A 115343-nucleotide genomic window follows, 5' to 3' on the forward strand; every position below is an offset into this window, starting at 1 on the left:
GTAGGTCCACGAGAGCTCGGGCATGTGCTCGAAATTCATGCCGTAGATGGAGCCGATGACGGTGGGCACCACGAAAATCGCAGCCCACGACGAGATACGCTTGGTGTCGTCGTTCTGCCGCTCCGCCACGATGGTGCTGTTGACCTCCAGCACGTTCTGTAGCGTGTAACGCAGGTCGTCGATGCGCTCGTTGATCTGGGTGGCGTGGTCACGGACGTCGCGCAGGTGGCGCAGGTCGTCCACGTTCTCGCGACCCTCGGGGGAATCTGGGGTGATGGTCATGGTGCGCAGCCGTCCCATGAGGGTGTCGAGCATCGTAAGCAGCGGGCGACAGGCGCGCTTGAAGTCGCTAACCTCGTTGAGCAGTTCGTAGGTGCGCCGCGAGATGGACGAGGTATCCGACTTCCCGGGGGCAAAGAGCGCCTCCTCGATCTCGTCGCAGTCGTCTTCGAGGCCCTCGATCACGGGAATGTACCCGTCAACCACGGTGTCTAGGGCGGCGTGCATCATGTCCCACGGGGTTTCCCGCTCGCCCATCTCGTGGGAGAAGCGCGAGAACATCCGCTTGATATCGCGTTCCTCGCGCAGGTAGTCCTTGATGATGCCGATCAGAAAGTTGGCCCCCATGAAGAGGTGGATTTCACCGAAATGAATCTCCTCTTTCTCGTCCAGGTACGCCGCCGGTCGCAACACGAGAAAGTAGTTGTCGCCGTAGCGTTCGATCTTGGCGCGCTGGTGACCCTCCATCGAGTCTTCTACCGCCAGCTCGTTCATGCCGAAGTGCTGGGCGATTTCCTGCATGGTGCCCAGGGAGGGGTCGGAGATCCCGATGAAGGCTGTAGCACCCTCGTTCTCGCTAATGAGCGCATGGGTCGCCTGAAGCGAGTCGGGTTCTTGGGTGGTGCCGTCGGCAAGGTTCACGGCGTTCATCAGAATAGGCATAACCCTCATCTTAACCCCGCGGTATGGGGGCGGGGGAGTTGCGGTGATAGCCTGAGAAGTTGGCATTCGTCACCTGGCGGTGGCCAGCCCGCTCCGTTTCGAACCACACACTTCAGAGGAGATCGCCATGCCCGAGACCAAACTTCTTCGCATGCCCGTGATGGTGCCGGTGCTGGCTACCTTCGCGCTGTGTATCGGCGGACTCTCCTTGCTATTGCCGACGTCCCCGGCGTGGGTCGTCCTCGGCGGAGCCGGTTCCACCGGCGCCGGCCTGGTGACGGCCACCCTGATGGCGGTGACGGTCGCGACCCAGTTGTGGGTGGTGCAACCCATGCTGAACCGTTTCGGCTGGGCCCGGACGCTTGCCGCCGGTTCCCTCTTCATGGGCCTGCCCGCGCCGCTGCAGGCGCTGGCCCCGCATCTCGGGTTGGTGCTGTTCAGCTCGGGGCTGCGCGGAGTGGGGTTCGGCATTCTGACCGTGTGTTGCTCCACCGCGCTCTCGCTCCTCGTGCCCGCCCACCTGCGCGGTCGCGCGATCGGATACTACGGGCTGGCGGCTGCTGTCCCGCAACTCTTGCTGACCCCACTGGCGCCGTGGTTAATCGACCACGTGGGCTTTCGTCCGGTACTGATCGGCGGCGCGATTACCGCCCTGGGCGCCCCGTTCGCGTATCGGCTCGGCAAGCTGGTGGACGCTCACCACGAGTCCCCGGTCACCGGTGCGCAGGCGATGGCGGCAGGGGAGCGTGCCCCGGTATTGCCACGGATCTGGCCGGCGTTGCTCACGCTGACGGTCTCGACCGCGGCGGGTGGCGGTTTCATGACCTTCGTGACGGACGTTGCCGGTGAGCCTTCCCGCGCGTCGTCCGCGTTGTTGGCGATGATGGTCGCGGCGGTGCCCACCCGTCTGTTCGGCGGCACCCTGACCGATCGGTGGGGTACTCGCATTACCCTGGCGCCGGTGCTGGCGGTCAATGCGGTGGGCGTGGTCTTGCTCGGCCTGGCCGCCGCGCAGGGCGGGGCGTCGGCTGCCGTCCTCTATGGCGGTGCCCTGCTCACCGGCTGCGGTTACGGTTTTCTGCAGTCGGTCTCGATGGTGCGGGCCCTCAACGACGCCGGCCCCGGCAACATGACGCGGGCCTCGGTGGCGTGGAATGCGAACTTCGATATCGGCACCGGGCTGGGTGGCCTGGCGATCGGGGCGATGGCCGCCGGTCTCGGTTTTTCGGGAGCCTGGTGGGTGTGGGCTGCGGTCATGACGCTGAGCGCGGCGGTGATTGGCACCCGCGATCTACGCCGCACTTCGCGGGCTTCCTAAAACCCCGAGGTGACTAGGGCAAATAGTGTGATTAACAAATCTTGAAATATTTCCGCAGGTTAGCGCGACACATTCCCCTCCAAGTGTGGATCAACTAGAATATTATGTAGACCCCGCCCCTTGAAAACCGCGCAGAATATTCCCCCTTGTGAAACTACTCATTCTTTCTGAAGTCTCTGACGACACCTACAGAGTGCACTACGAAGCGCAAGTGCTCTCTCTTCTTGATGAGGTAAATAATGGGGCGCTCGAGATCTCTCTGGTGTGTGCTCAAGAGGATCCGCACCTTGAAACCGATACCCCGATCAAAGAGACCATCAAGCTACCCATTTTCCCCACCAATCGCGGCGAGTGTGTGGCCCTGATGGAGACCTTCGAGCGGTATCTGGCGGGGCAACCCTCGGGGCTGTTGCCCGATGAAGAAGAACAATTTGTCGACCTCATCGAAGCCGTGCGCAAAGTCGACGCCGTGCTGACCCTCGGTAATAACGTGATGAGCTCCCAGGCGCCGAACACCCTCTACGAAATGGCGGTGCTCGTCGCGGTCTGTCACCGGGTGGGGGTGCCCGTGGTCTGCACCTCGCAGCTGGTGGGAACCCCGCTCGTGGAGACGGACGCACGCGCCCTCGTGCGCACTTATCAGCGTGCCAGCCTGGTCTGCGTAGCGGACCAGGCTTCTCACATTTGGTGCTCCCAGCACGCCATCGATGCCGCACCCTCGGTAGACGTCGCCACCACGTATGGGCCGCGCGTCCGATCGCTGACGGGTACGCCCACCTACGATCTCTTCAAGAACGTGGGGGAGCTCGACAACGCCTATATCGGTGTTGCGTTCACGGATCCAGCGAACCAGCTGATCGAACCGCTGGCCAAGCTCTTGGATCGCTTACACGAGTCAACCGGTTACCACACGGTTTTCATCGCCCACGAAACAGACCCCGAGACGTCGCGGGGCGATGTGCAACTTCACCAGCGCATCGCCGCCAAGATGAAATCCAATCCGGTACTCACGCCGGCGTTGCACGCCGACGTCGTTGCGGGCCTGCATCATTCCGCCGCCTTCAACATCACCAACCTGCACCGGGCCGCCGCCCTGAGCTTAGGGCGCGGCGTACCGGTGTTTGGCTTTTACAACACGATTTCAAAGCGGGTGGGCCTCGAATCGGTGCTGGCGAACTTCGGCATGACAGACTTCGTTGCCCCCGACACCCAGATGCACTCGCCCGACGTGTTCGAAGCGTTACTCGAGCTGGCCGACCGCTTTGAATCCCACCTCAACCTCAATCTCTACGAACATGCGCGACAGGTGGCCGAGTTCGCCCACGGCATGTTGCAGACCATCATGAAGCAGGCCGAGCGCGGCGTGTTCGACCGCGATGCGCTCGACAGCGTGCCCGCCCCGCCGCAGCTCAAAATCAGGGGTAAACAGTGGCGTGTTCGCCTCAAGAATCTCAACGACCTGGCCGGTGACCTCCTGGCCCGGTGCGAACATACGGACCTCGAACGGGTCATCGCCGACGAAGAGGTTCTTTCTCAGCGGCAACAGTGCGACGCCCTGATGCGCCAGCTCCGCGAAGACGAGTTGCGCCTGCGGGTACAACACAACCAGATCGAGGAGCTGCAGGGCGAGTTGGCCGCCGTCCAGCGTCCTCGTGGTCTAGGACGCTGGTTCGGCTAACCGAGAGTACAGCACGGGGGCGGGGCAAACGCGTTGTTTGCCCCGCCCCCTGCTACGTCATGCCAGCTGTGCGCCGCTTAGGCCTCTTCGTCGATGAGGTCGCGTACCACGATGGTCTGCTCGCGGCCCGGGCCCACGCCGACCGCCGAGATGCGGCAACCGGAGAGCTCCTCGAGCTTCTCCACGTACTTGCGCGCGTTCTCGGGCAGTTCGTCCAGCGTCTTGGCGTTGGTGATGTCCTCGGTCCAGCCGTCGAAGTACTCGAAGATCGGCTTGGCGTGGTGGAAGTCGGTCTGCGTCATGGGCATTTCGTCGTGGCGCACGCCGTCCACGTCGTAGGCCACACACACCGGGATCTGTTCCAGGCCGGTCAACACGTCCAGCTTGGTGATGAACAGGTCGGTGAAGCCGTTGATGCGCACGGCCTGGCGCGCCAACACGGCGTCGTACCAGCCGCAGCGGCGCGGGCGGCCGGTGTTCACGCCGAACTCACCGCCGGTCTTTTGCAGGAACTCACCCATCTCGTCGAAGAGCTCGGTGGGGAAGGGGCCGGCACCCACGCGGGTGGTGTAGGCCTTCTGAATACCGATCACGCGCGAGATGCGGGTGGGGCCGATGCCGGAACCGACCGAGGCGCCGCCTGCGGTGGGGTTCGAGGAGGTGACGAACGGGTAGGTGCCGTGGTCGACGTCCAGGAACGTGGCCTGGCCGCCCTCCATGAGCAGGTTCTTGCCCTCGTCCAGTGCCTTGTTGAGCAACTGGGTGGATTCGACGATCATCGGCTTCAGGCGGTCGGCGTAGGACATGAAGTAGTCCACAATCTCGTCGACCTCCACGTGGCGACGGTTGTACACCTTCACCAACAGTTCGTTCTTCTGACGCAACGCGCCCTCGACCTTCTGGCGCAGGATCGATTCGTCGAGAATGTCTTGCACGCGGATGCCCAGGCGGGCGACCTTGTCCATGTAGGTGGGGCCGATGCCGCGGCCGGTGGTGCCGATCGCGCGCTTGCCGAGGAAGCGTTCGGTGACCTTATCCATAGTCTGGTGGTACGGGGCCACCAGGTGCGCGTTGGCGGAGATCTTCAGCTTGGAGGTGTCGGCGCCGCGTGCTTCGAGGCCGTCGATCTCTTCGAAGAGGGCCTCGGGGTTGACGACCACGCCGTTGCCGATCACCGGGGTGGCGTTCGGGGAGAGAATGCCGGCGGGGAGGAGCTTGAGCTCGAACTTCTGACCGTTGACGACGACGGTGTGACCGGCGTTGTTACCACCGTTGGGCTTGACGACGTAGTCGACGCGGCCACCGAGCAGGTCGGTAGCTTTACCTTTACCTTCGTCGCCCCACTGGGCGCCGACAATAACGATTGCTGGCATGAAAGAAAACTCCTTATGAGCGCTTCACCGGCCGGATTCCACGGCGGTGCGGTGTGATTGACGCGAAGACGACAGGACGCGGGCGCGCGGCTTAGCGGGGCACGGCCAGCTACCCAGCGATCGAACGCACTCTGGCAGGCCTGGGCGCAAACACACCAACCTCTAGGATACCGCGCCAGGGGAGGCCACAACCAGAGGTTATCCTGGGTTTACCTCTCGAAGAGGAGTTCACGTAATTTTTGAGACGTAGCTTACATTTTGCGGAGTTTTAGGGTTATATGTTCTCTAACACTCGTACACCAGGGGTATCCGTCGAACACACACAACGAGGAACCCATGCAAAAGAATATTCAGCTGAGCCGCTTGGCTCGCACCTGCGCGGCTTCCGTCGCAGGCCTCACCCTGGCGATGACCTTAGGCGCCCCCGCACACGCCACCGTCGACCCAGACATCCGCCTGAAGCAGACCGCCGTCGGTCCCGAACAGAAGCTCACCGCCTCCATGAAGGATGCCCAGGGCCAGGTTGCTGCCTACGTGCAGTTCTCCGGGGACGGAGCATTAGAAGCCACCGGCGGCCCCAACGCCCACGCCGCTGACCCCGCACGAGCGAAGGCCGTGGAAAAGGAAGTCAAGGCTAAGGCAGACACCGTGGCCTCTTCATCTTCCAGCAAAGTTCTTTACACCACCCACAACTCCCTGCCCGGCGCCGCCGTTCAGGGAGATGCTGAAGACATCCGTGCCCTCGCCGAGCGTCCGGACGTCGTCAAGGTCTCCCGCATAGTGCCGAAGACCCGCTCCAACTCCGGAACCACCATCGATACCAAGACCGTCAACACCTGGCAGAACGTGGGGGTAACCGGTAAAGACCTGCGCATCGCCGTCATTGACTCCGGCATCGACTACACCCACGCCGACTTCGGCGGTCCGGGCACCGACGAGGCCTACGACCGGGCCAAGGCCTCGCCGACCATGGTCGAAGGCACCTACGACCCGAAGAAGCTGGTGGCCGGTTATGACCTGGCCGGTGACGACTACAACGGCAACGACCCCAACAAGGTAGCCGTTCCCGACAATAACCCGCTGGACTGTAAGCTCGGCGGGCACGGCACCCACGTGGCCGGCACCGCAGCCGGATACGGCGTCACCGCCGAAGGCAAGACCTTCACCGGGGACTACTCCAAGCTTACCGAGCAACAGGTGCGCGACATGAAGATCGGCCCCGGCTCGGCCCCGGAAGCGCAGCTCATCGGCATTCGCGTGTTCGGCTGTGAGGGCACCACCATGCTCACCGGCCAGGCCCTCGACCGCGCGCTCGATCCCAACGGCGACGGTGACTTCTCCGACCGCGCCGACATCATCAACCTCTCGCTGGGCGCCGACTTCGGTGCTGCAGACGACCCCGAGAACGACATCATCGAAAAGCTCACCGACCAGGGCATCCTCTCGGTGATTGCCGCCGGTAACGCGAACAACTACAACGGCGTCGGTGACACCTACAACGTGTTGGGCAACCCGCCGAACGCTATGTCTGCGCTGACCGTGGCCAACTCGATCGGTTCCACCTACCTGGCCGACGCCGCCGAGATCTCCGGTAGCACCATCCCCAAGAACAAGGTGATCTCCGACTACTCGCGGAGCTTCGACTATGCCGCGGCGCGACCCGAGCAGCTCACCGGTGAGGTCGTTGCCGCACCCGCCGACAACCGCTTCGGCTGCCAACCCTTCGACACCTCCTTCGAGGGCAAGTGGGTGCTCCTGCAGTGGGATAACCCCGACGGCACCTTCCCCTGTGGATCGAAGGTTCGCTTCGACAACGTGGAGAAGGCCGGCGGTAAAGGCGTGGTGCTGACCACCGACAACTACCCCGATCAGTCCGGCATCGCCGGTAACGAGACGATCCCCGGCGTTCGACTGAACAAGGAGGCCTCGGAACAGGCCCGCGAGGCGACCGCCGGCGGTGGATCGTTCCACGTCAAGCTCAGCCCCGAGTGGATGTCTTCCATCTCGGCTCCCACCGATTCGTTAGACGTCCTGAATACCTCGTCTGCGCGCGGTCAGCACGGTTCCTACGGCCTCACCAAGCCGGACGTCGCGGCCCCGGGCACCAACATCCTCTCAGCTGCCGTGGGCGCAGGTAACGCCGGCCAGCTGATGACCGGTACCTCCATGGCCGCCCCGCACGTCGCCGGTATCGCGGCCCTGGTTCTGCAGGCGCACCCCGGTTATGCCCCCGCCGACATCAAGGCCGCCATCACCAACACCGCGACCCACGACATCACCAACGCCGAGGGCACCAAGCTGGCCGTGGACCGCACCGGCACCGGACGCGTGGACGCCGCCGCCGCGGTAGCCACCGACGTCCTCGCCTACAACTCCGACTCCAAGAAGCAGGTCTCCACCAGCTTCGGCGTACTGGAAGTTCCGGTGGGCAGCGATACCAAGGTGCTCACTAAGAACATCACCGTGGAGAACAAGTCCGATCGCGCCAGCACCTTCAACGTGGCGCTGGACCAGTCGGTGACCATGCCCGGCGTGACGCTGAGCGTGACCCCCACCGTGACCGTTCCCGCGAACTCCTCCGCGCAGGTGACCGTGACCGCCACCGTTGATCCTGCGGCCCTCGATAAGACCGCGGACCCCGGTCTCGAGGTGCAGCAGATGGATCACGCGCGTCAGTTCATCGCCCAGGCCTCGGGTCGCGTGAAGATCACCGAGAACGGCGGGAACGAACTGCGCGTGCCGGTGCAGATCGCACCCAAGCCCGTGGGTGATATGAAGGCGAACGTTGCCCGCGGCCAGCTCAAGGGCAAGGGCAGCAGCACCGCCGTGAAACTGCGCGGTACGGAGCTGAACCAGGGGGCCTACCGCGGTCTGCTGGCTGCCTTCGAACTAGGTGCCCGGAGCGAGCGTCTGGCCGATGACTCCCTCACGGTGCCTTCGGAGCGCCGCATCGACCTGCAGTATGTGGGTGCCTCCACCTCGGAGGGCATGCTCAACTTTGGCCTCACGTCGTGGGGTAACTGGGACGTTCTGACCTGGTCGGCGGCCACCGAGATCGAGATCGATACGAATAAGGACGGCAAGGCCGACTTCTTCCTCGACATCGACCGCGTGAAGGGTCTGGATTACCCGGTCGCCACCCTCTACCAGCCCACCGCTGACGGCATGCAGGTGGCCGATGTGCAGCCGATCAACGGCGTCTTCGGCGACGTGGATACCAACCTCATGGATACCAACGCCGTGGTGGTTCCGGTGACCCTGAAGGCGCTGGGTCTGGAAGGGTCCACCGACTCGATCAACTACAGGGTCAAGACCTACTCGTGGTACTCCGACGGCGCGGTGGATTCCACCGACTGGGTGAGCTACAACCCCTCTGCCCCGAAGCTTAGCTTCTCGGGCAAGACCGTAGCGGGCCCGCTATATGCGGATTCGGCCAAGACCCAGTTGAAGGTCACGCGCAACACCGACGAGAAGGTCAGCGCGCTGTTCCTGCACCTGCACAACGCCACCGGTGATCTCTCGGGTAAGACCCCGGACGCCGACGGCGCGAAGGCTCAGGTCATCGACTTCAAGTAAGTCTGCGCCGGGTTACCTGTGTAGCTGTACTGCGTAGCGTGGGGAACTGTGCCGCGTGGCGTGGGCAAAGGCCCGTCCTCTTCCGAAGTTTCGGGAGACGACGGCCTTCTGCGTGGGCAGTCGGTGCGTCCCGGCGGTTATCGGCGCGACTCGCCCGGCCCTCAACGCTTTCGTGCCCGGTTGGTAGCCGCGCGCGTCCGCGACTCGCCCGGGCCTAGACGGTTTGTACCCCGAAAATCACTGTGTATGTCCTTTTTGACATACTGGGTGATTTTCGGGGTACAAACGTGGGGCACCTCGGGCGAGTCGCTCTGGGGATCCGACCAGAGAGGGCCGAACCGGAGGATGAACCGGGAGCGGAAGCTAGTCTTTGAGGATGCGGATCTGCATCGGGTAGTTATAGACCTCGCCGTTGTTCGACTTGATCGCGCCGATGATGTGGAAGACGAACATGATGACGCCGGTTGCCAACCAAATGAGTGCCGAAATCGGCAGCGCCAACCCGAAGGTCACCAGGGTCAGCAACCAGGCGGCGATATTGGCGATCGCCATGGTCACGTTGAAGTTGAACGCCCGAGCGGAGTTGGCGGTGACGAACGCATAACCCGGCTTGGACTTATAGATGAACCAGAAGATCAGCGGGCCGATGAAGCTCAGGACGGTCGCCGAGAGCAGGTAGGCCACCAAGGACGAGAGGTGGGCCATCAGCGAGATCGTCTTGGCGTCGTGCGGGATCAGGTTGCCGTAGGCGTCCCTCACCTGGTGCGGCTGGTGGGGATTCTGACCAAACTGGTTGTTCTGGTACTGGTTCTGCCCGTACTGGGAGTAACCGTTCTGCGCATAACCGTTCTGGGCGCCACCGAAGGGTTGGCCGCCGGGCTGGTTGTGAAAACCGCCAGGCTGAGAACCGCCGGCCTGAGGATCGCCAGGCTGGGATCCGCTGGCGTAAGAACCACCGGGCTGGGCGGCACCATAACCACCCTGCGGAGCCTGGCCGCCGGGTTGGTTCTGAAAGCTACCGAATTGATTGTCGTTGGGATGCTGGGTCATCGGATGTTCCTTCGCTCGTTGTGTGAATATTTCCAGCTTAGCGAGGGGAAGGGTAGGGCGTCCTCAGCCTGAAGGCTGATCTTTTGCGTTGACGAATTATACCCGTCCGCCCCGTCCAACCATGGGATCCACCGGAGTTTGTACCCAGAAAACCACCCAGTATGTCCTTAGTGGCATACACTGCGATTACCGGGGTACAAAACTCATCGAAAGGAAGTCTCATGACCGAGAACCAGCCCACCGTCCTCTTCGTCTGCAACTCCAACCGCGGCAAGTCGCAAATGGCCCAGGCGCTCATGGACTTGCGCTCGGCCGGTAAGGTTCGCTCGATCTCCGCCGGTGTGGCCGCCGAAGAGGGCGCCTCCGTGAATCAGGAGGCCGCGGCGTCCCTGGCAAAAATCGGCGCGAACATGACCGGCGTCGCCCAACGCACCACCGAAGACCTCTACGACCAAGCCGACCACATCGTGGTGGTGGGCGGCGCAGACCTGGGCGAGCTCAGCCCCGAGAACGCCGCCAAGGTCCAACGCTGGGCGCCCGACGAACCCTCTCTGCGCGGCATCGAGGGGGAGGAACGCATGAACCTCTTGCGCGACGACATCGACCGTCACGTGCAGAAACTCCTCGGCGACATCGCGGGAGAGTAGAATCACAGCATGCGTGAATTACAGGCCCAGATCATCGAAGAACAGGGCGTTTCGCCCACCATCGACCCCACCGAAGAGATCCGCAAGCGCGTGCAGTTTCTCTGCGACTACCTCAAAGCCACCGGAACCCGAGGGCTGGTCTTGGGGATTAGCGGCGGCGTCGATTCCACCCTGGCCGGACGCCTGTGCCAGCTCGCCGTCGAACAGTTAGACCTCGAGGGGGTCACCGCCGAGTTCATCGCCGTGCGTCTGCCCTACAAGGTGCAGGCAGACGAAGACGACGCCCAGGCCGCGCTCGCCTTCATTCAGCCCCAGCAGTCGGTCACCTTCAACGTAGGCCCTGCCGTGGACGGTTTCGAATCGTCGTTCCAGGACGCCACCGGCGGGGAGATCTCGGACTTCAACAAGGGCAACGTGAAGGCCCGCGCCCGCATGATCGCCCAGTACGCGCTCGCCGGCGAGAAGAACCTGCTGGTGGTCGGCACCGATCACGCGGCGGAATCCATCACCGGGTTCTTTACCAAGTTCGGTGACGGCGGCGCGGACGTCCTCCCCTTGGCGGGCCTGAACAAGCGGCAGAACCGGTTGCTCCTGCAGACTCTTGGTGCAGAGCCGCGCCTGTGGGAGAAGGTGCCTACCGCCGACCTGCTCGACGGCAAGCCCGGCCGCACGGACGAAGATGAGCTCGGCCTGACCTACGACCAGATCGACGACTATCTCGAGGGCAAGGACATCGACCCAGCCGCCGCCGAGAACCTCGAAACCAAGTACCTCCGCAGCCGCCACAAGCGGGCCCTGCCGGTGACCATCTTCGACGACTGGTATAAGGGCTAACCCAGCGCCACCTGCAACGCGTGCACGGCGGCCTTATCGGTCTCCTGGAGCATGAGGGCGTCGGTACCCGGCAACGGTGAGATCGTTGTATCCGCCATCTGCGCGAAGGTCGGAATGCCGATCACGTGCACGCGGGGGTCGGGTTCGCCGTCGGGGTTGATGATCACCCGCGAGACGGGGTGTACCTCCGGCGAGGCGGTCTCGATGAGGCGGCCCTCTTCGTCCTGCTGGCAGAACGGACGCAACCGCGCCCGCAAGGAACGGTAGATCGGCTCGGCCACGTGGCGGATATCCGGGTAGTGCAAGAAGGCATCCACCAGGTAGCGGGTGCGGATTTCTTGCTTGGTGGAGGGAGAGACCGCCACGAACTCGTCGCCGTCCACGGTCACTTGCGGACGCTGGCCGATGAACTCGATGATCCCGGCGTCGATCGCGGCCAAGAGCTGACGGCAGCGGAACAGCGGCGGGCCGGAACCGACCATCTGGCCCAGGGCGTCGAAGTTCTTGTAATCGGTCTGGCGTGACTCCCAGGTGTAGCGGCCCATCGAGCCCAGGATCGAGGCGGGGGTGCGCGCCGAGGAGACCGACCACATGCCGGCCTTGAACGCGCTGTCGTGGCCGGCCGCCGAATCGCGGATGTCGTGCTCGAGGAACTGCGCGATGTGCTCGGTGACCTCGGCGACCGATCCTTCCACACCGGCCAGTGGCTGGCGCCAGCGTTCGATGTTGAAGCGGTCGGCGGGGTCGGGCACGATGTCGGCCAGGTCTTCGGCGATCGACTCGGGGGTGGCGTGGTCGATGATCTCCACGATCTTGCCGATGTTGGCGGTGACCGCTTCGGGCTTCAGCTCGGCGAGCTTGCAGTAGTAGGCCTCGTAGGCGTCCTTGATGATCGCCGGGCGCACCTGCACGCCGAAGTCGATCTTCTTCTCGTCTTTGAGCTCTTCGATCACGGCCATTAGACGGTGGTTGACCGGCTGGGGCGGCAGCTCTCGGTAGTCAGACTTGGGCAGGAAGGGGTAACCACGGCCCGAACCGACCAGCAGGTGCGGCTCTTTGCCCGAGGGCTCGTAGCGCATACCGGACCGGGTCGAGGGGTCCTCGACAAAGCGGCCGCCGCGGTCGATGGTGACCAGCGCCATGAGGTCATAGAAGCTCATGCCGAGCCCGCGCACCAGCACGTTTTCTCCGGCGGGCAGCACTGAGACGTCCTGTTCGGCGGGGGAGTTCGGAGCGACCCAAACCCCGCCCGATTCGGCGAGTTCTTGCTCTTGCGGGCTGAGCGCGGGAATCGTCCATCCGCTGGCGATGACCGTGGCGTCGGCGCGGCAAATGGTGCCGTCGGAGAGCTCGATGATGTCGAAGGAGTTGTCGCTGGAGGAGGTCACACCCACCGCGTTGGCCAGGTGCTCGGTGACCTTCACGGTCTCGGGCAGCTCGGCCACGGCCACGCGGTAGCACCAGTTGATGTACTCGCCGTACAGGGCGCGGGAGGGGTTCGAGTGCTTCTCGGTGGCCTGCATCTCTGCCTCGAAGTGGGGCAGCGGGTGCTGGGGGTGCTTGGCGAAGAGGGCGCGCTTGGCGGCGGCTTGGTCGTGCTCTTCGATATCGCGGCCCAGGCTCAGCTGGATCCACTCGTACATGTTCGGCCCCGGACGCACGGGGGCGGTCACCGTGGAGTTCGGCTCGGTGAACAGGGTGACGGCGCCGGCGAGGGTGTTCATGCACAGCGTGCGGGTCTGCGAGGTGTTCCAGATGCGGCCAGCGCCAAGCTGTGAGTTGTCGATCAGGTGCAGTTCGAGTTCCGTCTGAGGGTTCGCTGCCCCGATGCGCTCGATCACGGATACTCCGCGCGGTCCTACTCCCACAATGGCAATGCTTGCCGGCATTCTCGTCCTCTCGTCGTCGCTATTTACCTTTCGTTAAGGATATACCTCCGGAGCGGACGCTTGGGGGACGGGTTATCTCCCCCGGAATTGAGGCTTGCGTTTCTCGGTAAAGGCCGCGAATCCTTCGGCGTAATCCTCGGAGGAACACAGCTTACCTTGGGCGAGGTTCTCTCGCTCGATGGATTCCCACAGCCCCAAGCGCTCGTCGCGGATCTGAGCCACCAGTTCCTTGGAGGTGAGGAAGGCTCCGGTCGCGCCGGTGGCTACCCGTGCCGCCGTGGTGCGCGTGAACTCGAGGAGTTCGTCCTCGAGTAGCGCCCGTGAGAACAGGCCGGCGCGCACGGCCTCTTCACCGTCGATGAGGTCTGCGGTGTAGATAAGATCGAGCGCGCGATGGGCACCCAGCCGTTCGACGAAGAGCCAGTGCCCGCCCGAGTCGAGGGTCGCGCCCAGGTTCGCGAAGGGGGAGCCGATCTTGGCGGTCTTCGCTACGTAGACCACGTCGGCGGCGATGGCCAGTCCCAGCCCCACGCCCAGGCAGGGGCCGTGGACGGCGGCGAAAGTGGGCGCGGGAAAGCGGGCGATGCGCTGCAGTAGCGGGGTGACTTTCTCGGCGAGGTAAGCGTAGGCGTCGTCGGTGCTGGGGTTCAGGCCGGCGATGTCACGGCCGGCGCAGAAACCGCGGCCTTCCCCACGCAGGATGAGTGCACGCACTTGGGCGTTCTCGGCGCGATCTAAGGCTTGGGAGAGTTCCGCCAGTGCCTGCTCGTTGAGGGCGTTCATCTTCTGTGGCGCGTTGAGCACTAACTCGGCCAGGTTGTTGTCGATGTTCAGTTCAATCATTACAAGCCCCCTAGGCGTCGAAGTCGATTTTCACGGAGTCGCTGCACGGGCGGGACTGGCAGGTGAGCACGTAACCGGCGTCCACCTCGTCTTTTTCGAGGGCGTAGTTCTCCTCCATTTCCACGTCGCCCTCGATCACCTTCGCGCGGCACGTGCCGCAGACCCCGCCGGCGCACGCGAAGGGGACGTCGGCGCGCACGCGCAACGCGGCGTTGAGCAGGGTCTCGTGGGCTGAGGTGGGGGACTCAACCCGTGAGGAGGTGCCGTCCAAGGTGAAGGAGATCGCGAAGTTGGCCCCGGCGGGGTCTGCCTCGACCGTGCGACCCTGCTGGCCGGTGGGCTGCTCGGGTTTGCCGGTCGTGAAGAGTTCGTAGCGAATGTCGTCTTCGCTCACCCCGCGCTCGGCCAGGGTGTCGCGGCAGAGCTGTACGAGTTCGAAGGGCCCGCAGAGGAACCACTCGTCGGTGGCCTCGGTGCGGATGACGTGGTCGAGCAGGGATTCGAGCTTGGCGGCGTCGATGCGCCCGCTCATCAGTTCTGAGACGCGCTGCTCCCGTGAGAGCACGTGGTGCACGGCGAAGCGGGTGGGGTACTTGTCTTTCAGGTCGCCGAGCTCTTCGGCGAACATCACGTCCATCGCCGATTTGTTGGCGTAGACGAGGTCGAAAGTGGTCTGCTCGGACTGCCCCAACACCGAGCGCGCGATGGACATGATGGGGGTGATGCCCGAACCCGCGGCGAAGGCCACCAGGTGGAGGTTGCCGCCGGCGAGCGCGTCTGAGGCCACCTGGTCGGGGTTGTTCATGCTGGTGATGTTCTTCTTCGAGATGAAGGCGCCCTGCGGGTTCATCACGTCGATGGTGTCACCGGCGGCCAGGGTCTCGTTGGCCCAGGTGGAGAACACCCCGCCGAAGTCTTTCTTGATGGCCACGTGCACCTCGCCGGGGGTGGGTTCGGAGCAGATGGAGTAGGAGCGGCGAACCTCTTTGCCGTCGATGGTGGCGCGCAGGGCCACGTACTGGCCGGGCACGTAGTTGTAGTCCTCGGCCAGGTCGGCGGGCACGTCGAAGATGACCTCCACCGCATCGGAGGTCAGCTTGCGCACGTTCTTGACGGTGAGCGTGTTGAACGTGGCGCGGCGGCGGGTAGGGGTCTCAGTCATGATGGCCTCGTGTTCTTCGGAGGGGTTCTAGTGGACTTTGAAGTAGTCGAAGGGTTCTTGGCAGTTCTGGCACCGGTACAGCGCCTTGCAGGAGGTCGATCCGAAACGGGTGAGCTCGCGGGTGTTCAGTGAGTGGCACCGGGGGCACTTCACCCCCAGCGAGAGCGCGACGGGCCCGGCCGCCGCCTGTCCGGTAGGTGGCGCGATGCCGTACTTCTCTAATCGCTCTTTGCCGGCCTCGCTCATCCAGTCGGTGCTCCACGCGGGGGTAAGCGCCAGATGGACGTCGGGTTTGGCTTCTCCGGCGGCGCGGAACGCAGAGCGCAGGTCTGCGGTGATGGTCTCCATGGCCGGGCACCCCGAGTAGGTGGGGGTGATGACGACGCGCGGTGCGCCGTCCCGATAATGGGCCGAGCGGAGGATGCCGAGGTCGGCGATGGAGAGCACCGGGATCTCGGGGTCGGTCACGGTGGCGGCGATTTTCCATAACCGCTCCTCGGAGCCTTCCGGCGCCGGCGGTGCCTGTTCGGCCAGCTCCTGCGGGGAGAGCGGAGTGAAGGCGTCGGCGGGCATATCGTGCAACATGTCTTTCTGCAACCGGTCAAACTCACATCTCATGAACATCTGCCACCTTCGTGATCGGGGCGCTGTTACCAGCTGGCGCCGGGGTGCTGCCGCGCCAACACCTGCATCTCTGCCAGAATGTGGCCGCGGGCTTCGGAGTACTTGCCGGAACGGTCGCCGCCGCGGGCTTGGGGCACATCGGGGATGTCCAGGGTTGCCTCGGCGATGATCTGCTCGATGCGTCGCTCGAAATTAGCGCGTAGAGACGACGGTGCGGGCACCACACCGTCGAGGGCCTGGGTGACCTCGTCGTCGTGGAAGAGCTCGTCGATATAGGGCCACATGTAGTAGAGGCCCTTTTGCATGCGACGGTGGGACTCTTCGGTTCCGATGCCGAGACGCAGCAACCACTGGGCGGCGTGATCCTGGTGGTAGGCGACCTCTTTGAGGGCCTTGGCGGCGATGGCGGCCAGCGTCTCGTCGCTGGAGTGGATCAGTTGCGAATAGAGCTCGTGCTGGTAGTACGAGAAGATGAGCTGCCGGGCGATGGTTTGCCCGAAATCTCCATTTTCCTGCTCTACCAGGCGAACCGAGCGGAACTCTTCTTCGTCGCGGAAGTAGGCGAGGTCGTCCTCGGTTTTGCCCCAGGCGGTGCCGGCGTAGGTGAGAAAGAAGCGGGCGTGGCCCACCAGGTCCAGGGCGATGTTGCCCAGTGCGATGTCTTCTTCAAGCTCCGGCGCGCGGGAAATCCAGTGCGAGAGACGCTGGCCCAACATGAGCGCGTCGTCGCCAAGGTAAAGGGCGTAGCGGGCCACCTCTTCGGAGGCGAGCACGCCGCTTTCGGCGATCTCTTCTGCGGTGATGGCTACCCCGGCCGACTGCTTGGTGGCCGAATCGTGGGATGCGAAACTCACAGGTGCTTCACCCCCTCGCTCTTGGTGTAATAGGTGGCGTGGCGGTAGCTTTTGCCCTGGGAGGACTCGAAGAAACCGCCCTTGGAATCCGGGTCGGAGGAGAGGATCGCTTCGGTGGGCACGACCCAGACGCTGGTGCCCTCATTGCGGCGGGTATAGAGATCGCGCGCATTACGTAGAGCCATGGTGGCGTCGGGGGCGTGCAATGAACCCGCGTGAACGTGGGAGAGTCCGCGGGAGGAACGAACGAAGACCTCCCAGAGGGGCCATTCGGCGGTGGTGGGGTTGGTATCTGTCATGGTTATGCTCCGATGAGTTGTGGGTCGGCTGATGCCATCTTTTCGGCGTAGGCGGCCGCGGCTTCGCGCACCCAGGCGCCTTCTTCGTGGGCTTGGCGGCGGCGCTGCATGCGCTGGACGTTGCAGGGCCCGTTGCCGGCGATGACCGAGAAGAACTCGTCCCAGTCGAGTTCGCCGTAGTCGTAGTGGCCGCGTTCTTCGTTCCATTTCAGGTCTGGGTCGGGCAGGGTGAGGCCCAGCGCTTCGGCCTGGGGGACCATCATGTCGACGAAGCGTTGCCGTAGCTCGTCGTTGCTGAAGCGCTTGATGTTCCAGGCCATGGACTGTTTCGAGTTGGGCGAGTCGGCATCGGGCGGGCCGAACATCTGCAGGGCCGGGCCGTAGGTTCGGTTCACGGCGTCTTGGGCCATCTGCTTCTGTTCGGGGGTGCCGTGGGAGAGTTCGTAGAGGATCTCCCACCCCTGGCGCTGGTGGAAGGATTCTTCTTTACAGATGCGCACCATGGCACGGCCGTAGGGGCCGTAGGAGGTGCGGCAGAGCGGAACCTGGTTGCAGATGGCCGCGCCGTCCACGAGCCATCCGATGGCCCCCATGTCGGCCCAGGTGCGGGCGGGATAGTTGAAGATCGAGGAGTACTTGGCCTTGCCGTCTAACAACTGCTGGTTGAGAACCTCGCGCGGGGTGCCCAGGGTTTCGGCGGCCGAGTAGAGGTAGAGGCCGTGGCCGGCTTCGTCTTGCACCTTCGCCATCAGGATGGCCTTGCGTTTGAGGGAGGGTGCGCGGGTGATCCAGTTGGCCTCAGGCTGCATGCCGATGATCTCGGAGTGAGCGTGCTGGGAGATCTGTCGGGTGAGGGTCTTGCGGTATCCCTCGGGCATCCAGTCGGTGGGTTCGATGCGTGAGTCTTCGGCGATGAGCTGGTCAAAGTACTGCTGACCTTGCTGGTCTTCTGCAGCATCGTGGCCCTGGCTGTCTGCATTGACCGCCGTCAGGTGCTCGGGGTTCGGTGCGTTCATCGGTTCTTCCTTCGTGCGCGGGAGTCGGGGCGTTCGTCCTCGCGCGATAGATTACTGACCGTTCGTTCAGTTTATGAGTATATCTAATTTTCAGTCAAGATGTTGTGCAACTCACATCGGGTATGGCAGAGTTGCTGTTGATCATATTTACGACTGAACATTCGGTCAGTAAATCTCGTTCGGAAAGATACCGAGTTCAAGACCCCTGAGACTGGGAGGTGAAGTGCAACCAACTCACGCCATTCTGAACAACGACCCAGCCGCGGCCTGGCTAGGCATTGAGGTGGAGCAAGCAGAGTACGGCACAGCCAGGATCAGCATGACCCTGCGGCCCGAAATGCTCAACGGCTTTGGCATCGCCCACGGTGGCATGATCTTCACCCTCGCCGATACGGCCTTCGCCATGGCCTGCAACCGGCCAGATGGCGAGGCGGACACCATCACGGTGGCATCGGGGTGCGATATCGACTTTGTCTCCCCGGGACGCTCGGGGGAGCGACTGACAGCCACCGCCCTCGTCCGGCATCACCACGGCCGTAGCGGCCTCTACGACATCACCGTGACCGGGGAAGACGGCCGCGTCATAGCAGAGATGCGCGGCCGCTCTCGGACGATCAACCGCCCTCAACCCGGCAACTATAGCGCCTCATTCTCAGCTTAAGACCACACGGGAACCTCACCACCACCGCGAACCCAAAGGAAGAACATGACAGTTACGCCTGGAACCCAGACCACCTGTAGTGTGAAGAACCCCTACGCCGCCGCTGCTCCCACGGATCCAGCACAACCGGATCCCGAAGAGCTGATGAGCCGGGATCAGATCGAATCCCTGCAGTTCGAGCGATTGAAGTGGACCCTACACTACGCCTACGAGAACGTTGCCGCCTACCGCGAGCTCTACGATGAGGCCGGTGTGCACCCCGGCGACTTCAAAGACCTCGACGACCTCAAGATCTTCCCCTACACCGATAAAGAATTTCTGCGCAAGGCCTACCCGTTCAAGGGATTCGCCACCCCGATGAGCGAGATTCGCCGCATCCATGCGTCCTCGGGAACTACCGGGCAACCCACTGTGGTGGCCTACACCGAAAACGACCTGCAAACCTGGGGTACCCTGGTCGCCCGTTGTTTCCGCTTCTCAGGTATCAAACCCGGGGACAAGGTGCACAATGCGTATGGCTACGGGCTCTTCACCGGCGGGCTGGGTGCCCACTACGGCGCGGAACGACTGGGATGTGCGGTCATCCCGATGTCCGGCGGTCAGACCGAAAAACAGGTTCAGCTCATTCGCGACTTCGAACCGCAGGCCATCCTCTCCACACCCACCTACCTGCTGACGATCGCCGACGGCTTCCGTCACCTGGGCGTGGACCCCAAAAAAACCTCGCTACGCACCGCCGTATTGGGTGCCGAACCCTGGACCGAAGAGATGCGCCGCGAAATCGAGACCACCTTCGGAACCCTAAGCGCCTGCGATATCTACGGTTTGTCTGAGGTGATGGGCCCCGGCGTGGCCGGCGAATCCGGCGAGGCCAAAGACGGCAGCCACATCTGGGAGGATCACTTCCGCCCGGAGATCATCGACCCCTTCGATGACTCCATCATGGGTATGGGGCAGCCCGGTGAGCTGGTCTTCACCGCCCTGACCAAAGAGGCCCTGCCCATCATCCGCTACCGTACCCACGACCTCACGCGCCTACTGCCCGGCACCGAACGTCCCGGCCACCGCCGCATGGGCAAGATCACCGGCCGTAGCGACGACATGATCATTCTGCGCGGCGTGAATCTCTTCCCGACCCAGGTCGAGGAGCTGGCCCTGCAGCAACCTGAACTCTCCCCGCACTTCGCCCTGGAAATCACCCGACCCAACCGCATGGACGAGATGAAGGTGCGCATCGAGCGTCGCGAAGAGTTCACGATCGACCAGGCCGAAGAGGCCGCCAAGAAGCTGCAGCACGACATTAAGTCCAAGATCGGCTCCAGTTGCCGCATCGAGGTGCTCGACCCGGACGTCCTGCCCCGCTCGGTCGGTAAGATCCGCCGCATCTACGACTACCGCAACCGCCCCAAGGGTAACGAGTAATACAGCGCTACACCCCGACCTGCCGGTCAGGCGGCACTAGACTAGGCTGAAGGGCTCGCGTGACCTGCGGGTTCTTCAGCCTTTTATTCATCCGCTCCACCGTATATAGAAGGACGCCGCCATGACTGCCCCGGAAGCCGCACCCACCGCCAAACGAGGACGCCCCGGTTACGAGCGCGACGAACTGCTCCGTATCTGCGTGCGCGCCTTCAACGAGCACGGGTACGAGGCCACCTCCATGGGGACGCTGGCCAGCACCCTGGGCATCACCAAGTCGGCGATTTATCACCACGTCAGTTCTAAAGAAGAGATTCTTGAGTACGCGCTGGACCACGCGCTCGATGCCCTGGAAGAGGTCTTCGAGGGCGCGGAGTCCCTGGATGTCTCGGCGGAGGAGCGTCTCGAGTTCGCCATTCGGCAGACCATCTTCGTGCTGATCGAGCACTTCGATAACGTCACCTTGCTGCTGCGGTTACGTGGAAACTCCGAGATGGAGAAGCGCGCGCTGGATCGCCGCCGCCAGCTCACCGCCCAGCTGGGCGCCTTCGTCGAGGCGGCTCAGCGAGAGGGGTCGGTGCGGGACACCATCAACCCGAAGAACGCGGCCCGCCTGGTCTTCGGCATGATCAACTCGCTGGCGGAATGGTATCGCCCCGACGGCGTCACCGATGTCGATGCGCTCGCCGAGGCGATCGTCAAGATGGCTTTCGACGGGTTACGGAGCTAGTCCTTTTCCACCAGCGTCAGCACATCGTAGGTAGCGACAATCTCGTCGTTTTGATTGTGTAGCACGGCGTCCCAGGCTACCTCGCCGTAATCGTCGGTCACGCGCGGAGTGATCTTCTTAGCGGTCAGCGTCACCCGGATCGAGTCGTCGTAGGTGACGGGCGTGATGAACCGCAGGTTCTCCAGGCCGTAGTTCGCCAGCACGGGCCCGGGCGCGGCGTCCACGAAGAGGCCGGCGGCCCAGGAGACCAGGAGGTAACCGTGGGCTACGCGCCGCGGGAAGAAGGGGTTGGCCGTGGCCGCCTCTTCGTCGGTGTGGGCATAGAACTGGTCGCCCGTGGAGTCGGCGAAGGCCGTGATGTCTTCGAGCGTGACCATGCGCAGCCCGGAGGCGAATTGATCGCCCACGCGCAGCTCGGCCAGCGACTTGCGGAAGGGGTGTACGCCCTGCCCACCGTCCACCGATGCGCGGGTCACTGTGTTCGCGTCGGCCCCCTGGTGCCACACGCCCGTGATGGCGGTCAGCATGTTGGGTGAGCCCTGAATCGCGGTGCGTTGCATGTAGTGCTTGACAGCTCGTACGCCGCCGAGTTCCTCGCCGCCGCCGGCGCGTCCGGGGCCACCGTGCACCAGGTGTGGCACGGGGGAACCGTGGCCGGTGGAGGTCTTGGCGTCTTCGCGGTTGAGCACCAGCACGCGACCGTGGTGGGCCGAGATGCCGAGAACTACCTGGCGGGCGACGTCGCGGTCGTCGGTGCAGACGGTGGCCACCAGCGAACCCTCACCCAGCGCGGCCAGTTCGATGGCTTCCTCGACCGAGGAGTACTCGATCACCGATGTGACGGAGCCGAATGCCTCGACGGAGTGGACGGCCGCGTTGCGTGGGTCGTCGAAGGTGAGGATGGTGACGGGGTAGAAGGCCCCTGCGGTGGGCGCGGTGCCCTGGTAAGCGATGGTTCCACCCGCGGCGGCGAGCTTCTCGACCGACGAGCTCACCTCGCCTCGTTGCTCGAAGGAGGCCAGGGAACCGGTGGTAGTTCCCTCGGCGCGGGGGTCTCCCACGGTGACCTTCTTCTCGACCGTCTCGGCGATCGCTGCGACCACCTCATCCCGTAAACCGGCGGGTACAATGACGCGGCGGATGGCCGTGCACTTCTGACCGGCTTTGGCGGTGATCTCCACGAAGACGGATTTGATGAACGCCGCGAACTCGGGGGTGTCCGGACGCGCGTCGGGGCCTAGGATGGCCGCGTTGAGGGAGTCGGTTTCGGCGGTGAAGCGCACTCCCTTCTGTTGCACGCTCGGGTGGGCGCGCAACGACTGCGCGGTGTCGGCGGAACCGGTGAAGGCCACATGGTCGCGGTAGTCCAGGTAGTCGAGAAGGTCGCGGGCGGACCCCGAAATCAACTGCAGGGAGCCCTCCGGCAGGATTCCAGAGTCCAACATGAACCGCACGCAGCGTTCGGTCACGTAACCGGTGGCGGTGGCGGGCTTGACGATCGAGGGCATGCCGGCGATGAAGGCCGGGGCGAACTTTTCGAGCATGCCCCAGACGGGAAAGTTGAAGGCGTTGATCTCTACGGCCACGCCGGGCAGGCGAGTATAGATGTGCTCACCGATGAAGCTGCCGTCTTTGGAGAGCGGTTCGGTTGCCCCGTCGATGATCACGTTGGAGTTCGGGAGTTCGCGGCGGCCCTTGGAAGAGAAGGTGAAGAGGGTGCCGATGCCGCCGTCGATGTCGATGTAATGGTCTCGCTGGGTGGAGCCGGCGGAGAACGAAATGTCGTAGAGCTCTTGCTTGTGCTCGTTGAGATAGATGGCCAGCTCTTTGATCTTGAGCGCTCTCTCGTGGATGGTGAACTGCCCTAGGTTCTGCTGACCGGTCTGGCGGGCGTAGTCGATCGCGCCGGGGGTGTCGATCCCTTCAGTGGAGGCGGTGAAGATGGTCTCTCCGGTGGAGGTGTCCTGGATTTCGTTGACTTTGGCGGGGTTGCTAGGGGTCCACCATTGTCCCTTGATGAAACTGGGAACGAGAGCGGGGTTTGACATGGAAGTCCTTTCGAGAGAACAGCTGTCGGCGGAAAGATTACTTTCTGACCATTCGTTCAGTTATTGTTCCTATACTATCCTAGTGACCCAGCTAACTAAAGACCCTCGGTGGGAGGTTATCCGTGCAATCCTCAGCGGAACAACAGCAACTCTGGAAGATCACCCTCGGTGAGCTCGACGAAAAGCTCGGCGTGCGTGTGCTCGAAGAATCCGCCGAGCGCGTGGTGGCCACCATGCCCGTCGAGGGAAATCGGCAATCCCTAGGGTTGCTCCACGGCGGGGCCATGCTCGCCCTCGGCGAGGCGGTCGGTTCATGGGGCGCGGTCATCCACGCCTCGTCCATGGGCAAGGTCGCCGTCGGCGTGGACGTCAACGCCACTCACCACAAATCCTCCCGAGATGGCGAGGTCACGGCGACCTCCACGGCGATCCACCTGGGGCGTTCGCTGACCACCCACGAGGTGATCATCACCCACAACGGCACCGGGGATCGCCTCTGCACCCTGCGCATCACCAACTTCATCAAGTAAGGCGAGCGTAGGGTGCGCGGGATGTTTGACTAGCTGTAGTCGTAGAAACCCTTGCCCGACTTACGGCCCAGCTCGCCGCGGGCGACCATATCGCGCATCAGCTGCGGGGGAGCGAAGCGCTCACCCAGCTTCGACTCGAGGTATTCGGCGATCCCCAGTCGGACGTCCAAACCCACCACATCGGTCAGGGCCAGCGGGCCGATGGGGAACTTGTACCCCAGCACCATGGCGTTGTCGATATCCTCCGGGGAAGCAACCCCCTCTTCGACCATGCGGATGGCCTCCAGAGCGATGGCCACCCCTAGACGGGAAGACGCGAACCCGGGGGCGTCGTTGACCACCACTGGGGTCTTACCCAACCCTTCAACCCACCGCGGTGCCAGCGAGCGCAGTTCATCGCTCATGACCTGCGACTTGACGACCTCCACCAGCTTCGAGGCGGGCACGGGGTTGAAGAAGTGCAACCCCAAGAATCGCTCGGGGTGCTTCAACTCGGCCGCCAACCCATCGATCGACAGCGACGAGGTGTTGGAGGCCAGCCAGGCGTGATCGGCGAGCTCCGCCTCTACCGCGGTCAGGGCGCTCACCTTGAGATCCCAGGCCTCGGGAACAGCCTCGATCACCAGCTGGCACTCGGCGAAATCGGCATACGAGGTGGAGACCCGGAACTTCTTCTCCCACTCGCCCAGCTCACCATCGATCTTGCCCCGTTCCAGGGACTTGCCGAGGTCTGCGACAATGCGCTCTCGCGCGGCTTGAGCGGATTGCTCGTCTCGCTCCACTATGGTCACTGCGGCCCCAGAGATCACGAAAGCATGCGCGATACCGGCACCCATGCGGCCGCCGCCGAGAACACCGACTTTTTCGGGAATGTGAGTCATCGTTACCTACTTCTTCTTGCGATCGAGAAAAGCCTGCATGCGGTCAAACTTGGCCTCGGACTCGAAAAGAATCGCCTGGGCCAGTTCGTCGATGTGGGGGTGGGCGCTGGGCGGCGCCGAGAACACGCGCTTGGTGACGCGCGTAGCCAGCGGGTCCTGTTGGCCGATGCGGTCGGCGAGGGCGTGGGCGGCGTCCATCAGCTGCTCGGGTTCGTGAATCTCGGTGACCAGGTGGAGCTGTAGCGCCTCGTCGGCGGTGAGTATCCTCCCGGCCAGCAGAATTTCGAGGGCAACCGGCTCGCCCACCAACTCCTTGAGCCGCCAGAGCGCCCCGGCTGCGGCGATGATACCCAAACCGGTTTCCGGCTGGCCCATCTTGATGTTGGGGGTGCCGATGCGGAAATCCGCCGCGTACGAAAGCTCCGCACCGCCGCCCAGCGCGTAGCCGTCGATGGCGGCGATGACGGGCAGGGGAAGCCGGTGGATGCGGTCGAAAATCTGTGAGTTCACCCCGCGCAGGGCGTCTTCGCGGCGGCGCTCGCGCAACTGGGCAATGTCGGCTCCCGAGGCGAAGATGCCGCGGCCGTTGGCCTCACACCCGGTGAGAATCAAGATCTTCGGTGTGTTTTCGAGATAGGCGCAGACCTCGTGTAGCTCGGTGACCATGGTCGCGTCGATGGCGTTGCGTACCTCCGGGCGGTTCATCCGCACCACCAGGCGGTCGTCGCGTTCCTCGAGCTTCAGCGCCGTGAAGTGGTCTGCGGTGATCATGAGATACGCTCCACGAGGGTTGCTGCGCCCTGACCCACGCCGATGCACATGGTCGCCAGGCCCTTCTGCACGTTTTCGCGTTCCATGCGGCTCAGCAGGGTGATGAGGATGCGTGAGCCCGAGGAACCCAGCGGGTGGCCGAGGGCGATGGCGCCCCCGTCCCTGTTGACGATGGTGGGGTCGAGGCCCAGGCGGCGGATGGACGCCAGCGATTGGGTCGCGAAGGCTTCGTTCAGCTCGACCGCGCCCAGGTCGTCGACCGACCAGCCGGTGCGTTCTAACACCTTCTCGGTGGCGGGAACGGGGCCGAGGCCCATGATCTCGGGGGCCAAGCCGGCGGTTGCACTGTCGACGAAGCGGGCGCGCGCCTTCAGGCCGTACTTTTCCACGGCCGACTCGGAGGCCACGAGGATCACCGAGGCGCCGTCGTTGAGCGAGGATGAATTGCCCGCGGTCACTACCGAGCCGCCGGAAACCACCGGGCGCAGCTTGGCGAGTACCTCGGGAGTAGTGCCGGGGCGCGGCCCTTCGTCGGTGTCTACTACCGTTTCGTTGCCCTTGCGGTCGCGAACGGTGACCGGCACGATCTCATCGCTGAAGCGTCCGGCCTCGATCGCAGCGAGCGCCAACTGATGGGACTGCGCGGCGAAGGCGTCGGCCTCATCGCGGGTGATGCCGTCTAACCGGGCGACCTCTTCGGCGGTCTCGGGCATGGAGTAGGTGAATTTCTCCCGTCGGGCGAAGACGGGGTTGACGAAGCGCCAGCCGATGGAGGTGTCGAAGACTTCACCCGGTTTGGCGAAAGCCTTGGTGGGTTTCTCCATGACCCAGGGGGCGCGGGACATCGACTCCACGCCGCCGGCGATGACCAGGTCTGCGGCGCCGGCTTTGACCATGTGCGCGGCCATGGTGACCGCAGACATACCCGAGGCGCAGAGGCGGTTGACGGTGATGCCCGGAACGGTATCTGGGTAGTCGTTGAGCAGCCATGCCATGCGTGCCACGTTGCGGTTCTCTTCACCGGCGCCGTTGGCGTTGCCGAGGATTACTTCGTCGACCGCGGCGGGGTCGATGCCGGATTTCTCGACGACGTCTCGAATACACAGGGCCGCGAGATCGTCGGGGCGGATGGAGGAGAGTGCGCCGCCGTAGCGACCCACGGCGGTGCGTGATCCGCCGACGAGGAATACTTCGGGGAGAGGCATGTACATACTCCTGGTGGTGAGCGTTCTGCTATCGGACCGCGGTGGGGGTTCAGCCTGCCGCCCCGTGTTTCTCGGGGCGGCAGATTTACTAACCCAGTCGATTTACTGAACAAGCGGTCACTAAATACTCTCACCGATCCAGGTGTGAGTCAATGCACATTCCTTTTAGGGCGTAGACCCACCCACCCTAGTGGCTCAGATCCTTCCCCTTGGTCTCGGGCAGGGTGAGGATCGTGGCCACCGAGACCGCCAGCAACGCGATCGAATAGAACGCGAAGTGGGTGGTGTTGCCCATCCAGGTCAGCACGTAACCTGCCGTACCGCCGAACGCGGCGATGGCGATGGCATAGGGAATGCCGAAACCGGCGGTGCGCTGCGAGGTGGGAAACATCTCGGCGTAGGTAGCCGGGGCGTGGCTGAGGAAGCCCGCCAGCAGAATCAACTGGATCGAGATGGCGGTGGCCAGCTGCCACATCTGCCCACCCTGCACCAGCGCGAACAGCGGGAAGTAGAGCACGCCGCTGCCGATCAGGCCGATGAGCATGCAGGGCTTACGGCCGACCTTGTCGGAGAGCGCACCCCACACCGGTAGAGCCAGAATGAACACCACGTTGCCGATGAGCGAGGCGGTAAACGCGTCCGAGGCGCTGTATCCGAAGGACGAGGTCGCCAGCGATGCCATGGTCACCGACCAGATGTAGTACGCCACGGTCAAACCACAGGTCATCAGAACCACCTGCAGGCCGGTCTTCCAGTTCTTCGCCACCGAGACGAACACATTCTCCTGTTTGGTGCCGGCGGTGTTCTCCTTAAAGTCCTCGTACACCTCGGACTCCTCCATGGACGACCGTAGCCAGATCGCGACCACGCCCAGCAGTGCGCCGATCGCGAAGGGGATGCGCCAACCCCAGGCACCCATCTGCTCCTCGGTCAGCAGGGCCTGTAGGAGCAGACCCAGCAACAGGCCGAAGATCAGCCCGATGGTGCCGGTGACGTAAATCGAGCTGGCAAACAGACCGCGCTTCTCCCGCGGGGCATGCTCGGAAAGATAGGTCTGCGCCGAGGGCAACTCGCCGCCGTGCGAGAGACCCTGGATCAGGCGTCCGACCAGCAGCAACGCCGAAGCGAACCAACCGGCCTGCTCGTAGGTGGGGCAGATCGCCACGATCAACGAACCCACCGACGCGGAGACCACCGCCGCGGTCAGCGCGTGTTTACGGCCGATGCGGTCGCCGAGCCAGCCGAACACGAACCCGCCGAAAGGACGCGCGACGAAGCCCACCGCGAAGACCGCCATGGTCTGCAAGAACGCGGACTGCGGGTCGGCCTTGTTGAACACTTGAGTGGAGAAATAGACGGCGAATGAGGCGTAGACGTTCCAGTCGTACCACTCCAGCGCGTTGCCCACGCCGGTGCCGAAGAGAGTCTTGAACGACGACTGCTTACCGCCCTCACTTTCCCGGCGATCGAGTACCTCCCCGCGATCCCGGCCGTCACGGGGCGGTGTGACGTCGTGGGTTGCTTTCGATGAAGTCATAGGGTGGCTCCTATTCTGTGTGGTTCTTGTCAGTTGAGGCTGGGGTGAGGCGGCCCAGCGTGAGGGTCGCCAACAGGGTGGAGCAGTCGACCAGGCGGGCGCTGTCGTAGATGGCGTTGGGGGAGTGATTCATGGCCGCGGTGGTGTGGTCCTCGCCCTCGGGGATGGCCGAGACGAACACGAAGGCGCCGGGAATGCGTTGCAGGATCTTCGAGAAGTCCTCCGCCGCGCCGACCGGGTGTTCCATCTCCTGCCAGCGTCCGGGAAAGACCTCTTCGACGTGCCGCTGCACGTAGGCGACCTCCTGCGGGTCATTCTCGGTCACGGGGTAAAGCTCCACCAGCTCCACCTCGCAGGTGGCGCCGTGCGCCTGGGCGACCGCCTGGCACAGGCCCCGCATCCGCTCGATCAACCGGTTGCGGGTCGCGGTCTTGAACGCGCGCAACGTGAACTCGGCGCGGGCGGTATCGGCGATGACGTTGGGGGCCTGCCCCGCGACCACCTTGCCACAGGTCACCACCACGGGGTCGAAGATGTCGAACTCGCGGGCGACCATCACCTGGGCCTGGGTGATCATCTCGGCGACGATGGGCACCGGATCCAGTGCCAAATGCGGGGCCGAGCCGTGCCCGCCCTTGCCGCGAACCGTCAGGTAGATCAGATCGGAGGAGGCCATGAGCGCGCCCGGTCGCGAGCAGATCGCCCGGTGCGGGTAGTTGGCCGACCACACGTGCAGGCCGTAGGCGTGATCGGGCATCCGCCCGGCCGCCTCGAGCAGGCCCTCGTCGGATGAGGTGCTGGGCACCGTCGGCCCCCTCCTCGCCGGGTTGCAACAAGAACAGGACGTCCCCGGCGAGCCGGTCGCGCACCTCGTGAAGCGCGCGGGCCGCGCCGACCAGGCCGGCCATATGCATGTCGTGCCCGCAACCGTGCATCGCCCCGTTCGTGGAGGCGAACGGCAACCCGGTCTCTTCGGGCACGGGCAGGGCGTCCATGTCGGAGCGTAACAACACCAGCGGGCGGCGCCCTGAGGAGGGTGCCCCACCGCGCAGGATCGCGGCGAAACCGCTGACGTGTTCTGCCTCGTGGATCTCTACATCGAGTTGCTCAAACTCGGCGCGCACGGCCTGAACGGTCTGCGGCAGGTGCAGGCCGACCTCGGGGATCTGGTGCAGGCGCTCGCGAAGCGCGATCAGTTCGGCTTCGATCTCGGCGATAAATTCTTCGATGGGTTCTTGGGGGTTGTTGCTCATCGTTACCTATGGAGGTTATGTGTGCTTTGACAGACGACTCTAGTGAGTTGGAGCACATATTTCCAAAGGTGAAGAGGGTGGAATGTCTATAAATGCCCACTAGGTGTGAAGTGAAACTCAGCTTGTATCCCCAAGTCAGGGGATATTTAACGGTTACACACAGAGTTTCCTCAGACGTCCGCAGAAGTTTGTACCGGCGTCGGGAAAATGAAAGCTTCGCGCCACATCTAGTTCACTTTTTCAGAGTTACCTAAGTCAGGTGACTGTAACAACCATCCCCGGCCTAGAGAACTCTGAGCCAACACACGAACCACCCCAGCGCAAACGCAAAAGGTCAGCCAAGCACTTCTTGATGGCTTGCCTGCTGGTGATCCCGAACTTCGTGTTGTTGCTTCTGTTCACCTACCGTCCGCTGATCGACAACATCCGCCTCTCGTTCTTCGACTGGAACATCGCCTCCACGCGCCCGGCCACCTTCGTGGGTATGCGCAACTACGTGGAATGGGCCAAAGACCCGGTCAGCTGGCAAATTGTCGGGCAGACCGTGGCGTTCACCTTCTTCGCCGTTTTCGGATCCATGATCTTAGGCCTCGGCTTGGCGCTGTTGCTCGACCGTAAACTCAAGGGCCGTAACTTCGTACGCTCGCTCGTCTTCGCCCCCTACGTGATCTCCGGCGCGGCGATCGGTGTGGCCTTCCAGTTCGTCTTCGACCCCGGTTACGGCCTCATCCAAGACCTGCTCGGTCGCGTCGGCCTCGACTCCCCGCAGTTCTACACCAGCCCGTTCTGGGCGCTGTTCATGGTGACGGCCACCTACATCTGGAAGAACCTCGGGTACACCTTCGTCATCTACCTCGCCGCCCTGCAGGGCCTGCGCAAAGACCTCGACGAAGCCGCCGAGATCGACCGCACCCCGCGCTTCCGCAAGTTCTGGCGTGTGACCCTCCCGCAGCTGCGCGCTACCACCTTCTTCCTCTCCATCACGGTGCTACTGAACTCCTTCCAGGTCTTCGACATCATCAACGTGATGACCGGTGGCGGCCCCCTGGACACCTCGACCACCACGCTGGTCTACCAGGTCTACCAGGAGACCTTCGTGAACAACCGCGCTGGTTACGGTGCCGCCGTAGCGACCATCATGTTCCTCGCCGTTCTGGTCATCACCGCCGTGCAGGTTCGCATGCAAGAAAAGGAGCGCTAAACCGTGGCTTTCGACTATCAGATTCCCGCGGTGCCCAAAGGCCGCAACGAGCGCGCCCAGCCCGTGGCGGACGTCCTCGCCGCCGACGTCCCGCGACGGTCGGGTATCGTGCCCGGCGAGTCTAAGCAGTCCAAGATCTGGGGTTACCTCGGCATCGTGCTGGCCGCGTTGACCGTAGCCGTGCCGCTGTACTTCGTGATCATTACCAGCTTCAAGACCCACGGCGACATCTACTCGAACCCGGTCAGCTGGATCCCCTCGCCCTGGGCCCCGGAGAACTACACCTACGTGTGGCAGACGCTGAGCTTCGACCGCTACCTGTTTAACTCGATCTTCATCACCGTGGTGCTCACCGTGGTGAAGGTGGCACTCGGTGTGCTGGCAGCTTACGCGTTCGCGTTCATCGACTTCCCGGGCAAGAAGATCCTGTTCTTCCTCGTGCTGGCCACCCTTATGGTTCCCAACGAGATCACGATCATCTCGAACTACGCCCTGGTGGCGCAGCTCGGCTGGCGAGACACCTTCACCGGCATCATCGTGCCGCTGGCCGGCACCGCCTTCGGCACCTACCTGATGCGCAACCACTTCCTCTCGTTGCCCAGCGAAATCCTCGAGGCCGCAGACATGGACGGCGCCGGGTTCCTCCGCACGCTGTTCAAGGTCGTGCTGCCGATGAGCTGGCCGACCCTCATGGCCTTCGTGCTCATCACCGCGGTCACCGAGTGGAACCAGTACCTCTGGCCCTTCTTGATCAACGACACCGGCCGCGTGGCACCCCTGCAGATCGGCCTGACGCTGCTGCAGAACAACGAGGGTCAAACCAACTGGGGTCCCGTGATGGCGGGAACCGTGCTGGCGACCATCCCGATGATTATCGTCTTCCTTTTCTTGCAGAAGTACCTCATCAAGGGGCTTACTGCCGGAGCGGTCAAGGGATGAGCAACGATTTTCCGAGCGCGCGAGGAAAGAAAAATCGTTGCGAATTAGCGAGTCGAAGCGCACTGTGTAACGCCTAGTTCTTATTCGACAACCTCACCGAACCAACTCAACCTTCAACAACTCACAGGAGCAATCATGAACATCAACCGTCGTTCCGTACTCAGCCTCGCCGGCCTCGGCATCGCCGCCACCGCGCTCTCCGCTTGCGCGGGATCCGGCGGGGGCGCGTCCTCCCAGCAGCAGGAGGGCAACGGCAAGATCCAGTTCTGGTCGAACCACCCCGGTTCCTCCCGCGACATCGAGCAGAAGCTCGTCGATAAGTGGAACCAGGCCAACCCCGACCACCCCGCCGAGCTGATCGACGGCGGTAAGAACTACGAAGAACTCGGCCAGAAGTTCAACGCCGCCCTCTCCGGCGGCGACCTGCCCGACGTCATTGTCGCCTCGGACGTCACCTGGTTCAATTTCGCCTTTCAGGGTGCGACTACCGCCCTCGACGACATCTGGTCTTCCGAGAAGATCGACACTTCGAACTACGTGAAGACACTGCTGGAAGACTACAAATACGACGGCAAGCACTACGGCGTGCCCTACTCCCGCTCCACCCCGCTGATGTACTGGTACGTCGAAGACCTCAAGAAGGCCGGCCTGCCCACCGACCAGGGCCCGAAGACCTGGCAGGAGTTCGCCGAGAACTGGGCACCGAAGCTCAAGCAGGCCACCGGCAAGGCGCCCCTGGTGGTCGCCGACGGTGAAAACTACCTCGACTGGTACTTCGAGGGCGCCTTCTGGACCTTCGGCGGTGCCTACTCGAAGGAATGGGACCTGAAGTTCACCGACCCCAAGACCATCGAGGCCGCACAGTTCCTGCAGGACCAGGTCAAGAAGGGCCACATCAAGGTCGTGAAGGATTCTGCCAACGACTTCGGCATCGGCAACGCCTCGGGCCTGCTCGAGTCCACCGGTTCGCTGGGCGGTCTGAAGGAGTCCGCTAAAGGCGAGTTCGTGACCACCTACCTGCCCGGCCCCAAGCCTGGCACCACCACCGGCGGCGCCGGCCTGGCCATCCCCTCGGGTATCTCGGACGAGCGCAAGAAGATCGCCGCGAAATTCATCGACTTCCTCACCAACGCCGAGAACACCATCACCTTCACCCAGGCCACCGGTTACATGCCGGTTCGCACCGACGCCGAGAAGAACGCCGAAGAGGCCAAGTACCTCAAGGAGAACCCCAACGCGCAGACCGCGATGAACCAGCTCAAGGAGAACACCAAGCCGCAGGATTACGCGCGCGTGTTCGTCTCCGGCGGCGGTCAGAAGATCGGCGGTGCGCTGGACAAGATTGTTGCCGGTCAAGACGTCAAGCAGATCATGCAGTCCCTGCAAGACGACCTGCAGAAGACCATTGACCGCGACATCAAACCGCACCTGAACAAGTAGGCGCGGTAGGGCCTCACCCCCCCAATGCGAGGCCCGTTATCCCCCAAGACAGGGGCGGCGGTGGATTTTTCAACGAGCCTGCCATCGTCGCCCCACTTTTTACTTTCGACGCCCTCCCCGCCCCGGCGTCCTGAACGAACTACCGAAAGCACATCATGGTTGAAGTTTCGCTACGTCATATTTCCCGCATCTACACCCCCGGTAAGCCTCCGGCGGTGAACCGCGTGAACATCGATGTTCGCGATGGCGAGTTCATCACGCTCGTGGGGCCCTCCGGTTCGGGTAAGTCGACCTGCCTGCGCATGATCGCGGGCCTGGAGCCGGTGAACGAGGGCACCGTCATGATCGACGGCAAGGACGTCACCGAGCTACGTCCGCGCGACCGCGACGTGGCGATGGTGTTCCAGTCTTACGCGCTGTACCCGAACATGACCGCGCGGCAGAACATGGCCTTCGCGCTGGAGAACGCCGGCATGGACAAGGCCGAAATCGGCCAACGCGTGGAGGAAGCCGCGAAGATGCTGGAGCTGACCGAGTTGCTGGACCGCAAGCCGGCGGATATGTCGGGTGGTCAGCGTCAGCGCGTTTCGATGGGGCGCGCGATCGTGCGCAACCCCAAGGTGTTCCTCATGGACGAGCCGCTGTCCAACCTCGATGCCCGACTGCGCGTCTCGACCCGTGCGCAGATCGCGGCCCTGCAGCGAAAGCTGGGCGTGACCACCGTGTACGTGACCCACGACCAGACCGAGGCGATGACCATGGGCGACCGGGTGGCCGTGCTCAAGGACGGCGTGTTGCAACAGGTGGACGAGCCCATGCACCTCTACCGCTACCCGGGCAACACCTTCGTGGCCGGATTCATTGGGTCCCCGGCGATGACGCTCTTCGACGGCGGCCATGTTTCGGGTGCACAGGTGGCTCTGGGTCGCGAGTGCGTGGTGGACATCAAGGACTCTTTGGTCTCGCGCGCTTCGGCGGAGCGCGGGATCGTGGTGGGCGTGCGCCCCGAAGACTGGCACATCAGCATTGACGGCACCGGTTCGGGTCTGCGTGGAACCGTGGCTCACATCGAACAGCTTGGCGCCGAGGCGTTCGCCTACGTGGAGTTGGACGACGCCGCGGTCACCGCGCGTGGCACCCGCATCGCGGTTCGCCTGGACGGCGTGCGCGAGATCGAGGCCGTTCAGGTGGGTTCGCAGGTGGCGATCCAACCGACCCGCTGTAGCTTCTTCGACGGCGACTCGGAGATCAACCTCGAGTACCTCGGTGGCGCCCAGCCGGACGCCGGCGCGGGGTCGGTGGCGGCGTCCTAGGACGCGGCGGCCTCCTCACCGCTTCCGCCTCGGGTGTTTACGACCGCGAAAGTCCCTGAGCGACCAGAAACGTACGGTCGCGCAGGGACTTCGGCGGTCGCAAACCCAGGCTCAGCCAGTGTCAGCAACCCCTGATATCAGGGGGGCGCTTACAGCTCCTGCTTGTGCACGCGAACCATGCGCTCGTTGGTGAAGCCGTAGAGGGCCCACTGAGCGTTTTCACGGCCGTAACCGGATTTGTTGATGCCGCCGAAGGGGAACGCCGGGTCGGATTCCATATGGGAGTTAACCGTGGTCATGCCCGCGTTGATCTTCTCGGCGAAGGCGGTGGCGCGCTCGAGATCGTCGGACCAGACCGAGGCCATGAGGCCGTACTCGGTGTGGTTGGCGATGCGCAGGGCGTCCTCTTCGTCCTTGGCCTTGTAGATCATCACCGCGGGTCCGAACAGCTCGTTGCAACCCAGGTCGGAGTCGAGGTCGATGTCGGTCAGCAGGGCGGGCTCCATGAACCAACCGGGGCGGTCGATCTTCTTGCCACCGGTGTGCAGGGTTGCGCCGTCCGCAACGGCCTTCTCGATGCGCTCGACGACCTCGTCGCGGGCCGACTCCGAGGAGAGCGGGCCCATGTCGGTCTCAGGGTCGTTGTAGGGGCCGACTTTGGTGTTCTCGACGGCCTCGCGGGCGGCGTCCACGAACTCGTCGTAGAGCCCCTCGAGCACGATGATGCGCTTGGGTGAGGTGCAGACCTGCCCCGAGTTGGCCAGGCGGTAGGTCACGGCCTTCTGCGCGAGGGCCTTGACGTCGGAGGTATCGAGCACCACGAACGGGTCGTTGCCACCGAGCTCAAGCACCGAACGCTTGAGGTTCTTCGCGGCGTGGCCAGCCACCGACGCGCCTGCGGCCTCAGAGCCGGTCAGCGAGACGCCCTTGATGCGGAAGTCCTCGATGACCTTCTCGGCGTCGTCGCTGTTGAGGTAGAGGTTGGTGTAGACGCCTGCGGGCAGGCCGGCCTCTTCGAGCATGGTCTGGAAGCGCTGCGAGGAGACGGGGCAGATGGCCGCCTGCTTCATCATGATGGCGTTGCCGACCATCAGGTTGGGCAACGCGAAGCGGGCGATCTGGTTGTAGGGGAAGTTCCACGGCATCACGCCGAAGAGCACGCCCAGCGGGTCGTGCTTCACGTAGGTTTTCTCCGCACCGGACGCCGGTAGCTCGGTGTCTGCCAAGAATTCGGCTGCGTGCTCGGCGAACCAGCGGGCGGTGCGGCCCACCTTGGTGACCTCGGACTTGCCCTGTTCCAGGGGCTTGCCCATTTCGCGACCGATGATGTCGGCGAGTTCTTCGGTATCGCGATCGATGATGTCGGCAAAGGCGTTGAGAACCTTGGCGCGATCTTCGATGCTGGTCTGGCTCCACTTCTTGAAGCCCTCGTGGGCGGTCTCGATCAGGCCGGGGATCTGTTCCGGCTTGATGGATTCAAAGGTTTCTTCTACTTGGCCGGTGCTTGCGTTGGTTAATGCGTAAGTACTCATGAAAACAATAAGACCACTGACTGTTTCAAAAAGCTAGGGGGCTTGGCGCTGGGCGAACGGCCCCACCACCATTCGCTTCAGATTTAAAGAACTCGCTCATCGTTGTGATTCCGGTTTCACTCCCTCAGTGCTACCGTTATTTGGGAAACTTGCTTACTAATTCTGAAGGATCCCCTCGTGGCCGCAGTCGTAGATCAAAACGGGGACGCCCTCCCTCCTCACCCCGAACGTTCCCCCGAGTCCCCGCAAACCCGTGAGGCCGCGATCGAGTTCCGCTCCGTCACGAAGAAGTACGGCGCCAACACCGTGGTTGACGACCTCAACCTGGCCATCCCCGCCGGCAAGATCACTGTGTTCGTCGGCCCCTCAGGCTGCGGTAAGACCACCTCACTGCGCATGATCAACCGCATGGTGACCCACACCGAGGGCGAGATTCTGGTCAACGGCCGCCCCAACACAGACAGCTCACCCTTCGAGCTGCGCCGCAAGATCGGGTACGTGTTGCAACAGGCCGGCCTCATGCCGCACAAGACCATCGTCGACAACATCGCCACCGTGCCGGTACTCAACGGCACGCCCCGCCGCACCGCGCGCGCCAACGCCCTCGACCTCATGACCAAGGTCGGTCTCGACCAGTCCCTGGCCAAACGATACCCCGCCCAGCTTTCCGGCGGGCAGGCCCAACGCGTCGGCGTGGCCCGCGCCCTGGCGTCCGAGGCGGAGATCATTCTCATGGACGAGCCGTTCTCCGCCGTGGACCCGGTGGTGCGCAACGACCTGCAACAGGAGATCCTGCGCCTGCAGAACGAGCTGCACCGCACCATCGTCTTCGTCACCCACGACATCGACGAAGCCGTACAACTCGGCGACCAGATCGCCGTCTTCGCCACCGGGGGACGCCTGGCCCAGTTCGGCACCCCCGAAGAGATCCTGCGCGAACCCGCCGACGACTTCGTGGCCTCCTTCGTGGGCCGTGACCGCGGCATGCGTCGACTGACCTTCGCCGACGCGTCCGAGGTGAAGATCTCCCCGCTGAACAGCCTCGAAACGCCTTGGCAGAACTGGCGGCTGAACGTCCGTGACGGGCGCCCTGCCGGTTGGCTCATCGACGGCCGCACCATCCCCGGTGGGTCCCTCTTCGTCGAAGGCGGCACCCTGCGCGACGCCCTCGACTCGGTGCTCTCCTCACCCTCCGGGTGGGGCGTGGCCGTCGACCGCGAGGGCCGCGCTATCGGGTTGCTGAACTCCGACGACGTCCTCGCCGCCACCGAACGCGAACGCCACCGCCGCTACGGGGTGAGCTCGTGAACTGGCTCAACTCCAACTGGGGGTACGTGGGCCAGTTGACCACCCTGCACCTGCTGCAGTCGCTGCTCCCGGTGGTGCTCGGCACGCTCATCGCGATCCCCATCGCCCGCATCGCTGTAGGACGCCGCCGCAACGGACGCTCCACCGAGGCCATCTCGGGCGCGGGCCGGGTACGCCGCGGGATCGTGGTCAACTCCGCCGCGCTGCTCTACACGATCCCCTCGCTGGCCCTGTTCGTGCTCATGCCGCTGGTGCTGGGCACCTCGATCACCTCGCTACTGAACGTCTACGTGGCGCTGACCCTCTACGTGATCGCGATGATGGTGCGTTCGGCCGTGGACGCCTTCGACGCGGTCTCCCCGACAACCCTGGAGGCCGCGACCGCGATGGGTTACCGGCCCACCCGCCGCTTCTGGAGCGTGGAACTGCCGCTGGCCGTGCCGGTGATGATCGCCGGACTGCGAGTTGCGTTGGTCTCTAACATCTCGATGGTGTCGGTGGGCGCGGTGATCGGCATTCAGTCGCTGGGCACGCTCTTCACCGACGGCCTGCGTCGCAACCTACCCGCCGAGATCGTCGTCGGAATCGTCGGCACCGTGCTGCTGGCGCTCGTCCTTGACCGGTTGCTGGCCTGGGTCGGCACCTGGATCACCCGCTGGAGGGTTGCATGAACATCTTCGACAAAACCTGGGCCTTCTTCACCGCCCCCGGCGCCTGGACCGGCGACGGTGGAGTATTCCAGCGCCTGGCCGAGCACCTGGCCTACTCGGGCCTGATCCTGCTCATCGCCGCGCTCATCGCGATCCCCATCGGTCTGTGGGTGGGGCACACCGGCCGCGGCGAGAACCTCGTGGTCGGGTTGACCGGCGCGTTGCGCGCGCTGCCCACCCTCGGCCTGCTGACCCTCTTCGCGCTCTGGCTGGGGCTGGGTTTGACCGCTCCGGTCGCCGCGCTCGTCATTCTGGCGATCGCCCCGCTGCTGGCCGGTACCTATTCGGGTGTGGCCGCCGTCGACCCCGTCACCGTGGACGCCGCCCGCGCCCAGGGTATGACCGAGCGGCAGATCCTCACCCAGGTGGAGATCCCGTTGGCCGCGCCCCTGATCTTCGGCGGCATCCGCAACGCCGCCCTGCAGGTGATTGCGACCGTCACCATCGTCGCCTACATCAACCTGGGCGGGCTGGGCCGTTACCTCATCGACGGCCTGGCCGTGCGTGACTACCCGCGCATGGTCGCCGCCGTGGTGCTCGTGGCGGTGCTGGCACTGCTCGTCGACATCGTTCTCTCCCTGATCCAGCGTGCGCTCGCCGCACCCGGAACCCGTTAGGAATTCTCATGACTGCTCAGATTAATCGCCGCCGCCTGCTGGGTTTGGCCGGCGCCGGAACCGGGATGCTGGCGCTTTCGGCCTGTGGACTCTCGGGCGAGACCGCCTTCGGCTCTGGCTCGACCTCGCAAACGGTGCTGGTGGGTTCGGCCGACTTCACCGAGTCGCAGATCATCGCCGAGATTTACGCGGCCGCGCTGAATAAGCGCGGGATCACCGCCGAGACCCGTCCGGCCATCGGCGCCCGCGAGGCGTTCATCGGCGCGCTGAAGGAGGGCACGGTGGGCGTGGTGCCCGACTACACCGGCAACCTCTTGCTCTTTTTCGACAAGTCCGCCACGGCGACCACCGCCCCGGACGTGCTCGAGGCGCTCAAGAAGGCCGCCCCGCGCGAGCTCTCGGTGCTGGACGCCGCCCGCGCCGAAGACAAGGACTCGCTGGTGGTCACCGCCGAGACCGCGCGGAAGTTCGGGCTGAAGTCAATCGCCGACCTCAAGACGCATAGTTCGGAGCTGGTTCTGGGTGCCCCGCCGGAGTTCGCCGAGCGCTCCTATGGGCTGCCGGGGTTGAAGTCGAAATACGGTTTCGTGCCGAAGAAGTTCTCACCCATCAACGACGGCGGCGGCCCGCTGACCGTGAAGGCGTTGCAGTCTGGCGACGTTCAGGTGGCCGACCTGTTCTCGACCGATCCCGCGATCAAGGCCAATAAGTTCGTGGTGTTGGAAGACCCGAAGAACAACTTCTTGCCGCAGCAGGTGGTTCCGGTAGTCAACGCCAAGCAGGTCTCGGTGGCTGCCGCCGACGTCCTGAACGAGGTCTCTGCCTTGTTGACGACCGAGCACCTGATCGCGCTGAACGGTCGCGTTTCGGGTGAGGAGAAGGCGAATACGGCGACCGCGGCGAAAGATTGGATCGAGAAAAACTTCTCTTAAAAGGTTTGTACCCCGAAAATCACCCAGTATGTCAAAAAAGACATACACAGTGATTTTCGGGGTACAAAACCCTCAGGGTAGAACCTTACTTAGCGACCGGTTCCCGGTTACCCAGGCGCTTCTTCTCGACCGTGCGCTCCTTGGCCAGGTCGGCGTCCTTGAAGCCGAAGAGGTAGACCAGGGTGAACGAGGTGATCAGGGTTGCCAGCGAGGCGATCCAGAAGCCCCACCACGACTGGTCGAAACCGCCGTCGGGGTTAATGAAGCTCGTGAAGCCGATCAGCGAACCGACGAAGCCCCACATGTTGACGTTCATCAGACCGGTGATGAAACCGCCCACGGCCGCACCCACCGAAGCCAGCGCGAACACGCGACCGTACTTGAGGTTGATGCCGTACATAGCGGGCTCGGTGATGCCGCAGAAGCCTGCGATCGCAGCGGAGCCCGAGAGGCCCTTCATCTGCTCGTTCTTGGTCTTCACGAAGACCGCCAGCGCGCCCGCACCCTGGGCCACCATGGTCGCCGAGATGATGGCGTTCAGGTAGGAGTGGCCGGTGGTGGAGATGTCGTTGGCGACCAAGGGGATCACTGCCCAGTGCAGGCCGAAGATGACCAGGCACTGGTAGAAACCACCGATGATCAGACCGGAGATCGCCGGCGATAGGTCATAAACCCACTGAATGCCGGCTGCTAGACCAGAGGAGAGCCACATGATGATGGGGCCCAGTACCACCAGGATCAGCGTGGACACCACGAAGACCTCGATGAGCGGCACGAAGATCATGCGCAGCACCGCGGGGATGGCCCGCTTGAGCTTCGGCTCCAGGATGGAGCAGATCCATGCCGCCACGATCATGGGGAAGATGGAGTAGGTGTAGGACGCCATGGGGAAGGGGATCCCGAAGAATTCGGCGTTGGTGGAGACACCGAGCAGAGAACCGGTAGCCTCACCCTTAGCAAGCTCGTTGATGGTGGGGTAGGCCAGCACGCCGCCGATGATGGAGACGATGATGGGGTCTGCACCCAGACGACGAGCCGCGGTGAAGCCCACGAAGATGGGCAGGAAGAAGAAGACCGCGTCGCCCATCGCGTTGATGATGGTGAAGGTTGATGAAGACTCATCTACGACCTTGTAAATGGTGAGTAGAGTCAAAATACCCTTCAGCACACCAGACGCCGCCAGCAGGCCGATCACGGGCATCATCGAACCGGTGATCACACCGATCAGCGAAGAGAAAGCCCACTTGAGCCAGCCACCCACACCGTGGGGGCGTTCTACCGGCTCGGCCTCGGATGCGGTCTCACCGCCGGCCTTGTTATTGGGCAGCTGCTTGACCACGGCGTCGTAGACGTCTTCGACGGCGGGGCCGATGACGACCTGGTACTGGCCACCCGCGCGGGCAACGTCGATCACGCCGTCCAGGTTGGTCACCGCGTTGTCGTTGGCCTTGGAGTCGTCTTTGAGATAGAAACGCACGCGGGTGATGCAGTGAATCACCGACTTCACGTTCTCGGCACCGCCGATGTTATGGAGAATGTCCCATGCCAGCGCATCGTAACCGGTGAGGTTCTCGGGGCGCTGAGCCGGGGCCTGGCCGCCGTAGGTAGCGGCCGGATCCGTGGACGTACCCGCGACGGTCTCGCTGTCGGTCACGGCCTGGTTGCCGTGAGAGGCGGCCGCATCTGCGGCCACCGAACCGGTAGCTGCACCGGCACCGGCTGCGGTGGCACCGGTTCCAGCGGCGGAACCGGTCGTACCGGCACCTGCTGCGGCACCGGTGGCACCCTTAAGAGTGGCTTCTGCCGCGGCGTCGCCCGCCGAGACGGTGCCGGGGCGAACGTCCAGATTCTCCAAGACCTTCGGGGTGTTGGTGATCGCCAGGATCGCGGTGGTGCCCTTGCCGGCCTTCTTCACGGCGTCGAGGTCCATCACGGCGATCTGCTCACCGGCGGTGACCTGCTGACCCTTGGTGAGGTCGTTGGTGAAAGGGAAGCCGTCAAGCTCAACGGTGTCTACGCCCAGGTGCAACAGCACCTCCAAGCCTGAATCGGCCTTGATGCCGACGGCGTGCTTGGTGCCGGCGACCATGGTGATCTTACCGGTGACAGGTGCGACCACGACGTTGTCGGTGGGGTTAACACCGAAGCCCTGGCCGAGCTTGCCGCTGGAGAACACCGGGTCGGGGATCTCGCTCATGGGTATAACCTCGCCCGACATCGGGGCGAGTAGAGAAACAGTCGACTGGTCCGCCATGACTGCTCCTTTCTTCTATGGGTGAAAGCTATCTGTCACCGGGTCCGCACCAAAGGCACGGGCACAGTGAGTCACATCCTTGTGTTAGATCAGAATAGCTAGGGACTGGTAGGGCTGTAGCTGAAGGTTTTCTTCGAGTACAGGGTCTGGGTAGTTGCTGATGACCACGCGCCCGTGCAGGAATTCCTCATCGAGCGGGAACTCGGTGGGTTCACCGTAGAAATTATTGATCACTAGCAATCGAGCGCCGTCGTGTTCACGAACGTAGGCATACACACTCTCGTGGTCTAACTCGTAGGGAGCGTAGGAGCCCCGAGCGATCACCGGGTGGGCCTTTCGCAAGGCGATGAGTTGCTTATAGTACGGCAGTATCTTACCGTTCTTTTCCTCGGCGGCGACGTTGATCTGCTCGAAGTCGGTGGGTCGAAGCCAGGGGTCTCCGCTGGTGAAACCGGCGTTGGCGGCATTCGACCATTGCATGGGGGTGCGCGAGTTATCGCGGGCTTTAGACGCCACGATCTCGAAGGCGTTGGCCTCGTTCACACCCTCGGCCAGGAGCTCCTTGTAGGCGTTGAGTGCCTCGACATCCACGTAGTCGCTCATGTTCTCGTAGGAGGGGTCTACCATACCGATCTCTTCGCCCTGATAGATATAGGGCGTGCCCCGCTGCAGGTGCATCACGGTGGCCAGCATGGTCGCCGACTCGGCGTGAAAGTTCACCGGGTCGCCGAAGCGGTTGATGGCTCGCGGCTGGTCGTGATTGTTCCAGAACAGCGCGTTCCATCCCTTGCCGGCCTGCATGCCCATCGCCCAGTCGTTGAGCAGGTGCTTAAGCAGAGGAAAATCGAAGTCGGTCTTAGTCCACTTCTGACCGTCGAGGTAGTCGACCTTCAGGTGGTGGAACGAGAAGACCATGTCCAGCTCGTTGTTCTCGGGGTTGGTGTAACCGATCGAGTTCTCGATGGTGGTCGACGACATCTCACCCACCGTGACCTTGTAATCGCAGCGACCGAAGGTCTCCCGGTGCATCTCCTGGATCCAGGTGTGCACGCGCGGGGTGTCGGTGTACAGGCTCTTGTCGACCACGCCGGGTGCGGCGTCCTCGAGGAATTCCGCCTTGCCGATCACGTTGAGCACGTCGAAGCGCAGACCGCGCACGCCCTTGTCCAGCCAGAAGTTGACGACCTTGTAAAGTTCCTGACGCACCCGCGGGTTGTGCCAGTTCAGGTCGGCCTGGGTGCGGTCGTAGAGGTGCAGGTAGAAGAGGTCAGTGTCGCCGAAGTTCTCCCAGGCGGGCCCGCCGAACTTTGACTCCCAGTTGGTGGGGTAGCTGCCGTCGGCCTTGCCCTCCCGCAGGTAGAAGAAGTCTTGATACTCCTTCTCGCCCGCCAGCGCGCGCTGGAACCACTCGTGGTCGGTGGAGACGTGGTTGAGCACCATGTCCAGCATGACCTCGATGCCGTGTTCCTTGAGTCTGGCGATGAGTTCCTCGACGTCGGCCATCGTGCCCATGTCTGGGTTCACCCGGTAATAGTCGGCTACGTCGTACCCGTTGTCGTTCTGCGGTGAGACGTAGAAGGGGTTGAACCACACCATATCCACGCCCAGGGAGGCGATGTAGGGGATCTTTTCGATGACGCCCCGGATGTCACCGATGCCGTCCCCGTCGGAGTCGTAGAAAGACTTGGGGTAGACCTGGTAGATGACCTTGTCGCGAAAACTCATAGGCGAAACCTTCCTGTTCGAGGTGGTTGATAGTTCAAGGGGGAGGGGAAAGGCTGCGGCCCAGCCGGGTGGTGCGGCGCCCGGCTGGCCCGATCATTAGTCGCGGCGGGCGAAGTCCCGGTACACGAACTTGTCGGCACGGTGGCGCGACTCGGTGAAGAGAAAAGCGGTAGTGTCTTCGAGGCTGGTCACCGAGGCGGTCACGGCCACGTACTCGCCCTTCGCCAGCTTCAGACGCTCGCGGTCGTCGGCGGTGGAAGGTTCCACGCGGATCAGCTTCGAGGAGTACGAGATAGTCAGATCGAGATCGTTTTCGAAGTACTCGAAGAGCGAGTTCTCGGCGGCCTCCCGCGGGATCTCGGGGACCACGGAGGTCAGCACGTAGTCGCGGTCGATGATGGAGGGCTCGCCGTCGATGTAGCGGACGCGCCCCACGGCGGTCACCGGCTCGGCGGCGAGGTCTGGCACCAGGTCGAGGAAGGGCGCCTTGGGCAACTGAGCGGGTTCGAGTTCGAAGACCTCGGAGCGCGCTGCATAACCGCCCTCTGCGGTGAGTTCTTTGTAGCTAACCAGCTTAGAGACCGGCAGGGTGTAGTGGGCCCGGTTGATGACCAGAGAACCCTTGCCCATGATCTTCTGGATGTACCCGCGGTTGGTCAGCAAGGCCAGGGCCTTGCGCGCTGTCTCGCGGGAGACATCGTAACGTTCGGTCAATTGCTTCTCGCTGGGGAGAAGGGAACCGACGGCGTAAGTGCCGTCATCAATTTTTGTGGCGAGGTCTTGATAGACGCGCTCGTATTTGCCCATTGTTGTTGCTTTCGTGCGGGGTGTGAGTGCTGATGATGTCAGACAGGGCAACACAAGGGGTAGCGCACACGCACCTGTCTGTACAGGTAATCCTAACCTGTACAGACAGGTGCGTCTAATGGAGGCGTGCGGGTCTGGCTGTTGAGCTGGCTACACTTTCTCCCCTAGAAGAGGCGCTCGCTAGCGATCTTTGCGCCCGCCGAAAGTGCGGCCAGCTTGGCCCACGCGATGTCGGGGTGCAACCGTCCACCCAAACCGCAATCGGTAGAAGCCACGATCTGTTGCTTGTCCACCACCGACGCGAAGTTCTCTAGGCGTTGGGCGACTAGCTCGGGATGCTCAATGAGGTTGGTGGAATGGGAGACCAGACCGGGGTAGAGTAGCCGACCGCCCAGATCCACTCCTTCCCATTCCTTCCACTCGTGGGCGTGGCGGGCGTTGGCCGCCTCGAAGGTGAAGCCGCCGACGTTCAGCTGCAACAGGGTGGGCAGGATGTGCTTGAGCTCGATGTCGGTCGAGTGCGGGCCGTGCCACGATCCCCAGCAGAGGTGAAAACGTACGTTCTCAGGGTCGATGCCTTCCAAGGCGTAATTCTGTGCTTCCACGGCCAGCTCGGTGAACTCCAGATACTCAGCAATGGTCGGTTCGGGTACGAGCTGATCCCACGCCTCGGCGAAGGAGGGATCGTCGATCTGCAAGGTCAGGCCGGCGTCCACGATCGCGCGATACTCCTCTTTGAGGACGTCCGCCCACGCGAAAAGCCACTCGCGCTCAGTCTTGTAGTACTTGTTGCCGATGCGCGCGGCGGAACCGGGGGAGAGCGCGGCGACGAACCCCTCGGTTGCGTTGTGGCGGGTAACGGCCTGGCTGACATTGCGGACGTCGGCGGCCACTTCCTCTTGTCCGATATAGGTCAGCGGGCTGGTGGCTACGGGGAAGACACCATCGTCTTCGGACTTATTGCGCAGGTTTATGGTGGAGTAGAAGTCTGCATACTTAGTCCAATCGCGGCGCACTCCGAAAGAGTTCAACCGGCCGTTGCCGGGGATCTTGAACAATTCATCGTGGGTGATGTTGCGGTCTATTTCCAACCCACCGGTGCGCTGGAAGGAGTAGGTCCACCAAGAACCGTAGTCGTCACCGCGAACGGTAGAGTGGCCGAACTCGCCGTCATTGACGATGTCGATGCCTGCCTCGACCTGTCGTTCGATGACGGTGGCGACTTCTTCGGAGAGCAGCTTCTGGAAGTCCTCCTCGGTCAAGGTCTCGGACTGACGTGCTTTATTCGCTTCTAAGAGTCGGGTGGGGCGGGGGAGGGAGCCGACGTGAGTGGTAAGAAAACGATCGGTGCTGCGGTGGAGTGTCATGGCCTCATCTTTCGTATTGTCTGGTGTGGGGACCCCTGCGCGGTGGTATCTGCCGGGGTTTCTTCTAGCAAACTCGTTGCGGCGCGGGCACCGCAAGAGGCGGCTGTTGTATGAGGCGATGTTTCTTTGCGACAGCTCTGTGACACCCCGTTACGGCGGTGACGACTCATTCTGACCGCAGGGGGACAAGATGGCCGTTGCGTGGCGGCCAGGTCGATAGTGTTGCGGTCGATAACAACCAACACCTAGACCCCCTGTGATGTAAATACCTCAAACCCTCCCTAAATAGCCCACAAAACTACGTTCCGGCTTGTTACGCTATTCACGGTGTCCCGATTTATCCCCTAAATCGTGGACGGTCACTCCCACAGCAGTCCTTTAGACCCCCAGATGCCTACGCCCCCATACCTAACCGTGGGTATCTCGAAAGGTATATATGGCCCAGGAATTCCGCCCCGCACGATTCGCCGGCGTCCTTCTTTCCACTTTCGCGCTTTCGACGAGCCTCTATGCCGGAATCACACCGGCTCAAGCTGCAGAAGAGACCCCCAAGACTATGAAACAGGTGGTGGAGCAAAATACCAAGCCCGCCACCGTGGCCAAAGAAACCGACCGGTTTGTGGTGGGTTTCAAGACCAAAGACAAGGCCGCTCGCCAACAGGCGCTTCAGAAAACCGATCAACGCTCGGCAGAGCTTAAAGACATCACCGTCATTAAGAACAAGGTAGCCGCGGATGATAACAAGACGGTCATCCAGACCGAGAAGCCGCTCGATAAAGCGGAGCAGCAAAAGGTCGTCGAACAGCTCAAGGCTGACCCTGCCATCGATTTCGTGGAACCCGACCCGATGGTCAACGCTGTGTCCGCCGCACCAACCACTGAGCAGTATTACCCGTTGCTGTGGCACTTCGACCAGAGCCACCTCAACGCTCCCGCTGCATGGAACCAGGGCGTCAACGGCGCCGGTCAAACCGTAGGCATCGTAGACACCGGCTGGTCCGCCCACCCTGACCTCAAGACCCCGGTCTCTCAGTACGACTTCGTCTCCACCTCCGACCTGTCCCGTGACGGCAACGGCCGCGACGCCATTGCCCGCGATGAGGGTAACGGCAATTATGGCGCGAACTGGCACGGCACCTTCGTCGACGGTGAGATCGCAGCCAAGGTCAACGACATTGGTGTGGCCGGTCTGGCCTATGGCGCAAACGTCTCTCATGCCCGCGCCCTGGGTTGGCTCGGTAACGGTTACGTCTCCGACATCGCAGACGCGATCACTTGGGAGGCAGGCGGTGCCGTGGACGGCGCCCCCATCAACCCGCGTCCGGCCACCGTTATCAACGCCTCGCTGGCCTATCCTGACTCTCAATGCAACTACGTGATGTCCTCTGCGGTGAACTACGCGCTCAGCAAGAACATCCCCGTGGTGGTCGCTGCCGGTAACGACGGTGCCAACGCCGACAATTACTCACCGGCGAACTGCTATCGCGCGATCGTGGTGGGTGCAACCACTTCGTGGAATACCTTGACCGCTTATTCGAACTATGGTTCCATGCTGGACGTTGTTGCCCCCGGCGGTACCAGTGGCAGCGACATGTACTCGACGATGAACACCGGTTACGACTCGGTGGGTCAGGCTACCTACGGCATCAAGAACGGTACCTCGATGGCCACCCCGCTGGTTTCTGCCACCGTGGCCCTGATGAAACAGGCCTACCCCGCCATCAGCGTCGAGCAGATCCGCCAGATTCTCGTGAACACCGGCACCCCGATGGACGGTTACCGCCAGATCAATCCCGGTGCAGCCGTGAAGGCCGCCAAGGCCCTGAACCCGGCCCCTGCGCCCTCGCAGCAGATCACCATGGACCGCAACACCGGCATCGGTGCGGCGTACTACCGCTATGGCGGATCGACCACCTTCGGTCTGCCGACTACCCGCGAATTCGGCGTTAAAGACGGTGGTGTGACTCAGCAGTTCAGCAAGAACTACAACATCTACTGGCACCCCATGTTCGGCGCCGAGCCGGTGAACTGGTCGGGCGCGATCGGTGCGAAGTACCGCGCCGGTGGCTATGAGGGCACCTACGGATTCCCGCGTTTCCGCGAGGTCAATATCCCCGGTGGTGCAATGCAGAAGTTCACCACCTCCACCGGCCGCACCTCGGCCTTCTACTGGACTTCGACCACCGGCGCTCACGTGGTGAAGGAATACGGTGCCATCGGGGGCAAGTTCACCGCCGAGGGTGGCACTGCCACCTATGGCTTCCCCAACGAGGACGAGGTCGATTTGGGTAACGGTGGCGTACGCCAGATCTTCAACGATGGCAGCCTGATCAACCGTTTCTATTGGTCGCCGGGCACCGGTGCTCACAACATCAAGGGTCACGGTGCGATCTATGCCTATTGGTTGTCTCAGGGTGGTTTGAACAACGACGGCTACCCAGTGACCGATGAGATTTCGGCCGGCAACGGTGGTGTGGTGCAGTACTTCCGTGATTCCAACGGTGGTGAGACCGGTTACTACTGGAGCCCCGTCTCAGGCACCCACAAGGTCAATTCCAAGGGCGCTATCTACTTCCACTGGCTCAAGAACGGTTACACCCGCACCCTGGGTTATCCGGTGACGGACGAAATCACCCACGCCGATGGCTCGGCAACGGTCAAGTTCTCATCCGGTGTGACCCTGCGCTGGACCGCCAACGGTGGCGTGCAGCAAATCCGTTAACAGTCGGTCTATGAACCCAGATGCCCGCGTCCTGTTCTGCAGGGCGCGGGCATTTCACTTTATGAGACAAAGCGGGAGAGGGTTTAGACGCGTGGGGTCCCGGCGTAAACTGAGTCACACACTAACCCGCCCGCGAAGGATGAGCTTTTATGCCTGAGTTACGTTCCCGGACCTCCACCCACGGCCGCAACATGGCGGGCGCCCGCGCTCTCTGGCGCGCCACCGGCATGGGGGATGACGACTTCGGCAAACCGATTATTGCGATCGCCAACTCTTTTACCCAGTTCGTGCCCGGCCACGTGCATCTGAAAGAGATGGGCTCGCTGGTCGCCGGCGCCATCGAAGAGGCCGGTGGTGTGGCCAAGGAGTTCAACACCATCGCGGTGGACGACGGTATCGCCATGGGTCACGACGGTATGCTCTACTCGCTACCCTCGCGCGACCTGATCGCCGACTCGGTCGAGTACATGGTCAACGCCCACCGCGCCGACGCGTTGGTGTGCATCTCGAACTGCGACAAGATCACCCCGGGCATGCTCTTGGCCGCGATGCGCCTGAACATTCCCACTATTTTTGTCTCCGGCGGGCCGATGGAGTCTGGCGAAGGTATCGAGGGAGTCGTCGAACACCGCCTGGATCTCGTCGACGCCATGGTCATGGCCGTGGATGAGTCGGTCTCCGAGAGCCACCTGGCGCAGATCGAGAAGAACGCCTGCCCCACCTGCGGTTCGTGCGCGGGTATGTTCACCGCCAATTCGATGAACTGCCTCAACGAGGCGATCGGTCTGGCCCTGCCCGGTAACGGCACCACTCTGGCCACGCATATCGCGCGCAAGGAGCTCTTTCTCGCCGCGGGCCGCACTATCGTGGAGCTGGCCAAGCGCTACTACCAGAACGATGACGACTCGATTCTGCCCCGTTCCATCGCGACCAAAGAGGCCTTCGAAAACGCGATGGCCCTCGACGTCGCCATGGGCGGTTCGACCAACACCGTGCTGCACATCTTGGCGATCGCCAACGAGGCCGAGGTCGACTTCACGCTCGAAGACATCGACGCGGTCTCCCGCCGCGTGCCGTGTCTGGCAAAGGTCGCCCCGAACTCCACGAAGTACCACATCGAGCATGTGCACCGCGCCGGTGGCATCCCCGCCCTGCTGGGTGAGCTGCATCGCGCCGGGCTGCTCCACGAGAACGTGCACTCGGTGCACGCCGACTCGCTCGAGCAGTGGTTGGCCGAGTGGGACGTCCGCTCCGGCTCCGCCACCGAACAAGCCGAAGAGCTGTTCACGGCGGCGCCCGGCGGCGTGCGCACCACCCAGGCGTTCTCTACCGCGAACAAGTACGAATCCCTGGAGACCGACGCCGAGAACGGATGCATCCGCTCGGTCGAGCACGCCTACACCGCAGACGGCGGCTTGGCGGTGTTGCGCGGCAATATCGCCGAGGACGGCGCGGTCATCAAGTCCGCCGGTATCGACCCCGAGCTCTTCCACTTCGTCGGCAAGGCATTCGTGGTGGAGTCTCAGGACGAAGCGGTCTACGAAATTCTCTCCAAGAACGTGAAGGAGGGGGACGTCGTGGTGATCCAGTACGAGGGGCCGCGCGGCGGGCCGGGCATGCAGGAGATGCTGTATCCGACGTCCTATCTGAAGGGGTTGGGCCTGGGCAAGACCTGCGCGCTGATTACCGATGGACGCTTCTCGGGCGGCACCTCGGGCATCTCGATCGGCCACATCTCACCCGAGGCGGCAGCCGGCGGGGCGATCGGTCTGGTGCAGACCGGGGATGAAATCGAGATCGATGTGACCCATCGCGTACTGCGCGTGAATGTGCCCGAGGAGGTGCTGGAACGGCGCCGGGCAGAGAAAGGCCCGTTGCCGTGGAAGCCGACCAAGCCGCGTGAACGCCAGGTCTCTAAGGCGTTGAAGGCCTACGCGATGATGGCTTCGTCTGCGGACAAGGGCGGCGTGCGTGTGCTGCCCGAGGAATACGCCTAAGCCCCGCAGCCCTTAGGTCTCGTACACCTTGACCGACACCGGCTGGTTGAGCAACGGCTCCCACTCGGTGACGGCCTGGTGGTAGTGGGGTGTCTGCAGGTGGGCCTGGTAGGCCTCGGTGGATTCCCAACGCTGGATCACGGCGTAGTCCCCTTCTGCGCCCTCTTCGACCACGGGGCCGAAATCGTAGCTGACGAGCCCGGCGTCGTGGGCGCGGCTGGCCTGCACGAGGCGGTGTGCCGACTCTTCGAAAGCGGCAAGGGTTTCTGCCTTGACCGATACCTGGACGATCACGCCGATCATGGGGTGCTTCCTTTGCTTATTGGGTGGTTCGCGGACTGGCCGCAAGCTGGACGTGTGGTTCTGTTACGAGGCGGTGTTTAGATCTCGTAGATATTGATTTGCAGGGGAGTGGCCAGAAGCGCCGGGGCGTTGGCATCTGCCTCTTTGTAGTGCTCGGTTTCCATGTGTGCTTCGAGGGCTTCGAAGGATTCCCAGCGTTCGATGAATGCGAACTCGGTGGTGGCCTGCCCCTCGTCGGTGGTGCTCTCGGCGGTGAGTACGCCGTATTCGTAGCTGAGAAGCCCCTCTTCTTGTTGCGACTTCTCGACCAGCTTGTGTGCGAGTTCCTCGAATGCTTCGGTGCACTCGGGTTTGACTATCGCATGAGCATAAACGCCAATCATGTGGCTCCTTGAATGGTGGTTGACCGCGAACATTGTGGTCTCCGTTGACCGTGCCCGCCTCATGCCGACGGCCACGTGTTCGCCTCTTGCTCTCCAACGCTATCACCGTGCAGACGGCGGTGCGACGGCTGTGTCAGTAGGTGAACTTTTCGGCCGGTGGTTACACGCGAGGGAGCCCCGGGTGAACATTACATTAACCACAGCCTATTGAATCGCAAAGATATAAAAGTTATAAAAGATATAAAGGCTTTGTGAGGATCGTGACATGAATGCACAACCGGTGATCGAAAATCCCAGCGCTGTGGCCCCCGAACTGGTGGGACGCAGCGCTCATTTGGGCGCCTTCATGTCCCGCTTCGAAACCTCCTCCTGGGGAGCGCCGATCGTGGTCTCCGGGGCGACAGGCATGGGCAAAACCACCCTGTTGCGAGCGTTCGAAGCCGTCGCCCGCGAGGCCGGCTGGCGCGTCATTTCTGAGACACCTGTGAAGGGTCTGACCGAGCGGATGTCGGGCACCTACCTGCCCGCCCTCTACGAAAACCTCGCCGAGAGCGAGTCTGGACTGTTCGAGAAATTACCGCTGGCGGAGCAGATCACGACGATCGCGGAGAAACTGCAGGCCACCGAACGCGGCCTGCTGATCACCATCGATCGCTACGAGAAGTTCGCTACCTCGTCCGTACGAGAGTTGCTGACCGCATGCCGTGCCGCCGCGGAGCGCCGTCTGCCCGTGCTGGTGGTTATTTCTGGACGCGTGGGTGAGGTTCGCGAGTTCGCGCAACCCGAAAACGGTGAGGAGCAGGGGGCAGAGCACCTGCCGGTCTGCACCCTCACCCGGCCGCAGACCGAACACGCCCTGAAGGGCGCGATTCAGCAGCGCCACGGCGAGGGTAGCGACGGGGGCGAGGACTACCTGCGCTCGGTGTGTGAGCTGACCTGCGAGCAGCTGGCCAGCGCCACACAAGCCACGGCGGGGTATCCCTACATGATCGGTCTGGTGGCCGAGCGCATCGCCGAGTCGCTGATGCACCACGCCTCCCGCGAATACCTGCCCTATGAGTGCTTCGAACGCGCGCTCAACGCCGCCCACGAGAGTCTGGGGTTGCGCGTGCTCGACCCGCTCTTGGAGCAGATGTCTGCAGGGGACCGTGCGTTCGTAGAGGCTATGGCCCAAGACGACGGGCCGTCGAAGATGAGCGATATCGCCACTCGCCTGCAGAAGAACGCCCAGTACGTGGGTGTCTACCGCAACCGTCTGGTGGAGTCGCAGATCATTCGGCCGGCCTCGTACGGCAAGGTGACTTTCGCGATTGAGCATCTCCGCGAGCATCTGCGCACCGCGGTGTCTTTCGGCGCCGACAACGAGTTTTAAGAAGAAGGAAAACACCGAGAAAGAAAAGGAGGTGGAAATGATGAGCATTACGCCCGCACAGATCAAAAAGTGTCAGCTGACCTGGGAGGCCCCTGACTACACGTCGAGTTATCCTGCCGGCTTTGTCGACATCGGAGTGGCTGTGGTGGCCGTGATGATGGAGACCGTTTATTCGAAGAGCATGTGTTACACCGGCCTTTCGGCGATGATCTTCATCTCGCGTGAAAACGGTGACCGCGAGGTCTTGGAGACTGAACCTATCACCGAGTGTTGCGCGCACTCTCTCTTGGAGCCGTGCGACGAGGTACACGTAGCCATGCTGGGTCGGGCAATTCTGCGCGCCTGGGAGGTTATTCCCACGGAGTACAAGCGCAACCTGATTACGGTAGCCGCCGATCGGCACTACTTGAAGCTCCTCTTCCGCCAGTTTGGGTCACTGAAAGAAATCATGGAGTACCGGTCGATCGACAAGGTGCTCAACCCCTACGAGTCCCATTCGCTGGGCGAGCAGCACGTGAAACTGGTGGGCACACCCGCCGGTGAGGTGTTGCCGCACTACATGGAAGAAGCCTCTCGCTTGGCTCACGCTCGCATGGAGCGCGACCAGGAGCAGCTGCCGGTAGAGAAGCTGACCGAGTACAAGGTCTTCACCGATTGCTCGTTCCGCTCCACCAACAACAAGAAGTACGCTCGCGGTGGACGCATGGGTATCGGTGGGGTGAGCGAAGACGGCTTCTACTTCCACTCCCACTACGACGCCACCAACATCATGACCGGTGAACTCTCGGCCATGCTCGCGGCGTTCAACATTTTCTACCACGGCGGACGCCGGTTGGTGATTCACACCGATTCGCTGGGGGCGCTCACCTTCGTGCTACGCCTGGCCCACAACCGGTGGTCGTTCGAGCACTGGGCGACCGAGGGCGTGCAAGACCCGCACGTGTTAGAAGAAATGACGGAACTGACCGCCGCCATTCGCGAGCGGCGGGTGATCGTCAAACACATCCCCGGACACACGGGCCACGGCCTACAGGAGTCTTCGGATTCGGTCTCGAAGATGCACCGACACTTCCCGGGGCAGGTCGTCGAGAAGTGCAACCTGGCGGAGTTTAATCGTCGCTGTGAGTCGATCATCATGGCCTTGACCGGGTGTGAGAAGGCGGTGCGTTTGCGGTGCCCCGATTGGGTGCGTATTCGGCCGTCGGTTATTCATTCACGGAACCGGCTCTGGAAGTAGGGCTTCGCTCAGAGAAGGGGGCGCAGGGTTTCCTGCGCCCCCTTTGCATGCGTGGCGTATCTGACGTGTGTGACGAAGTGTTACAGATTTGTTCCTTTGGCGGGGAAAATCCCGTGGGGAAGCCGCGGTTTTGGGCGGGCAGTATATCCTGGTTTTAAGAGCAATAACATTTGACAATGAAAGTGTTTAACGGGGCCTATGGCAGGATTCAACACCACCGCGATCCACGCAATCACCGAGAACGAGAACGAAGCGATCGTACCGCCGATCTACCTCGCCTCGACCTTCGGGCAGCCGCACACCGGTGAAGAGGGCGAGTTCGAGTACCAGCGCGGCGGTAACCCCACCCGCGCCAAGGCCGAACAGGCGATGGCAACCATCGAGGGTGCGTCCTTCGCTCGCGTGTACGCCACCGGGATGGGTGCCTCTGCGGCGGCCATGGGAATGTTGCAGGCCGGTGACACCCTGCTCATGGGTATGCCCGTCTACGGTGGAAACTACCGCTTCGGCACCATCGAGTTGCCCAAGCGCGGCGTGAAAACCCGCTTCATCGGCGACCTGGCGCAGCTCAGCGACGCCGACTTCGACGAAACTGTGAAGATGGTGTTCTTCGAGACCCCCACGAACCCCACCCTGCGGGTGGCCGACATCGAACGCGTGGCCGAGATAGCACACCGCCACGGTGCCCTGGTGGTCGTCGATAACACCTTCATGACCCCCTACCTGCAGCGTCCGCTGGAATTGGGTGCCGACATCACCGTGCAGTCGGCCACCAAGTACCTGGGCGGCCACGGGGACCTGCTCGCCGGAGTGGCGGCAACTAACAGCGCCGAGCTCGACCAGGAACTCTTCAAAGCACAGCTCATTAGCGGAAACGTATTGCCGCCCATGGACTCCTACCGGTTGCTGCAGAACGTGAAGACGCTGGGCATCCGGCTCGACCGGCAGCAGGCCAATACCGAGCAGATCGTGCAGTTCCTCACCGGGCACGAGTCGGTGGCGCGCGTGTTGACCGCCGGTTCGGCGAACGAGGCAGAACGCGAGATCCAGGCGCGGCAGGCGTCCGGAATCGGCGCACTCTTCTCGTTCCAACTCAAGGAGGGGGCGAACATGAAGGCCTTCCTCGACGCCCTGGAGGTCTTCGAGTTCGCGGTCTCCCTCGGCGGTATTGAGTCGCTGATCTGTCTGCCCGCGACCATGACCCAGGGCGCCTACTCCGCCGAGCACCTTGAAGAATTCGGGGTCGAAGAAAACCTGATCCGCGTGGCCGTGGGCATCGAGAACGTCGAAGATCTCATCGCCGATCTCGACCGAGCCCTCACCGCCGCTTTCTCATCCGCTGCCTAGAGCATCATCAACCAAAAGGAAACACCCGTGAACGTCACCCGTCGCTCCGCCATCGCCCTCACCGGTGCGGTCTCCCTGGCCGGCATCCTCGCCGCCTGCTCCTCTAACGACGACTCTTCGTCGTCTTCGTCCAAAGACAAGCTGCAGTCCATCAAAGACTCCGGCACCATCCGCATCGGCATGGAGGGCACCTTCCGCCCCTGGGGTTACCACGACGGCTCCGGCAAGCTGGTCGGCATGGAGAAGGAGATTGGCGACCTCCTCGCCAAAGACCTCGGCGTGAAGGCCGAGTACGTCGAGACCCAGTGGGACTCGCTGATCGCCGGTGTGGACGCCGACCGCTACGACATCGTGATCAACAACGTGGGCCCCACCGAGGAACGCCGCCAGAAGTACGACTTCTCGGTGACCTACGTGGCTTCCGAAGGCAAGGTCGCGGTGAAGAAAGACTCTGAGCTGAAGAACGTCTCTGACCTCTCCGGCCACACCGCTGCCGCCTCCGAGACCTCCAACTTCCGCCGCATGCTCGAGGAGGCCGGCGCGTCCATCGTGACCGTCTCCGGTTTCGACGAGGCCATCGACCAGGTGATCGCCGGTCGCGTGGACGCCTGCGGTAACGACGCCGTGACCTTCGTGGCCTACCAACAGGAACACAAGGACGCCCCCATCCGCCTGCTCGAAGGCACCCTGGGTGACGCCTCCGAGTCGGCCGTGCTGATGCCCAAGGGACAGGACGCTCTGAAAAAGGCCATCGACGATTCGCTGAACAAGCACATGGAAAACGGCGACCTGAAGAAGATCTACGAGAAGTACGTGGGCATGGATCTCACGCCGAAGAAGTAATCTATGGCTAACTACGTGGACCTGTGGATCGAGTCGCTCCCGAAGCTACTCGAGGCCACAGCCAAGCTGACCATTCCGCTGTCGATCATCGCCTTCATCCTGGCGATCCTGATCGGCATCCTCTCGCAGGTGATGCGGGCCAACAAGTTCCGCCCGCTGGCCTGGCTGGCGAACTTCTACGTGTGGTTGTTCCGCGGCACGCCCTTGCTGGTGCAGCTGTTCCTGGTCTTCTACGGCCTGCCCAAGATCGGGCTGACCCTCGACGCCTGGACCTCCGCCATCATCGCACTGTCGCTGAACACCGGCGCCTACGTGGCCGAGACCTTCCGCGCCGCGGTGGCCTCGATCCCGCGGGGCCAGTTCGAAGCCGCCCAGACGCTGAACTTCACCAAGATGCAAACGCTGCGGCACGTCGTCATCCCGCAGGCGGTACGCATCGCGTTGCCGCCGCTGGGTAACGACCTCATCGACCTCGTCAAGGGCACCTCGCTGGTGTCTACCATCTCGCTGATCGACCTCTTCCAGGCCGGTAAGCAGGTGGCCGCAGCCAACTTCGAGCCGCTGGCCATGTACACCGAGGTCGCCGCGATCTACCTGGTGATCTTCACCGTGCTCTCGTGGCTACAGAGCTTGCTGGAGAAGCATAGCAACCGTTACGTCAGGAGCAACCGTGCTTAAAGTAGAGTCCCTGTCGAAGAGTTTCGGCGGTCAGCAGATCCTCCACGACATCTCCCTGGAATTACAGGACGGCGAAACCACCGTGATCCTGGGCCCCTCGGGTTCGGGCAAATCCACCCTCCTGCGTTGCCTCAACCTCTTGGAGACCCCCGAAGCCGGCGCACTGACCATCGAATCAGACACCGTGCGGTTCGGCGGCAAGCTCACCGACGAGAGCGTGCGCACCATGCGCCGGCACTCGGCTATGGTCTTTCAGCAGTTCAACCTCTTCCCGCACTACACCGCCCTGCAGAACGTGGCCCTAGCCCCGCAGCTCAACGGCAAGCTGTCGAAAGCGGCCGCCGAGCAACAGGCTCGCGAACTGCTGACCAAGGTCGGGTTGGAACACCGGATGGACGCCTACCCCGACCACCTCTCGGGCGGCCAGCAACAGCGCGTGGCGATCGCCCGCGCCCTCGCGATCTCACCCGACTACCTGCTCTTCGACGAGCCCACCTCGGCGCTCGACCCGGAACTCGAAGCAGAGGTGATTCGGGTGCTCGTCGACCTGGCCCGCGAGAACCGCTCGCTGGTGGTGGTCACCCACAACATGGCCTTCGCACAGAAAGTGGCCGACCGCATCGTCTTTCTCGCCGGTGGCCGGGTGAGTTACAACGGCACACCGGCCGGGTTCTTCAGCTCAGATGACACCCGCATACGTAAGTTCCTCAACGTCTACGAGCTCATCGAATACAAGATCTAGCGCACTTTCGTCGCCGGCACCGCAAGGGCCGGCGACGAACATGTTAATAGTCACTTTGACCAGAACCTAGCGCTTAGGGGCTGAACAAATTCAAATTCGCTCCTATCATTGGTCAAGTTGAACTACACAGAAAGTGTGATTGATGGCTACTTACGACCAAGTTCACGAACGGGTACCGCTTCTGCGTGAAGACGATGTCACCGTCGTGGATCAGAAAGAAATGAAGAAGGCGCTCCGCGCGACCCTTCTTGGCAATTTCATGGAATGGTTCGATATTGGCGTGTACGCGTACCTCGGCGCCTCTATCACCAAGGTGTTCTTCCCCTTCGGTGACCCCTGGGCGCAGCTCGCCTTCTTCGGCGCGCTCGCGGCGACCTTCATCGTCCGCCCCCTCGGTGGCCTCATTCTCGGCCCTCTGGGCGACAAGATTGGCCGCCGCAAGGTGCTGGCGTTCACGATCATCATGATGTCGGTGGGCACCTTCCTGATCGGTTGCCTGCCCGGTTACAACACCTGGGGCATGGCTGCACCGATCCTGTTGATCCTGCTCAAGTTCGTGCAGGGTTTCTCCACCGGTGGCGAATACGCCGGTGCAGCGACCTTCATCGCCGAATACTCGGCCGACCGTCGCCGCGGATTCTGGGCGTCCTTCCTGGACCTCGGTTCCTACCTCGGTTTCGCCTTCGCGGCAGCCCTGGCCACCGTGGTCGAGCTGATGCTCACCCCCGAACAGATGCTCGCCTTCGGTTGGCGTATCTGCTTCTGGGTCGCACTGCCGCTGGGCCTGATCGGTCTGTACATGCGCTCGCACATCAAGGAATCCGAGACCTTCGAGGCTGAGCAGAACAGCGAAGATCACGAAGAGCTCTCGATGGGTGCCTACCTCAAACACATCTGCAAGGACTACTGGCCGCAGCTGCTCACCGGCGCTGCGCTGGTGATGTGTGCTCAGGTGATCGGTTACGCGCTGACCACCTTCATGCCCACCTACCTGACCGAGACCCTCGGTTACGACACCCTGCACGGCAACGCACTGCTGATCCCCGTGCTGTTGATCGTCGCCTGCGGTCTGCCGCTGTTCGGCCACCTCTCCGACAAGGTCGGCCGTAAGCCGATCATGATGACCGGTGCGGTGCTGGGCCTGATCGGGGCTATTCCCTCGTTCTGGCTGATGATGAAGGGTGAAACCTGGTCGACCTTCCTGGGTCTGCTGATCATGGGCATCCTGCTCATGTTCCAGGTGGCTATCCAGCCCTCGACCCTGCCCTCGTTGTTCCCGACCAAGTCGCGCTACACCGCTATGGGCATCATGTTCAATATCGCGGTGGCTCTCTTCGGTTCCACCACCGGTTCGGTGGTGACCGTGCTCGAGTCGTGGTGGAAGACCGATTACGCCGGTGCCTACTACATCATGTTCGCCTGCGTGATCGGCCTGATCGGCATGTTCTTCGTCAAGGAGTCCGCCGGTAAGAACCTGCTCGGTTCCTACCCCGCCGTGGCCGACGAGTCTGAGGTGCACGAGCTGGTTGAGACCCAGTTGGACAACCCCAAGCTGGACACCTCCACCATGCCGATCCCCAAGGTTCGCCTGCAGGAGGCTCAGCAGGAGCTCAAGGACTCTGGCCACGCCACCGGCACCACCGACGGTTCGGTAGCATCCAAGTAAAACCCGTCGCGGTTGCTCGCTGAGGAGTCTCCGCACGATACAGACCGGCCCCCTCGTCCTGAGAAAAGGACGAGGGGGCCGGTCTATTTCTGTACTCTTGCGGGCTCTGCCACCCCGCGCAGAAGGAGGCCGTGCCGGTTACAGCAGCGGGCGTCCTTCTTTCTTACGACGCTGGGCGCGGCGGATCAGGCGGAAGAGCATGTAGGCCAGCAACAGCAGGAGCACGATGTAGACCACGGTCGAGTACTGGTCGATCACGTGTGCGACCTGTTCCCAGTTGTCCCCGAGCAACACACCCAAGTAGATGAGCACCGCGTTCCACACCGCCGAACCGATGAAGGTGTAGAGACCGAAGGTGTGCAACGGCATACGGTCCAGACCCGCGGGAATCGAGATCAGCGAGCGCACGCCGGGCACGAGGCGTCCGAAGAGAATGGACGCCGGGCCGTAACGGTGGAACCAGTGCAGGGCCTTGTCGACGTCTTCGGGCTCCACCAGCCACATCTTTTCGGCGATGTGGCGCAGGCGGTTCGCGCCGACCTTCTGGCCGACCCAGTAGAGGAAGAACGCGCCGATCACCGAACCGGCGGTGGCCCAGATAAAGGCGGTGAAGACGTTCATCTTGCCTTGGGATGAGGTGAACCCGGCCAGGGGCAACACCACTTCGGAGGGGATGGGCGGGAAGACGTTTTCGAGGAAGACGGCCACACCCACACCCGGTGCCCCGAGGATTTCCATGAGGTGTACGACCCACTCGACGATTGAGTTCAGCAATTCGTTCCTTTCACGTGTTTTAGTACATTGTTCCAGAAACTCCTTGGGGTTGCCCGAGGACTTAACGGGTAATGGAGGGGCCCACAGGTAACGTGGGATACATCAAGTTCCCCCCCCCCCCCCCGACTTCGAGAGCCCCTATGGAAGACAACTCTGTACCCGCTTACCTGACCGAAGGCTACCGCTCACCGCTGGGCCCCTACCAGCGCGAGGTGGAAGAATCCTCACGTGGTGCTCACCGCATCATCGACCACATCTTCGGTGATAAGAAGTCTTATCTGGATCCTGAATACACGATTTGGGATGCCGAGACGGCGCGGCGGGCGCAGGAGGTCATCCTAAATACCTCGTGGAAAGGCACAGGAGACCCATTTCTCGAGATCCCTAAATATATTGTCCAAGCACCCGTAGAGAACAGGCCGTTGGCCCTCTTCTTTGGTGAAACCTATCTGTTGCGGAATATGCAGTCGGACAGGCTCACTATAAACCTGACGATGGGCTGTATAGAGAAGATTCTTATGGCTTCGTATGATCCGGATCGGGTGGCGCAAATGATCCGGGAGACGGAAACCCGTTGGTTACTTGGGCTCAAGATTTTTAAGGGTGGACAACAGTTTGGAGATTACCCCTCCATGCACTTCATCTGGATGGCCCAGGTTTGCGTAACTTTGTCGACTCTTACCGAGCCCCAGAAAGTAATACAAGATCCCTGGGCATTGAAGTCGCACCTTGAACGGGCATCGAGTGTAACCCAGAAAATTTACCAGAAGAAATATGAAGAAATCGGGGAGTACAAACCACATACTCCTCCCCAAGGGGGGCTCGATCGGGCATTCCGTATAGCTACATTCCCCAATGTCTTCGAACCCTTATACCTCCTTGGAGTTAGACGGGATGTCACTAACTATTTTCAGCGGAAATTGAACCTTCCAGACACCGGTGACGATGACCGCAACTTACTTGAGATCCCGAAGTAATGCCCGGATGGAATTTGTGAACCGGAAGTGTTGGACGCGCTTCCGGTTCTTATTTTATACGATGACTAACTTGAAATTTTAAAATTTTCATTAATTTATATTTATAATGAACTGCAAAACAAAATGTTTCACATAAATTTTTTTATATGTGAAACCTTTTGTAGATTAATTTTCGTTTTGTGATATTAAGTCCTGATTAAGAACCAAGCTCGCACTTAAAACCTCAATTCCCAGAAGTTTTCCTTCGTTATCGAAATCAAGATTTACTTCTCCTGGACATTCGCTAGGCTGAACAGAATTGGAGCTATATCTCACTTCCCCATCTGATATCTCTTTAAGGGAAATATAAGCCGCATCGACTTCCTTATCGTATTCTATCTTCATGCTTAGCCTTTAGTTACTGTAACAATATTTCCTGTTGTCTTGTTTACAATAACTCGAATATTTCCACTCTTGTAAATCCAGGTATTGTTATTTCCGTGAGTCCTTGTCCCGTTCAGGATAACCTGCTTAATAGTATGCTGACTCACACCCCTGGCTGTTGCTTGCTTTAATGCATGGGCACTTAGTCGAATAGCCAACGCACCAAGCCACAACAGCGGGGCAGCTTCCTGCTCAGCCCCAGGCTTCCTCCGGTCAATCAGGGAAGTATCCAATGCATAAGCATTAAGACTAGGCACACCGCTACTAACAGTATTCGAGTCGTACAGCGGAGCTGCGCTATCCGCAAAGGAAGGGGGTACAAATCCACAGATGAGCGATATGGCTACAGACGTTGCAACAAGTTTCTTAAATGGGGCCTTCACAAGGAGTTCCTTTCAAATGCGTGAGATTTCCACAGACTATACCGTGTGACAAAAATCATTACAAACAGTGTCTCAAATCTCATTTATTTTCGTGTTTTTGCCCTGTGTTCTTGACCTTGGAACGCCTCCACTCACGCTTCCTGTGGGGCTTTTTCTTTACCCTCTTGGTGAAGCTTCGCTCCGAACAACTGCGCGACTTCGGCCCCTCCTTGCAACCGCAGGCCGCGTTCAACCTCCTGCAGGGCGTGGAAACCCTGCCCCAGCGCATGGACGCCCACCTTGCCAACACCCGCGCGGTCGTGGACTGGCTTACCACGGACTCCCGCATCTCCTACGTAAACTACGCCGGGTTGCCCGACCATCCGCACCACGAGCGAGCGTGCCTCCTGTTGCCGCTGGGCGTGGGGTCGGTGTTCTCCTTCGGCGTGGCAGGCACCGAGCACGCCTCGGGGCGGGACGTCGGCGCCGAGTTCATCAAGCACCTGCAGCTGGCCTCGCACTTGGCCAACATCGGCGACTCTCTCACGCTGGTGCTGCACCCCGGTTCCACCACGCACCAGCAGCTGACCGCCGAGCAGTTGCAAGCCGGCGGCGTGAAAGAAGACCTGATCCGCATCTCCGTGGGCCTGGAAGACATCGAAGACATCATCTGGGACCTCGACCAGGCCCTGCGCATCGCCACCGGGCGCGACCACGCCGGTGAACGCGTCGGGGACGCCAGCGCAGACACCCTCGCGGCCGAGCGCGCCGCATCCGAGAAGGAGACATAGTCATGACCGAGACTCGCACCTGGGTAGGGCCCTCGGCCCCCGAACGGCTCAATATCCTCGCCCGAACCCGCTCGATCGCGATCGTGGGCATGAGCGATAAGGTCTCGCGGGCGTCCTATTTCGTGGCGACCTACCTGCTCTCCTCGTCGAATTACACGCTGTACTTCGTGAACCCGATCCTGGCCGCGAAGGGCAAGGAGGTGCTGGGGCAGAAGGTTTACGCCTCGCTGGCAGAGCACCCCGAGACCCCCGACATGGTCGAGATCTTCCGCCGCAACGAAGACCTTCCCGAGGTGGTGGCCGAGGCGATCGAGGTGGGCGCCTAGACGGTGTGGATGTAGCTGGGGTCTTGGAACGAGGAAGCCGCGCGCCTGGCCGAGGACGCCGGGCTCATCGCCGTCATGGACCGTTGCGTGAAGATCGAGCACGCCCGCTTTCACGGCGGCCTGCATCTTGCGGGGTTCAACACCGGTGTGATCAGTTCGAAGCGGCAGTTGCGCGCCTAGGGAGAGTTGATGCTCGCTAGGCGGGGTGTGCCGGGCCAGAATAGTTTTTATGCAAAGTAATACTGGCCTACATTTGAAGAATTCTGCCGATCGTCACGCACGTAAGGCGGCCGATCACCCCGCACTGACCTGGGCGGCCCGCATCGGTTTCGTGGTGACCGGCTTACTACACATCATGATCGGGTGGATCGCGCTGAAAGTCGCCACCGGGTCTGGCGGGGGAGAGGCCTCTAACTCGGGTGCGATGGCGCAGATCGCTTCGACACCGGGTGGACAGGTGCTGCTGTGGGTCATGACGGTGGGCCTGGTTGGCCTGGGCCTGTGGCATCTCTGCGGGTTGTTCGTCTCTGAGGAAACGAAGGACAAGGCGAAGAACGTTATTTTGGGCATCGTCTACCTCTCGCTCTCGATCTCAACCTTTAAGTTCGCCAGCGGAGGTTCGAGCTCCGACGGGCAGAAGGCCACCTCGGTGACCGCCAAGGTCATGCAGATGCCCGGCGGTGTGATCCTCTTGACGATTGCCGGCCTGATCATCATCGGTGTGGGCGCGTATAACGTGTACGCCGGTGTCACCAAACGATTCGAAGAAAAACTGCGTGCCGGAAGCACCGGCGGCAAGGTCGGTTCGGCGATCATCCTCTCGGGCATGGCCGGGTACATCGCCCGCGGTTTGGCGTTCGCGGTGCTGGGCATCATGGTCATCTGGGCCGGGTTCAGCACCGACCCGCAGAAGGCCTCGGGTCTGGACTCCGCCTTGCGCACGATCGGCCAGCAGCCCTTCGGAGCTGTGCTGTTGATTGTGGTCGCCCTGGGCTTTGTGCTCTATGGCGTGTTTTCTATTGCCCGCGCGAAGTACACCAGCGAGGCTTAGGATTCGTTTCGGGTGATTCGCGAGTTCCCGATTTGTGGACGCTGGTGCGCGAGGGGCCGTGTCCCTTTCGAGGGGCCGTCCTACATGCGGCCTTTCGAAGGTGAAGCGGCCTTTCGACGCAAGGAGAGGTGGGGTAGCGGCGATGAAGCGGCCCCTCTGCGATCAAACCGCCCCTCGGCGATGAAGATTAAAAAGAAGGATCCGCGCCTATCCCCCGATGGGCGCGGATCCTTATAGATCAATCAGATCAGCAACTTCCCCAAGTTGCATGACTCGTCTTTCAGCGACACCGTTACTTCCCCAAGTGCGGGCGTCTCACGAGGATCGATTGATGATGAGCGTGTTCCCTTCCCCAAGGGAACGTTTCGAACGGGCCGGAATTCAAAGATGCTCTGGGTTTAACCCCACGAGCGGAACCCGTAAGAAACACGACGCTCTTCCTTACGTATTGGCAAGGAAAGTCAATCTTTCTGGTTGACGCTTATAACTATACCGCCATAACGGTTCAAATGATAACCAGTAGAGTCCCTCAAAAAATCTGAGAAATTTCTGTGTGCATAACTCAAGCGGCGGTCATTGTGGCTCTGTCTTGCGGTTACACAATAATTATTGTGAAGCTGAATACCGCGTGTGTGCAAAAATTTTACTTTACTTTGAAACGGTAAGTAGCCCCAACTATTTAGGGGACATCGCCGCTAAACCCCATGTCAGAGCTTTTGTTGAACAAACCTTAAACGATACTTGGAAAATTTTTTGTACCATTCAGCGCAAAACACCCGCCACATAAAATGAATATATATACAAACGACAGTGAATATATGAAGTGTCTATAAAACCTCAGGTGCGGTCGTCCTTCAGCATCTCGGGGGTGAGAATTTGAAGATTCTCGGTCAATGGCTGACCCGGTTCCCAGCTGGAGTTATCGTTCGATTTCGTCACTCGATCGCGGATCTTCGAACACAGCCGCGGGCGCGGAACCTTCAGGGTGATTGGTGCCGGTAGTTGCCAATTGCGCACCCGAGCCAGAATGCCGAGCACCATGCACGATGCAATGGAGACGGCCATCGCCACATTGGGCATGCGAAAGACGCCGGTGATGATAACGGTCTCGATCGCGCCCACAATCGCCACGGTTCCATAGAGCGAGCTGCCGCCCAGAATCGAGGGGATGCGGTTGACCATGACGTCGCGGATCATGCCGCCACCCACCGCGGTGATCACACCCATGCCGATGGAGGGCAACCAATGCAGACCCAGGCTCAGCGATTTGATGGTGCCGGTGGCTACCCAACACCCCATGCCGATGAAGTCCACGATCATGAGCATCCAGCTCGCCCAGCGCGTCCCGAGATCGATTGTGTAGGCCAGCAGTGCCGCTACCAGCGCGCCCGCCCAATAGGCCGAGTCTGTCAGCGCCACCGGCAGCCCCGAATTCAACAGGATGTCGCGGATCATGCCGCCGCCCATGCCGGTGATTACGGAGAGCAAGACGAATCCGAGCAGATCGAAACGGAAGGCGCGCGCGACCGCGCCGCCGAGCAAACCGTTGGTCACGATAGCAGCGACGTCTACGATGCGGAACACGAGGTCGGGGTCGAGAATCTCCATAGCCCCTTTATCGTAATGGTTAGCCGGGTTTAATGCCCGGTCGTCTGGTCTTCGCCTTCAGCATTAGGTCCGCGATCCTTCGGTTCCAGCACGGTAATGTTCCCGGGCCCGGGCTTGGTGGCGCCGACTTTGCGGGCGGGGATCTCTGCGGCGATATCGGCAATCACCGATTCCAGGTCAGCCCCGGCCGGAACGGTCGTGTCACCTAAGATGACCGAGCGGTAGACGCGGGCGCCTTTTTCAACGGTCACGCCCGGCCCGATGACCGAGTGCTCGACGGTGCCGTTGATCTGCGAACCGTACGAGATGATCGACTCGCTGACCTGCGCGTCTGCGCCGAAGCGGGCGGGGGAGTAGGTCTCGTGATGCGCGATGACCGGCCAGCCGGGGCGGTCTAGGTCAAGTCCCTTGCCCTCGATGAGCTCCATGTGAGCCTGGTAGAAAGAGTCGAGGGTTCCGATGTCTCGCCAGTAGTCGCGGTGGCGGTATTCGTGAACAGTTCCGGTATTAACCAGGTGCGGGACGATGGTCTCGCCGTAGTCGCCCAGCGAGTTGCCGAGCGCGTCGTCCTCGTCTTCGTGGTTCTTGAACTCCTCGATCATCTCGTCGGCGGCGCGGCGTAGCGCGGCGACGTTGAAGACGAAAACTTCGGTGGCCACGAGTTTGCCCTTCGGGGTTTCGGGCTTGTAGTCGTAGGCGGTCACCCGTTGGTCGTCGTCGACCTGCACCATGCCGTAGCGCGATGGGTCTTCGCTGATCTCTGTGGTGACCACGGTCAGATCGGAACCGAGCCGGTTGTGCTGGTCGATGACCGGACGCAGGTCCAGCTGGTAGAGGTGGTCAGCGGAGAGTACCACCACGTTCTGGGCGCCGAAGGCTTCGAGGATCGGGATCTGCTGATAGAGCGCATGGCCGTTGCCGGAGGCGAAACCCTCCTCCACGCGTCCTTCGGCGGGCGGCAGAATGCGCAGGCCGTGGCGGGTGCCGTCGAGGTCCCACGGACGCCCGCTGGCGAGGTGCTGGTTAAGCGTGAAGGGGCGGTACTGCTCCACGATCCAGACGTCGCGTAGCTGCGAGTGCGCCAGGTTTGAGAGCACCACGTCGATGATGTGGTAACTGCCGCCGAAAGAGACCGAGGGCTTGGAGCGCGCGTCGGTCAGCGGCGCGAGGCGAGACCCTTTGCCGCCGGCGAGGACGAGGGCGACGGTGGGCGGTTGCGCGGTAGTGGGAAATGGATCTGACATGGCTACCTCTCGAAGGGATGAGTGTTGAGTCTGAGTGTAATGGGTGTTTATTAAGGATTTTTCATATTCCAGAGGCGCGCAAAGGGGGTTTTGCGCGGGGGAACTTCCCTTAGATGCTAAGTATACGTATAATTATAGCCATGGGATTTTTTACACGTACCTTTTTGCCTCCGAAGCTCTACCGCGCACTGAACCCGTGGCAGAGCGCTAAGTACTCCGCGCGACGCCACTACCTGCCGCGTCCCGTGCAGAAGGCGCTCCACATCAGCGCCGCCGTGCGTAACCCCTTCGGTTACGCCAAGCGCCGCGCCTCTTACTCGCTCTCCGAGCGGATCCGCCGGACGATCTGGAAGTAAAACCACCAGAGTTCAGCAATAGCCCGTAGAAGTTTCGCAATCGGTTCTAGCCACATGCGAGCTTCGCGGGCTATTTTCATGCCGTCACCCGATCCGCCAGCACCCGCTCGATCGCAGCCAGCGCCTCCTCGTTCTGCAACGAGGAGCGGTCGCCCAGCGGCTTGCCCTGGTAGAGCTGGCTCAACAACCGGCGGGTGATCTTGCCCGAACGGGTCTTCGGGATGTCCGCCACCGCGACCACGTCCTTGGGCTTGGCGATCGGGCCGATCTCCGCCCGCACGTGATCGCACAGCGCGGCGTGCAGCTGCTCGGTGGTGAGCTCGCGGCCGGCGTCCGAGAGGGTCACGAAAGCCACCGCCTGGTGACCGGTCAGTTCGTCCTCAACTGGGCAGACGCCCGCCTCCTGGACGGCTGCATGAGAGACCAGCGCTGACTCGATCTCAATCGTCGAGAGTCGGTGGCCCGAAATATTAATGACGTCGTCCACGCGGCCCAGGATGAACACGTCACCCTCCTCGTCGACCTTCGCACCGTCGCCGGCCAGGAACCAGCCGCGCTCGCCAAAGTGCCGCCAATAGGAATCCAGGTAGCGCCGCGGGTTGCCCCACACGGTGCGCGCCATCGAGGGGCCGATCTTATCCACCACGATGAGGCCCTGCTCACCGGGTGCGACCGTCTCACCGTGCTCGTTCACCACGCGGGTCGAGACGCCGGGCACCGACCGCGTCGCGCAACCGGGCTTGACGGCGGTGTGCGGTGCGCCCTCGGGGAACGTGCCGGGTGCCGCGAACTGCGGGTCGTGTGGCCGCGGCGAGCAGACCGTCGAACCGGTCTCCGACTGCCACCAGGTATCGACGAAACTGGCCGTGCCGCCGCCCACGTGCGTCCGCAACCAGCGCCACGCCTCGGGGTTGATCGACTCGCCCACCGAACCCAGCAGGCGCACCGACGAGAAGTCGAACTTGCCCGGTTCGGGGCCGTTCGGGAAGGCACCCATCAGCGACCGGATCAGCGTGGGCGCGGTGTAGTAGTTGGTCACGCCGTAGCGCTCAATCACCTCGAAATGGCGCTCAAAGGTGGGGGTGTTCGGGGTGCCCTCAAAAATCACCTCGCTCACGCCGTTGACCAGCGGGCCGTAAATCTCGTAGGTGTGCGCGGTGACCCAGGCGAGGTCGGCGGTGCACCAGTGCACGGTCGAGGCAACCTTCGCGGGGTCGTTAACGGTGCTCAACTCGTCAGGGCGCCGCACACCGGTTTCGTCGCACACGTCGGGTAACAGGTCGAAGAGCAGCGCGTGGGTGTACGCCGTCTGCACCAGGTACCCGCCCATGGTGTGCACCAGGCCTTTTGGCTTCCCCGTGGTACCCGAGGTGTAGATGATGAAGAGCGGGTCTTCGGCGTCGTGCAGGGGAGCTTCGTGGGTGTCGGGGACGTCGGCGATCAGTTCGTGGTACCAGACGTCTCGGCCGGAGGTCCACGGGACCTGGGCGCGGGCGGCGTCGTTGCCGGTGGTACGGTCGACCACGATCACGTGTTCGATGTTGTTCTCCCCGGAGCAGGCGTCGTCAGCATTGACCTTCACGGGCACGACCATGCCGCGCCGGTTCTGGCCGTCGGTGGTGATGAGTACCTTCGCGCCGGTGTCTTCAACACGGAATTTCAGCGCCTCGGCCGAGAAACCGCCGAAGACCAGCGAGTGAATCGCGCCGATGCGGGCGCAGGCCAAAGTGAAGATGACGGTCTCGGGGATGACCGGCAGGTAGATCACCACGCGGTCACCCTTCTGCACGCCCAGCTTCTCCAGGCCGTGCGCGGCCCGGGCCACGCGGCGCTGCAACTCGGCGTAGGTGAGCTGCTCGCGATCCCCGGGCTCACCCTCGAAGTAGAGCGCGACCTTATCGCCGTTGCCGTTCTCCACGTGGCGGTCCACGCAGTTATAGGCGACATTGAGCGTGCCGCCGACGAACCAGGTGATCTCGGGGACGCTGTACTGCGGCGCGCCGTTATTATCCACGCCGGTGCGCCGCGGCTTGACGAAGCGGTGGGTGTTTTCTTCCTCCCACAGCTCGCCCCAGGTGATGCGCGCCTTGGCCTGCTCCGCCCAGAACCTCACGCGCGCCTGATCGGATTCCAGTGCCGGGTTCGGGGTCGGGTTGAACGGGTCGGAAGAGGTGAAGTTCGCAGGACGCGCCACGGGGTCTCCCATCGGTTGCTGACGTAGGGGTGTCTAGTTTGGTGGTTAATTAGTTGCTGGGGAAACGATGCTTGACCCAGTCCTCAAAGAGGCCGACGAGAGCGTCGGTGATTTTACCCAGAATGGCCAGCAGGACGATCGCCAGCAAAAGTCGGTCGGTGCGTCCGTTGTTCTGCGAGTCGGTCAGCAAGAAGCCCAGACCCATGGACGCGCCCAATAATTCAGCCGCGACCAGGAACAACCACGCCTGGGCCAGTGCCAAGCGCAGACCGGACACCACGACAGGCAGAACAGCCGGGAGCTGGACTGTGCGGAAGAGGTTCACCCCGCGGATTCCGAAGGAACGGGCGGCTTCAACTAACTTGGGGTCGACGTGAGTTAGAGCGGCAGAAACGGTGGTGTAGACCGGGAAGAAAGCACCGATCGCCACCAGCGTCACCTTCGAGTCTTCACCGATACCGATCCATAGAAGCAGTAGAGGGACCCACGCCAGAGATGGGACGGCTCGAATCGCGCCGATAGTAGGCCCGATGAGGATCTTAGCCCTGGGAGACAGGCCAGTTAGGGCACCTAGTACCAGACCGAGCACCGCGCCGATCAGAAAGCCAAGCACCACACGCTGCGTTGAGATAGCAACGTGCAATCCCAGCTCGCCGCGTCCCCACAGATCGGCTCCGGCTGCGACCACCTTGGACGGCGCCGGCAACTGAACCGAGGTGAAGACGCCGGTCGAGCTCAGGTACTGCCAGAGCAGGAGCAACGCGATGGGCAAAATAGCACCTAGCAGGCCGATGCCCCGGAAACCCCGCCCGGGGCGGTTCTCACGCGACGGTCGCTGATCCGGGGCAGGACACACACCTTGGCTCGGTGGGGAATCCGCGGCTGGAGTGTTCCCTCCGTAGTTATAAGTTTCTTGGGTGGGAGTCGCAGAAGTAGAAACTGACATTACTTGCTGACCTCCTCAGCGGCGCGTGCTGGGTCAGCCTGTTCGGCGAATTTAGGTTCGACAATAGAATCCAGGGCCTTATCGATGTCTGTCTGGGCGGGGACGTCACCGGACTCCACCAGGATCGGGCCAACACCCTCAAGTACTTTGACCTGCTTTTCACCGGGAACCGGATCGATATCGAGGTTGGACCGTTCCCAGACCACCTCGGCGGTCTCACGATTGATACCGGCCTTGTCCTTAAAGATTGAGATAGCTTCTTCGCGATGATCGTGAGCCCACTGGCGAGCATATTCGTAGACGTCAACCACGGTTTGGGCGGACTCTGGGTCGGACTCGATGAACGACTCGGTTGCGTTCAAGAAACCGTAAGTATTGAAGTCTAGGTTGCGGTAGATCAGCTTGTCACCAGACTCCACTTCGGCGGCTGCCATGATCGGGTCCAGGCCACTCCACGCGTCCACCTGACCGTTATCAAGAGCGCTACGACCATCCGCGTGCTGCAGGTTCTGGATTGTCACCGAGTTCTTATCAACGCCCTCGGCCTGGAAAGCCTGCAACAACAAGAAATAGGGGTCAGTGCCTTTGGTGACAGCCACCGACTTACCCTCGAGGTCCTTCAACGAAGTAATAGTTGAATCACCGGTAGTGACGATAGCCGACCACTCCGGTTGCGAGTACAAGTCGATCACCTTGATGGGGGAACCATTGGAGCGGGCCAACAGAGCCGCAGAACCGGCAGTGGATCCCACGTCTAAGTTGCCCGAGCGTAGAGCCTCATTGGCTTTGTTGGAACCGGCCGAGTTAACCCATTCGACTTCTTTACCCTCGTCCTTCAACGCGGCCTCCAACCAACCCTTCTCCTTGATAATCAACGAGAGGGGGTTGTACGTTGCGTAGTCAATGGTGACCGTTGAATCGGCCTGGGAAGCAGGTGCTACGGATCCGTTGCCGGTTCCTTCACCGGTAACGCAACCGGTCAAAAGCAAAGAAAGAGCAGAGACGCTAGCAAGGGAAGCGGCAAAACGAGTATTCAGAGACATCATAAAAATCCTTCAAAGGCTGTGTGTTAGTGAGTGTCGACACCGAGTTCTGCCAGCAACTGATGACGAAGTTGGGTAAGGCGAGTGTCGGAACGTTCGCGGGGGCGACCTCCAGGAACCTCGACCACTTCAGTGATGGCTGCGGGAGTATTTTCGTCGGCCTTGCCCAGCACGATGATGCGGTCGGAGAGATAGAGGGCCTCGTCTACATCGTGAGTGACCAGCAAGATTGTGGTGGGGTCTTGATAATGGACATCCAACAAGAGGTCTTGCATATTGATTCGGGTCAGTGCGTCCAATGCGCCAAAGGGTTCGTCCAGAAGAAGGACGCCGGGAGCGCGGGCTAGAGCGCGGGCCAGCGAGGCACGCTGTGCCATACCACCAGAGATCTCGCGCGGGCGGTGATCTTTGTACGCAGCGAGACCCACCAGTTCGAGCAGTTTCCCGATGGTCTCCTGCCCCTCAACCTGAGCGGTGCCACGGGGTAGGCCGAGCGCGACGTTTTTCTCCACGGTGCGCCAGGGCAACAGGCGAGGTTCCTGAAAACCAATGGCGACTCGGTCATCCAAACCGGTCACGATATCACCGTCAATGCGCACGGAACCTGCCGTGGCGCGTCCCAGGCCGGCAGCCGCGCGAAGCAAAGTGGACTTGCCGCAACCGGAGGAACCGATGATCGACACGATCTCACCGGGCTCAACGGTAAACGTCACGTTCTCGAGGATGGTGGACTGACCGTGACGAGACGGAAAAGACTTACTTACCTGGTCGAAGCTAATGCTGCAGGCCTGGGTCCGCAGGGTATGGGTAAGCGGGGGTGCACTCATGTAATCACTCCATCGTCACTGGCGTTAGCACCACTGCTTTAGCTGCATAAAGCAAGGTTGCTGCGACGTCGTAGAGCCAGGTCTCTCGGTCGCTCTGGATGGTTTAGTCAGTTATTTAAAGTAGTCGCGGGCTGATTGCGGACCCAAGATTGTGACGCAGATGAACTTTCTTTGCTGAGTGTGACGATGCATTAATGCCGTGACTTCTTCGGTGCCGTGGGGTGAGCACTCGTATCACCGTCATTTATGCCCATCATGTGTCCACAAGCTTTTCCCGCCGAAGCGTCACCCGCACACTGATTTTCATGAACTCAGCCATCGTCCAGAAGGTCCGCACCCGCCGGGAACTAGAACAGGCAGGCCTCGCCCCCTCTACAATCACCAGGCGCCATCAGATCGGGTTGCTGACGAAGGTGCGCCCCGGGGTATTTGCCGATACCGAAGACTGGTCGGGGTGGAACCGCGAAGAACGCTGTTGGGCGCACCACGTGGCCGCGGTGAAGTCGGTGCGGGGCGCGGTGCTCAGCCACGAATCGGCCGCGCTCTGGCACGGAGCGCCCCTGCTCACGCGGCCCCGGCACGTGCACCTGAGCGTTCCCGGGTGTTACAGCCATTCGCGCGCTCGCATCGTCCTCCACAGCGGGCGACGAGCGATCTGTGCGCGCGCCACCTCGTACCACGGCCTGCGGATTACCGATCCGATCCAAACCGTGATCGACTGTGCGCGCATTCTGCCTGTGACCGAGGCCCTCTGCATCGCTGACTTCATGCTGTCGCAGGGGTTCTGCACGGTGCAGGAGCTCCGCGACGCCCTGGAGCGCGTCACCGGCCGCGGCTGCCGCACCTGCCGCGCGGTGGCCGAGGTCATGAGCCCCTTCGCGGAGTCACCCGCCGCAACGCTGGCGCGATGGACGATGCACGAACTCGGCTTGGCGCCGCCCGCCGAACAGAAGGACGTCTGGTGCAACGGCCACCGGTACCGCCCCGACTTTCTCTGGGAGGGTGCCCGGGTCATCCTCGAGGTGGATGGCGAGCAAACTTACTCCGGCTCTCGCGGGGAACCGATAGGGAGGCGTCACGCCGAACACCGCCGGCAACGGGATTTAGAGGCGGCCGGGTGGCGGGTGATCCGCGTGCGCTGGCGGGACGTCCAGGGGTATCCGGAGATACTCCGCACGATCTTGGAGCGGGCGGGCGTGCCGCGGTGCAGGTAACCGACCGTCATAAAACTGCACACAGTTCACAAGCCGAAACATACTAGCCAGCCTCGAAAACGAGGCAATACACTCGAAACCAGATCACGAGACCCAACGTGAAGCTCTGGCTAGTTGGGCGGCAACCCTCTTCCGTAGTGGGGTGCCCCAGATGACGATCAGGCCCCTAATCCTAGGCAAGTACGGCGCGATGAGCGCCTCCCGAAAACCGGCAACTGCGCCATCGCCCAGCCTCTCTGAAAGCTATCGCGCACCGCCGGCGAACTCTTCGGGCATGCCACCTCTCCGGTGCTAGGCACCCGACGCGAAAGGTTTTCAAATGGCTGAAGCCCAAGACAAGAAACGCATTGTCGTCAACGCTTTTGACATGACCACCACGAGCCACCAGAGCTTCGGTCTCTGGCGGCACCCGCGCAACCGAGCCGACGAATACAACACCCTCGCCTACTGGACTGACCTTGCGAAAGTCTGCGAAAAGGGATTGTTCGATGCCGTGTTCATCGCCGACGTCGTGGGCGTCTACGACGTCTACAAAGACTCGGTGGCGCCCGTGCTCAAAGACGGCGCCCAGGTGCCGGTGGGGGACCCGTTCATGCAGATTTCGGCAATGGCGGCGGTGACCGAACACCTGGGATTCGGGGTGACGTCCGCGGTGACCTACAACCAGCCCTACACCTTGGCCCGCGCCTACTCCACGCTGGACCACCTGACCGGCGGCCGCGTCGGCTTCAACGTGGTCACCTCGTACCTGCAGTCCGCCGCCGAGAACCAGGGCCTGCCCGGCCAGATTGAACACAACGAGCGCTACGAGATCGCCGATGAGTTCCTCGACGTATGCTACAAGCTCTGGGAAGGCTCGTGGGAGGACGGCGCGGTGCGGCGCGACCGCGAAAACGGCGTGTTCGCAGACCCCACCAAGGTCCACCCCATCCTGCACAAGGGCAAGCACTTTCAGGTGCCGGGCATCGCGTTGAGCGAGCCATCCCCGCAACGCACTCCCGTGATCTTCCAGGCCGGGGCGTCCTCCCGTGGTCAGGACTTCTCGGCGAAACACGCCGAGGCCATCTTCATCACCGCGCTGCGCCCGCACCTGACGCGCTTCTTGACCGACCGCATCCGCGACAAGGTCGAGAAAACGGGCCGCAAACGCGACGACGTCAAGATCTTGGCGATGCTGTCGGTGATCGTCGATGAAACCGACGAAAAAGCCCAGGCCAAGTACGAGGAATACAAGAAATATCAAGACCTCGAGTCGTCCCAGGGCATCATCGGTGGTTGGTCGGGAGTGGACCTCTCCCAGTTCAGCGAAGACGAGGCGATCAAGTACGTGAAGACTGAGGCGATCCAGTCGTTCCTCACCCCGTTCACCATGATGGATCAGGAAAACGAGTGGACCCGCCGCAATATCGCCGAGCATTGCGCCACCGGTGGAATGGGCGAGGTGATCGTCGGTTCCCCGCAGACCGTGGCCGACGAGTTGGAGCGCTGGGTAGACGAAGGCGGCCTCGACGGCATCAACCTGGCCTACCACGTCTCCCCAGGATCCTTCGAAGATTTCGTCGAGTACGTGGTGCCCGAGCTGCAGAAGCGCGGTCGCTACCGTACCGCCTACGAGGGCTCGACCCTGCGCGAGAACCTCTACGGCGCAGGCCGCACCGCGGTGGACGAACGTCACCCGGCCGCACGATACCGCGGCACTTACGCGGGGAAGGCCTCGGCGGCAGACACTCCCGCCCGGGACTTCTTGAAGCTGGCGAATCAGGCCTATGAGGAGCAGCCAGAGGCCGCCTGATCCTCCTCGCCAGACCGACCGCTTACTCCTAGAACGGTCATTTAATAAACGCCCGCCCGAGATGGAGCAGATGCTTCATCTTAGGCGGGCGTTCAGGTTGTTTGAAGAGCGACCTGGTAGCCTGTGTCGAACGCGAAGACTATGTTTGAGGAGAATAACCATGATAAACACTCGTAAGTCCCTGGCAACTGTAGCCATCGCGCTCTCGGCGGGTCTCGGTTTCACCGCCTGCTCCAACGGTGGCAACAACGCCGGCCCCGAGTCGTCCCAGTCCCAGCAGGCCCAGCAGGGTCTCTCGGATGAGGCGAAGGGCCAGGTCGAGGGCTTCCTCGATGGCTACTACCAGCACGTCAGTGGTTTCAAGGCGCCCGAGGTTCCCAAGGACATCTCCGACATTCTCAACAAGGTTAAAGAACCGGGTGACTCTAAAGACGTCAATAAACTGGCCGACGCTATCAATTCCTCGCTGAATGACGAAGATAAAAAGAAGGTCATCGATTACCTCAAGCAGAACGATCCGACCTACAACGACTTTGATCGTGAGGGGTTGAGCGACGGTCAGAACATCGTGCTCAGCGTGGTGAACATGGGCATGGGCTCCTCGCTGGCTGGTGCCAAGCAGATGGGCGCTGGGGACGCGCAACTCAAGGCGGATCAGTCCAAGCTGGAGTTCGGCGACAACACGGCGACTCTGAAGAAGGACGCTCTCTCCCTGGAGAGCAAGGACGGTTCGTCTGCCTCGGCTCAGCCCTCGGATCAGGCATCCGATAAGTCCGGTCAGCCATCCGGCGATGAGATCAACAAGCAGATCGGTGACCGACTGGGTGAGATGCTGGACGGCGTGCAGGCGAAGCGCGTCGATGACAGCTGGAAGATCGACGGTAAGCAGTTCTTGGAGCACTTCAACAAGATGGCTGCCTCGAGCTCGCCCTCTGCTAAGTAATCCCCACCTCGCCCCGTTGCCGCGGCCGCTCGTCTAACCGCCCCGCCGCCCCGGCCGCTCGGGAGTGCCCCCTCGCGCTGAGGATTCGGTCGCGGGCGGCCTCAGCCTCGGCGCTTCGGACGGAGCCCTTGCTCACCGGGACACGGGGCGGATGTCGGCGGCCCTGGGGTGCTGAACCGCGCGAGATCATTAACATTTGAAATAGATAAGCATTTAAATTTGTATAATCTGTTGATTATGTCGATTTAAATATTTTTTGGTCGGCTTGATCGCAATGCGAAGCCAACCCCTGAAGTCGAATGGTAGTTTTAAATAACCGCCTTACAGCAAATCGACACACAGAACCACCTCTGTCGTTTTAAATTGAAAATTTTAAAAATTTAAAGAACTGTACGGGGTATCAAAAAGTTCAAAATTAGGGGATTTTATGACAACAAATATTTCGCGCCGTTCTTTGGTAAAAGGAGCTTCGTGGGCCGCTCCAGTAGTGCTCTCCACCGCTATGGTGCCCGCCTACGCGGCTTCCGCCTGTGGTCAAGTCACCGTGCGCTTCTCCGGAGGAATTACCTACAGCTTCGGCACCATTGGATCAACATCTACCACTCAGAAACTCACTTTGGGTGGTCAAACTTATGTTGATAATCTTCCTACCGGAGTAACCGTAACCGATATTAAATACACATTCTAGATTCAGAATCGTGTTGGTCAGACCAGCCCTGGCCCGGGTGTTTTCTATGTGAAAAACTCCACCTCTGATCGTGCGTCGCAAAATATCGCCGCCATGCCTTGGACCCCTACCGCCGGTAGCGGGTTCTCATCCACGGCGTCTTCCACCTCTAACCTGGTATCGCACACGTATGGTAACGGTGCCACTGCCCAGTCGTGGGACTTGAACATGACCTGGAGTGCAGCGGCCGACCGCCTCAAGCAGTACACTCCCACCACCAGCGGTTGCCAGAACTTCACCACCGGCCCGTCCGGAAAGTTCGCCGTCACCTATACGGGTGTTGCCGGGCCTACCTCTTTGGGTAATACTTCACAGTATGTGCGTGGTGAAGTGTTGATCGTCGTCACGCTTTCAGATGGTCGAGTGCTCAATTACCGTACTCAGACCACCGAGATCGTCGCGTAATAGTTTGAGGAGGGGATAAACGCTACCTATACCAAGCGTTTATCCCCTCCTGTGGTTACAGCAACGACGACCACAGACGACAGATGTTTTCCACGATCTTGACCTGTGCCGGGCGGTCTATCCAGCGATCGTGCTCGATCTCCTTGCAGACTGCCACATACTCGCGGGAGACATCTTCGAGCTCGTTGACCATATCAGGGTCGAAGATAAAGGTCGATACTTCCATGTTGAGACCGAAAGAACGCGGGTCCATATTGGAGGAACCGATAAAGGAGTAGGCGTCGTCCACGATCATGTACTTAGAGTGCAGAACCGTGGGCTGGGGGTACTGCATAATCCGCACGCCGGCGGCCAGTAACTGTTCGTAGTAGGAACGCTGGGCCATGTTGGGCAAGAACTGGTCGCCCTTCTCATTGACGATCAGTGTCACCTTGATATTGGACAGCGCAGCGGTAGTCAGTGCCTGAAGCAGAGTCTCCTCGGGCACGAAGTAGGGGGAGCAGATCACAATGCGGTGTTCGGCGTTGTAGATCAGATAATTAATCAACCGCAGGTTATTTTCGGTTTCAAAACCAGGGCCGGAGGGAACTACCTGCGCCAACTGCCCGTTGTTGACCGCCGGGATATGTGTCTCGATCTCGGCGAGCACCAGTTCTTTGGTCTCTGAATACCAGTCCGAAATGAAGACCGCGTTGAGTTCTTCCACTACCGGGCCGGTGACCGAGAACGTTAAATCTTTCCAGCGCAATCCGCGGCGCCGGTTCTTACGGGTGTTATATGAAGAATCGATGGCGTTCTGAGACCCGGAGAAGGCGATCTGGCCGTCTACCACGAGGATCTTGCGGTGGTTGCGCAGATCCGGACGTTGCCACTTGCCGCGCCAGGGTTGTAGCGGCAACATCAGGTGCCACTCGATGCCCGACTCGTTGAGACGACGCGTGAGGCGGCGGTAGCGCAGGTAGCGGCGCGAGCCGATGTGGTCGATGAGCACGCGCACCTGCACGCCTCGCTCGGCCGCGGCGATGAGGGACTCCCACAGTGGCTGGGAGGAATCGTCGTAGGCGGTGATGTAGAACTCGAAGTGAACGTAGTCCTTCGCCTTATCGACCTCGCCAGCCATCATGATCATGGCCTCGTGGTTGTCTTTGTGCAACGTAAATTCGTTGCCGCCCACCAGGGGTAGCGCGCCCAGACGATAGTTGAGGTTGGCGGCTACGCGGGCCGGTTCGGTGAGTTTGACGTGGTCACCGAGCACGGGATGTTTCTCGTCCATGTCGTCATCGAGGGTCTCCCGAATCATCTCGTTCATGGTGCGCTGGCGGGCTCGCCGTGCCTTGGGCAGGTAGTTCGACCCGAAGAACAGGAAGATGACGAAACCGATGAGCGGGATCAGCAGGATGGCCATGAGCCAACCCAGCGCCACCACCGGTTTGCGGTTGTACGGAAGCCAACAGATGGCGATCACACGAATGAGCACATCGAGGATCAACACCGTGATAGCGAGCCACGGCGGGAGGTTTAGAAGATCAACGATGTTAGTGGATAGCACTATTACAGTTTATAGATAAATAGGGCTCATCAAGAAGGACAGCCGTGAAAGACGAAACATATGAACGGGTGACCGGGCACTCGCTGGATTGGTGGGTCGATTTCCTCGGTGATCGCGGAGGACGAGAACTCGAACACGGGCAACTCGTTGAACTGGCGTTGCGGCAGATGCGCGAGGGGACCACGACGGTGGAGCGCCCGGAATGGTATGCGCAGTCGGTTGCCGTGCACTTTGAACGCGCTATCGGACGCCGCGAGGTCGGCCAGCGTTGCGACGGCAAGTTCGCTGCCACCGCCTCCAAGACCGTGACCGGAACCATGGACGACACCCTGCAAGCGTGGGCGGAATTCGCCGAGAACCTGGTGGAGTCCGGTAGTTTGGCGGGGTTGACTGAGGGCGAGCCGCGCACCAGCCAGAGCGAGAAATGGCGCTACTGGAAGGTTGATATGGCAAACGGTTCCCGAGTTTCGGTGAACATTTCCACTAAACCCGCTGGAAAGGACGGCGCGACCAAGTCTTCCCTCGCCGTCAACCACGAGCGTCTGGCGTCTAAGGCGTCTGCTGACGAGTGGAAGGGTGTCTGGAAAGAGGCGTTAACCGACTTCGCTCAGACTCGATGAGGTAGCAAAGTCTAGGATTGAAGGGTGAATACTTCAGATCAGAGTTCCCCCGATCAGACCGAAGAGACCCCTCCTCGCTCGTTGCGCGAGTTGCGACGTGAACGCACGTGGAACGCGATTCATGAGGCGGCCCGCAGGCTGGTGCAGGAGAACGGGTTGCGCGGCACCACCACCGAGCAGATCGCCGAAGATGCCGGTGTCTCCGCGCGGACGTTCTTTAATTACTTCGCGACGAAGGAAGACGCGGTGTTGGGTCTGCGTGCCCCGGAGGTCACCGACGAGATTATCTCCGCCGACGCTCGTCGTACCGACCAGCACATTTTCAACCGACTGGTGCACATGATGCTGGACGTCATTCTCGCCTCTATCCCGGACGGCGGGTTCGAGCACCGCCGCGAGTTGGCCCGCCAGCACCCAGAGTTTCGCGAGCTGTCGAAGAACCACGTGCACCGTGCCGAGGTGGTTCTGCAGGAGTTTTTGAAGACGGTGGACTGGCGCACGTTTGCGACGAGTTCCCGGCGGGGACCGCTACCGTTTTTGCCGGAGGGCGCCGAGCACGATCCCGAAGTCGCCGAGCTGGTGCGGGATCGCGTGCGCGCCTCGGTGGTAATCGCGAGCGCGGTATTGCGGTACATGGATTTCTCCGCTGGGTTGCCCCGAGGTGCCGAACGTGACCGTCAGGTGGCCGAAAGCGTGGCGCTTTTCCGCAACCTGTTGCGTGAAGATGCGGAGAATAATCCGTTGCACGCGGTGGATGAAGACAACTGAGAATGGCGCCGGGGTACACACCCCGATTTCTTGATGTGAGCTGTATTCGCATTCGAGGGGTGTGACACATAGGCTTAAAGCAGTCGAACAGGGCGGCTGCGGTGGCCGCCTGAACTGAAGTTTTCGGCCGTGAAAGGATGCCCCATGAAGATTCTCGCCCCCAGCATCATTCCGTTTGAAGAATCGAAGCTCGGTCTGCAGCCCGACGATGAGCTGGTGACCTACGAACCGCGTGAGCTGATCGACGCGCAACACTACGACGCCGACGTCCTGATTTCGTGGGACAACACCAACGAGGTGCTCGCCGACGCCGCCAAGAATATGAACAACGTGCGCCTGGTGCAGGCTCTGCTGGCAGGCCCCGATCAGGCCCGTGCCGCGGGATTCCGCGAGGAGGCCGTGATCACCTCGGGTATCGGTCTGCACTCGTTGACCGTCGCCGAGCACGCCCTGGCGCTGACGCTGAACTTCGTCCGCTTTCTGCCCACCCTGGCTGCGGAGCAGGAGAAGAACCGTTGGGCCGCGGAACTCGGCGGCGCCCAAGACCTTCACCCCGAGGGTCAGGTGACCACTCTGCTGGATGCCAACGTGATCATCTGGGGCTTCGGTTCCATCGGTAAGCAGACCGCCCGCCTGTTCAAGGCCTTCGGGGCGAACGTTACCGGTGTAGCGCGCAGCGCGGGGGAGCGTGACGGCTTCCCCGTGATCACCGAAGACGACCTACCCGAATACCTGCCGAACACCGACGTGCTGGTGATGATCCTGCCCGCCTCGGAGGCCACGGAGGGTGCGTTGAACGCGGAGATCCTGGGCCAACTGCCCCAGCGCGCCTACGTGGTCAATGTTGGACGCGGTGTGACGATCAACGAGGCTGACCTCATCGACGCGCTGAACGAGGGGAAGATTGCCGGTGCCGCGATCGACGTGGCGGTCAACGAGCCCCTTCCCGCCGACGACCCGCTGTGGGGTGCGAAGAACCTGGTGGTCACCCCGCACTCGGCGGGCGGGCGTCCGGTGAATCCGGAGGAGCTGATCGCGCACAATCTGCAGGCGCTGCGGGATCAGGACGCCGGTAAGTCGGCTGATTTCCGCAACAAGATGAACTAAGAATCGTTTCCCCGTCTAGGGAATATGAACGCCCCGTGGCCTATGGCTGCTGGGCGTTTTATTTCGTCATTGAAGCTGTTTATTAAGCATCCGTGACTGATCGGTGTGCAACTCTTTGATTTGTGAGCGAGCGTACCTATAAGATTCAACTAATAATTTCACTCATTCGTGACCCCACTCACATTTAGGTGTTGCGATGAACCTAAGGCACACATATGAAGACACCACAGCTAACACGCACTGAGGAGACCGTCGATGTTTAAGTACGTCCTCAAGCGCGCCATGATTTACCTGGTCATGATTTTCTTGGTGACCAGCGCCGGCTACTTTCTAGCGGTTAAAACGCTGAACCCGGCCCTGCTCGAGCAGGAGCGCATCCCCAAACCCACGCCCGAGCAGATTCAGAACCACTTCGCCGGCCTCGGCCTCGACCCCCAGGCCAGCGCATGGGAGCGGTACACCCACTGGTTGAGCAACATCATCTTCCACTGGGACTGGGGTCGTTCGCCCAACGGGGCATTTATCAACGCTGAATTCGGTCAGCGCATCTGGGTCTCCACCCGACTCTTCTTGGCGGCGGTGATCCTCTCTCTCATCATCGGCGTGGCGCTGGGCGTGTTCTCGGCGGCCCGTCAGTACAAGGCATCCGACCGCATCATCACCGGGTACTCCTACCTGGTCTACATCATCCCCGCACCCATCGGTTACTTCTTGGTGCAGTTGGCTGCGGTGGCGATTAACAAGTCTGCCGGTGAGCGTATTTTCTTCGTGACGGGTATTTCGTCGCCCGGGGTAGAGGCCGGTTGGCCAGCCTTTGTGGATATGATGGCGCACTATTTGGTGCCCACCTTCTGTATCACCATCATGTCGTGGGGTGGCTATCAGATCGCCCAGCGTCAGTACCTGTTGGATAACGTCAACGCAGACTTCGTGCGTACCGCCCGTGCCAAGGGCCTCACGCGTAATCAGGCAATCACCCGCCACGCCCTGCGTGTTTCGTTCATTCCCGTGGCGCAGTCCATCGCGTTCACCATTCCCATGATCTTCGCCGGCGGTTTCTTCGCGGAGTCGATCTTCGCCTGGCCGGGCATCGGCCTGTGGTCGATCGAGGCGATCGGTAAGCAAGACGTCAACGCGGCCACGGCAACCTTGGCCTACGGCGCGGTGCTCTTCGCAATCGGTGCGATCATCGCCGATATCGCGACCACCATCGTCGACCCCCGAGTGAGGATCCAGTAATGACGAACATTCCTCCCAGCACGCAGAATGAACCGCAGGCTCCTCGCGAAGGCATCGAAGAGACCCCGGCCCCGGTCACACCTGAGCAGGTGCAGAACCCGGATTACAAGATCATCAACAAGTCAACGATCATCGCCCGCCGTTTCTTCCGCAACAAGACCGCGGTGTTTGGCCTGGTGGTCTTCCTCTTGATGGGTCTGTTCGGCCTCTTCGGTACGAGCTTCTATCAGTGGGATACCAACACGATCGACCCGCTGTGGATGTCCACCGGTCCCAGCTCGACGCACTGGTTCGGCACCACCAACGCCGGCACCGACCTCTACGCCCAGGCCGTGGAGGGTGTGCGCACGTCCATGATGATCGGCCTGATCGTCGGTGCGCTGACCGTGGTGATCTCGGCGATGTACGGCTGCGCCCAGGCGTACTTCGGTGGCAAGATCGACGCCGTCATGCTCTTCATCCTCGAAGCCATGATCATGGTTCCCTCCATTCTGATCATCGCCATCGCCATCAACGGCGCGGGCGGCAAAGCGCTTCGAGAGATCTTCCCCGGTTGGTTCATCCTGACCATCGTCTTGCTGATCTTCAACTGGATGTACGATGCCCGTGTGATCCGCTCGATGTCGCTCTCGCTGATCCAGCGCGATTACGTGAAGGCCGCCCGCTACATGGGCGTTCCTTCGATCAAGATCGTCTGGCGTCACCTGGTGCCGAACATCGGCTCGCTGCTGGTGCTCAACTTCACCCGCGGCATCACCAACGCGATTCTCTCGGAGGTGGCCTTCACCTTCATCGGCATCGGCGTGAAGTACCCGAACTACTCACTGGGTTCGCTGATCGCCCAGGCATCCAGCCAGGTCAACACGCTTCCGTGGATGTTCTGGATCCCTATGATTCTGTTCTTCTTGCTCGTTGGTCCGCTGGCCCTGATGAATGACGGCCTCCGCGACGCTTTCGACCCGACCTCGCTGTCGGTGGGCAAGGCCAAGAAAAAGACCAAGAAAGAGACCGCGCGCTCATGACTTCTCCCGTTCTTTCCGTCAAAGACCTCAACGTCTCGTTCAACACCGAGAACGGAGTGGTGCATGCCGTGCGCGGCATCGACTTCGACCTCTACGAGGGTAAAACCCTGGGCATCGTGGGTGAGTCTGGCTCCGGTAAGTCGGTGGCCTCGATGGCCATCATGGGGCTGCACCCCACCACCGCAGAGATCACCGGTTCGGTGAAGTACCGCGGCACCGAGTTGCTGGGGCTCTCCGACAAAGAGATGTGTAAGTACCGCGGTAAAGACATCTCGATGATCTTCCAGGATCCGTTGAGCTCGCTGACCCCTGTCTACACCATCGGCGATCAGATCGGTGAGGTGCTCAAGGTGCACAACCGGGGCATGAGCAAGCAGGCGATCGCAGACCGCTCGGTGGAGCTCATGAAGTTGGTGGGCATCCCCGACCCGAAGAACCGCCTGCGTTCCTTCCCGCACGAGTTCTCCGGCGGTATGCGTCAGCGCGTGATGATCGCGATGGCGATCGCCAATGACCCGCGCGTGCTCATCGCCGATGAGCCCACCACTGCTCTGGACGTCACCATTCAGGCGCAGGTGCTCGAAGTCATGGAGCGTGCCCAGGAAGAAACCGGTGCGGCGATCATCATGATTACTCACGACCTCGGTGTGGTGGCCGGCATGGCCGACGACATCATGGTGATGTACGCCGGTAAGCCCGTGGAGAAGGCGCACGCCGCCGACCTCTACGCACACCCGGCCCACCCCTATACGATCGGCCTGCTCGGCGCCGTCCCGCGTGTGGACCGCAAAGACAAGGTCTCGCTAGTGCCGATCGAGGGCACCCCGCCGAACCTACTGAACGAGGTGCGCGGCTGCTCGTTCCGCCCGCGTTGCCCCATCGCCGCGTCCGGCGGGCAGTGCTGCAAGGACGTCGCCGAGGAGCCTCCGTTGCGCCTGATCGAGGGCGCGGGCCCCGACCATTACGCGGCGGCCGATATTGCAGAGCAACTGGTGGATAGCCGTCCGCAGGATCTCTACCCGGTGCCCGAGGTGCCGGAGTCGCGCTTCGATTCGATCCCGCGTGAAGAACGCGCACCGGTCATCGAGGTGAAGAACCTCAAGAAGCACTTCCCGCTCATGAAGGGTGCGCTGATCAAGCGCCGCGTGGGCACGGTGAAGGCCGTCAACGATATCTCATTCGACATCCGCGAGGGTGAGTGCTTCTCGATCGTGGGTGAGTCTGGCTGCGGTAAGACCACCACCCTGCTGGAGATCATGGAGTTCTCGAAGGAGACCGAGGGCGAGATTCGGGTCAACGGTGCCTCCACGAAGGAGGGGCTCTCGAACGCTCAGCTCAACAAGCTTCGCAAGAATCAGCAGATGGTTTTCCAGGATCCCACCGGTGCACTGGACCCGCGCTTCACCGTCTACGAGGTGCTGGCCGAGCCCCTGGAGAACCAGGGCTGGGAGCGCAAAGACATCAAGCGCCGCGTGCTGGAACTGATGAAGATCGTGGGCCTGCAACCGGACCACGTCAACCGCTTCCCGAACCAGTTCTCGGGCGGTCAGCGTCAGCGCATCGGTATCGCCCGCGCGCTGGCGGTGAACCCGAAGCTGGTGGCGCTGGATGAGCCGGTCTCCGCTTTGGACGTGTCGGTGCAGGCGGGCGTGATCAACCTACTGGATAAGCTGCGCGCCGAACTGGGACTGAGCTACCTGATGGTGGCTCACGACCTGGCGGTGGTGCGTCACGCCTCCGATCGCGTGGCGGTGATGTACCTGGGCCGCATCGTGGAGATCGGCCACGTGGATCGCGTGTTCGATCACCCGGTACACCCCTATACGCGTGCGCTGCTCTCGGCTATTCCGGTTCCGGACCCCGAGGTGGAGGCCACGCGCGAACGCATCATTCTCGAGGGCGATTTGCCGACGCCGGTCAACGCTCCCGAGGGTTGCCCGTTCAGCAACCGTTGCCCGATCTTCAAGCTCTTGCCCGAAGAGAAGAAGGCGAAGTGCACCTCGGCGATGCCGCCGATTACGCAGGCGGACGTCGATCACGGGTACGCCTGCTACTTCCCCGAAGAGGAGATCGCGACGGTCGAATCGCACGAGGAGCACGGTCGGCATCTCGTGGATGAGAACCCTGCGGTAGCCGGAAGCTCCGCAGTTGCTGGAGGTTCCGTGGCGACGGATGGCTCGGCGGCCGCGGGAGGTTCCGTGGCGGCTCCGGTGAACTAAGGCGGTTCTTAGGGAGAATCGGCCGCTCGGCAAAATGCCGGGCGGCCGATTTTCTTTAAAATCTAAATTGTTCAACAAATTGTTGTTTGTCGGTGTGGTGAAAGATTCTCTAGTGTGACTGCGCTCATATATCAGAGGGGTCTTTCCGTGGCTTGTCAAGAGATGTCCGTAACAAACCGCTATATTTCATCCATTTACTCAATAATCGGAATTTATTTACCCGTGGGTCACCAACCGCACAATTTTCCCCTACAATCTTGAGACAAGGATCACCTTCTGCGATGCTGAGGCTTCGCCCGGGGCATCCCACACACACCGGACACCGATGAAAATCGGTCGATTTGAAGGAACGAACATGGCCATGAACTTTGTTTTTAACCGCCGTACCCTCCTGACCGGAACCGCCGCTCTCGGCGGCATGGGTCTGCTCGCAGCCTGCGGAGGTGGCAACGGCGGTGGCGGCGGTGGCGCGTCCAACGCGGAATCCGCATCGGCGCTGGGCGTGGGCGAAGACATCGCCAAGCTGATCAGCGTGAACCCCAAGGAGCGCTCGGAGCTGAAGCAGGGCGGCGAGTTGCGCCTGCCCTCCGTGGAGATCGGCCCCAACTTCAACAATTCCTCAAACGCGGGCAATTCTTCCTACAACTCCAGCATTATCGCCGCATGCAGCCCGATCAGCGTGACCGGCCTCTGGACCTCGGACTTCGAGGGTAACTGGACGGTCAATAAGGACTTCTGCGAGTCCTTCGAAGAGACCAAGGAAGGCGATAAGCAGGCCTTCAAGATCAAGCTTAATCCCAAGGCAAAGTTCAACGACGGAACCCCCATCGACGTAGAGGCTCTCAAGGCCACCGTCGAGATCTTCCGCGATGGCGGCGAAAAGGGCTTCGACCTGGTCGACCCGGGCGCGCTGAAGTACGTGGAATCGGTGGAAGCCGACGGCGACAACTCCACTGCCAAGGTCATCATGTCCCGCCCCTATTACCCGATCGCAGACATCTTCGGCTCCGGTGTGTTGCACCCCGCTGTCAATGACAAGCAGACCTTCAACGACGGCTTCACCGATAAGTTCCACTCTGAGTGGCAGGCCGGCCCCTTCAAGCTCGAGAAGTGGAACTCCGCCGAAAAGGTGCTGACCGTCGTCCCCAACGAGAAGTGGTGGGGCGAGAAGCCCCTGCTGGATCGCATCACCTTCCGTCAGATGGAATCCTCGGCAGCTCGCGCGGCTTTCAAGAACGGCGAGATCGATGCTATCGGTGCAAGCACTCTCACCGCCTACAAGGACGTTGAGAACACCGAAGGTACCGAGGTTCGCCGCGGTCAGCGCCTGTTCTCCGGCGGTCTAAATATGAGCTCCTTCCGCCTGCCTGTGGAGATGCGCCGTGCGATCTTCGCAGCCACCGACCGCAAGGCTCTGGCCGATATCCGCTTCAACGGCCTGAACTGGACCGAGGACGTTCCCGGTTCGATGATGCTTATGCCCTTCGACTCCGATTATCAGGACAACTTCACCAAGGCCACCGAGGGTTGGGAAGCCGGCAAGATCTTGGAGGAGGCCGGTTACAAGAAAGACGGCGACTTCTATAAGAAGGACGGCAAGAACGCCTCCTTCCAGATCACCACCTTCGGTGACGACCCGGTCTCCGCAGCGATGGCTCAGACCCTGGTGCAGCAGATGAAGTCCGCCGGCATTGATGCCAAGATCGACAACCAGCCCGACGCCAACTTCGGTACCGTGGTCGGCAACAAGGAATTCGACCTGACTTTCTCCGGTTACACCGTGGGCTCGGACGCCACCGTGGCCGCCCAGCAGTACTACCTTGCTGAGAACAACGACGGCACCGGTTCGCCCAAGATCGACAAGATGATCGAGGAAATGGGCCAGATCAAGGACGACAAGGAGCGCAACAAGAAGGCCAACGAGATCGAGGTGGCCCACATGAAGGAATTCGCCTCGATGGGCACAGTGTTCAACGGCCCCGACATCTTCGTCGTGAAGAAGGAGCTGGCCAACTACGGTGCCGCCCTCTTCGGTGATAAGCGTTCCAACGCCGAAGGATGGATCAACGTCGGTTGGATCAAGTAACCGGTAGCCTACCCTTCATTTATCACATCACCGCATAACTGGATAACGGGACGCCACATGAGAATCATGTGGCGTCCCTGCCATACCCATGAGGAAATCACCCATGCCCAACATCACCTTTAATCGTCGTACCCTTTTTGCAACCACCGCCGCCCTGGGCGGCACCGGCCTCCTCGCCGCCTGCGGAGGAGGTAACGGTGGAAACTCCGGGGGCGCGTCCAACGCCGAATCCGCCTCAGCGCTGGGAGTTGGCGAAGACATCGCCAAGCTGATCAGCGTCAACCCCAAGGAGCGCTCGGAGCTCAAAGAGGGCGGAGAACTGCGCATCCCTATGCGCTCCATCGGCCCCGACTTCAACACCGGCAGCCAGAGCGGCAACACCTACGACAACGCCGTGCTCATCGCCGCCGTCGCCCCGCTATCCGTTGCCGGCCTGTGGCTCTCCGACTTTGAGGGAAACAAGAAGCCCAACCCCGACTTCTGTGAGTCCTTCGAAGACACCGAAGAGGGCGGCAAGCAGGTACTGAAAATCAAGCTGAACCCCCAGGCCAAGTTCAACGACGGCACTCCCGTGGATATCGAGACTCTCCGCGCGACCTGGGAGATCCTCGGCAAAGGCCTCGACCGCGGCTTCGACCTGGTCGACCCGGGCCCGCACGAACTCATCGAGTCCATCGAAGAAGACGGAGACAAGTTCACCGTCAAGGTCACCATGAAGACCCCGTACCAACCCGCCTCCGATATCTTCGGCGGCGAATTCGGCGTCTACCACCCGGCCATGAACGATAAAAAGGTCTTCAACGAGGGATTCGTCAACAAGCCCCACCCCGAGTGGTACGCGGGCCCCTTCAAACTCGATTCCTGGGACTCCTCGCAGAAGGTCTTCACTATCTCGCCCAACGACAAATGGTGGGGTGAGAAGCCCCTGTTGGAGCGTATCGTCTTCCGCCAAATGGAAGACTCCGCACAACGTGCCGCCTTCAAGAACGGCGAGATCGATGCCATCGAGGCCCGTACCCTCTCCATCTACAAAGACGTGGAGAACACCGAAGGCACCGAGGTGCGCCGCGGCCAACGCCTGTTCTCCGGCGGAATGAACATGAGCTCCTTCCGCCTGCCGGTCGAAATGCGCCGCGCCATCTTCGCCGCCATCGACCGCAAGGCCCTGGCGCAGATCCGCTTCAACGGCCTGAACTGGTCGGAAGAACTGCCCGGCTCGGTCATGCTCATGCCCTTCTCCGAGTACTACGAAGACAACTTCGCCAAGGCCACCGAGGGCTGGGACGCCGGCAAGATCTTGGAAGAGGCCGGTTACACGAAGGAGGGCGACTACTACACGAAGGGCGGCAAGAACGCTAAGTTCGCCATCACCACCTTCGGCGACGACCCCGTGAACGCAGCCATGGCCCAGACCCTGATTCAGCAGATGAAGGCTGTGGGTATCGAATGCACCATCGATAACCAGCCAGACGCCAACTTCGGAACAGTGGTCGGCAACAAGGAATTCGACATGACCTTCAGCGGTTACACCGTCGGCCCAGACGCCACCACCGTCGCCAAGCAGTACTACCTCACCGCTAACAACGACGGCACCGGATCCCCGAAGATCGACGAGATGATCTCCAAGATCAGCACCATCAAGGACGACCAGGAGCGCAACAAGAAGGCCAACGAAATCGAAGTGGCCCACATGAAAGAGTTCGCCTCGATGGGTACCGTCTTCAACGGCCCCGAAATCTTTGTGGTCAAGAAAGAACTCGCCAACTACGGTGCGGCCATCTTCGGCAACTTCGCCCAGAACCCCGCCGCCTGGGCGAACGTGGGCTGGACCAAATAGGGCTGGGTAACCTGAGCCTGCCTCACCTGGGCCACGTCACCCGGGCCACCCCCCCCCTGGTGAGCCGCCGTCGTACCCTTAACACTATGGCTTCATTGAAAATCGTAGTGATCACCGGCGGCGGCTCCCGCCATTCCAGCTCCGCGCTCATGGGCGAACGACTGCGAGGCGCGGTAGAGGAAGAACTGCGGCGTCTCTGCCAAGACAGCGCCGGTGCCGCCGAGGCGTTGGGCGAGGCCGAGGTGAAGGTCACCACCCACCACCTCGGCCAATTCGCCTACGAACTGGCGGACTTCATCTCCGACGGCTTCGCTCCCGACACCCTCGCCTCCGTGCTAGAAGACGTGCGCAGCGCCGACGGGCTCATCGTGGTGACCCCCGTTTTCAAGGCCAGCTACTCGGGCCTCTTCAAGCTCTTCTGGGACGTCACCGAGCAGGGCGACATCGCCGGCACGCCGACGGCGCTCGCCGTGGTGGGTGGCACCTGGCGGCACTCGCTTGTGCTCGACCGCGACCTGCGTCCGCTGTTCGGGTACCTCGGTGCGGCGTCCGTTTCGCGCGGGGTGTTCGCGACCCCGGCAGAACTGACCGGATCGGGTGCCGAAACCGAACGGGTGGACGCCCGCATCGGCCGAGTGGGGGCGGAGCTGGCGCGCGCGGTGGCCGCCGGTAAGATGTCCCTGTAACGACGACCCAGGGGAGAATAATGGCTATTCGTAACACCGACAAGATCACCGTGCTGGCCACCGGCGGGACTATCGATAAGGAGTACAACTTCGACTCCGAAATGGTGATCGGCGAACCCTATATTCGGTCGATCCTGGACCGCGTGATCACCGACGTGGAGTTTGAGATTCGCTCGGTGCTCAAGCTCGACTCCCTCGACATGGTCAACGCCGACCGCGATCAGCTGGTGGCTGCTTTGAACGAGGTCGAGGGGGATCGCGTGCTGATCACCCATGGCACCGATACCATGCCTGAGACCGGCCGCTACCTGCTGCAGCATGCCGAGCTCGGGGAGAAGGTCGTGGTGTTGTGCGGTTCGATTCAGCCGGCGATCATGCGCACCTCGGACGCCGACTTCAACGTGGGTGCCGCGGTGGCGGCCCTGAACCTGCTCGAGCCCGGGGTCTACATCTCGATGAGCGGCCGGATCTTCGACGCCGCCACCGTGCGAAAGGACCGCTCGCGGGGGATCTTCCTCGAGCGCTAGGGGTCTGGGGCGCGTGGGACGGCCTTTGGGCGGGTTACCTGCTGGGTTTTACACCGAGGGGCCGCTTCCCTTTCGAGGGGCCGCGTGTAGGGCGGCCTTTCGACGGTGGGGCGGCCTTTCGGTGGAAAGGTGGCCGGGTAAAGGGGCCCGGGCCAGGCAAGCCGGGCCAAGGCCGACGGGACGCCCGGGAGACCCAGGGCGGCCAGACGTAACAGTGGGCCTCACAACCCTGCATCAGTAAGATGGAGCACAAGCACCGTTGATAGAAAGGGCCCCAATGAGCACCCCCAACAACTACGACCCGAGGTATCAATACGATCCGAACAGGTTCGATGGCGTGTCCGACCGCTCGCAGACCGACGCTACCCACGTCTCCCGCCCGGGCACCTCCTCGGAAAACACCTCCCATCAGGCACCCCAATACAACGACTACACCGCCTACCACACCGCGAACTCCTCGCAGCCGCCGTCCTTTGCGCAGTCGATGGGGTACACCCAGAACGCCCCGCACGAGAAACCCGTTGTGCCGAAAACCCTGCGCACCGCCGCTTACCTCATGTACGCGGTGACTGCGCTGTCGTTGCTCGGCAGCATCTTGCAGACGATCTTCATGCCCGATCTGCAGAACCAGATGATGCAGGCTTTCGGTATGGATGCGCAGTCCATGAACGAGTTGAACCAGCAGAATTCCTCGCAGTTCGGCGTCATGCGTAGTGTGATGGGCATCGGCTCGGCCATCGTGATGTCTGCTCTGTACGTGATGTTCACGATCTTCGCGCTCAAGGGGCACAATTGGGCACGTATTGTGATGACCGTGATCTTCGCCCTGCACATTTTCGGTCTGCTGGGCGTGATCGGCATGGCAGCTCTCGGTATCTTCCACCCGATTTTCTGGGTTGACGTGCTTGTTTCGTTGCTGTCGATCGCCGGCATCGTGTACCTGTGGTTGAAACCGTCGAACGATTTCTTCCGCGCCACGAAGGCATATAAGCAATGGCAGATGTATTCGCGGTACAACTAACAAATTCAAGATAACCGCATATTAAGGGCATGTAACACCGCCCCCGGCGAAACCGCGCTGGGGGCGGTGCATACGATAATCTGTAAAGACGACTAACCTGGTTTCCCCGGCCCGGTGAGCACCAACCCCCGCAAACACACACAGAACCTTTCCCCACATATGCACATACTTCTCATCACCCACCACTATGAGCCCGAGATTGGCGCGCCCCAACGCCGCTGGTCAGCATTGGTGCAGCGTTGGCGCGACAAGGGCCACGAGGTGACGGTGTATTGCCCGCCGCCGCATTACCCGGACCGGGCGTCCTCGCAGGGATTGCGTACTCCCGCTAACCGTCCGCTACGGCGTCAGACGGGTCGCCACGGCGAGACCATCATTCGTATGCCGTATATGTTGCACGGGTACGCGAGTAAGGCCCGCGCGGTGGATCAGTTCCTGACAGCTGGGGCTACCATCGCCTATATCGCCGCGATGGAGGGGCCGCGTCGCCTGATGGGTCGTGGCCATTTCGACGCGGTCATCAGCACGGTGCCGGGATTGCCGAGCCTGTTCGCGGGGGTGGCGGTCTCTAAGTTGCTGAACATCGCGCATGTGGCCGAGATGCGGGACGCCTGGCCCGACGTCGTCACGGGCGAGCTACTTCATTACGTGGGTGAGATTCCGTTCAAGCGCCTGCTGTTCAAGAAGGCCGTGTTCTCGATGGTAACCGCCGGGCAACGATCAGCGGACGCCGTGGTCACCACCACCCCCTGGTTCAGCGAAAAGCTGCGCGCCCGGGGTGTCTCGCAGGTATCGATGATGACCAACGGCGCCGACCCCCATCGCTTCGGAGAGATCCCGGCGTTGACCGCCGAACAGGTGGAGTCGCGTGAGCCGGGGAGCCTCAAGCTGCAGTACCTGGGCACGGTGGGGCGCAGCCAGGGATTGCTGGTGCTGACCGAAGCGTTGAAGCTATTGCGGGAGCGCGCCCCGCACCTGAAGATCAAGACCCAGATCGTGGGGGCCGGGGCCCACCGCGACCTGTTGCGTCGCGAGGCCGAGGCCCATCAGCTAGATATTGAATTCATCGACCCGGTCGGCGGCGAGGGGCTCCGTGAGGCTTATGAATGGGCCGATGTGGAGCTGGTTTCCTTGCGCCGCACGCAGCCTTTCCGCTGGACTATTCCCTCGAAGATTTTCGAGATTCTGGCGACCCGCCGTCGCATCGTCGCACTGGTGGAGGGCGACGCCGCCGATGTGGTGCGTCGTTCGGGTGTGGGTTCTGTGGTGGAGCCCGAGAACGCCGAGGCGCTCGCCGATGAGTTGCAGCGTTTGGCGGAGAACCCGAGCGAGCTGGTGGTAGGCGACTCCGGCGTCGAGTTGCTCCACAGCACCTACAACTACGACATCATGAGCGATAAGTACGAGGCGTTGATTAGCTCGCTGGTGCGGGATCGCCAGGCGGTGCGAGACGCCGCTTCTGTGGCGGGCGGGGTGGCCTGATGCGAGGTGTGGACGCCGCCCGCAACGCCGCGATCGCCGCCCAGGTGGTCGCGCGACACGTGGTGGACGACCCGGTGTTACTGACCCTTCAGGTGGCACGGAAGGCTCCGCACGGGGTGTCGCAACGGGTCGCTCGGGTGTTGACGCGTCTGCCCGGTGCGGGCACAAGAGCGTTGGGGCACCAGCTTTTAGGGGCCAAAGAATTTTATGCCCCGGCCGGAATGCTTTTGAAAAACACCTCGCCCACAAGCAGAAATGCCCGGTGGTCCACGATGCAGCGGCGCGTGGCGGCGGAGGTCGCGATCGGCTACGGGCTGGTGGACTGGCGGGATGATTCCCTGCCGGCGGTCACCCGTGCGCGGGCCGCGTGGGATTCCGGTGCGGTCAGCGAAGCGATCGCCCTCGCCGAAGATGGGGAAGCCGTCAGTTTCGCACGTCGACTAGAGGGTGAGGCGCAGCTCTTGCGCCCCGGTTTTGAACTGTCATTGCCGGCGCGGAATATTCCGAACGCCGCACCCGAGCAGGCCGCACCGGTTGCGGGTGAAGGTGAGCCGCGCGTCCTGCATCTGTTGACTAACTCGTTACCCGGCACGCAGTCGGGGTACACCCTGCGCACGCAGCGCCTGTTGCGGGCACTGCAGGATGCCGGGGTGAGCATATATGCACAGACCCGCATCGCGTATCCCGTGATGGTGGGGCAGTTGTTGGCGGCTGAGCAGGTGGAGCGGCAGGGAGTTACCTATCGGCGCGTGTTGCCGTGGCGGTTGGCGGTTACGCATCCGGAACGGTTGCGGCAGTGGGTCGGCAGCGCCTGCGCGCTGGCGCGGTCGAACGGGGTGGACCTCGTGCACACGACCACGAACTACCCGAATGCGCTCGTGGCCCAGGCGGTCGCCAAGGCGCTCGACGTGCCGTGGGTGTACGAAGCGCGCGGGGTGATGGAAGAGACCTGGGTTTCTCACAAGAAGTCTGCACGTGCCCGGGACGAGGCGGAATCCTCCGAGCGCTTCCGCCTGATCCGTGCGCGAGAGACGGAGCTGATGCTCGCCTCAGATCACGTGATCACGCTGTCGGAGACCATGAAGGAACTCTTTGTGGGCCGTGGCGTTCCGGCGGAGAAGATCACGGTGGTGCCCAACGCCGTGGAAGATGATCTTTTCGAGAAAACCCTGAGCCCGGGCGAGGCGCGGGCCCGTTTGGCAACAGAGATACCGCGCCTGGCGGAGCCGCTACGGGCGTCCGGCGCGGACACCGTGTGGGTGGGTTCGGTGAGTTCGCTCGTGGACTACGAGGGCTTCGACGTTTTGCTTCGCGCGGTGGCTCTGTTGCGCGCCCGCGGTCTAGATGTGCGTGTGCTACTCGCCGGGGACGGCGTGGCCCGGCCCGGTCTGCAACGGCTGGCGGCCGAGCTGGCGGCGTTCGAGGATCAAGCGGGTAATCCGATCGGCGAGTTCGCGGTGTTGGCGGGGCGACTGCCGGCGGAGCTGGCCTTTGTGGCGCACCAGGCGCTGGATATTTTTGCGGTTCCGCGCACGGGCGCGCGGGTGTGTCGTTCGGTCACGCCGCTGAAGCCGATCGAGGCGATGGCGCTGGGTCGGCCGGTGGTGGCTTCTGATATTCCGCCGCTGGCGGAGCTGATAGCAGGCACCGGACGCCCCACGGGGTTGGTCTGCTCACCGGAGAGTCCACAGGCGCTGGCCGAGGCCATTGAACGTCTGGCCGCAGACGAGAAGCTGCGTGCCGAACTGGCCGCGGCGGGCCGTGACTTCGCGGCCACGCGAACCTGGTCTGCTAACGCACGCGCGGTGCATGCGTTGTATGAACGGCTCGTGGGCCGTTTTGAGGGTATTCTTGGTGAGGGCGACAAGCAGTAGACGAAATGCCGCCTAAGCCACGTCATAGGGAAGTTGTGCAGAATGAACAAACACGCGGCTAATACTCCGCGGGGTTTGCAGCCGCGTAGTTCGCTGAACCCGCAGTTAGAGGCGTACCGGCATCACATTGAGTCGGGACGCCTGTACCCCGTGGGTGTGCGCCGTAGCGTGCGTTCGTACCTCCGGGAGACCTGGGGCCGCCGCGCTTTCATTTGGCGTGATTCGCAGGCGAAGGTGCGCGCACAGAATAATCAGCACCGGCTGGGTTCGTGGTGGCTGGTTCTCAAGCCGCTGACCGACGCGCTGTTCTACTGGATTCTTTTTAGTTTGATCCTCAAAGCCGACCGCGGGGTTGAGAATTACACCGGGTACATCATCGTGGGCATCTTGATGTTCCAGTTTGTCTCCCGGGCGCTGACGCAGAGTGCGTCGGTGATGCTACAGGGCAAGTCGATGATGCGCGCGTTCTCGTTCCCCCGTATCACGGTGCCGCTGTCTCTGGCCGTGCGGGAGATGCTCTCTTTCATTCCGGTGGTGGTCACGATGGTGATCATGCTGATGGTGTTGCCCCCGCACGAGGGCCCGGAGTTTACCTGGCCGCTGTTCTTCCCGGCGTTCTTGCTGAACATTCTGTTCAACCTGGGCCTCAGTTTGTTGATCGCCCGGTTCGCCTACGTGGTGCCGGATATCGGGCAGATCATGAGTATCGTGACCCGCTTCTTGCTCTACGGCTCGGGGGTGCTTTTCCCGATCGATAAGTTCTTGGATCACCCCGTGGTGCTGGGGATTATTCAGGCCAACCCGATCTACATTTTTCTAGATCTCTACCGCGAAGTGATCCTTTATGGTCACGCGGGCACGCTGTACCACTGGGGCTCTTTGACCGCGTGGTCTGTGGGCCTGTTGCTGGTCGGTTTCTTCATGTTCTGGCGCGCCGAGGAGGTGTACGGTCGTGAGTTTAACTGACGTGAAACAGGAGATCTTCGGTGACCGCACCCCGAGCGTTTTGCTCAACGACGTCTCGCTGAATTACGTGACCTCGGTATCGCGTGGCCGGGGGTTGTTCTCTCGTGAGACCAAGCGCGTGGTGCACGCGTTGCAGCCGCTCTCGTTGGTGGCTCACGAAGGTGAGTTCATCGGCGTGGTAGGACGCAACGGTTCGGGTAAGAGCTCGTTGTTGCGGCTGATCGCGGGGTTAGAGACCCCGACCTCCGGTGAGATTTACGCGTCGTCGCAACCCACGCTGATCGGTGTGAACGGTGTGCTCAATAACGATTTGAGTGGCGAGGAAAACATCGAGATGGGTTGCCTGGCCATGGGCTTGCCGCCGCGCGAGATCCCCGAGGTCAAACAGCGCGTGATGGATCTGGCCGATATCGGAGACGCCATCTATCGCCCGATGAAGACGTACTCTTCGGGCATGGCGGCGCGTTTGCGTTTTGCGATCATGCTGGCGAATAGCCCACGCATCACCCTCATCGACGAGGCGCTGTCTACCGGCGATGAGGCTACGTCGAAGCGTTACTCCGATGCGATGAAGGAGCTGCTGGGGGAGGCCGGAACGGTGTTTCTGGTCAACCACTCGGCGCAGACGATCGAGAAGATGTGCACCCGCGCGATCTGGCTGGATTTCGGTGAGCTGGTGATGGACGGCGACGCCCGCGCGGTGGCCCGCAAGTACCGCTGGTTCGCCCATCTCATCGCCAACGGTGAAGAGGCCCGAGCCGCGCAAATGCTCAAAGATTCTAAGGCCGAGGGAAACCTCGGTTATGTGGAAGACTCAGAATAGACTTACCTTAAGTCACTCATCCTTACCCCGAAGGAATTCCCCTGATGACGATCAAGAAAATCATGACGGTCTACGGCACCCGCCCGGAGGCTATCAAGGTCGCTCCCATTATCAAGGCGCTGGAGGCCTCAGATAAGTTCGAGTCAATCCCGGTGGTGACCGGTCAGCACCGCGAGATGCTGGATCAGGTCAACGAGCTGTTCGATATCAAGCCGGTGCGCGACCTGAACATTATGAGCAAGAACCAGACGCTCAACGGCATTGTGGCCAAGGTGATCGCCGGTATCGATGAGATTTACGCGGAGTTCGAGCCGGACGCGGTGATCGTGCAGGGTGATACCTCGACGGTGATGGGCGCGGCGGTGGCCGCGTTTAACCGGCAGATTCCGGTGGTGCATGTGGAGGCCGGTCTGCGCTCGGGTGATATTAATTCACCGTTCCCAGAGGAGGCTAACCGCAAGCTGACCAGCCAGATTACGAAGTTACACTTGGCCCCTACGGCGGAGTCGAAGGCGAACCTGCTGCGTGAGAACCTGCCGGAGGCCGACATCGTGGTGACGGGTAATTCGGTGATTGACGCGCTGTTGGAGGCGGTGGATCGCCCGGTGGAGTTCTCTGACCCGAAACTGGGGGAGGCCCTGGGCGCCGACAAGCCGGTGATTTTGGTGACCACGCACCGCCGCGAGAACCTGGGTTCTTCGATGGAGAACATTGGCCGTGCGGTGGCTACGTTGGCTCAGAAGTACCCGCACTATCAGGTAGTGTTGCCCGCGCATAAGAACCCGCTGGTGCGCGAGACTGTTTTGCCGCACCTGGAGGGTCTGGAGAACGTTCTGGTGACTGAGCCCGTGGCCTACGCCGAGTTCACGCACCTGTTGAAGGCTTCTCGCATTGTACTCACCGATTCGGGTGGGGTGCAGGAGGAGGCTCCAAGCCTGGGTAAGCCGGTGTTGGTGATGCGCGAGAATACGGAGCGCCCCGAGGCCGTGAAGGCGGGTACGGTACGCCTGATCGGCACCGATTACGACCGCATTGTGGACGAGGTTTCCGCCTTGGTCGAGGATGAGCAACATTTTGCCCGCATGGCCAACGCGGTCAACCCCTACGGCGACGGCAAGGCCGCAGAGCGAACGGTGGCGGCGCTGGAGGAGCTGTTTGGCGTGGGTAAAAGAATCAAGAACTTTTCATAGTTAACTCAGCAAAGTTGTAGCCACATAGGTGTAAAAGTCATCAATATAATGAAAAGGGGCCAAACCCCATTTGTGATTAATTGTAGAAATGCATAAATAATCGGGTACAGAGATTATATTGATGTTTAGGTTCCGAAGCAGATTAAAGTACCTCTCATACAAATCCTGCCACTCTTGGGAAGTGCGTCCAAGTTGGAGGGGAACATCGTTCCTCTCCAAAGAGGTATCAGCCCAACGATGCTGAATCACATAAAGGTTGCTTCTAGTGAGTAAATCAAGGTTTTCTAAAGCAGATTTACGGAATAACTCAAAATGAACGTCTGATCCAAATTCTACTAGAGCATCGTGGGTTATGTGCTTAAGAAGGCCTGAACGATTAAGCTCGTTGATTTGAGTAATGTAGCTATTAGCAGTAGGAAAGACCCCAAATCTTTCATCAACAAGATCGAGTAGATAGAAGTCGGCTACCTTATCTCTTAGTGCTGAAAAAGCCATAGACATGAAGTCTCTCTGAAGCATCCGATTTTGAAAATTGGATTCTAAACGGCTCTTATCGGCTGGGAAACGGATTCTATCTGAACTAGCACTAATCCATGAGGATCGAGCATAGTAATCGATTAGATCGAATAAATCATTATTTACTCTGATGACGTCTCGACTGACACATGAACCATAAATGAAAATACTCTTTTTCATTTTCAGATTTTAACCTTTACGGTGATAGATGTACGTGCAACTGGGTCTTGTTGCATGAATTCACGCTTATATATACGTACACGGTATGAGCCAGATTCGGAAATATCCCAAGAGTGAGATGATGAGTGGCCATACTTCGTGCTAGAAATTAGAGAACCATCCTTAAACAGTCTAAATGCATAGAAATATTTAGGATCCGCATGAAATAGAGAGCTAAAGATCTTTTTTGAATTATTGTCGTAATAGGCATAAATAGGATCCGGAAGCTCACTACTTGGAGTAAATCGGGTATTCAAATATTGAGTGAATACTTTGCCTATATCGCTATGGGGGGCTGAGGGAAGAAGGAAAAAGTCGTTTGAAAAGCCAAGTTGATTCAAACGGTCCACTAATGGAATAATATGATTCTTATAATGGTGATCTTCACGCCCTACTAAAATTGTAAATTTTGGTATAGGTGGGTAAGAAGATAGTAATTTGGGTATGAAGTTATCAAGCCAAGCAACATCAGAATCGGCGGTGCCTCCAGTGATGTACTCTAGTATATTAGGGTGGGGTGTTTTGAGGAAAGAACCAATTCTGTATTGCGGAGCACCTACTACTATCTCATGAGCACCACTAATCAATCCATGGATGATGGCAGCACTGCCGCCTTTAGAAGACCCTACACAAATGACCTTTTGATTACTTATGTTGAACTTATTTTTTGTCTCAGCTATTAAGCCTTGAACGGAGCGTAATTCGGCTAGATTTCTTCCATTACCTATGTAATAAGACCCTTGGTCTCCGAAAGAATCTAAAATATATAATTTATGATAATCAGAAGAATCACTAAGAGTATTACGATAATTGTATGTAAAACTCCATTTCGGAAGGATTGCGGAAAATATGACAATTAAACCTTTTGGATTAAATGTTTTGGAATCTTCAAAATGATAGTTGACAGGTTTCTCGCCAAAATATGTAGACCAGATATTATGTTCGGCAGAAGTGTGTTGGTCAAGTAAAAAGTTATTGAGTCTTATTTCTGTATTAAGAATAGCCTTGGAACCTACGATATCTAACTCGACAGTATAAGAACGTTGACGTTTTCCCATTTCTGGGAATTCCCACCCCTGTACATAGGGCCGTTCCTGGCCATTTAAAAGACGTATCTCAGAAATAGGGGATCCTTCAAATATGAGCTCGGCAAGTTTCTGGTTTTCTGAAGAAAGTACCTCTATAACGTTACCTGTCAAAAAGGGTTTTAGACCCGCCCCAAGGTGCCAGATCAAAGTGTAAGTATGCTCGTGCAGAGAAGTGATGGTGTCTTCAATACGTATGTTATTTTTAAAATCATAATCATCAATTGAAATACACCTTGACCAGTCAACATCCCTAAACCTTGTAGTCTTGCCTCTAACCCTAAAAATATTCTCGTCAGATATATTTTCAAGAAATGATTGGTTAGATTTTTGATCAGTACGGGGGAGGCCTATGCCATCCACGAGAAGAGTGTTGTGAGCACGGCTGGAAAATCCGAATTTAGTAAACTTGTTTTGCCTGTCATATCCGAAAGGGCCTGCCTCGCGGATTATTTCATGTCCGTCGTGCTGTAGGTAAATATTATTTTCGTCGGGGTGCTTATGATAATCTGCATTATAAGCGCAGGCAAAATTAAAGTATGTTGCATCTTCAGACCAATCGCTGCGTAACATAGCGTAGCCGGACAGAGGAGCAATGTAATGTAAGCTACTAGGTTCTTTTCCTTGTGCTCCGTGAGATATGGAATATTGCAAGTATCCTTGCCTGTAGGTGTTTAATGCTTGACCAGAGAGCACTTTTTTATGGTCGGTGTCACTCATGGGAGGAAAGTAACCGGATGGTGTCAAACAATGTGCGGCATAGATTTCCGCAGAGTCTAAGAGATCTTGTAATTTTCTTGAAATGCCCGAACCCCCATTCTTTGTATATTCTAAGATATACTTTAAATATTTACTAACCATTAAATGATAAGAAGGAGTGTTTTCGGTGTGAATTCCTTCAGTGGTAAAGCAAGAGCTAAAGTATTTTTCTAATCTACTGAGAGCGAGTTGTTCAAGGGACTCTGCTTCAGGTGCGAAGTTTAATATATTTATAGCTGTCAAAATGGATATGTCTTGAAACATTCCATGATTATTTAATCCAGCATAAAAATTCTCACTCTTTAATAATTCTATATCCGACTGGATAATTTGCATGCATGTATCTATTATCTCATCACTAATACCTTTGAAATAATATACCAGACCGGATAAATTAATAACTCGTTGGGCGGTTGTTTCATCATGAAAAGCCATATCATGGTGAGACTTATCGAGGTTCTTCCAATAGGAAATAAGGTGAATCAGACGGTCACTTAGAATTTTTTGCTCTTCAGTTCCTAGTGTATGTAGTTGACCGAATACGCATGAAAGAAATATAAAACCATGGGTCTGTCGAGAAACACTGCGACTTAGAGTACTATCCCATAAGGGTTCACACTTATAACTCATATAATCGAGTGAACCAATCTTCAGTTCTTTACGCTCCACGAATCGCCGTAGCCGTTCGTTAGCATCTTGAGAAGAGTCAAATGAGATGAAGCGATCTATTACTAATTTGATTTTATCCATGGCAAAATATTTTCACTTTTGATCTAGTAGTTTATTTACAGTTTGATCTACAGAATTATTATCTACTATAAGTGATCGTAAGGCGTTGAGTATAGTAGGAGTCGGTACAGGAGCGTGTCCTTCTGCAAAATCTGCTTGAACTATAATGTGCATGCTGTCGTGGGCAAATATTTTAGGACCTTTCGCACCTTGTGCTGTCCACTCTTTATTGCCTAGCCAGGGCTCAAGATGCTCTTGGACATGCCAATCAGATTTATTCTGTAAATATAATAGTTTGTTATTTCGAAAAATCTTGTCCGGGCTTTGAAGGTCAAAAGCAATCTTTCTGGAAGTCCAATTGCGAGTATCTTCTATCCAGTTTTTCTTTTCTAGGATGCTGCCGGGTATTCCTGCGTACCTTAGATATTTTTTTACATGGTTTTCCCAATATTTAAAAATAGATGTTTGTGGGTTCCAGGTCAAACAACTAGATATGGTAGGGTTTCTGGGACTCTGGTACAGAGCCGCGAATCCCCCTCCGGAGCCACCTACGAAAAAGAATTTTTTATGCTTTTTGATATTAAGCTGCTGGAAAAATTTTGCGAGTAAACCTTGAAACCAGTGATCTACGGATCCCGTATACCAAGCTAAGCCGATTTGAGAATGTTGATCTACTAGTGGGTCGGATATGGCAATAAAAGGTACGCCGAGATCTTTCCCAAGACTCAACCCGCTAAAAAAAGGAGGTATTAATTTGTCTCTTCTTGATACAGCGCCAGAGAAGAATACAGGGATATTCTCATATTGATTGTTGTTGAAAGGGTGGCCTGATGAAAAAAGTTCAAATGTTGTTTTTCCAAGTTGAATTGTGTGGACGCCATCAGAGATATATTTACTATTTATAAATTCTTCGAAGCTATACCATTCTGTGCGGCATTTGGCCCATCGGCGATAATCCCGTTCTATCAGTTCTATATTCATCGACCGTTACTCACAATATTGCTTTGCACACTTCATGCAACACGTTGGAACTCGCAAAATTCCGCTCTACGTATGCTGCTGCAGTTTTGTCATAATTTTTAGTCAGAATTTTTGTAGCAACTTCATGTGTGTTGCTATGTAACCACGTACGGGGATAGATTAGATCAGAGCCAGGCCAAGCTAAGGAAACAGGTTGCGCCCCTGAGGCGGCCCCGTCGCTTAGAGTAAAATGGAAAGATTCAAAGTCACTTACTGAAAGTGCGATACCGATCTTCCTGTACCATTCGGACATATCTGATCCATATCCATCAAATACGATGGATTCGGGGTTTCTCCGATTGATTTGGTCGATACGTTTGTACTGCTGGTTATAAAACTCCATTTCCTCGGGTCTGTTCAACATCCATGGGTAGTCTGAGGGCTGTTTTCCCTTGATATAAAGTCTGTATCTGGAATCTACTTTGTGTAGTTCTTCCAATAAATCAAGAGCTCTATCAAGTCTCTTTGGCTGTGCTACGATCCCTACCAAGCCGATGTTGAACTCTGCCCCTGGGTGTTTCGGTTGCCTAAGTTGGGGAACATCTACAGCGTTGGGTATAACTATAGTTTTTTCTGCAGGTATTCCATGACTGACCGTAGCAGCTTTTCTAATAAGCTCGCCGACGAATATATATTTCTCTACATTCTCATGATCAATCCGCTTCAAGTAACCTCTGCGTAATTCTTGAGAATGTACTCTTACATATAACTTCTGGTGCGGCTGAATCTTCTTTGAATACCAGACTGCGTTGCCCAGTCCCCATTCACAGAATACGATATCGGCTCTGTTTAGCAGTTCCAGCGACTTCTTTTCATCATGGTGCGCATGGTTCTCCCACTCATCGACAAGTACTTCCCGAGCTAAACCGTGGAGTTCGTGAATGATTCCGTTGGCGAATTTAAGATCATGCCCAGCAATCAAGATGGTCTTTGTGGCGAGTTTGCTCAGGTCTGATTCAATCGACTCCGCCTCGATCGGCTGCACTTCAACCGGTGCGAATGCCGGAAACAATAACTGGACAGCACGGTCATCTTCGGGAAGCTGGCGTTCTTGCGCATATCGATCAGCCCGTATGAGCCCAATGTTGTCACCTACTGCATAGTCCTTTTTGCATGCCAACGGACGTCCAATATGAGCATTGGTTGCTGTCTGATATGTAACTAGGTTCCACTCACCAAACCGAGAAGGTAGCAAGAGGTCTTCAAAGTGAGTTCTTGAGACAGGGGCCTCAAGCTCACCTACCCATATATCATTAGGAAGATCAGAGACACTCGAAAGTACCTTCAAATCCGCATTCTTTAGATCTTCCAGCAGCTCTTGGTTGTTCAATCCTTCAGGGATTACAACTCCATAAGCCTGGACCGACTGGGTCTTGAGGGAGTTCACTACTGCAGATGCATCAGACTTAAGAACAACGGCATAAGGATCTAGCTGGGTAGCGGTAACGTTGAGGCCCACGGTACGAGCTAAAATCGTTAGCGCAGTGTCTATCGTATGCGCTCGATACACGGTACGTAACTGTAGCCATGCCTCTTGCACACGAGAGACTGGATTGTTCTTCCAATCGTGCAGGAGCGCCCGCCATGTAGCACTATCGTTTGTAGCGGGAATAGCCGAACCAAAAGTTTCGCTGATACCACGACCAGGCCCAGAAAGTACGAGACCACCAGATGCTGCGATTTCTACCACGCGGCGCGAGAACATACTGGGCGAATCGGTCACAGAATTAACGTTTATTTGTGCCAGGTGCGCCTTATATGAATCGATGATCTGATTGTAGGGAAGAACGCCCTTAATATCTTGTTGGAATTCTGCAGGGAAATGGTAGGGGGAGTTCTCCACAGCCAGCTGACGATCATATATTGCAAGCTTGTAGGGCCTCGCAGTAGTGAGTAAATTTCTCAGCTGCTTGGAGCGCTCCTTATAGCGGTCGCCATAATATGTGCCGGCATAGGCCACCGAATCTTCATATGGAAGAGCCCCCTCAAGTGGATTATGAATTCTTGGTTGAGCATAGAATGGCAACGTCGAAGCGGTCTTAGACTCACACAAAGGATTTGAAAGATAAGATCCCACCATATTCGCATCGGTGGTAAAGATGTGATCGCAACGAACGGCGGTCTTTTGGAACCGGTTAAAGTGCACCGGATCTTCCTTGTTCCAGAAGATAGTGGGGATTTTCAGCTCGCGGGCTCGATCGATCAGCTCGAAAATGTCGCTATTCTCTTCTGGCCCGTAATCTCCAACTCCTCGTGTCCATTCACCTTTATTACCCTTCCATGCGGACTCGATGAAGATAAAATCGAGTTTTTCGCTAATGAGCTGCTCATGCCATTGGCTCTTGCCCAGAGGAACTACGGAGAATGATGCTGCCAAGGTAGATGAGGTGAATTCATCGGCAATCAAACCTACGGTTAGGTCAGAGAGCGCACGTTGTGCGGATTCATTCACTGATGCGGCATAGTTCTTTTCGGCGGTCCGGTGTGCCGCAACTATAGTTGAGCCAAGGGCACTCCAAGTACGCTCATCAACTGTCCACAAACGTGCGGCTCGACCTAAGTCAACAGAGAGCTTTTCATTTTTGATGAGCAGTTCCAACTGATGCGCTAAGTCATCGACGTCGCCTGCCTTGAAGAGCAACGCACGTTTGCCTTCTCCTGATAAATCTATATGCGGTGCCACGTCAGAGAGTACCACCGCTTTCCCCGAGCTGAAGGACTCTAGAGGCTTGAGAGGTGAAACTAATTCAGTCACCGGTAGGGACGTTCTGGGGCAGGGCATTATGCTGAATGTGCTCAGTAAACGCGGTATCTCGTGGATAGGTAGACGTCCAAGAAAATGGACATGGTTGAGTTTTAATTCATCCCGTAGAGCTTTCAACCGTTCCATTTCTGTACCGGAACCAGCTAGTACTACCTGGTGCTCTACGTTGCGATCGTTTAGGACTTTAGAAGCACGGAGAAGCAGGTCGAGGCCTTCATAGGCGACCATGCTACCGGCAAAACCAATTACAGGTACGTCGGTACGGATTTTACGTTTTGCGGCATATTCCATGTCCGTAGGTAGCGGCAAAAACTCATGGGTATCTACTGCGTTGGGGGCCAATTGGATCTTCTCGGGATCGACACCACGATTAACGAGTTCCTCCGCTACCTGGCGTGTGATCGCCAGGACTACGTCGGCCTCTTGAGCTACCAAAGCTTCAGCTGTTGCTATTTGCTGGAATCGTTCCGTGGCCATCCATTCGGCAGGTACTTTGTGCTGGGATGCCTGGGTAACCTCCCAGAGCCCTCGTACCTCGTATACGAACGGTACACCTAGACGGCGCGCCGCAATTAATGCCGGCAATGCGGTCTTGTAATTGGAGGCTGATTGGATGATGCTGGGGCGTAGCAAACGGGCTTCACGTACAAAGGCGTCGGCGGCCTGTAGGATGTATCGATCTATCGGAGTGGTATTCAGACTTTCCCCTGGTAAGTGCGAGTACTGCACTCCATCCAATTCCGAAACATACCGGTGCATCTTAACGGGCTTGGCGACGTCGGCCTTGGTATCCCAAGGATAACCCGCACGTCCAACTACCACGATGTCTGCATGAACACTAGCTAGACCCATCGCTATGCCGCGGGTTCGGGTTGAGTAACCATTTGAATTGAAGACCGGGGTGGAGTGGACACAATACATTACTCGGTTCGGCTCACTGGTGTAAGCCACTCCCCGGGAACGAGTAGGTATAGGTGCCTCAGAAAGCAAGAACCGATACTCACCAACGATCATATCGGCAAGAGTCTGTTGGTTTTTGTTTAGTTTTGAATAAAGCTCAGGGTGCTGTTCAATTAATTGAGCGGGGCGTACGATTTCACCTAATCCGTACCACATACGGTTGATGACATTGTGAAGCGTCTGAGCATTGGGAGTTGCTTCGAATATCTCAATCAACTCATCAGTGCTAAGCTGGCTCAACTTTTTTACAGCTGGTTTGACTGGTTTATTTGCAGTTGCAGCAGAAAGGTGGGAAGACGCAGAGGACTGAGAAATCACCGGCGTTATAGTAGGCACCTTATAGGCGGCGGGGAGCCCGCCTTCCTTCGACAACGACGATGAATTTTCTTCTTTAATCGGTTCTTGTACAGATGCGATGTCACCATGATGTAGCAAATTACTCACGTGTTGACGTGAGTCCTTAGCCTTCTTTGCCACAGACTGTAGAGCGCGACTCGCCCGAAGCGCCTTAGAACCTCGTAACCTACTCAGGTCATCTTTGAGCCTTTTGGTTAATTCTCGATAGGCTTCAACAGACGCTACTGCAGACCCAAGCCGACGAGTAAGGTCTTGCTCTTGCTCCCGTAACTCCCGCAACTCTTTCTGCTGTTGAATCAACTGCATTTTGAGCTTATCTAGCTCTTTGAGCTTATTGCGATTGGCTTTGTCCCGCGCAATTAAACCTTCGTACTTAGACTTTAGCGCGGGAGGGTCTGAAACAAATTCGTTGAGCTTTTGTTGTTCGAGAATAAGGGGGGAACGGTACTCGTCTGGATGCATCAGACTGTTACTCCTCTATGTACAAAGGTTTAAGTGCGGGGATTGAATAATAGGGGATTATCGCCAGAGGCCCTTGGTGTCGACGACATGTTTGCCTGCCAGCGCAGTTGCGGGAACCGATTTAAACTCATCGTGGTCTACAAGGAGAACGACCACATCTGCACGCTCGATCGCATCCTCATATTGAGCAAACTCGACGTTCCCCACGCCCTCGAATTTCTTGGGCAGAGTAGAAACGTTAGGCTCTACGGCGAGCACAGCGCCGTGGGAGAATTCATTCGCCAGGCGCAAGGTTATGTCCAGCGCGGGGGATTCGCGGAGATCATCGATGTTGGGTTTAAAAGCCAGACCCAGGGCAGCCACCACAGGCTCGGGATTAGACGCCACAGCGTCTTTGACCTTGTTGATGACCCATTCCGGCTTACCGTCGTTGACTTCGCGTGCAGTTCGGATGAGGTTCGAGTTCTCGCGGTCAGCGGAGACAATGAACCAGGGATCCACAGCGATGCAGTGCCCGCCCACACCAGGCCCCGGCTGCAAGATATTCACGCGCGGGTGCTTATTAGCGAGGTTAATCAATTCCCACACGTCGATGCCCAGTTTGTCAGAGATCAGGGATAGCTCGTTAGCGAAAGCGATGTTGACATCACGGAAGGAGTTTTCGGTCAGCTTGGCCATCTCCGCGGTGACATCATCGGTAGCTGCCAGCTCACCGGTGCAGAACGCACCGTAGACCTGGGTTGCGATCTCTGTGGCCTTGGGCGTTTGACCGCCGATAATGCGCGAATTGGTGATGAGCTCTTCCATCGCTTTACCCGGCAGGATGCGCTCAGGGCAGTATGCAAAGTAGATAACCGGCTTACCCTCGGGGTTCTCCTGGCCGTCTGCAATGAGGTCGGGGCGGAGCTCCTGGATCTTCGCAGCCAGCTTCTGTGTGGTCTGCGGGGGAGAAGTGGACTCAAGAATGATCAGCTCGTCACCCTGCAACTGCGGAGCGATGTTCTCGGCCGCAGACATGATGAACGAAAGATCGCCCTCGTAGTTCTCCTTGAACGGAGTGGGCACGGCGATGACGTACACATCGGCGTGCACCATCTCGGTGGTGGCCTTCAGGTTACCGCTGTTGATGGCCTGCTGGAGCTGTTCCTCCAGGCCCGGTTCAACGATGGTGACCTCACCGCGGTTAATGCGTTCTACGTTGGTGGAATTGATATCGACGCCGGTGACCTTCAGGCCGTGGTTCGCCATGATGACAGCGGTGGGGAGACCGATGTAACCAAGGCCGACAAAAGCAACAGTTGGGGTAGACATGTTTGACTTTCTCAGCAAAATGGGGATATATGTCGTTTCTTGTCCACTATATCGCGGTGGAGCGGTGTGGAAGGGGCTTACTTGGTATGTCCTTCAAACTTGAGTAACCCAAGCTAACATTTATAGGTAGGGACTCACATGACGGTGTCTTTCACCGTAGATTGTGATGAGAGTAGCGAAGAAAGAACCATCTTGATGACGACAGGAGGCAAGGGACTGTGACCCTCCGCAAAATCGCCGACAGCAACCAGATGGTCTTCATCCGCCACATAAAATGTAGCCCCTTGTTGTTCTTCTCGAGGCCAGCCAGAGGGGTTTAACCATGGCATGAGATGGGTCTTTAGATGCCAGTCGCTCTCATTTTGAATGATCAACAGTTTATTCATGGCGAGAAGTTCATCCGGAGATGGTAATTCAAGGTTCAAACGACCACGCAGAGCTTCTTTAGCGTGATCCTTCCAATCAGTGGTGGCGAGAATGTCTTCCGAAACACCGGCGACTTTGAGGAACCGCTTTGCGAAAGATTCGTAATACTGGGTGATATCCGTTTGAGGGTTCCACACGAACGCGCTCGCTCCTCTACCCACGCGGTGGGCATATTGGAGCGCGGCGAACCCACCAGCAGATCCGCCAACCATCAACAATTCTTTACCGAACCGCTCGTGTATACCGGTGAAGAAACGTGCTAGCTCACCCTGGAGGTCAGAGCCCATAGATCCTGCGTACCAGGCGATATTTACGTCGGCATGGGCATCAACTAACGGGTCAGACAGGGCAATAAAAGGTGTGCCGATTGCTTGTGAAATACCGTATCCGCTGAAGAACGGCGGTTGCTTAGTGGCACGGTCGGTTACGGCACCTGAGAAGAACACCGGGATCATAGTCTGTTCGTTTTGTAACGGCTGACCCTGTAAGTAGAACTCAACCGTGGACTCACCCACCTGGATAGTGTGCACACCGTTCACGTGTAGATCTGCCGTTAAGAACTCATCTACAGAAGACCACTGCGTGTGCATGGCGCTAATACGGGCATAATCCTTGCGGAGAGCTTGAGGTTTCTCGTCCTCGTTACTCGCCACCGACGTCTCGACTTCTGCGGGGTGTTCGCCCCGCAATTGTTCGAGTATCGACTCATAGACCGCCGGGGTGTAGTGGAAAGCTGCCACGCCCCACTGATGGGAGGAATATGCGTGGAGCTGGTCTATGGGCACATCGATGAACTGAAATCCCAGTTTTTCCAACACCGCAAAGTACCGGGGAAAGATTTCGTTGGCGTGCTCGGCCGTGAGATCCAAACTGGCCGGGGTGGGTTGACGATTCTCGGTGGTTGATGCCCACGGCACTCGCAGGACCCGGGTCTTCTCGAAAAGTCCAAGCAACTTTAATAGTAGGGAGAACTTAGTAACCGATTCTTCAAACAGATCTAGATGCTTGTCGGAGCCAAATGGTAGCAACTCAAAGTTTTTTGCTACGTGCTCAAGGTCAGTCCCCATCATGTCGATGCTTCGGGTAATAATTGAAGACTCGTCTCGTTTATAAACGCCGAACCTTTCGTCCGTGAGGTCGAGAAGTAGAAGATCAATAATGTCTTTGTTGTTCGGGATAACCCACCACGCGTTACCCAACCAGTCACCCTGCACCACTCGCTGCTGGAAGTTCGACTCCAACCGAAAACCCTCCGGCCAGGAATCAAAGGCATTACGAGCCATCGAAATCAGCGACTGGCGCGCCACATACCCCACGATCTCGAACTCGCCAGGGCGCGCCGCGGCGATCGTATCGCGAGATACACAGGAGCCATAGATAAAGGTGCGAATGGGTTTGCTCAACGGGGGATCCTTTCGGGGCAAAAGTTTCGCGTGCAAACACTACCAGCTACATTAGTAGCAACGACCCCCAGAATCTGCGCACTCCCCGAAAGTAGATCCGTGCCTCACAAACCAATCACCCAACTCCCTGCCGACATCCGCCGCGCGCTATGGCACCTCCGGGACGGCGGCGTCCCTCAACTGAGAGAACACCTGCGGCGCGAAAAAGCCGCCACACGTAGTTCCGGAACACCGGCCCTGCCTGCGGGAACAACATCCGCACCGTCGCGTCCTACCCATAAACCCCAGCGGCGAGGCCTCGCCATCGAAACCACCCGCCACGGCCGCCTGCACCTCGATTTCCCCGAACTCAACCCCGTCGAACGCGCACCCAGACACGCCGGCGTCCGCGTAGGCGTGATCCTCGACGACTTCTCGCTGGCCGCCTGGGGCAACGAATTCACCATCGTCGAACTCACCCCCACCGACTGGCCCAACCAGGTCACCGACCTAGACCTGATCTTCATCGAATCCGCCTGGAACGGCAACCACGGCGCCTGGCAATACCAGCTCACCGGCAACAACGCCCCCTCGCCCGCGCTGCGCGAGATGATCGCCCACTGCCGCGCGCAAAACATCCCCACCGTCTTCTGGAACAAAGAAGACCCGCCGCACTTTCACGACTTCCTCGCCACTGCCGCGCTCTTCGACACCGTCTTCACCTCGGACTCCAACAAAATCCCTGACTACCGCGAAGAACTCGGCCACGAGAACGTCTTTCCGCTAGCCTTCGCCGCCCAAGACGCAATACACAACCCCATCCGTCCGCAACACGGCTACCACGACCGCGACATCGCCTTCGCTGGCATGTACTTCGCCCACAAATTCCCCGAACGCCGCGAGCAGATGGAATTCCTGCTCGGCGCCGCCGAAGCCGTCTCACCCAAGATGGAACGCGGCCTCGAGATCTTCTCCCGCTTTCTCGGCGACGACGCCCGCTACCAGTTCCCCGGAACCCTCGGCGACCGCGTGGTCGGCTCCCTGAGCTACAACAAAATGCTCACCGCCTACAAGGCCTTTAAGGTCTTTCTCAACGTCAACTCGGTGGTGGACTCACCCTCGATGTGCGCCCGCCGCGTCTTCGAAATCACCGCCTCCGGCACGCCCGTGGTCACCACCCGCTCCGCCGCGATCCCCAACTACTTCACCGGCGACGAAGTGCCCGTCGTAGACACCCCCGAAGAAGCTCAGGGCGTGTTGCGCGGGTTGGTGCGCTCGCCCGAACTTAACTCCCGCACCGTGCACCTGGCCCAGCGCAAAATCTGGGAGGGGCACACCTACACCCACCGCGCCGAACAGGTGCTGACCGCCGCCGGAGTGCCCTTCACATCGCAAACCGCGCTGCCGAGCGTCTCGGCGTTGGTCTCCACGAACCGGCCGCACCAGCTCGAGAACGTGCTACAAACCGTGGCCGGTTTCAAAGGTGTAGACGTAGAACTCAACCTGCTCACCCACGGCTTCGAGGCGTCCGACGCCGAACTGCGCGCGCAGGCCGCCGAGCTGGGGCTAGAGAACCTGAACCTCCTCAACGCCTCCGCCGACGTGCCGCTGGGGGAGTGCCTCAACCGACTCGTGGGTGCCGCCAGTGGGGCGGTGCTCACCAAGATCGACGACGACGACCTCTACGGCCCCGACTATCTGCGCGACCTACTCTTCGCCCGCCGCTTCTCCGGGGCGGACGTCGTGGGCAAGCAGGCGCACTACATGCACCTGGAGGGCATGGGGCTGACCCTGCTCCGCAGCCCCGAACGCGAACACCGCTGGACCTCGTTCATCATGGGCCCGACCATCACCGGTTCGCGTGAGGTGTTCGAGGCCCACCCCTTCGGCTCCCTGGGGCGCGGGGAAGACACCGACTTTCTGCGCCGGGTCACCGCCTCGGGTGGTTCCATCTACTCAGCAGACCGCTTCAACTTCATGCAACTACGCTCGGCGGCGGGCGCCCACACCTGGGACGCCGGCGATCGGGAATTGCTGGGCACCGGCGTCGTTGCCTTCTACGGCCGGGGCGAGGAGAACGTGCTGGTCTGACGGTCGGCGGTTTGCACTGCCGCCTGATCCGTTGCCCGATCCGCGAACTCCCGAAAAACGCACGAATTCCCGATTAAAGCGCGAGTTCCCTGCGCAGAGCAGGGAACTCGAACAAAAATCGGGAACTCGCCGATCTGGCCGGCAGGCGCAGAGCCTACTTGGCGAGCTCAGCGATCTTGGCGGAGAACGCCTCGATGTCGCCGGGGTTGCGCGAGGTCACCACGGTGTAACCCTTGGAGTCGTCGACAACGACCTCGGAGTCTTCCCACTCGGCACCCGCGTTGCCGAGGTCGGTGCGGATGTTGGGGATGGAGGTCATCTTCACGCCGTCAACGATGTGCGCGTTGATGAACAGCCAGCCCGCGTGGCAGATGCCGGCCACGACCTTCTTCTGCTGGGTGAAGGCCTGTACGAGCGCCACGGCGTCTGAATTCATGCGCAGGTTGTCGGCGTTCAGGGTGCCGCCGGGAACCACCAGCACGTCGTAATCGTCTGCGGAAACCTCTGCCAGGGTGGCAGTTGCCTCGCCGGACTCACCGGGCTTCTCATCCAGAACCAGGGTCTTGATCTCGCCCTTTTCTTCGGCGGCGAAGGTGGTCTCAACGCCCGCTTCGGCCAGCAACTTGCCGGTCTTGAGGATCTCGTCGGTCTCCACACCGGAGTTGGTCGAAATAATCAGTGCTTTTGCCATGTCAAGCATCCTTTCTCAATACGCTCAGTATGCTTGCTATTAACTCTACACGAGACGCCCCCGCTCGGCACCACCCCGCCCTAGACCGCGCCATAACGCGCGAACGCCGCCCACCGACGTCCACGCCGGGTCGTCACCCCGCTTTGAGCTAGAATCAATACCGGCCCACATTGTTGTTACTGCACACCCAAGGAGTGCCTGCCAAATGGCCCGTATTGTAGTTGATGTCATGCTTAAGCCCGAGATTCTTGACCCTCAGGGCAAGGCAATCGCCAACGAACTGCCCCGCATCGGTCTGAACAATTTCACCGACGTTCGCCAGGGCAAGCGTTTTGAACTCACCGTGGAGGGCGAAGTCACCGACGCACTCCTGGAAGAGGCACGCCAGGCGGCAGAAGAACTCCTGTCGAACCCCGTGATCGAAGACGTAGTCAACGTTTCTGTACTGGAGGCGTAAATGGCTGAATCACTCGCTGCGAACGAAGTGCCCCTCGTCGGCGACTTCTCACAGGCGTCCACCAACAGCGCGCTCAAAGACGTACGCGTCGGCGTGGTCACCTTTCCCGGCACCCTCGACGATCGGGACGCCTCCCGCGCCGTGACGCTCGCCGGCGGCACCGCCGTGCCCCTCTGGCACGACGACGCCGACCTCAAGAACGTCGACGCCGTGGTGATCCCCGGCGGCTTTTCCTACGGCGACTACCTGCGCGCCGGCGCCATCGCCGCCAAGGCCCCCGTGATGACCGAGGTCATCGCCGCCGCCACCTCAGAGGCCGCCCTGCCCGTGCTGGGAATCTGCAACGGCTTCCAGATCCTCACCGAGTCGCACCTGCTGCCCGGTTCGATGATCAAGAACGACCACCGCAAGTTCATCTGCCGCGACCAGGTACTGCGCATCGAAAACAACCAGACCTCCTGGACCTCCGACTTCGACAAGTCCCAGGAGATCGTGGTGGTGCTCAAGAACCAAGACGGTCAGTACGTCGCCGACCAGAAGACCCTCGACATGCTCGAGGCAGAGAACCGCGTGGCCTTCCGCTACGTGGGCTTCAACCCCAACGGTTCGCGCAACGACATCGCCGGCATCACCAACGAGCGCGGCAACGTCGTGGGTCTCATGCCCCACCCCGAGCACGCCGTGGAGCCCGGCTTCGGCCCCAGCTCCTCGGGCTTCGGCGATGTCGAGTTGCGCGGCGGTGCAGACGGCATCGGCGTGTTCACCTCGTTGCTGAACTCCATCGTCAACGGCAAGTAACCGCCTGCTCGAACACAAAGGATTGACTAAACACATGAGTGATAAGCAGTTCAACCTGGACACCGTTGAGCACGCAGCGGCCACCCCAGACACCGAACTTCCCTGGGCAGAGCTCGGCCTGAAAGAAAACGAGTTCAACGACATTGTGAAGATCCTCGGCCGCCGTCCCACCGCGGCGGAGCTGGCCATGTACTCCGTGATGTGGTCCGAGCACTGCTCCTACAAGTCGTCGAAGATTCACCTCAAGCAGTTCGGTGAGAAGGTCACCGACGAGATGAAGAAAGACCTTATGGTCGGCATCGGCGAAAACGCTGGCGTGATCAACATCGGCAACGGCTGGGCCGTGACCTTCAAGATCGAGTCGCACAACCACCCCTCCTACGTAGAGCCCTACCAGGGTGCGGCAACCGGCGTGGGCGGCATCGTCCGCGACATCATCTCCATGGGCGCCCGCCCCGTGGCCGTCATGGACCCGCTGCGCTTCGGCGCCATCGACCACCCCGACACCGCCCGCGTGCTGCCCGGCGTGGTCTCGGGTATCGGCGGTTACGGCAACTCGCTGGGCCTGCCCAACATTGGCGGCGAGGTCGAATTCGACGAGTGCTACCAGGCTAACCCGCTGGTCAACGCCCTGGCCGTGGGCATCATGCGCCACGAAGACATCCGCCTGGCCAACGCCTCGGGCGTGGGCAACAAGGTCATCATGTTCGGCGCCCGCACCGGTGGCGACGGCATCGGCGGCGCGTCCGTGCTGGCTTCCGAATCGTTCGACGACTCCAAGCCCTCCAAGCGCCCCGCCGTGCAGGTGGGCGACCCCTTCGCCGAGAAGGTGCTCATCGAGTGCTGCCTCGAGCTGTTCAAGGGCGAGGTCATCGAGGGCATCCAGGACTTCGGCGCGGCAGGCATCTCCTGCGCGACCTCCGAAATGGCCTCCAACGGCGACGGCGGCATGCACGTCGACCTGACCAAGGTGCTGTTGCGCGACGAAACCCTCACCCCCGGTGAGATCCTCATGTCTGAGTCGCAAGAACGCATGATGGCGGTCGTGACCCCCGAGAACCTCTCCCGCTTCGAAGAGATCATGCACAAGTGGGACGTCGAGTACTCGATCCTCGGCGAGGTTACCGACACCGGCCGCCTGGTCATCGAGTGGGACGGCGAAGTCATCGTGGACGTCGACCCCAAGACCGTCGCCCACGACGGACCCACCTACGAGCGCCCCTACGCCCGCCCCGAGTGGCAGGACGAACTGCTGGCCAACCACTTCACCGGTTCTGCCGCAGACGACTCCCGCCCCACCGGCGAGGCGCTGGGCCAGGCCATCGTGGACTTCATGGGCTCAGCAAACATGTGCGACAAGTCCTGGATCACCAACCAGTACGACCGCTACGTGCAGGGCAACACCGCGCTCTCCATGCCGGATGACTCCGGCGTGATCCGCGTGGATGAAGAAACCGGCGCCGGCGTGGCCATCGCCACCGACTGCAACGCTCGCTTCACCTACCTCGACCCCTACGAAGGCGCGCGTGCCTCCCTGGCAGAGGCCTACCGCAACGTGGGAACCGTGGGCGCGCGTCCGGCAGCGGTCTCTGACTGCCTGAACTTTGGCTCGCCCGAAGACCCGGACGTCATGTGGCAGTTCGTCGAGGCCGTACGCGGCATCGCCGACGGTTGCAAGGAGCTCGGCGTGCCCGTGACCGGCGGTAACGTCTCGCTGTACAA

The 115343-nt window shown here is 60.3% G+C and carries 95 protein-coding genes, 3 pseudogenes and 2 riboswitches (2 of these 100 cut by a window edge); of the genes and pseudogenes, 57 read left to right on the top strand and 41 right to left on the bottom strand.

Annotation, left to right across the window (positions count from 1 at the left end):
- Window positions 1-942, bottom strand: the 5' portion of a protein-coding gene (locus VVR12_RS07850; RefSeq protein WP_368550642.1) for a magnesium and cobalt transport protein CorA. The gene continues 81 nt to the left of window position 1, outside the view; the window shows 942 of its 1023 coding nt (coding positions 1-942); its start codon is at window positions 940-942; its stop codon lies beyond the left edge, outside the window.
- A gap of 127 nt (window positions 943-1069) precedes the next feature.
- Here VVR12_RS07850 and VVR12_RS07855 point away from each other — a divergent pair, with 127 nt between their 5' ends.
- Window positions 1070-2260 (top strand): MFS transporter, encoded by a 1191-nt coding sequence (locus VVR12_RS07855; protein WP_368550643.1) that lies wholly within the window; start codon window positions 1070-1072, stop codon window positions 2258-2260.
- A 148-nt stretch (window positions 2261-2408) separates the two neighbouring features.
- A complete protein-coding gene (locus tag VVR12_RS07860) occupies window positions 2409-3938 on the top strand; it encodes a polysaccharide pyruvyl transferase family protein (protein ID WP_368550644.1) in 1530 nt (509 codons plus the stop codon).
- Window positions 3939-4015: 77 nt separating this feature from the next.
- Here VVR12_RS07860 and VVR12_RS07865 read toward each other — a convergent pair whose 3' ends face one another.
- Complete coding sequence (locus VVR12_RS07865) at window positions 4016-5311, bottom strand: adenylosuccinate synthase (protein ID WP_368550645.1); 1296 nt, start codon at window positions 5309-5311, stop codon at window positions 4016-4018.
- A gap of 336 nt (window positions 5312-5647) precedes the next feature.
- Here VVR12_RS07865 and VVR12_RS07870 point away from each other — a divergent pair, with 336 nt between their 5' ends.
- Window positions 5648-8887 carry a S8 family serine peptidase gene (locus VVR12_RS07870; protein ID WP_368550646.1) on the top strand — a complete coding sequence of 1080 codons (3240 nt, stop codon included), beginning with the start codon at window positions 5648-5650 and terminating at the stop codon, window positions 8885-8887.
- A 363-nt stretch (window positions 8888-9250) separates the two neighbouring features.
- On the opposite strand, the gene VVR12_RS07875 is transcribed toward VVR12_RS07870, so the two are convergent.
- Window positions 9251-9937, bottom strand: a complete 687-nt coding sequence (locus VVR12_RS07875) for a DUF4870 domain-containing protein (protein ID WP_368550647.1) — start codon at window positions 9935-9937, stop codon at window positions 9251-9253.
- Window positions 9938-10158: 221 nt separating this feature from the next.
- On the opposite strand from VVR12_RS07875, the gene VVR12_RS07880 reads away from it, so the two are divergent.
- Both VVR12_RS07880 and nadE read left to right on the top strand, forming a co-directional pair.
- The gene (locus VVR12_RS07880; protein ID WP_368550648.1) at window positions 10159-10584 is read left to right on the top strand and encodes a low molecular weight phosphatase family protein; all 426 of its coding nucleotides are present in this window, start codon (window positions 10159-10161) and stop codon (window positions 10582-10584) included.
- A gap of 9 nt (window positions 10585-10593) precedes the next feature.
- Complete coding sequence (gene nadE / locus VVR12_RS07885) at window positions 10594-11418, top strand: ammonia-dependent NAD(+) synthetase (RefSeq protein WP_368550649.1); 825 nt, start codon at window positions 10594-10596, stop codon at window positions 11416-11418.
- Here nadE and VVR12_RS07890 read toward each other — a convergent pair.
- The 7 genes from VVR12_RS07890 to paaA form a co-directional block, all read right to left on the bottom strand.
- Window positions 11415-13307: an FAD/NAD(P)-binding protein gene (locus VVR12_RS07890; RefSeq protein ID WP_368550650.1), complete on the bottom strand. Its 1893-nt coding sequence runs from the start codon at window positions 13305-13307 to the stop codon at window positions 11415-11417. The two genes, nadE and VVR12_RS07890, sit on opposite strands and share 4 nt — an antisense overlap.
- Window positions 13308-13379: 72 nt before the next feature.
- A complete protein-coding gene (locus VVR12_RS07895) occupies window positions 13380-14150 on the bottom strand; it encodes an enoyl-CoA hydratase/isomerase family protein (RefSeq protein ID WP_368550651.1) in 771 nt (256 codons plus the stop codon).
- Between the two features lie 10 nt (window positions 14151-14160).
- Entirely contained in the window at window positions 14161-15312 is a 1152-nt protein-coding gene (gene paaE / locus VVR12_RS07900; protein ID WP_368550652.1) for a 1,2-phenylacetyl-CoA epoxidase subunit PaaE, read from the bottom strand.
- Window positions 15313-15339: 27 nt separating this feature from the next.
- Window positions 15340-15885 carry a 1,2-phenylacetyl-CoA epoxidase subunit PaaD gene (gene paaD / locus VVR12_RS07905; RefSeq protein WP_368550810.1) on the bottom strand — a complete coding sequence of 182 codons (546 nt, stop codon included), beginning with the start codon at window positions 15883-15885 and terminating at the stop codon, window positions 15340-15342.
- Between the two features lie 77 nt (window positions 15886-15962).
- Window positions 15963-16790, bottom strand: coding sequence for a 1,2-phenylacetyl-CoA epoxidase subunit PaaC (gene paaC, locus VVR12_RS07910; protein ID WP_368550653.1), 828 nt, complete (start codon window positions 16788-16790; stop codon window positions 15963-15965).
- Window positions 16787-17089, bottom strand: a complete 303-nt coding sequence (gene paaB, locus VVR12_RS07915) for a 1,2-phenylacetyl-CoA epoxidase subunit PaaB (protein WP_368550654.1) — start codon at window positions 17087-17089, stop codon at window positions 16787-16789. Before paaB ends, paaC begins: the two co-directional genes overlap by 4 nt.
- 2 nt (window positions 17090-17091) lie before the next feature.
- A complete protein-coding gene (gene paaA / locus VVR12_RS07920) occupies window positions 17092-18105 on the bottom strand; it encodes a 1,2-phenylacetyl-CoA epoxidase subunit PaaA (protein ID WP_368550655.1) in 1014 nt (337 codons plus the stop codon).
- Between the two features lie 223 nt (window positions 18106-18328).
- Here paaA and paaI point away from each other — a divergent pair, with 223 nt between their 5' ends.
- From paaI to VVR12_RS07935, 3 genes are all read left to right on the top strand, one after another.
- Window positions 18329-18766 carry a hydroxyphenylacetyl-CoA thioesterase PaaI gene (gene paaI / locus VVR12_RS07925; protein WP_368550656.1) on the top strand — a complete coding sequence of 146 codons (438 nt, stop codon included), beginning with the start codon at window positions 18329-18331 and terminating at the stop codon, window positions 18764-18766.
- A gap of 45 nt (window positions 18767-18811) precedes the next feature.
- Window positions 18812-20188 carry a phenylacetate--CoA ligase family protein gene (locus VVR12_RS07930; protein ID WP_368550657.1) on the top strand — a complete coding sequence of 459 codons (1377 nt, stop codon included), beginning with the start codon at window positions 18812-18814 and terminating at the stop codon, window positions 20186-20188.
- Window positions 20189-20309: 121 nt separating this feature from the next.
- Window positions 20310-20915 (top strand): TetR/AcrR family transcriptional regulator, encoded by a 606-nt coding sequence (locus tag VVR12_RS07935; RefSeq protein WP_368550658.1) that lies wholly within the window; start codon window positions 20310-20312, stop codon window positions 20913-20915.
- Here the strand turns inward: VVR12_RS07935 and paaZ are convergent.
- On the bottom strand, window positions 20912-22963 hold the full coding sequence (gene paaZ, locus VVR12_RS07940; RefSeq protein ID WP_368550659.1) for a phenylacetic acid degradation bifunctional protein PaaZ: 2052 nt from the start codon (window positions 22961-22963) through the stop codon (window positions 20912-20914). The two genes, VVR12_RS07935 and paaZ, sit on opposite strands and share 4 nt — an antisense overlap.
- A 122-nt stretch (window positions 22964-23085) precedes the next feature.
- Between paaZ and VVR12_RS07945 the strand changes: the two genes are divergently transcribed.
- Window positions 23086-23493, top strand: coding sequence for a PaaI family thioesterase (locus VVR12_RS07945; protein ID WP_368550660.1), 408 nt, complete (start codon window positions 23086-23088; stop codon window positions 23491-23493).
- A 29-nt stretch (window positions 23494-23522) separates the two neighbouring features.
- Here VVR12_RS07945 and VVR12_RS07950 read toward each other — a convergent pair whose 3' ends face one another.
- The 6 genes and pseudogenes from VVR12_RS07950 to VVR12_RS07975 all read right to left on the bottom strand — a co-directional run.
- Window positions 23523-24374 carry a 3-hydroxyacyl-CoA dehydrogenase family protein gene (locus VVR12_RS07950; protein WP_368550661.1) on the bottom strand — a complete coding sequence of 284 codons (852 nt, stop codon included), beginning with the start codon at window positions 24372-24374 and terminating at the stop codon, window positions 23523-23525.
- Between the two features lie 6 nt (window positions 24375-24380).
- Window positions 24381-25145 (bottom strand): enoyl-CoA hydratase/isomerase family protein, encoded by a 765-nt coding sequence (locus tag VVR12_RS07955; RefSeq protein ID WP_368550662.1) that lies wholly within the window; start codon window positions 25143-25145, stop codon window positions 24381-24383.
- Window positions 25142-26350: an acetyl-CoA C-acyltransferase gene (locus VVR12_RS07960; protein WP_368550663.1), complete on the bottom strand. Its 1209-nt coding sequence runs from the start codon at window positions 26348-26350 to the stop codon at window positions 25142-25144. The genes VVR12_RS07955 and VVR12_RS07960 overlap by 4 nt, the downstream gene beginning before the upstream one ends.
- Window positions 26351-26537: 187 nt before the next feature.
- Window positions 26538-27887, bottom strand: a complete 1350-nt coding sequence (locus VVR12_RS07965) for an MFS transporter (RefSeq protein ID WP_368550664.1) — start codon at window positions 27885-27887, stop codon at window positions 26538-26540.
- 10 nt (window positions 27888-27897) lie between these two features.
- Complete coding sequence (locus tag VVR12_RS07970; RefSeq protein WP_368550665.1) at window positions 27898-28692, bottom strand: M20 family metallopeptidase; 795 nt, start codon at window positions 28690-28692, stop codon at window positions 27898-27900.
- A gap of 7 nt (window positions 28693-28699) precedes the next feature.
- A pseudogene (locus tag VVR12_RS07975) lies at window positions 28700-28882 on the bottom strand (M20/M25/M40 family metallo-hydrolase); the annotation flags it as partial.
- 90 nt (window positions 28883-28972) lie between these two features.
- Here VVR12_RS07975 and VVR12_RS07980 point away from each other — a divergent pair.
- The 5 genes from VVR12_RS07980 (at window position 28973) to VVR12_RS08000 (ending at window position 34033) form a co-directional block, all read left to right on the top strand.
- Window positions 28973-29170 carry a hypothetical protein gene (locus VVR12_RS07980; RefSeq protein ID WP_368550666.1) on the top strand — a complete coding sequence of 66 codons (198 nt, stop codon included), beginning with the start codon at window positions 28973-28975 and terminating at the stop codon, window positions 29168-29170.
- 229 nt (window positions 29171-29399) lie between these two features.
- Window positions 29400-30341, top strand: coding sequence for a carbohydrate ABC transporter permease (locus VVR12_RS07985; RefSeq protein WP_368550667.1), 942 nt, complete (start codon window positions 29400-29402; stop codon window positions 30339-30341).
- Between the two features lie 3 nt (window positions 30342-30344).
- Window positions 30345-31280 (top strand): carbohydrate ABC transporter permease, encoded by a 936-nt coding sequence (locus VVR12_RS07990; RefSeq protein ID WP_368550668.1) that lies wholly within the window; start codon window positions 30345-30347, stop codon window positions 31278-31280.
- Window positions 31281-31415: 135 nt separating this feature from the next.
- Entirely contained in the window at window positions 31416-32720 is a 1305-nt protein-coding gene (locus tag VVR12_RS07995; RefSeq protein ID WP_368550670.1) for an ABC transporter substrate-binding protein, read from the top strand.
- A gap of 155 nt (window positions 32721-32875) precedes the next feature.
- Complete coding sequence (locus VVR12_RS08000) at window positions 32876-34033, top strand: ABC transporter ATP-binding protein (protein WP_368550671.1); 1158 nt, start codon at window positions 32876-32878, stop codon at window positions 34031-34033.
- Window positions 34034-34182: 149 nt separating this feature from the next.
- Here the strand turns inward: VVR12_RS08000 and VVR12_RS08005 are convergent, their stop codons facing one another.
- The gene (locus VVR12_RS08005; protein WP_368550672.1) at window positions 34183-35565 is read right to left on the bottom strand and encodes an NAD-dependent succinate-semialdehyde dehydrogenase; all 1383 of its coding nucleotides are present in this window, start codon (window positions 35563-35565) and stop codon (window positions 34183-34185) included.
- A gap of 264 nt (window positions 35566-35829) precedes the next feature.
- Here VVR12_RS08005 and VVR12_RS08010 point away from each other — a divergent pair, with 264 nt between their 5' ends.
- The 4 genes from VVR12_RS08010 to VVR12_RS08025 are packed head-to-tail and all read left to right on the top strand — an operon-like array spanning window position 35830 to window position 39132.
- Window positions 35830-36873 (top strand): ABC transporter ATP-binding protein, encoded by a 1044-nt coding sequence (locus VVR12_RS08010; RefSeq protein WP_368550811.1) that lies wholly within the window; start codon window positions 35830-35832, stop codon window positions 36871-36873.
- Window positions 36870-37544, top strand: coding sequence for an ABC transporter permease (locus tag VVR12_RS08015; protein WP_368550673.1), 675 nt, complete (start codon window positions 36870-36872; stop codon window positions 37542-37544). Before VVR12_RS08010 ends, VVR12_RS08015 begins: the two co-directional genes overlap by 4 nt.
- Window positions 37541-38200: an ABC transporter permease gene (locus VVR12_RS08020; protein WP_368550674.1), complete on the top strand. Its 660-nt coding sequence runs from the start codon at window positions 37541-37543 to the stop codon at window positions 38198-38200. The genes VVR12_RS08015 and VVR12_RS08020 overlap by 4 nt, the downstream gene beginning before the upstream one ends.
- Before the next feature lie 8 nt (window positions 38201-38208).
- The gene (locus VVR12_RS08025) at window positions 38209-39132 is read left to right on the top strand and encodes an ABC transporter substrate-binding protein (protein WP_368550675.1); all 924 of its coding nucleotides are present in this window, start codon (window positions 38209-38211) and stop codon (window positions 39130-39132) included.
- A gap of 85 nt (window positions 39133-39217) precedes the next feature.
- Here VVR12_RS08025 and VVR12_RS08030 read toward each other — a convergent pair whose 3' ends face one another.
- The 4 genes from VVR12_RS08030 to VVR12_RS08045 form a co-directional block, all read right to left on the bottom strand.
- A complete protein-coding gene (locus tag VVR12_RS08030) occupies window positions 39218-41386 on the bottom strand; it encodes a glucose PTS transporter subunit IIA (RefSeq protein WP_368550676.1) in 2169 nt (722 codons plus the stop codon).
- An 84-nt stretch (window positions 41387-41470) separates the two neighbouring features.
- Window positions 41471-43111, bottom strand: a complete 1641-nt coding sequence (gene treC, locus VVR12_RS08035; protein WP_368550677.1) for an alpha,alpha-phosphotrehalase — start codon at window positions 43109-43111, stop codon at window positions 41471-41473.
- 96 nt (window positions 43112-43207) lie between these two features.
- Window positions 43208-43918, bottom strand: a complete 711-nt coding sequence (gene treR / locus VVR12_RS08040; protein WP_368550678.1) for a trehalose operon repressor — start codon at window positions 43916-43918, stop codon at window positions 43208-43210.
- A 164-nt stretch (window positions 43919-44082) separates the two neighbouring features.
- Entirely contained in the window at window positions 44083-45285 is a 1203-nt protein-coding gene (locus VVR12_RS08045; protein WP_368550679.1) for a cobalamin-independent methionine synthase II family protein, read from the bottom strand.
- A 436-nt stretch (window positions 45286-45721) separates the two neighbouring features.
- Here VVR12_RS08045 and VVR12_RS08050 point away from each other — a divergent pair, with 436 nt between their 5' ends.
- Together VVR12_RS08050 and ilvD are read left to right on the top strand one after the other, a co-directional pair.
- Window positions 45722-48007 (top strand): S8 family serine peptidase, encoded by a 2286-nt coding sequence (locus VVR12_RS08050; RefSeq protein WP_368550680.1) that lies wholly within the window; start codon window positions 45722-45724, stop codon window positions 48005-48007.
- A gap of 149 nt (window positions 48008-48156) precedes the next feature.
- Window positions 48157-50004 (top strand): dihydroxy-acid dehydratase, encoded by a 1848-nt coding sequence (ilvD, locus tag VVR12_RS08055; protein WP_368550681.1) that lies wholly within the window; start codon window positions 48157-48159, stop codon window positions 50002-50004.
- 12 nt (window positions 50005-50016) lie between these two features.
- Here the strand turns inward: ilvD and VVR12_RS08060 are convergent, their stop codons facing one another.
- Together VVR12_RS08060 and VVR12_RS08065 are read right to left on the bottom strand one after the other, a co-directional pair.
- A complete protein-coding gene (locus VVR12_RS08060; protein WP_368550682.1) occupies window positions 50017-50307 on the bottom strand; it encodes a putative quinol monooxygenase in 291 nt (96 codons plus the stop codon).
- A 77-nt stretch (window positions 50308-50384) separates the two neighbouring features.
- Complete coding sequence (locus VVR12_RS08065; RefSeq protein ID WP_368550683.1) at window positions 50385-50690, bottom strand: putative quinol monooxygenase; 306 nt, start codon at window positions 50688-50690, stop codon at window positions 50385-50387.
- Window positions 50691-50955: 265 nt separating this feature from the next.
- On the opposite strand from VVR12_RS08065, the gene VVR12_RS08070 reads away from it, so the two are divergent.
- The 7 genes from VVR12_RS08070 to VVR12_RS08100 all read left to right on the top strand — a co-directional run bounded on the left by VVR12_RS08070 (window position 50956) and on the right by VVR12_RS08100 (window position 58575).
- On the top strand, window positions 50956-52062 hold the full coding sequence (locus VVR12_RS08070; protein ID WP_368550684.1) for an ATP-binding protein: 1107 nt from the start codon (window positions 50956-50958) through the stop codon (window positions 52060-52062).
- A gap of 40 nt (window positions 52063-52102) precedes the next feature.
- Window positions 52103-53299 carry an RNase H family protein gene (locus VVR12_RS08075; RefSeq protein ID WP_368550685.1) on the top strand — a complete coding sequence of 399 codons (1197 nt, stop codon included), beginning with the start codon at window positions 52103-52105 and terminating at the stop codon, window positions 53297-53299.
- A gap of 198 nt (window positions 53300-53497) precedes the next feature.
- Window positions 53498-54646 (top strand): PLP-dependent aspartate aminotransferase family protein, encoded by a 1149-nt coding sequence (locus tag VVR12_RS08080; RefSeq protein WP_368550686.1) that lies wholly within the window; start codon window positions 53498-53500, stop codon window positions 54644-54646.
- 27 nt (window positions 54647-54673) lie between these two features.
- Window positions 54674-55489, top strand: coding sequence for a transporter substrate-binding domain-containing protein (locus tag VVR12_RS08085; protein ID WP_368550687.1), 816 nt, complete (start codon window positions 54674-54676; stop codon window positions 55487-55489).
- Window positions 55490-55492: 3 nt separating this feature from the next.
- Window positions 55493-56167 (top strand): amino acid ABC transporter permease, encoded by a 675-nt coding sequence (locus VVR12_RS08090; protein WP_368550688.1) that lies wholly within the window; start codon window positions 55493-55495, stop codon window positions 56165-56167.
- Window positions 56160-56909, top strand: coding sequence for an amino acid ABC transporter ATP-binding protein (locus tag VVR12_RS08095; RefSeq protein ID WP_368550689.1), 750 nt, complete (start codon window positions 56160-56162; stop codon window positions 56907-56909). Before VVR12_RS08090 ends, VVR12_RS08095 begins: the two co-directional genes overlap by 8 nt.
- Before the next feature lie 142 nt (window positions 56910-57051).
- Window positions 57052-58575 (top strand): MFS transporter, encoded by a 1524-nt coding sequence (locus tag VVR12_RS08100; protein ID WP_368550690.1) that lies wholly within the window; start codon window positions 57052-57054, stop codon window positions 58573-58575.
- Between the two features lie 138 nt (window positions 58576-58713).
- On the opposite strand, the gene VVR12_RS08105 is transcribed toward VVR12_RS08100, so the two are convergent.
- Window positions 58714-59349 (bottom strand): DedA family protein, encoded by a 636-nt coding sequence (locus VVR12_RS08105; RefSeq protein ID WP_368550691.1) that lies wholly within the window; start codon window positions 59347-59349, stop codon window positions 58714-58716.
- 140 nt (window positions 59350-59489) lie between these two features.
- Here VVR12_RS08105 and VVR12_RS08110 point away from each other — a divergent pair, with 140 nt between their 5' ends.
- Window positions 59490-60326, top strand: a complete 837-nt coding sequence (locus VVR12_RS08110; protein WP_368550692.1) for a hypothetical protein — start codon at window positions 59490-59492, stop codon at window positions 60324-60326.
- A 165-nt stretch (window positions 60327-60491) separates the two neighbouring features.
- On the opposite strand, the gene VVR12_RS08115 is transcribed toward VVR12_RS08110, so the two are convergent.
- Together VVR12_RS08115 and VVR12_RS08120 are read right to left on the bottom strand one after the other, a co-directional pair.
- Window positions 60492-60710, bottom strand: coding sequence for a DUF2283 domain-containing protein (locus VVR12_RS08115; protein WP_368550693.1), 219 nt, complete (start codon window positions 60708-60710; stop codon window positions 60492-60494).
- A 2-nt stretch (window positions 60711-60712) separates the two neighbouring features.
- Entirely contained in the window at window positions 60713-61132 is a 420-nt protein-coding gene (locus VVR12_RS08120) for a hypothetical protein (protein ID WP_368550694.1), read from the bottom strand.
- Between the two features lie 143 nt (window positions 61133-61275).
- On the opposite strand from VVR12_RS08120, the pseudogene VVR12_RS08125 reads away from it, so the two are divergent.
- The 3 genes and pseudogenes from VVR12_RS08125 to VVR12_RS08135 all read left to right on the top strand — a co-directional run.
- Window positions 61276-61902: pseudogene (locus tag VVR12_RS08125) on the top strand (PLP-dependent transferase); the annotation flags it as partial.
- A gap of 2 nt (window positions 61903-61904) precedes the next feature.
- Window positions 61905-62408, top strand: a pseudogene (locus VVR12_RS08130) (CoA-binding protein).
- 49 nt (window positions 62409-62457) lie between these two features.
- Window positions 62458-63279: a DUF1206 domain-containing protein gene (locus VVR12_RS08135; RefSeq protein ID WP_368550695.1), complete on the top strand. Its 822-nt coding sequence runs from the start codon at window positions 62458-62460 to the stop codon at window positions 63277-63279.
- 837 nt (window positions 63280-64116) lie between these two features.
- On the opposite strand, the gene VVR12_RS08140 is transcribed toward VVR12_RS08135, so the two are convergent.
- Both VVR12_RS08140 and VVR12_RS08145 read right to left on the bottom strand, forming a co-directional pair.
- Window positions 64117-64887 (bottom strand): trimeric intracellular cation channel family protein, encoded by a 771-nt coding sequence (locus tag VVR12_RS08140; RefSeq protein WP_368550696.1) that lies wholly within the window; start codon window positions 64885-64887, stop codon window positions 64117-64119.
- A gap of 29 nt (window positions 64888-64916) precedes the next feature.
- Entirely contained in the window at window positions 64917-66131 is a 1215-nt protein-coding gene (locus tag VVR12_RS08145) for a glucose-1-phosphate adenylyltransferase family protein (protein ID WP_368550697.1), read from the bottom strand.
- A 140-nt stretch (window positions 66132-66271) separates the two neighbouring features.
- On the opposite strand from VVR12_RS08145, the gene VVR12_RS08150 reads away from it, so the two are divergent.
- Window positions 66272-66487, top strand: coding sequence for a hypothetical protein (locus tag VVR12_RS08150; RefSeq protein WP_368550698.1), 216 nt, complete (start codon window positions 66272-66274; stop codon window positions 66485-66487).
- Window positions 66488-66563: 76 nt separating this feature from the next.
- Here VVR12_RS08150 and VVR12_RS08155 read toward each other — a convergent pair whose 3' ends face one another.
- The 4 genes from VVR12_RS08155 to VVR12_RS08170 are packed head-to-tail and all read right to left on the bottom strand — an operon-like array spanning window position 66564 to window position 71497.
- Window positions 66564-68681 carry an AMP-binding protein gene (locus VVR12_RS08155; RefSeq protein ID WP_409349893.1) on the bottom strand — a complete coding sequence of 706 codons (2118 nt, stop codon included), beginning with the start codon at window positions 68679-68681 and terminating at the stop codon, window positions 66564-66566.
- Between the two features lie 49 nt (window positions 68682-68730).
- Window positions 68731-69627 (bottom strand): ABC transporter permease, encoded by an 897-nt coding sequence (locus VVR12_RS08160; RefSeq protein WP_368550700.1) that lies wholly within the window; start codon window positions 69625-69627, stop codon window positions 68731-68733.
- Window positions 69627-70670 (bottom strand): aliphatic sulfonate ABC transporter substrate-binding protein, encoded by a 1044-nt coding sequence (locus tag VVR12_RS08165; protein ID WP_368550701.1) that lies wholly within the window; start codon window positions 70668-70670, stop codon window positions 69627-69629. The genes VVR12_RS08160 and VVR12_RS08165 overlap by 1 nt, the downstream gene beginning before the upstream one ends.
- Window positions 70671-70696: 26 nt before the next feature.
- The gene (locus VVR12_RS08170; RefSeq protein ID WP_368550702.1) at window positions 70697-71497 is read right to left on the bottom strand and encodes an ABC transporter ATP-binding protein; all 801 of its coding nucleotides are present in this window, start codon (window positions 71495-71497) and stop codon (window positions 70697-70699) included.
- A 6-nt stretch (window positions 71498-71503) separates the two neighbouring features.
- Window positions 71504-71602, bottom strand: a riboswitch (SAM riboswitch).
- Between the two features lie 200 nt (window positions 71603-71802).
- Between VVR12_RS08170 and VVR12_RS08175 the strand changes: the two genes are divergently transcribed.
- The 5 genes from VVR12_RS08175 to VVR12_RS08195 all read left to right on the top strand — a co-directional run bounded on the left by VVR12_RS08175 (window position 71803) and on the right by VVR12_RS08195 (window position 76578).
- Entirely contained in the window at window positions 71803-72711 is a 909-nt protein-coding gene (locus tag VVR12_RS08175; protein ID WP_368550703.1) for a DUF559 domain-containing protein, read from the top strand.
- 82 nt (window positions 72712-72793) lie between these two features.
- Window positions 72794-72900, top strand: a riboswitch (SAM riboswitch).
- 130 nt (window positions 72901-73030) lie between these two features.
- Window positions 73031-74503: an LLM class flavin-dependent oxidoreductase gene (locus tag VVR12_RS08180; protein WP_368550704.1), complete on the top strand. Its 1473-nt coding sequence runs from the start codon at window positions 73031-73033 to the stop codon at window positions 74501-74503.
- Window positions 74504-74663: 160 nt separating this feature from the next.
- A complete protein-coding gene (locus VVR12_RS08185) occupies window positions 74664-75446 on the top strand; it encodes a hypothetical protein (protein ID WP_368550705.1) in 783 nt (260 codons plus the stop codon).
- 427 nt (window positions 75447-75873) lie between these two features.
- Window positions 75874-76134, top strand: coding sequence for a hypothetical protein (locus tag VVR12_RS08190; protein ID WP_368550706.1), 261 nt, complete (start codon window positions 75874-75876; stop codon window positions 76132-76134).
- Between the two features lie 93 nt (window positions 76135-76227).
- Window positions 76228-76578 carry a hypothetical protein gene (locus tag VVR12_RS08195; RefSeq protein ID WP_368550707.1) on the top strand — a complete coding sequence of 117 codons (351 nt, stop codon included), beginning with the start codon at window positions 76228-76230 and terminating at the stop codon, window positions 76576-76578.
- Window positions 76579-76633: 55 nt separating this feature from the next.
- Here the strand turns inward: VVR12_RS08195 and cls are convergent, their stop codons facing one another.
- Entirely contained in the window at window positions 76634-78127 is a 1494-nt protein-coding gene (cls, locus tag VVR12_RS08200; RefSeq protein ID WP_368550708.1) for a cardiolipin synthase, read from the bottom strand.
- Window positions 78128-78171: 44 nt separating this feature from the next.
- On the opposite strand from cls, the gene VVR12_RS08205 reads away from it, so the two are divergent.
- The 16 genes from VVR12_RS08205 (at window position 78172) to wecB (ending at window position 97594) form a co-directional block, all read left to right on the top strand.
- Window positions 78172-78747 (top strand): hypothetical protein, encoded by a 576-nt coding sequence (locus VVR12_RS08205; RefSeq protein ID WP_368550709.1) that lies wholly within the window; start codon window positions 78172-78174, stop codon window positions 78745-78747.
- 24 nt (window positions 78748-78771) lie between these two features.
- Window positions 78772-79515, top strand: a complete 744-nt coding sequence (locus VVR12_RS08210) for a TetR/AcrR family transcriptional regulator (RefSeq protein ID WP_368550710.1) — start codon at window positions 78772-78774, stop codon at window positions 79513-79515.
- A gap of 144 nt (window positions 79516-79659) precedes the next feature.
- Entirely contained in the window at window positions 79660-80622 is a 963-nt protein-coding gene (locus VVR12_RS08215) for a phosphoglycerate dehydrogenase (RefSeq protein WP_368550711.1), read from the top strand.
- Between the two features lie 255 nt (window positions 80623-80877).
- Window positions 80878-81861: an ABC transporter permease gene (locus VVR12_RS08220; protein ID WP_368550712.1), complete on the top strand. Its 984-nt coding sequence runs from the start codon at window positions 80878-80880 to the stop codon at window positions 81859-81861.
- Window positions 81861-82883: an ABC transporter permease gene (locus VVR12_RS08225; protein ID WP_368550713.1), complete on the top strand. Its 1023-nt coding sequence runs from the start codon at window positions 81861-81863 to the stop codon at window positions 82881-82883. The genes VVR12_RS08220 and VVR12_RS08225 overlap by 1 nt, the downstream gene beginning before the upstream one ends.
- Entirely contained in the window at window positions 82880-85102 is a 2223-nt protein-coding gene (locus VVR12_RS08230; RefSeq protein ID WP_368550714.1) for a dipeptide ABC transporter ATP-binding protein, read from the top strand. Before VVR12_RS08225 ends, VVR12_RS08230 begins: the two co-directional genes overlap by 4 nt.
- 355 nt (window positions 85103-85457) lie before the next feature.
- Entirely contained in the window at window positions 85458-87188 is a 1731-nt protein-coding gene (locus VVR12_RS08235) for an ABC transporter family substrate-binding protein (protein ID WP_368550715.1), read from the top strand.
- A gap of 103 nt (window positions 87189-87291) precedes the next feature.
- The gene (locus VVR12_RS08240) at window positions 87292-89025 is read left to right on the top strand and encodes an ABC transporter family substrate-binding protein (protein ID WP_368550716.1); all 1734 of its coding nucleotides are present in this window, start codon (window positions 87292-87294) and stop codon (window positions 89023-89025) included.
- 86 nt (window positions 89026-89111) lie between these two features.
- Window positions 89112-89711 (top strand): NAD(P)H-dependent oxidoreductase, encoded by a 600-nt coding sequence (locus VVR12_RS08245; protein ID WP_368550717.1) that lies wholly within the window; start codon window positions 89112-89114, stop codon window positions 89709-89711.
- A gap of 20 nt (window positions 89712-89731) precedes the next feature.
- The gene (locus VVR12_RS08250; protein ID WP_368550718.1) at window positions 89732-90238 is read left to right on the top strand and encodes an asparaginase domain-containing protein; all 507 of its coding nucleotides are present in this window, start codon (window positions 89732-89734) and stop codon (window positions 90236-90238) included.
- 277 nt (window positions 90239-90515) lie between these two features.
- A complete protein-coding gene (locus VVR12_RS08255; RefSeq protein WP_368550719.1) occupies window positions 90516-91259 on the top strand; it encodes a hypothetical protein in 744 nt (247 codons plus the stop codon).
- 159 nt (window positions 91260-91418) lie between these two features.
- Complete coding sequence (locus tag VVR12_RS08260; protein ID WP_368550720.1) at window positions 91419-92741, top strand: glycosyltransferase family 4 protein; 1323 nt, start codon at window positions 91419-91421, stop codon at window positions 92739-92741.
- Window positions 92741-94615, top strand: a complete 1875-nt coding sequence (locus VVR12_RS08265; protein ID WP_368550721.1) for a glycosyltransferase family 4 protein — start codon at window positions 92741-92743, stop codon at window positions 94613-94615. Before VVR12_RS08260 ends, VVR12_RS08265 begins: the two co-directional genes overlap by 1 nt.
- Before the next feature lie 42 nt (window positions 94616-94657).
- Window positions 94658-95581: an ABC transporter permease gene (locus VVR12_RS08270; protein ID WP_368550722.1), complete on the top strand. Its 924-nt coding sequence runs from the start codon at window positions 94658-94660 to the stop codon at window positions 95579-95581.
- Window positions 95568-96404, top strand: a complete 837-nt coding sequence (locus VVR12_RS08275) for an ABC transporter ATP-binding protein (RefSeq protein WP_368550723.1) — start codon at window positions 95568-95570, stop codon at window positions 96402-96404. Before VVR12_RS08270 ends, VVR12_RS08275 begins: the two co-directional genes overlap by 14 nt.
- A gap of 50 nt (window positions 96405-96454) precedes the next feature.
- Window positions 96455-97594 (top strand): non-hydrolyzing UDP-N-acetylglucosamine 2-epimerase, encoded by a 1140-nt coding sequence (wecB, locus tag VVR12_RS08280; RefSeq protein ID WP_368550812.1) that lies wholly within the window; start codon window positions 96455-96457, stop codon window positions 97592-97594.
- On the opposite strand, the gene VVR12_RS08285 is transcribed toward wecB, so the two are convergent.
- From VVR12_RS08285 to VVR12_RS08310, 6 genes are all read right to left on the bottom strand, one after another.
- The gene (locus VVR12_RS08285) at window positions 97595-98290 is read right to left on the bottom strand and encodes a DUF6270 domain-containing protein (RefSeq protein WP_368550724.1); all 696 of its coding nucleotides are present in this window, start codon (window positions 98288-98290) and stop codon (window positions 97595-97597) included.
- A gap of 2 nt (window positions 98291-98292) precedes the next feature.
- Window positions 98293-100923 carry a heparinase II/III family protein gene (locus tag VVR12_RS08290; RefSeq protein WP_368550725.1) on the bottom strand — a complete coding sequence of 877 codons (2631 nt, stop codon included), beginning with the start codon at window positions 100921-100923 and terminating at the stop codon, window positions 98293-98295.
- Between the two features lie 12 nt (window positions 100924-100935).
- On the bottom strand, window positions 100936-101883 hold the full coding sequence (locus tag VVR12_RS08295) for a hypothetical protein (protein ID WP_368550726.1): 948 nt from the start codon (window positions 101881-101883) through the stop codon (window positions 100936-100938).
- Window positions 101884-101893: 10 nt separating this feature from the next.
- Window positions 101894-106465 (bottom strand): glycosyltransferase, encoded by a 4572-nt coding sequence (locus VVR12_RS08300; protein ID WP_368550727.1) that lies wholly within the window; start codon window positions 106463-106465, stop codon window positions 101894-101896.
- A 57-nt stretch (window positions 106466-106522) separates the two neighbouring features.
- Complete coding sequence (gene wecC, locus VVR12_RS08305) at window positions 106523-107776, bottom strand: UDP-N-acetyl-D-mannosamine dehydrogenase (RefSeq protein ID WP_368550728.1); 1254 nt, start codon at window positions 107774-107776, stop codon at window positions 106523-106525.
- Between the two features lie 134 nt (window positions 107777-107910).
- Window positions 107911-109605: a DUF6270 domain-containing protein gene (locus VVR12_RS08310; protein ID WP_368550730.1), complete on the bottom strand. Its 1695-nt coding sequence runs from the start codon at window positions 109603-109605 to the stop codon at window positions 107911-107913.
- Window positions 109606-109704: 99 nt separating this feature from the next.
- Between VVR12_RS08310 and VVR12_RS08315 the strand changes: the two genes are divergently transcribed.
- The gene (locus VVR12_RS08315) at window positions 109705-111675 is read left to right on the top strand and encodes a glycosyltransferase (protein ID WP_368550731.1); all 1971 of its coding nucleotides are present in this window, start codon (window positions 109705-109707) and stop codon (window positions 111673-111675) included.
- 154 nt (window positions 111676-111829) lie between these two features.
- Here VVR12_RS08315 and VVR12_RS08320 read toward each other — a convergent pair whose 3' ends face one another.
- Window positions 111830-112366 carry a DJ-1/PfpI family protein gene (locus VVR12_RS08320; protein WP_368550732.1) on the bottom strand — a complete coding sequence of 179 codons (537 nt, stop codon included), beginning with the start codon at window positions 112364-112366 and terminating at the stop codon, window positions 111830-111832.
- Between the two features lie 205 nt (window positions 112367-112571).
- Here VVR12_RS08320 and purS point away from each other — a divergent pair, with 205 nt between their 5' ends.
- The 3 genes in view from purS to purL are tightly spaced (at most 34 nt apart) and all read left to right on the top strand, a layout consistent with a single transcriptional unit that may run on beyond the window.
- On the top strand, window positions 112572-112823 hold the full coding sequence (gene purS, locus VVR12_RS08325; RefSeq protein WP_368550733.1) for a phosphoribosylformylglycinamidine synthase subunit PurS: 252 nt from the start codon (window positions 112572-112574) through the stop codon (window positions 112821-112823).
- The gene (purQ, locus tag VVR12_RS08330; protein WP_368550734.1) at window positions 112824-113621 is read left to right on the top strand and encodes a phosphoribosylformylglycinamidine synthase subunit PurQ; all 798 of its coding nucleotides are present in this window, start codon (window positions 112824-112826) and stop codon (window positions 113619-113621) included.
- A 34-nt stretch (window positions 113622-113655) separates the two neighbouring features.
- Window positions 113656-115343: the 5' portion of a phosphoribosylformylglycinamidine synthase subunit PurL gene (purL, locus tag VVR12_RS08335; protein WP_368550735.1), read on the top strand. 631 nt of this gene lie beyond the right edge of the window; only the first 1688 of its 2319 coding nucleotides appear in the window; its start codon is at window positions 113656-113658; its stop codon lies beyond the right edge, outside the window.

Origin of the sequence: Rothia sp. LK2588 (assembly GCF_040946465.1) — a bacterium.
In the GTDB taxonomy this organism is placed as follows: Bacteria; Actinomycetota; Actinomycetes; order Actinomycetales; family Micrococcaceae; genus Rothia.

Bases quoted from the DNA above. Each gene is read 5' to 3' on its own strand.
- paaA (WP_368550655.1), bottom strand. From the start codon at position 18,105: ATGAACGCACCGAACCCCGAGCACCTGACGGCGGTCAATGCAGACAGC.
- VVR12_RS08115 (WP_368550693.1), bottom strand. From the start codon at position 60,710: ATGAAGATAGAATACGATAAGGAAGTCGATGCGGCTTATATTTCCCTT.
- ilvD (WP_368550681.1), top strand. From the start codon at position 48,157: ATGCCTGAGTTACGTTCCCGGACCTCCACCCACGGCCGCAACATGGCG.
- VVR12_RS08005 (WP_368550672.1), bottom strand. From the start codon at position 35,565: ATGAGTACTTACGCATTAACCAACGCAAGCACCGGCCAAGTAGAAGAA.
- VVR12_RS07965 (WP_368550664.1), bottom strand. From the start codon at position 27,887: ATGACTTCATCGAAAGCAACCCACGACGTCACACCGCCCCGTGACGGC.
- VVR12_RS08170 (WP_368550702.1), bottom strand. From the start codon at position 71,497: ATGAGTGCACCCCCGCTTACCCATACCCTGCGGACCCAGGCCTGCAGC.
- VVR12_RS07875 (WP_368550647.1), bottom strand. From the start codon at position 9,937: ATGACCCAGCATCCCAACGACAATCAATTCGGTAGCTTTCAGAACCAA.
- VVR12_RS07935 (WP_368550658.1), top strand. From the start codon at position 20,310: ATGACTGCCCCGGAAGCCGCACCCACCGCCAAACGAGGACGCCCCGGT.
- VVR12_RS07890 (WP_368550650.1), bottom strand. From the start codon at position 13,307: ATGCCGGCAAGCATTGCCATTGTGGGAGTAGGACCGCGCGGAGTATCC.
- VVR12_RS08290 (WP_368550725.1), bottom strand. From the start codon at position 100,923: ATGGATAAAATCAAATTAGTAATAGATCGCTTCATCTCATTTGACTCT.
- VVR12_RS08180 (WP_368550704.1), top strand. From the start codon at position 73,031: ATGGCTGAAGCCCAAGACAAGAAACGCATTGTCGTCAACGCTTTTGAC.
- VVR12_RS08175 (WP_368550703.1), top strand. From the start codon at position 71,803: ATGAACTCAGCCATCGTCCAGAAGGTCCGCACCCGCCGGGAACTAGAA.
- VVR12_RS08110 (WP_368550692.1), top strand. From the start codon at position 59,490: ATGGAAGACAACTCTGTACCCGCTTACCTGACCGAAGGCTACCGCTCA.
- VVR12_RS08140 (WP_368550696.1), bottom strand. From the start codon at position 64,887: ATGGAGATTCTCGACCCCGACCTCGTGTTCCGCATCGTAGACGTCGCT.
- VVR12_RS08265 (WP_368550721.1), top strand. From the start codon at position 92,741: ATGCGAGGTGTGGACGCCGCCCGCAACGCCGCGATCGCCGCCCAGGTG.
- VVR12_RS08235 (WP_368550715.1), top strand. From the start codon at position 85,458: ATGGCCATGAACTTTGTTTTTAACCGCCGTACCCTCCTGACCGGAACC.
- VVR12_RS08065 (WP_368550683.1), bottom strand. From the start codon at position 50,690: ATGATTGGCGTTTATGCTCATGCGATAGTCAAACCCGAGTGCACCGAA.
- VVR12_RS08050 (WP_368550680.1), top strand. From the start codon at position 45,722: ATGGCCCAGGAATTCCGCCCCGCACGATTCGCCGGCGTCCTTCTTTCC.
- paaE (WP_368550652.1), bottom strand. From the start codon at position 15,312: ATGACTGAGACCCCTACCCGCCGCCGCGCCACGTTCAACACGCTCACC.
- VVR12_RS08020 (WP_368550674.1), top strand. From the start codon at position 37,541: ATGAACATCTTCGACAAAACCTGGGCCTTCTTCACCGCCCCCGGCGCC.
- VVR12_RS08045 (WP_368550679.1), bottom strand. From the start codon at position 45,285: ATGACACTCCACCGCAGCACCGATCGTTTTCTTACCACTCACGTCGGC.
- VVR12_RS08215 (WP_368550711.1), top strand. From the start codon at position 79,660: ATGAAGATTCTCGCCCCCAGCATCATTCCGTTTGAAGAATCGAAGCTC.
- VVR12_RS08260 (WP_368550720.1), top strand. From the start codon at position 91,419: ATGCACATACTTCTCATCACCCACCACTATGAGCCCGAGATTGGCGCG.
- VVR12_RS08185 (WP_368550705.1), top strand. From the start codon at position 74,664: ATGATAAACACTCGTAAGTCCCTGGCAACTGTAGCCATCGCGCTCTCG.
- VVR12_RS08320 (WP_368550732.1), bottom strand. From the start codon at position 112,366: ATGGCAAAAGCACTGATTATTTCGACCAACTCCGGTGTGGAGACCGAC.
- VVR12_RS08250 (WP_368550718.1), top strand. From the start codon at position 89,732: ATGGCTATTCGTAACACCGACAAGATCACCGTGCTGGCCACCGGCGGG.
- VVR12_RS08245 (WP_368550717.1), top strand. From the start codon at position 89,112: ATGGCTTCATTGAAAATCGTAGTGATCACCGGCGGCGGCTCCCGCCAT.
- VVR12_RS08240 (WP_368550716.1), top strand. From the start codon at position 87,292: ATGCCCAACATCACCTTTAATCGTCGTACCCTTTTTGCAACCACCGCC.
- VVR12_RS07865 (WP_368550645.1), bottom strand. From the start codon at position 5,311: ATGCCAGCAATCGTTATTGTCGGCGCCCAGTGGGGCGACGAAGGTAAA.
- VVR12_RS07870 (WP_368550646.1), top strand. From the start codon at position 5,648: ATGCAAAAGAATATTCAGCTGAGCCGCTTGGCTCGCACCTGCGCGGCT.
- VVR12_RS08100 (WP_368550690.1), top strand. From the start codon at position 57,052: ATGGCTACTTACGACCAAGTTCACGAACGGGTACCGCTTCTGCGTGAA.
- VVR12_RS08150 (WP_368550698.1), top strand. From the start codon at position 66,272: ATGGGATTTTTTACACGTACCTTTTTGCCTCCGAAGCTCTACCGCGCA.
- VVR12_RS08165 (WP_368550701.1), bottom strand. From the start codon at position 70,670: ATGTCTCTGAATACTCGTTTTGCCGCTTCCCTTGCTAGCGTCTCTGCT.
- VVR12_RS07950 (WP_368550661.1), bottom strand. From the start codon at position 24,374: ATGACTCACATTCCCGAAAAAGTCGGTGTTCTCGGCGGCGGCCGCATG.
- VVR12_RS08000 (WP_368550671.1), top strand. From the start codon at position 32,876: ATGGTTGAAGTTTCGCTACGTCATATTTCCCGCATCTACACCCCCGGT.
- VVR12_RS08270 (WP_368550722.1), top strand. From the start codon at position 94,658: ATGAACAAACACGCGGCTAATACTCCGCGGGGTTTGCAGCCGCGTAGT.
- VVR12_RS08190 (WP_368550706.1), top strand. From the start codon at position 75,874: ATGACAACAAATATTTCGCGCCGTTCTTTGGTAAAAGGAGCTTCGTGG.
- VVR12_RS08220 (WP_368550712.1), top strand. From the start codon at position 80,878: ATGTTTAAGTACGTCCTCAAGCGCGCCATGATTTACCTGGTCATGATT.
- paaZ (WP_368550659.1), bottom strand. From the start codon at position 22,963: ATGTCAAACCCCGCTCTCGTTCCCAGTTTCATCAAGGGACAATGGTGG.
- VVR12_RS07930 (WP_368550657.1), top strand. From the start codon at position 18,812: ATGACAGTTACGCCTGGAACCCAGACCACCTGTAGTGTGAAGAACCCC.
- VVR12_RS08300 (WP_368550727.1), bottom strand. From the start codon at position 106,465: ATGCATCCAGACGAGTACCGTTCCCCCCTTATTCTCGAACAACAAAAG.
- VVR12_RS08255 (WP_368550719.1), top strand. From the start codon at position 90,516: ATGAGCACCCCCAACAACTACGACCCGAGGTATCAATACGATCCGAAC.
- VVR12_RS08070 (WP_368550684.1), top strand. From the start codon at position 50,956: ATGAATGCACAACCGGTGATCGAAAATCCCAGCGCTGTGGCCCCCGAA.
- purS (WP_368550733.1), top strand. From the start codon at position 112,572: ATGGCCCGTATTGTAGTTGATGTCATGCTTAAGCCCGAGATTCTTGAC.
- VVR12_RS08230 (WP_368550714.1), top strand. From the start codon at position 82,880: ATGACTTCTCCCGTTCTTTCCGTCAAAGACCTCAACGTCTCGTTCAAC.
- VVR12_RS07855 (WP_368550643.1), top strand. From the start codon at position 1,070: ATGCCCGAGACCAAACTTCTTCGCATGCCCGTGATGGTGCCGGTGCTG.
- VVR12_RS07995 (WP_368550670.1), top strand. From the start codon at position 31,416: ATGAACATCAACCGTCGTTCCGTACTCAGCCTCGCCGGCCTCGGCATC.
- wecC (WP_368550728.1), bottom strand. From the start codon at position 107,776: ATGTCTACCCCAACTGTTGCTTTTGTCGGCCTTGGTTACATCGGTCTC.
- treC (WP_368550677.1), bottom strand. From the start codon at position 43,111: ATGAGTTTTCGCGACAAGGTCATCTACCAGGTCTACCCCAAGTCTTTC.
- treR (WP_368550678.1), bottom strand. From the start codon at position 43,918: ATGGGCAAATACGAGCGCGTCTATCAAGACCTCGCCACAAAAATTGAT.
- paaB (WP_368550654.1), bottom strand. From the start codon at position 17,089: ATGACAGATACCAACCCCACCACCGCCGAATGGCCCCTCTGGGAGGTC.
- VVR12_RS08135 (WP_368550695.1), top strand. From the start codon at position 62,458: ATGCAAAGTAATACTGGCCTACATTTGAAGAATTCTGCCGATCGTCAC.
- VVR12_RS08030 (WP_368550676.1), bottom strand. From the start codon at position 41,386: ATGGCGGACCAGTCGACTGTTTCTCTACTCGCCCCGATGTCGGGCGAG.
- purQ (WP_368550734.1), top strand. From the start codon at position 112,824: ATGGCTGAATCACTCGCTGCGAACGAAGTGCCCCTCGTCGGCGACTTC.
- VVR12_RS08145 (WP_368550697.1), bottom strand. From the start codon at position 66,131: ATGTCAGATCCATTTCCCACTACCGCGCAACCGCCCACCGTCGCCCTC.
- VVR12_RS07960 (WP_368550663.1), bottom strand. From the start codon at position 26,350: ATGCCTCTCCCCGAAGTATTCCTCGTCGGCGGATCACGCACCGCCGTG.
- VVR12_RS08090 (WP_368550688.1), top strand. From the start codon at position 55,493: ATGGCTAACTACGTGGACCTGTGGATCGAGTCGCTCCCGAAGCTACTC.
- VVR12_RS08060 (WP_368550682.1), bottom strand. From the start codon at position 50,307: ATGATCGGCGTGATCGTCCAGGTATCGGTCAAGGCAGAAACCCTTGCC.
- VVR12_RS07955 (WP_368550662.1), bottom strand. From the start codon at position 25,145: ATGATCACCGCAGACCACTTCACGGCGCTGAAGCTCGAGGAACGCGAC.
- VVR12_RS08160 (WP_368550700.1), bottom strand. From the start codon at position 69,627: ATGTCAGTTTCTACTTCTGCGACTCCCACCCAAGAAACTTATAACTAC.
- VVR12_RS08025 (WP_368550675.1), top strand. From the start codon at position 38,209: ATGACTGCTCAGATTAATCGCCGCCGCCTGCTGGGTTTGGCCGGCGCC.
- VVR12_RS08295 (WP_368550726.1), bottom strand. From the start codon at position 101,883: ATGAATATAGAACTGATAGAACGGGATTATCGCCGATGGGCCAAATGC.
- paaD (WP_368550810.1), bottom strand. From the start codon at position 15,885: ATGCCCGCCGACGCCTTCACTCCGCTCTCCCCGCAGGAGCTGGCCGAA.
- VVR12_RS08080 (WP_368550686.1), top strand. From the start codon at position 53,498: ATGGCAGGATTCAACACCACCGCGATCCACGCAATCACCGAGAACGAG.
- VVR12_RS08195 (WP_368550707.1), top strand. From the start codon at position 76,228: ATGCCTTGGACCCCTACCGCCGGTAGCGGGTTCTCATCCACGGCGTCT.
- VVR12_RS08285 (WP_368550724.1), bottom strand. From the start codon at position 98,290: ATGAAAAAGAGTATTTTCATTTATGGTTCATGTGTCAGTCGAGACGTC.
- VVR12_RS08075 (WP_368550685.1), top strand. From the start codon at position 52,103: ATGAGCATTACGCCCGCACAGATCAAAAAGTGTCAGCTGACCTGGGAG.
- VVR12_RS07895 (WP_368550651.1), bottom strand. From the start codon at position 14,150: ATGATTGAACTGAACATCGACAACAACCTGGCCGAGTTAGTGCTCAAC.
- nadE (WP_368550649.1), top strand. From the start codon at position 10,594: ATGCGTGAATTACAGGCCCAGATCATCGAAGAACAGGGCGTTTCGCCC.
- VVR12_RS07880 (WP_368550648.1), top strand. From the start codon at position 10,159: ATGACCGAGAACCAGCCCACCGTCCTCTTCGTCTGCAACTCCAACCGC.
- VVR12_RS08225 (WP_368550713.1), top strand. From the start codon at position 81,861: ATGACGAACATTCCTCCCAGCACGCAGAATGAACCGCAGGCTCCTCGC.